At 70.9% G+C, this 108459-nt stretch carries 119 protein-coding genes and 1 riboswitch (2 of these 120 only partly in view); of the genes, 88 read left to right on the forward strand and 31 right to left on the reverse strand.

Annotated features, from left to right (window positions below; all coding sequences use genetic code 11):
* The 8 genes from RBR11_RS04480 to RBR11_RS04515 all read left to right on the forward strand — a co-directional run.
* A protein-coding gene (locus RBR11_RS04480; RefSeq protein WP_308488102.1) for an amino acid permease crosses the window boundary here: on the forward strand, positions 1 to 367 show its end. It extends 1370 nt beyond the left edge of the window; the window shows 367 of its 1737 coding nt (coding positions 1371-1737); its start codon lies off the left edge, out of view; it ends in the stop codon at positions 365 to 367.
* Position 368: 1 nt separating this feature from the next.
* A complete protein-coding gene (locus RBR11_RS04485; RefSeq protein ID WP_308488103.1) occupies positions 369 to 1190 on the forward strand; it encodes a glutamate ABC transporter substrate-binding protein in 822 nt (273 codons plus the stop codon).
* 199 nt (positions 1191 to 1389) lie between these two features.
* Entirely contained in the window at positions 1390 to 2823 is a 1434-nt protein-coding gene (gene leuC / locus RBR11_RS04490; RefSeq protein ID WP_308488104.1) for a 3-isopropylmalate dehydratase large subunit, read from the forward strand.
* A gap of 5 nt (positions 2824 to 2828) precedes the next feature.
* Positions 2829 to 3425, forward strand: a complete 597-nt coding sequence (leuD, locus tag RBR11_RS04495) for a 3-isopropylmalate dehydratase small subunit (RefSeq protein WP_308488105.1) — start codon at positions 2829 to 2831, stop codon at positions 3423 to 3425.
* A 75-nt stretch (positions 3426 to 3500) separates the two neighbouring features.
* Complete coding sequence (gene murA / locus RBR11_RS04500) at positions 3501 to 4859, forward strand: UDP-N-acetylglucosamine 1-carboxyvinyltransferase (RefSeq protein ID WP_308488106.1); 1359 nt, start codon at positions 3501 to 3503, stop codon at positions 4857 to 4859.
* Between the two features lies 1 nt (position 4860).
* Complete coding sequence (locus tag RBR11_RS04505; RefSeq protein WP_308488107.1) at positions 4861 to 5613, forward strand: lysophospholipid acyltransferase family protein; 753 nt, start codon at positions 4861 to 4863, stop codon at positions 5611 to 5613.
* A 52-nt stretch (positions 5614 to 5665) separates the two neighbouring features.
* The gene (locus tag RBR11_RS04510; RefSeq protein ID WP_373889771.1) at positions 5666 to 6757 is read left to right on the forward strand and encodes an NAD(P)H-dependent glycerol-3-phosphate dehydrogenase; all 1092 of its coding nucleotides are present in this window, start codon (positions 5666 to 5668) and stop codon (positions 6755 to 6757) included.
* Positions 6663 to 7745: a D-alanine--D-alanine ligase family protein gene (locus RBR11_RS04515; protein WP_308488109.1), complete on the forward strand. Its 1083-nt coding sequence runs from the start codon at positions 6663 to 6665 to the stop codon at positions 7743 to 7745. Before RBR11_RS04510 ends, RBR11_RS04515 begins: the two co-directional genes overlap by 95 nt.
* Positions 7746 to 7788: 43 nt before the next feature.
* On the opposite strand, the gene RBR11_RS04520 is transcribed toward RBR11_RS04515, so the two are convergent.
* Positions 7789 to 8322 carry a DUF3515 family protein gene (locus tag RBR11_RS04520; protein ID WP_308488110.1) on the reverse strand — a complete coding sequence of 178 codons (534 nt, stop codon included), beginning with the start codon at positions 8320 to 8322 and terminating at the stop codon, positions 7789 to 7791.
* A 23-nt stretch (positions 8323 to 8345) separates the two neighbouring features.
* On the opposite strand from RBR11_RS04520, the gene thiL reads away from it, so the two are divergent.
* Positions 8346 to 9380, forward strand: a complete 1035-nt coding sequence (gene thiL / locus RBR11_RS04525) for a thiamine-phosphate kinase (protein ID WP_308488111.1) — start codon at positions 8346 to 8348, stop codon at positions 9378 to 9380.
* Between the two features lie 7 nt (positions 9381 to 9387).
* Here thiL and rsmD read toward each other — a convergent pair whose 3' ends face one another.
* Positions 9388 to 9957 carry a 16S rRNA (guanine(966)-N(2))-methyltransferase RsmD gene (rsmD, locus tag RBR11_RS04530; protein ID WP_308488112.1) on the reverse strand — a complete coding sequence of 190 codons (570 nt, stop codon included), beginning with the start codon at positions 9955 to 9957 and terminating at the stop codon, positions 9388 to 9390.
* A 111-nt stretch (positions 9958 to 10068) separates the two neighbouring features.
* Between rsmD and RBR11_RS04535 the strand changes: the two genes are divergently transcribed.
* The 9 genes from RBR11_RS04535 to RBR11_RS04575 all read left to right on the forward strand — a co-directional run bounded on the left by RBR11_RS04535 (position 10069) and on the right by RBR11_RS04575 (position 18415).
* Positions 10069 to 10836, forward strand: a complete 768-nt coding sequence (locus RBR11_RS04535) for an alpha/beta fold hydrolase (protein ID WP_308488300.1) — start codon at positions 10069 to 10071, stop codon at positions 10834 to 10836.
* Between the two features lie 71 nt (positions 10837 to 10907).
* Positions 10908 to 13088, forward strand: a complete 2181-nt coding sequence (locus RBR11_RS04540; RefSeq protein ID WP_308488113.1) for an ATP-dependent DNA helicase RecG — start codon at positions 10908 to 10910, stop codon at positions 13086 to 13088.
* A 71-nt stretch (positions 13089 to 13159) separates the two neighbouring features.
* The gene (coaD, locus tag RBR11_RS04545; RefSeq protein ID WP_308488114.1) at positions 13160 to 13657 is read left to right on the forward strand and encodes a pantetheine-phosphate adenylyltransferase; all 498 of its coding nucleotides are present in this window, start codon (positions 13160 to 13162) and stop codon (positions 13655 to 13657) included.
* 136 nt (positions 13658 to 13793) lie between these two features.
* A complete protein-coding gene (locus tag RBR11_RS04550) occupies positions 13794 to 14261 on the forward strand; it encodes a YceD family protein (RefSeq protein WP_308488301.1) in 468 nt (155 codons plus the stop codon).
* A 32-nt stretch (positions 14262 to 14293) separates the two neighbouring features.
* Entirely contained in the window at positions 14294 to 14503 is a 210-nt protein-coding gene (rpmF, locus tag RBR11_RS04555; protein ID WP_308488115.1) for a 50S ribosomal protein L32, read from the forward strand.
* A gap of 14 nt (positions 14504 to 14517) precedes the next feature.
* Positions 14518 to 15234, forward strand: a complete 717-nt coding sequence (gene rnc, locus RBR11_RS04560) for a ribonuclease III (RefSeq protein ID WP_308488116.1) — start codon at positions 14518 to 14520, stop codon at positions 15232 to 15234.
* 24 nt (positions 15235 to 15258) lie between these two features.
* On the forward strand, positions 15259 to 16164 hold the full coding sequence (gene mutM / locus RBR11_RS04565; protein ID WP_308488117.1) for a bifunctional DNA-formamidopyrimidine glycosylase/DNA-(apurinic or apyrimidinic site) lyase: 906 nt from the start codon (positions 15259 to 15261) through the stop codon (positions 16162 to 16164).
* 450 nt (positions 16165 to 16614) lie between these two features.
* A complete protein-coding gene (locus RBR11_RS04570) occupies positions 16615 to 17298 on the forward strand; it encodes an amidohydrolase family protein (protein WP_308488118.1) in 684 nt (227 codons plus the stop codon).
* A complete protein-coding gene (locus RBR11_RS04575; RefSeq protein WP_308488119.1) occupies positions 17291 to 18415 on the forward strand; it encodes an ImmA/IrrE family metallo-endopeptidase in 1125 nt (374 codons plus the stop codon). Before RBR11_RS04570 ends, RBR11_RS04575 begins: the two co-directional genes overlap by 8 nt.
* A 105-nt stretch (positions 18416 to 18520) precedes the next feature.
* Here the strand turns inward: RBR11_RS04575 and RBR11_RS04580 are convergent, their stop codons facing one another.
* Positions 18521 to 18667, reverse strand: coding sequence for a hypothetical protein (locus RBR11_RS04580; RefSeq protein WP_308488120.1), 147 nt, complete (start codon positions 18665 to 18667; stop codon positions 18521 to 18523).
* 94 nt (positions 18668 to 18761) lie between these two features.
* The gene (locus tag RBR11_RS04585) at positions 18762 to 20906 is read right to left on the reverse strand and encodes a hypothetical protein (RefSeq protein WP_308488121.1); all 2145 of its coding nucleotides are present in this window, start codon (positions 20904 to 20906) and stop codon (positions 18762 to 18764) included.
* Between the two features lie 489 nt (positions 20907 to 21395).
* Between RBR11_RS04585 and RBR11_RS04590 the strand changes: the two genes are divergently transcribed.
* On the forward strand, positions 21396 to 22190 hold the full coding sequence (locus RBR11_RS04590; protein ID WP_308488122.1) for a hypothetical protein: 795 nt from the start codon (positions 21396 to 21398) through the stop codon (positions 22188 to 22190).
* A 99-nt stretch (positions 22191 to 22289) separates the two neighbouring features.
* Here RBR11_RS04590 and RBR11_RS18325 read toward each other — a convergent pair whose 3' ends face one another.
* Positions 22290 to 22508 (reverse strand): hypothetical protein, encoded by a 219-nt coding sequence (locus RBR11_RS18325; RefSeq protein WP_373889763.1) that lies wholly within the window; start codon positions 22506 to 22508, stop codon positions 22290 to 22292.
* A gap of 335 nt (positions 22509 to 22843) precedes the next feature.
* On the opposite strand from RBR11_RS18325, the gene RBR11_RS04600 reads away from it, so the two are divergent.
* The 34 genes from RBR11_RS04600 to RBR11_RS04765 all read left to right on the forward strand — a co-directional run bounded on the left by RBR11_RS04600 (position 22844) and on the right by RBR11_RS04765 (position 50028).
* A complete protein-coding gene (locus RBR11_RS04600) occupies positions 22844 to 23722 on the forward strand; it encodes a sigma-70 family RNA polymerase sigma factor (protein WP_308488123.1) in 879 nt (292 codons plus the stop codon).
* 121 nt (positions 23723 to 23843) lie between these two features.
* Positions 23844 to 24668, forward strand: coding sequence for a flagellin N-terminal helical domain-containing protein (locus RBR11_RS04605; RefSeq protein WP_308488124.1), 825 nt, complete (start codon positions 23844 to 23846; stop codon positions 24666 to 24668).
* Positions 24669 to 24792: 124 nt separating this feature from the next.
* A complete protein-coding gene (fliD, locus tag RBR11_RS04610; RefSeq protein ID WP_308488125.1) occupies positions 24793 to 26166 on the forward strand; it encodes a flagellar filament capping protein FliD in 1374 nt (457 codons plus the stop codon).
* 39 nt (positions 26167 to 26205) lie between these two features.
* Positions 26206 to 26613 carry a flagellar export chaperone FliS gene (gene fliS, locus RBR11_RS04615; RefSeq protein WP_308488126.1) on the forward strand — a complete coding sequence of 136 codons (408 nt, stop codon included), beginning with the start codon at positions 26206 to 26208 and terminating at the stop codon, positions 26611 to 26613.
* A 7-nt stretch (positions 26614 to 26620) separates the two neighbouring features.
* Positions 26621 to 26908 carry a hypothetical protein gene (locus RBR11_RS04620; RefSeq protein ID WP_308488127.1) on the forward strand — a complete coding sequence of 96 codons (288 nt, stop codon included), beginning with the start codon at positions 26621 to 26623 and terminating at the stop codon, positions 26906 to 26908.
* Positions 26909 to 27016: 108 nt separating this feature from the next.
* Positions 27017 to 27364 (forward strand): flagellar basal body rod protein FlgB, encoded by a 348-nt coding sequence (locus RBR11_RS04625; protein WP_308488128.1) that lies wholly within the window; start codon positions 27017 to 27019, stop codon positions 27362 to 27364.
* Positions 27361 to 27753, forward strand: coding sequence for a flagellar basal body rod protein FlgC (locus RBR11_RS04630; protein ID WP_308488129.1), 393 nt, complete (start codon positions 27361 to 27363; stop codon positions 27751 to 27753). Before RBR11_RS04625 ends, RBR11_RS04630 begins: the two co-directional genes overlap by 4 nt.
* Entirely contained in the window at positions 27753 to 28085 is a 333-nt protein-coding gene (gene fliE / locus RBR11_RS04635) for a flagellar hook-basal body complex protein FliE (protein ID WP_308488130.1), read from the forward strand. Before RBR11_RS04630 ends, fliE begins: the two co-directional genes overlap by 1 nt.
* Before the next feature lie 2 nt (positions 28086 to 28087).
* Positions 28088 to 29740, forward strand: a complete 1653-nt coding sequence (fliF, locus tag RBR11_RS04640; protein WP_308488131.1) for a flagellar basal-body MS-ring/collar protein FliF — start codon at positions 28088 to 28090, stop codon at positions 29738 to 29740.
* Entirely contained in the window at positions 29737 to 30930 is a 1194-nt protein-coding gene (fliG, locus tag RBR11_RS04645) for a flagellar motor switch protein FliG (RefSeq protein WP_308488132.1), read from the forward strand. Before fliF ends, fliG begins: the two co-directional genes overlap by 4 nt.
* Before the next feature lie 11 nt (positions 30931 to 30941).
* Positions 30942 to 31577, forward strand: a complete 636-nt coding sequence (locus tag RBR11_RS04650; protein ID WP_308488133.1) for a FliH/SctL family protein — start codon at positions 30942 to 30944, stop codon at positions 31575 to 31577.
* Complete coding sequence (locus tag RBR11_RS04655; RefSeq protein ID WP_308488134.1) at positions 31574 to 32902, forward strand: FliI/YscN family ATPase; 1329 nt, start codon at positions 31574 to 31576, stop codon at positions 32900 to 32902. Before RBR11_RS04650 ends, RBR11_RS04655 begins: the two co-directional genes overlap by 4 nt.
* On the forward strand, positions 32899 to 33324 hold the full coding sequence (locus RBR11_RS04660; RefSeq protein WP_308488135.1) for a flagellar FliJ family protein: 426 nt from the start codon (positions 32899 to 32901) through the stop codon (positions 33322 to 33324). Before RBR11_RS04655 ends, RBR11_RS04660 begins: the two co-directional genes overlap by 4 nt.
* Positions 33321 to 33647, forward strand: coding sequence for a hypothetical protein (locus tag RBR11_RS04665; RefSeq protein WP_308488136.1), 327 nt, complete (start codon positions 33321 to 33323; stop codon positions 33645 to 33647). The genes RBR11_RS04660 and RBR11_RS04665 overlap by 4 nt, the downstream gene beginning before the upstream one ends.
* Positions 33644 to 34903 carry a flagellar hook-length control protein FliK gene (locus RBR11_RS04670; RefSeq protein ID WP_308488137.1) on the forward strand — a complete coding sequence of 420 codons (1260 nt, stop codon included), beginning with the start codon at positions 33644 to 33646 and terminating at the stop codon, positions 34901 to 34903. Before RBR11_RS04665 ends, RBR11_RS04670 begins: the two co-directional genes overlap by 4 nt.
* 11 nt (positions 34904 to 34914) lie before the next feature.
* Positions 34915 to 35367 (forward strand): flagellar hook assembly protein FlgD, encoded by a 453-nt coding sequence (locus RBR11_RS04675; RefSeq protein WP_308488138.1) that lies wholly within the window; start codon positions 34915 to 34917, stop codon positions 35365 to 35367.
* Positions 35368 to 35394: 27 nt separating this feature from the next.
* Positions 35395 to 36561, forward strand: coding sequence for a flagellar hook protein FlgE (locus tag RBR11_RS04680; protein WP_308488139.1), 1167 nt, complete (start codon positions 35395 to 35397; stop codon positions 36559 to 36561).
* Positions 36562 to 36688: 127 nt separating this feature from the next.
* Positions 36689 to 36904, forward strand: coding sequence for a flagellar FlbD family protein (locus RBR11_RS04685; protein ID WP_308488140.1), 216 nt, complete (start codon positions 36689 to 36691; stop codon positions 36902 to 36904).
* Between the two features lie 2 nt (positions 36905 to 36906).
* Complete coding sequence (locus RBR11_RS04690; protein WP_308488141.1) at positions 36907 to 37692, forward strand: motility protein A; 786 nt, start codon at positions 36907 to 36909, stop codon at positions 37690 to 37692.
* Positions 37689 to 38501 carry an OmpA/MotB family protein gene (locus RBR11_RS04695; protein WP_308488142.1) on the forward strand — a complete coding sequence of 271 codons (813 nt, stop codon included), beginning with the start codon at positions 37689 to 37691 and terminating at the stop codon, positions 38499 to 38501. Before RBR11_RS04690 ends, RBR11_RS04695 begins: the two co-directional genes overlap by 4 nt.
* Before the next feature lie 63 nt (positions 38502 to 38564).
* The gene (locus RBR11_RS04700) at positions 38565 to 39488 is read left to right on the forward strand and encodes a flagellar motor switch protein FliM (RefSeq protein ID WP_308488143.1); all 924 of its coding nucleotides are present in this window, start codon (positions 38565 to 38567) and stop codon (positions 39486 to 39488) included.
* Positions 39488 to 40144 carry a FliM/FliN family flagellar motor switch protein gene (locus tag RBR11_RS04705; protein ID WP_308488144.1) on the forward strand — a complete coding sequence of 219 codons (657 nt, stop codon included), beginning with the start codon at positions 39488 to 39490 and terminating at the stop codon, positions 40142 to 40144. The genes RBR11_RS04700 and RBR11_RS04705 overlap by 1 nt, the downstream gene beginning before the upstream one ends.
* Positions 40145 to 40147: 3 nt before the next feature.
* Complete coding sequence (locus tag RBR11_RS04710) at positions 40148 to 40570, forward strand: flagellar biosynthetic protein FliO (protein WP_308488145.1); 423 nt, start codon at positions 40148 to 40150, stop codon at positions 40568 to 40570.
* A 150-nt stretch (positions 40571 to 40720) separates the two neighbouring features.
* The gene (gene fliP, locus RBR11_RS04715) at positions 40721 to 41566 is read left to right on the forward strand and encodes a flagellar type III secretion system pore protein FliP (RefSeq protein ID WP_373889764.1); all 846 of its coding nucleotides are present in this window, start codon (positions 40721 to 40723) and stop codon (positions 41564 to 41566) included.
* Complete coding sequence (gene fliQ, locus RBR11_RS04720; protein WP_308488146.1) at positions 41563 to 41838, forward strand: flagellar biosynthesis protein FliQ; 276 nt, start codon at positions 41563 to 41565, stop codon at positions 41836 to 41838. Before fliP ends, fliQ begins: the two co-directional genes overlap by 4 nt.
* On the forward strand, positions 41838 to 42599 hold the full coding sequence (locus tag RBR11_RS04725; protein ID WP_308488147.1) for a flagellar biosynthetic protein FliR: 762 nt from the start codon (positions 41838 to 41840) through the stop codon (positions 42597 to 42599). Before fliQ ends, RBR11_RS04725 begins: the two co-directional genes overlap by 1 nt.
* The gene (locus tag RBR11_RS04730) at positions 42596 to 43693 is read left to right on the forward strand and encodes an EscU/YscU/HrcU family type III secretion system export apparatus switch protein (protein WP_308488148.1); all 1098 of its coding nucleotides are present in this window, start codon (positions 42596 to 42598) and stop codon (positions 43691 to 43693) included. Before RBR11_RS04725 ends, RBR11_RS04730 begins: the two co-directional genes overlap by 4 nt.
* 85 nt (positions 43694 to 43778) lie before the next feature.
* Positions 43779 to 45842: a flagellar biosynthesis protein FlhA gene (locus RBR11_RS04735; RefSeq protein ID WP_308488149.1), complete on the forward strand. Its 2064-nt coding sequence runs from the start codon at positions 43779 to 43781 to the stop codon at positions 45840 to 45842.
* A 95-nt stretch (positions 45843 to 45937) separates the two neighbouring features.
* Positions 45938 to 46183, forward strand: a complete 246-nt coding sequence (locus RBR11_RS04740; RefSeq protein ID WP_308488150.1) for a carbon storage regulator — start codon at positions 45938 to 45940, stop codon at positions 46181 to 46183.
* Positions 46184 to 46304: 121 nt separating this feature from the next.
* A complete protein-coding gene (gene flgN / locus RBR11_RS04745; protein WP_308488151.1) occupies positions 46305 to 46787 on the forward strand; it encodes a flagellar export chaperone FlgN in 483 nt (160 codons plus the stop codon).
* A 7-nt stretch (positions 46788 to 46794) separates the two neighbouring features.
* On the forward strand, positions 46795 to 48201 hold the full coding sequence (gene flgK / locus RBR11_RS04750) for a flagellar hook-associated protein FlgK (RefSeq protein WP_308488152.1): 1407 nt from the start codon (positions 46795 to 46797) through the stop codon (positions 48199 to 48201).
* Positions 48202 to 48217: 16 nt separating this feature from the next.
* Positions 48218 to 49105: a flagellar hook-associated protein FlgL gene (flgL, locus tag RBR11_RS04755; RefSeq protein ID WP_308488153.1), complete on the forward strand. Its 888-nt coding sequence runs from the start codon at positions 48218 to 48220 to the stop codon at positions 49103 to 49105.
* On the forward strand, positions 49102 to 49518 hold the full coding sequence (gene fliW / locus RBR11_RS04760; RefSeq protein WP_308488154.1) for a flagellar assembly protein FliW: 417 nt from the start codon (positions 49102 to 49104) through the stop codon (positions 49516 to 49518). Before flgL ends, fliW begins: the two co-directional genes overlap by 4 nt.
* Before the next feature lie 198 nt (positions 49519 to 49716).
* Positions 49717 to 50028, forward strand: a complete 312-nt coding sequence (locus RBR11_RS04765) for an HU family DNA-binding protein (RefSeq protein ID WP_308488155.1) — start codon at positions 49717 to 49719, stop codon at positions 50026 to 50028.
* 12 nt (positions 50029 to 50040) lie between these two features.
* Here the strand turns inward: RBR11_RS04765 and RBR11_RS04770 are convergent, their stop codons facing one another.
* Positions 50041 to 51129: a GNAT family N-acetyltransferase gene (locus RBR11_RS04770; RefSeq protein WP_308488156.1), complete on the reverse strand. Its 1089-nt coding sequence runs from the start codon at positions 51127 to 51129 to the stop codon at positions 50041 to 50043.
* A 110-nt stretch (positions 51130 to 51239) separates the two neighbouring features.
* Here RBR11_RS04770 and RBR11_RS04775 point away from each other — a divergent pair, with 110 nt between their 5' ends.
* Positions 51240 to 51929 carry a hypothetical protein gene (locus tag RBR11_RS04775; RefSeq protein ID WP_308488157.1) on the forward strand — a complete coding sequence of 230 codons (690 nt, stop codon included), beginning with the start codon at positions 51240 to 51242 and terminating at the stop codon, positions 51927 to 51929.
* Positions 51930 to 52028: 99 nt separating this feature from the next.
* Here RBR11_RS04775 and RBR11_RS04780 read toward each other — a convergent pair whose 3' ends face one another.
* Positions 52029 to 52283 carry a hypothetical protein gene (locus RBR11_RS04780; protein ID WP_308488158.1) on the reverse strand — a complete coding sequence of 85 codons (255 nt, stop codon included), beginning with the start codon at positions 52281 to 52283 and terminating at the stop codon, positions 52029 to 52031.
* A gap of 483 nt (positions 52284 to 52766) precedes the next feature.
* On the opposite strand from RBR11_RS04780, the gene smc reads away from it, so the two are divergent.
* The 3 genes from smc to RBR11_RS04795 all read left to right on the forward strand — a co-directional run bounded on the left by smc (position 52767) and on the right by RBR11_RS04795 (position 57835).
* Complete coding sequence (gene smc, locus RBR11_RS04785; protein ID WP_308488303.1) at positions 52767 to 56300, forward strand: chromosome segregation protein SMC; 3534 nt, start codon at positions 52767 to 52769, stop codon at positions 56298 to 56300.
* A gap of 67 nt (positions 56301 to 56367) precedes the next feature.
* The gene (gene ftsY, locus RBR11_RS04790) at positions 56368 to 57243 is read left to right on the forward strand and encodes a signal recognition particle-docking protein FtsY (RefSeq protein ID WP_308488159.1); all 876 of its coding nucleotides are present in this window, start codon (positions 56368 to 56370) and stop codon (positions 57241 to 57243) included.
* A gap of 91 nt (positions 57244 to 57334) precedes the next feature.
* Positions 57335 to 57835, forward strand: a complete 501-nt coding sequence (locus RBR11_RS04795) for a DUF2004 domain-containing protein (protein WP_308488160.1) — start codon at positions 57335 to 57337, stop codon at positions 57833 to 57835.
* Positions 57836 to 58029: 194 nt separating this feature from the next.
* On the opposite strand, the gene RBR11_RS04800 is transcribed toward RBR11_RS04795, so the two are convergent.
* The 3 genes from RBR11_RS04800 to lipB form a co-directional block, all read right to left on the reverse strand.
* Positions 58030 to 58155 (reverse strand): hypothetical protein, encoded by a 126-nt coding sequence (locus tag RBR11_RS04800; RefSeq protein WP_308488161.1) that lies wholly within the window; start codon positions 58153 to 58155, stop codon positions 58030 to 58032.
* 122 nt (positions 58156 to 58277) lie between these two features.
* Positions 58278 to 59267, reverse strand: coding sequence for a lipoyl synthase (lipA, locus tag RBR11_RS04805; protein ID WP_308488162.1), 990 nt, complete (start codon positions 59265 to 59267; stop codon positions 58278 to 58280).
* Positions 59264 to 59905 (reverse strand): lipoyl(octanoyl) transferase LipB, encoded by a 642-nt coding sequence (gene lipB, locus RBR11_RS04810; protein WP_308488163.1) that lies wholly within the window; start codon positions 59903 to 59905, stop codon positions 59264 to 59266. The genes lipA and lipB overlap by 4 nt, the downstream gene beginning before the upstream one ends.
* 87 nt (positions 59906 to 59992) lie before the next feature.
* Between lipB and RBR11_RS04815 the strand changes: the two genes are divergently transcribed.
* Entirely contained in the window at positions 59993 to 60580 is a 588-nt protein-coding gene (locus RBR11_RS04815) for a TetR/AcrR family transcriptional regulator (RefSeq protein WP_308488164.1), read from the forward strand.
* Between the two features lie 64 nt (positions 60581 to 60644).
* On the opposite strand, the gene thiC is transcribed toward RBR11_RS04815, so the two are convergent.
* Positions 60645 to 62390 carry a phosphomethylpyrimidine synthase ThiC gene (gene thiC / locus RBR11_RS04820; RefSeq protein ID WP_308488165.1) on the reverse strand — a complete coding sequence of 582 codons (1746 nt, stop codon included), beginning with the start codon at positions 62388 to 62390 and terminating at the stop codon, positions 60645 to 60647.
* Positions 62385 to 62492, reverse strand: a riboswitch (TPP riboswitch). Its footprint overlaps the gene before it by 6 nt.
* A 79-nt stretch (positions 62493 to 62571) precedes the next feature.
* Here thiC and ffh point away from each other — a divergent pair.
* The 7 genes from ffh (at position 62572) to RBR11_RS04855 (ending at position 72365) form a co-directional block, all read left to right on the forward strand.
* A complete protein-coding gene (gene ffh, locus RBR11_RS04825) occupies positions 62572 to 64122 on the forward strand; it encodes a signal recognition particle protein (RefSeq protein WP_308488166.1) in 1551 nt (516 codons plus the stop codon).
* Positions 64123 to 64465: 343 nt separating this feature from the next.
* A complete protein-coding gene (locus RBR11_RS04830; protein WP_308488167.1) occupies positions 64466 to 65548 on the forward strand; it encodes an ABC transporter ATP-binding protein in 1083 nt (360 codons plus the stop codon).
* Entirely contained in the window at positions 65545 to 67227 is a 1683-nt protein-coding gene (locus tag RBR11_RS04835; protein WP_308488168.1) for an ABC transporter permease, read from the forward strand. Before RBR11_RS04830 ends, RBR11_RS04835 begins: the two co-directional genes overlap by 4 nt.
* Positions 67228 to 67268: 41 nt before the next feature.
* Positions 67269 to 68303 carry an ABC transporter substrate-binding protein gene (locus tag RBR11_RS04840; protein ID WP_308488169.1) on the forward strand — a complete coding sequence of 345 codons (1035 nt, stop codon included), beginning with the start codon at positions 67269 to 67271 and terminating at the stop codon, positions 68301 to 68303.
* Between the two features lie 13 nt (positions 68304 to 68316).
* Positions 68317 to 69105 carry an inositol monophosphatase family protein gene (locus RBR11_RS04845; protein WP_308488170.1) on the forward strand — a complete coding sequence of 263 codons (789 nt, stop codon included), beginning with the start codon at positions 68317 to 68319 and terminating at the stop codon, positions 69103 to 69105.
* A 61-nt stretch (positions 69106 to 69166) separates the two neighbouring features.
* Positions 69167 to 69979 (forward strand): GntR family transcriptional regulator, encoded by an 813-nt coding sequence (locus RBR11_RS04850; RefSeq protein ID WP_308488171.1) that lies wholly within the window; start codon positions 69167 to 69169, stop codon positions 69977 to 69979.
* 262 nt (positions 69980 to 70241) lie between these two features.
* Entirely contained in the window at positions 70242 to 72365 is a 2124-nt protein-coding gene (locus tag RBR11_RS04855) for an endo-beta-N-acetylglucosaminidase (RefSeq protein WP_308488172.1), read from the forward strand.
* A 64-nt stretch (positions 72366 to 72429) separates the two neighbouring features.
* Here the strand turns inward: RBR11_RS04855 and glpK are convergent, their stop codons facing one another.
* The 3 genes from glpK to RBR11_RS04870 form a co-directional block, all read right to left on the reverse strand.
* Positions 72430 to 73944 carry a glycerol kinase GlpK gene (gene glpK / locus RBR11_RS04860; protein ID WP_308488173.1) on the reverse strand — a complete coding sequence of 505 codons (1515 nt, stop codon included), beginning with the start codon at positions 73942 to 73944 and terminating at the stop codon, positions 72430 to 72432.
* Positions 73945 to 74001: 57 nt separating this feature from the next.
* Positions 74002 to 75711, reverse strand: coding sequence for a glycerol-3-phosphate dehydrogenase/oxidase (locus tag RBR11_RS04865; protein ID WP_308488174.1), 1710 nt, complete (start codon positions 75709 to 75711; stop codon positions 74002 to 74004).
* Between the two features lie 94 nt (positions 75712 to 75805).
* A complete protein-coding gene (locus RBR11_RS04870) occupies positions 75806 to 76945 on the reverse strand; it encodes a glutamate--cysteine ligase (RefSeq protein WP_308488175.1) in 1140 nt (379 codons plus the stop codon).
* 106 nt (positions 76946 to 77051) lie between these two features.
* Between RBR11_RS04870 and RBR11_RS04875 the strand changes: the two genes are divergently transcribed.
* The 7 genes from RBR11_RS04875 to RBR11_RS04905 all read left to right on the forward strand — a co-directional run bounded on the left by RBR11_RS04875 (position 77052) and on the right by RBR11_RS04905 (position 84147).
* Positions 77052 to 77717 (forward strand): GntR family transcriptional regulator, encoded by a 666-nt coding sequence (locus RBR11_RS04875; protein WP_308488176.1) that lies wholly within the window; start codon positions 77052 to 77054, stop codon positions 77715 to 77717.
* A 109-nt stretch (positions 77718 to 77826) separates the two neighbouring features.
* Positions 77827 to 78987 (forward strand): NAD(P)/FAD-dependent oxidoreductase, encoded by a 1161-nt coding sequence (locus tag RBR11_RS04880; protein WP_308488177.1) that lies wholly within the window; start codon positions 77827 to 77829, stop codon positions 78985 to 78987.
* The gene (locus tag RBR11_RS04885; RefSeq protein WP_308488178.1) at positions 78984 to 79229 is read left to right on the forward strand and encodes a (2Fe-2S)-binding protein; all 246 of its coding nucleotides are present in this window, start codon (positions 78984 to 78986) and stop codon (positions 79227 to 79229) included. Before RBR11_RS04880 ends, RBR11_RS04885 begins: the two co-directional genes overlap by 4 nt.
* Entirely contained in the window at positions 79226 to 80650 is a 1425-nt protein-coding gene (locus tag RBR11_RS04890; RefSeq protein WP_308488179.1) for an FAD-dependent oxidoreductase, read from the forward strand. Before RBR11_RS04885 ends, RBR11_RS04890 begins: the two co-directional genes overlap by 4 nt.
* Positions 80650 to 81582, forward strand: a complete 933-nt coding sequence (locus RBR11_RS04895) for a dihydrodipicolinate synthase family protein (RefSeq protein ID WP_308488180.1) — start codon at positions 80650 to 80652, stop codon at positions 81580 to 81582. The genes RBR11_RS04890 and RBR11_RS04895 overlap by 1 nt, the downstream gene beginning before the upstream one ends.
* A gap of 64 nt (positions 81583 to 81646) precedes the next feature.
* Positions 81647 to 82648, forward strand: a complete 1002-nt coding sequence (locus tag RBR11_RS04900) for a proline racemase family protein (RefSeq protein ID WP_308488181.1) — start codon at positions 81647 to 81649, stop codon at positions 82646 to 82648.
* An 11-nt stretch (positions 82649 to 82659) separates the two neighbouring features.
* On the forward strand, positions 82660 to 84147 hold the full coding sequence (locus RBR11_RS04905) for an aldehyde dehydrogenase family protein (RefSeq protein ID WP_308488182.1): 1488 nt from the start codon (positions 82660 to 82662) through the stop codon (positions 84145 to 84147).
* Positions 84148 to 84213: 66 nt separating this feature from the next.
* On the opposite strand, the gene RBR11_RS04910 is transcribed toward RBR11_RS04905, so the two are convergent.
* The 3 genes from RBR11_RS04910 to RBR11_RS04920 are packed head-to-tail and all read right to left on the reverse strand — an operon-like array spanning position 84214 to position 87373.
* Positions 84214 to 85398, reverse strand: coding sequence for a metal-dependent hydrolase family protein (locus RBR11_RS04910; protein ID WP_308488183.1), 1185 nt, complete (start codon positions 85396 to 85398; stop codon positions 84214 to 84216).
* 33 nt (positions 85399 to 85431) lie between these two features.
* The gene (locus RBR11_RS04915; RefSeq protein WP_308488184.1) at positions 85432 to 86415 is read right to left on the reverse strand and encodes a proline racemase family protein; all 984 of its coding nucleotides are present in this window, start codon (positions 86413 to 86415) and stop codon (positions 85432 to 85434) included.
* A gap of 28 nt (positions 86416 to 86443) precedes the next feature.
* A complete protein-coding gene (locus RBR11_RS04920) occupies positions 86444 to 87373 on the reverse strand; it encodes an ornithine cyclodeaminase family protein (protein WP_308488185.1) in 930 nt (309 codons plus the stop codon).
* Between the two features lie 226 nt (positions 87374 to 87599).
* Between RBR11_RS04920 and rpsP the strand changes: the two genes are divergently transcribed.
* From rpsP to trmD, 4 genes are read left to right on the forward strand one after another with little or no spacing between them, the layout of a single operon-like run.
* Positions 87600 to 88034, forward strand: coding sequence for a 30S ribosomal protein S16 (rpsP, locus tag RBR11_RS04925; RefSeq protein ID WP_308488186.1), 435 nt, complete (start codon positions 87600 to 87602; stop codon positions 88032 to 88034).
* A 6-nt stretch (positions 88035 to 88040) separates the two neighbouring features.
* Complete coding sequence (locus RBR11_RS04930; RefSeq protein WP_308488187.1) at positions 88041 to 88271, forward strand: RNA-binding protein; 231 nt, start codon at positions 88041 to 88043, stop codon at positions 88269 to 88271.
* Between the two features lie 2 nt (positions 88272 to 88273).
* Entirely contained in the window at positions 88274 to 88894 is a 621-nt protein-coding gene (rimM, locus tag RBR11_RS04935) for a ribosome maturation factor RimM (RefSeq protein WP_308488188.1), read from the forward strand.
* Positions 88884 to 89591: a tRNA (guanosine(37)-N1)-methyltransferase TrmD gene (gene trmD, locus RBR11_RS04940; RefSeq protein WP_308488189.1), complete on the forward strand. Its 708-nt coding sequence runs from the start codon at positions 88884 to 88886 to the stop codon at positions 89589 to 89591. Before rimM ends, trmD begins: the two co-directional genes overlap by 11 nt.
* Before the next feature lie 124 nt (positions 89592 to 89715).
* On the opposite strand, the gene map is transcribed toward trmD, so the two are convergent.
* The gene (gene map, locus RBR11_RS04945; RefSeq protein ID WP_308488191.1) at positions 89716 to 90498 is read right to left on the reverse strand and encodes a type I methionyl aminopeptidase; all 783 of its coding nucleotides are present in this window, start codon (positions 90496 to 90498) and stop codon (positions 89716 to 89718) included.
* Between the two features lie 102 nt (positions 90499 to 90600).
* On the opposite strand from map, the gene RBR11_RS04950 reads away from it, so the two are divergent.
* From RBR11_RS04950 to RBR11_RS04985, 8 genes are all read left to right on the forward strand, one after another.
* On the forward strand, positions 90601 to 91116 hold the full coding sequence (locus RBR11_RS04950) for an MFS transporter permease (protein ID WP_308488192.1): 516 nt from the start codon (positions 90601 to 90603) through the stop codon (positions 91114 to 91116).
* A 171-nt stretch (positions 91117 to 91287) separates the two neighbouring features.
* On the forward strand, positions 91288 to 91638 hold the full coding sequence (gene rplS / locus RBR11_RS04955) for a 50S ribosomal protein L19 (protein WP_308488193.1): 351 nt from the start codon (positions 91288 to 91290) through the stop codon (positions 91636 to 91638).
* Positions 91639 to 91757: 119 nt separating this feature from the next.
* A complete protein-coding gene (gene lepB, locus RBR11_RS04960; protein ID WP_308488194.1) occupies positions 91758 to 92543 on the forward strand; it encodes a signal peptidase I in 786 nt (261 codons plus the stop codon).
* The gene (locus RBR11_RS04965; RefSeq protein ID WP_308488195.1) at positions 92524 to 93183 is read left to right on the forward strand and encodes a ribonuclease HII; all 660 of its coding nucleotides are present in this window, start codon (positions 92524 to 92526) and stop codon (positions 93181 to 93183) included. Before lepB ends, RBR11_RS04965 begins: the two co-directional genes overlap by 20 nt.
* A gap of 114 nt (positions 93184 to 93297) precedes the next feature.
* Positions 93298 to 93624, forward strand: coding sequence for a DUF2469 family protein (locus RBR11_RS04970; RefSeq protein WP_308488196.1), 327 nt, complete (start codon positions 93298 to 93300; stop codon positions 93622 to 93624).
* Positions 93625 to 93726: 102 nt separating this feature from the next.
* Positions 93727 to 94089 carry a YraN family protein gene (locus RBR11_RS04975; RefSeq protein ID WP_308488197.1) on the forward strand — a complete coding sequence of 121 codons (363 nt, stop codon included), beginning with the start codon at positions 93727 to 93729 and terminating at the stop codon, positions 94087 to 94089.
* Between the two features lie 44 nt (positions 94090 to 94133).
* Positions 94134 to 94523 carry a magnesium chelatase domain-containing protein gene (locus RBR11_RS18330; RefSeq protein WP_373889772.1) on the forward strand — a complete coding sequence of 130 codons (390 nt, stop codon included), beginning with the start codon at positions 94134 to 94136 and terminating at the stop codon, positions 94521 to 94523.
* A gap of 245 nt (positions 94524 to 94768) precedes the next feature.
* A complete protein-coding gene (locus RBR11_RS04985) occupies positions 94769 to 94993 on the forward strand; it encodes a hypothetical protein (RefSeq protein ID WP_308488198.1) in 225 nt (74 codons plus the stop codon).
* A gap of 69 nt (positions 94994 to 95062) precedes the next feature.
* On the opposite strand, the gene RBR11_RS04990 is transcribed toward RBR11_RS04985, so the two are convergent.
* From RBR11_RS04990 to RBR11_RS05045, 12 genes are all read right to left on the reverse strand, one after another.
* Positions 95063 to 95317 (reverse strand): WhiB family transcriptional regulator, encoded by a 255-nt coding sequence (locus tag RBR11_RS04990; RefSeq protein ID WP_308488199.1) that lies wholly within the window; start codon positions 95315 to 95317, stop codon positions 95063 to 95065.
* The gene (locus tag RBR11_RS04995) at positions 95314 to 95634 is read right to left on the reverse strand and encodes a hypothetical protein (RefSeq protein WP_308488200.1); all 321 of its coding nucleotides are present in this window, start codon (positions 95632 to 95634) and stop codon (positions 95314 to 95316) included. The genes RBR11_RS04990 and RBR11_RS04995 overlap by 4 nt, the downstream gene beginning before the upstream one ends.
* A 37-nt stretch (positions 95635 to 95671) precedes the next feature.
* Positions 95672 to 96070: a hypothetical protein gene (locus RBR11_RS05000; RefSeq protein ID WP_308488201.1), complete on the reverse strand. Its 399-nt coding sequence runs from the start codon at positions 96068 to 96070 to the stop codon at positions 95672 to 95674.
* Between the two features lie 110 nt (positions 96071 to 96180).
* The gene (locus RBR11_RS05005) at positions 96181 to 96399 is read right to left on the reverse strand and encodes a hypothetical protein (RefSeq protein WP_308488202.1); all 219 of its coding nucleotides are present in this window, start codon (positions 96397 to 96399) and stop codon (positions 96181 to 96183) included.
* A gap of 65 nt (positions 96400 to 96464) precedes the next feature.
* On the reverse strand, positions 96465 to 98606 hold the full coding sequence (locus RBR11_RS05010) for a phage tail protein (RefSeq protein ID WP_308488203.1): 2142 nt from the start codon (positions 98604 to 98606) through the stop codon (positions 96465 to 96467).
* Positions 98607 to 98763: 157 nt separating this feature from the next.
* Positions 98764 to 98949: a hypothetical protein gene (locus RBR11_RS05015; RefSeq protein ID WP_308488204.1), complete on the reverse strand. Its 186-nt coding sequence runs from the start codon at positions 98947 to 98949 to the stop codon at positions 98764 to 98766.
* Entirely contained in the window at positions 98949 to 99353 is a 405-nt protein-coding gene (locus RBR11_RS05020) for a hypothetical protein (RefSeq protein ID WP_308488205.1), read from the reverse strand. The genes RBR11_RS05015 and RBR11_RS05020 overlap by 1 nt, the downstream gene beginning before the upstream one ends.
* Positions 99354 to 99368: 15 nt before the next feature.
* Positions 99369 to 99674, reverse strand: coding sequence for a hypothetical protein (locus RBR11_RS05025; protein WP_308488206.1), 306 nt, complete (start codon positions 99672 to 99674; stop codon positions 99369 to 99371).
* 34 nt (positions 99675 to 99708) lie between these two features.
* Positions 99709 to 99930, reverse strand: coding sequence for a hypothetical protein (locus RBR11_RS05030; RefSeq protein WP_308488207.1), 222 nt, complete (start codon positions 99928 to 99930; stop codon positions 99709 to 99711).
* Positions 99927 to 101384, reverse strand: a complete 1458-nt coding sequence (locus RBR11_RS18335) for a DUF3631 domain-containing protein (RefSeq protein WP_373889765.1) — start codon at positions 101382 to 101384, stop codon at positions 99927 to 99929. The genes RBR11_RS05030 and RBR11_RS18335 overlap by 4 nt, the downstream gene beginning before the upstream one ends.
* A 106-nt stretch (positions 101385 to 101490) precedes the next feature.
* Complete coding sequence (locus RBR11_RS18340; protein ID WP_373889766.1) at positions 101491 to 101676, reverse strand: helix-turn-helix domain-containing protein; 186 nt, start codon at positions 101674 to 101676, stop codon at positions 101491 to 101493.
* Between the two features lie 120 nt (positions 101677 to 101796).
* Positions 101797 to 103197, reverse strand: a complete 1401-nt coding sequence (locus tag RBR11_RS05045; RefSeq protein ID WP_308488208.1) for a recombinase family protein — start codon at positions 103195 to 103197, stop codon at positions 101797 to 101799.
* A 3-nt stretch (positions 103198 to 103200) separates the two neighbouring features.
* Between RBR11_RS05045 and RBR11_RS05050 the strand changes: the two genes are divergently transcribed.
* The 3 genes from RBR11_RS05050 to RBR11_RS05060 all read left to right on the forward strand — a co-directional run bounded on the left by RBR11_RS05050 (position 103201) and on the right by RBR11_RS05060 (position 106797).
* Positions 103201 to 104529 carry a YifB family Mg chelatase-like AAA ATPase gene (locus RBR11_RS05050; protein ID WP_308488209.1) on the forward strand — a complete coding sequence of 443 codons (1329 nt, stop codon included), beginning with the start codon at positions 103201 to 103203 and terminating at the stop codon, positions 104527 to 104529.
* Entirely contained in the window at positions 104526 to 105764 is a 1239-nt protein-coding gene (dprA, locus tag RBR11_RS05055) for a DNA-processing protein DprA (RefSeq protein ID WP_308488210.1), read from the forward strand. The genes RBR11_RS05050 and dprA overlap by 4 nt, the downstream gene beginning before the upstream one ends.
* A 130-nt stretch (positions 105765 to 105894) precedes the next feature.
* The gene (locus RBR11_RS05060) at positions 105895 to 106797 is read left to right on the forward strand and encodes a tyrosine-type recombinase/integrase (protein ID WP_308488211.1); all 903 of its coding nucleotides are present in this window, start codon (positions 105895 to 105897) and stop codon (positions 106795 to 106797) included.
* Between the two features lie 37 nt (positions 106798 to 106834).
* On the opposite strand, the gene RBR11_RS05065 is transcribed toward RBR11_RS05060, so the two are convergent.
* Positions 106835 to 107428: a peptidoglycan DD-metalloendopeptidase family protein gene (locus RBR11_RS05065; protein WP_308488212.1), complete on the reverse strand. Its 594-nt coding sequence runs from the start codon at positions 107426 to 107428 to the stop codon at positions 106835 to 106837.
* A gap of 324 nt (positions 107429 to 107752) precedes the next feature.
* Here RBR11_RS05065 and rpsB point away from each other — a divergent pair, with 324 nt between their 5' ends.
* Positions 107753 to 108459: the 5' portion of a 30S ribosomal protein S2 gene (gene rpsB, locus RBR11_RS05070; RefSeq protein ID WP_308488213.1), read on the forward strand. Its footprint extends 106 nt past the window's final position; the window shows 707 of its 813 coding nt (coding positions 1-707); the start codon lies at positions 107753 to 107755; its stop codon lies beyond the right edge, outside the window.

Raw genomic sequence — 108459 nt, forward strand, 5'->3', positions numbered from 1 at the left:
GACCGGGTTCGTCGTGGTCGTGATCGGGATCCCGGCGCTCATCGTCATCTTCGAGATCGGGTGGCTGATCGTGAAGCGGCGGGTCGTGGCGCACACCGGCGGGCGGCTGCTCAGCAGGTGGACCGACACCGGGCTGCGCTATCCGCCGCCGGCGGAGGGGCCGCGGACCGAGTCGATCGCGGCGCTCGGCACGGTCCAGTTCGAGGCGCACGAGTGGGACAACCTCGACGCCGCCACCGACGACGGGGAGGACCTGGCCGGACTCGGCACGGTGCAGATCGAGATGCACGAGTGGGACAACCTCGACGAGCCGGACAAGAACCCGCCCGAGGGCAGAGACGGGAACCCGGAAGAAAGGGGGAAGTGACATGCGTCGTCTCACCGCCGTCCTCGGGCTTCTGACGGTCTCCCTGATGGTCGCGGGATGCTCGTCGGCGCTCCCGACGAACACCGGCGACAACAACGCGACCGGATCCGCGACCCTCACGATCGGCATCGCCGACGACCTGCCCGGAGTGAGCCTGAAGACCGCCGCGGGCTACGCCGGCTTCGACATCGACACCGCCAACTACGTGGCGGGCAGACTCGGCGTCCCCACGAAGAACATCACCTGGCAGCGCATCGACCAGGACGAGCGGGTGAGCGCGCTGACCGGCGGCAAGGTCGACCTGGTGGTCTCGACGTTCTCGATCACGCCGGAGCGGCAGAAGGAGATCGACTTCGCGGGCCCCTACTTCGTCGCGCACCAGGATCTGCTCATCCGCCGCAACGACGACACGATCACGGGCCCCGAGACCCTGGACGGCAAGAAGGTGTGCGCGGCCGCCGGCACCACCTCGATCGACTACCTCACGGCGCACTACCGGGGGAAGATCACGGTGGTGAAGGTGCCGTCCTGGTCGGAGTGCGTGCGGGACCTCGCCGCGGGCACGGTCGACGCGGTGTCGACCGATGACCTCATCCTGGCGGGCTTCGCCGCCGTCCCCGAGTACAAAGGCGTGCTGCGGGTGATCGGCAAGGGCTTCACCGACGAGCAGTACGGGATCGGCCTGAAGAAGGGTGACAACCGCGTCGACGCGGTGCGCTCGGCGCTGAAGGAGTACATCTCGTCGGGCGCGTGGAAGAAGTCCCTCGACGCCAACATCGCCCCTTCGGGGTACGCGATCCCGGCGCCGCCCACCGTGAAGTAGCGCTTCCCGCGCACGGCACCCGCCTGAGGGCCCAGGGTGGGTGGGAGACTCCCACCCAGGGCAGAGGTAAGCTCGTGCGCATGCAGGCGGTGCTTCTCCTTAGCGGCCGCGGCGAGACCTCGATCTAGGCCCTCCTCGCCGCGGAGTCTCGCCCTGTCGTCATGGGACACGGCCGCACCTCGATCCAGGAGAAGCAAGCATGACAACCGACGCATCCGCCCGACCTCGCACGCTCGCCGAGAAGCTGTGGGACGACCACCTCGTCGTGAAGGGCGAGAACGGCGAGCCCGACCTCATCTACATCGACCTGCACCTCGTGCACGAGGTCACCAGCCCGCAGGCCTTCGACGGCCTGCGCACCGAAGGGCGCCCGCTGCGCCGTGTCGACCTCACCATCGCGACGGAGGACCACAACACCCCGACGCTGGCGATCGACAAGCCCATCGCCGACCTCACCAGCCGCACCCAGATCGAGACGCTGCGCCGCAACGCCGAGGAGTTCGGCGTCCGCCTGCACTCCCTCGGCGACGCCGAGCAGGGCATCGTGCACGTCGTCGGCCCGCAGCTGGGCCTGACGATGCCCGGCATCACCGTGGTCTGCGGCGACTCGCACACCTCCACGCACGGCGCGTTCGGGGCGATGGCGTTCGGCATCGGCACCAGCGAGGTCGAGCACGTCATGGCCACGCAGACCCTGCCGCTGAAGCCGTTCAAGACGATGGCGATCAACGTCGAGGGGACGCTGCGCCCGGGCGTGACCGCGAAGGACATCATCCTCGCCGTGATCGCGAAGATCGGCACCGGCGGCGGCCAGGGCTACGTGCTCGAGTACCGCGGCAGCGCGATCCGCGCCCTCTCCATGGAGGGCCGCATGACGATCTGCAACATGTCCATCGAGGCCGGCGCCCGCGCCGGCATGGTCGCCCCCGACGAGACCACCTTCGCGTACGTGCAGGGCAAGCCGCACGCGCCGCAGGGGCAGGACTGGGACGACGCGGTCGCCTATTGGCGCACGCTCCCGACCGACGAGGGCGCGGTCTTCGACGCCGAGGTGTTCATCGACGCCGACGAGCTGGAGCCGTTCGTGACCTGGGGCACCAACCCCGGCCAGGGCGTGTCCCTGTCGTCCTCGGTGCCGGACCCGGCCGACATCGCCGACCCGAACCAGCGCAGCGCCGCCGAGCGGGCCCTCGAGTACATGGACCTGACCCCGGGCACCCCGCTCAAGGACGTGAAGGTCGACGCGGTCTTCATGGGATCCTGCACGAACAGCCGGATCGAGGACCTGCGGGCTTTCGCGTCCATCATCAAGGGCAAGCAGAAGGCCGAGGGCGTGCGCGTCATGGTCGTGCCGGGATCCGCGCGCGTGCGCCTGGAGGCCGAGGCCGAGGGCCTGGACAAGGTCATCACCGACTTCGGCGCCGAGTGGCGCTTCGCCGGCTGCTCGATGTGCCTGGGCATGAACCCCGACCAGCTCGCCCCGGGCGAGCGCTGCGCCTCGACCTCGAACCGCAACTTCGAGGGCCGGCAGGGCAAGGGCGGTCGCACGCACCTCGTCTCGCCGCTGGTGGCCGCGGCCACCGCGATCCGCGGCACCCTGTCCAGCCCGAGCGATCTGACCGAGGAGGCCTGATCACCATGGAGAAGTTCACCACGCACACCGGCATCGCCGCTCCGCTGAAGCGCTCGAACGTCGACACCGACCAGATCATCCCGGCGGTGTTCCTGAAGCGGGTCACCAAGACCGGCTTCGACGACGCGCTGTTCCACGCCTGGCGGCAGGACCCCGAGTTCGTCCTCAACCAGCCGTCCTTCCAGGGCGCGTCCGTGCTCGTCGCCGGACCCGACTTCGGCACCGGATCCAGCCGCGAGCACGCCGTGTGGGCGCTGCGCGACTACGGCTTCAAGGTCGTGCTGAGCCCCCGTTTCGCCGACATCTTCCGCGGCAACTCGGGCAAGCAGGGCCTGCTCGCGGCGACCGTCGACGAGGCCGACATCGAGAGGATCTGGGCCCTGATCGACGAGGATCCCGGCCGGGAGATCACGGTCGACCTCGAGGCGCGCACCGCCACGATCGGGGGCTTCCAGACGGCCATCGGCATCGACGATTACACTAGGTGGCGGCTCCTCGAAGGGCTCGACGACATCGGGCTCACCCTGCGCAACGAAGACAAGATCGCGCAGTTCGAGGCCCGCCGCGAGTCGTGGCGGCCACGCACGCTTCCTGTTCCCTGAACCGGACGCGGCCGTGAGCCCAGGGCATCCGCCCGGCGGCTCCGGCCGCGCCCGTTTCACAAGAAGAGGTCCTGAATGACGACACCGCTGCACGAGACCACGCTCGCTTCGAAGCCTTCGGGCGATGTCCTGGCAATCCGCGGCGGACGGCCACTGCACGGCCGAGTGGACGTGAAGGGCGCGAAGAACCTCGCGACCAAGGCCATGGTGGCGACTCTCCTCGGTGAGACGGTCAGCACCCTGCGCGACGTCCCGGACCTCAGCGACGTCGCGGTCGTGCGCTCGCTGCTCGAGGTGCACGGCGTGCGCGTGACCGAGGGCGACGAGCCCGGCGCGCTGGTGTTCGACCCGAGCGACGTCGAGTCCGCGCACTTCGAAGAGATCGACGCGCACGCGGGCGCCTCGCGGATCCCGATCCTGTTCTGCGGCCCCCTGCTGCACCGGCTCGGCCAGGCGTTCATCCCCGACCTCGGCGGCTGCCGCATCGGCGACCGCCCCATCGACTTCCACCTCGACGCGCTGCGCAAGTTCGGCGCGGTCGTCGAGAAGCTGCCCAGCGGCATCCGCCTCTCCGCCCCGAACGGGCTCAAGGGCGCGAACATCCACCTGCCGTACCCGAGCGTCGGGGCGACCGAGCAGGTGCTGCTCACGGCCGTCCGCGCGCAGGGGCAGACGGAGCTGCGCAACGCGGCCATCGAGCCGGAGATCATGGATCTCATCGCGGTGCTGCAGAAGATGGGCGCGATCATCTCCTACGAGCCGAACAGGGTGATCCTGATCGAGGGCGTGGACAAGCTGCGCGGCTACGACCACCGTTCGATCTTCGACCGCAACGAGGCCGCCTCCTGGGCGTGCGCGGCGCTCGCGACCGACGGCGAGATCTTCGTCGGCGGCGCCCGCCAGCAGGAGATGCTGACGTTCCTGAACGTGTTCCGCAAGGCCGGCGGCTGGTTCGACGTGCGCGAGGACGGGATCCTGTTCCGCCGTGACGGCGCGCTCAAGCCCGTCATCGTCGAGACCGACGTGCACCCCGGTTTCATGACCGACTGGCAGCAGCCGCTCGTCGTCGCGCTCACCCAGGCGCACGGCCGCTCCGTCGTGCACGAGACCGTGTACGAGAACCGGATGGGCTTCACCGACGCGCTCGTGAAGATGGGCGCCGACATCGTCGTGCACCCGCACGGGCTGCAGGACGGCCCGCGCCGCGTCGCCCGCCGCGAGCTCGAGCAGGCCGCCGTCATCACCGGACCGACCCCGCTGCACGGTGCCGACATCGTCGTGCCCGACCTGCGCGGCGGCTACAGCCACGTCATCGCGGCGCTGACCGCGACCGGTGAGTCGCGGGTGTCCGGGATCGACATCCTCAGCCGCGGCTACGAGAAGTTCCTCGACAAGCTCACCGCGCTGGGCGCCGACTTCGACGTGATCGGCTGACATGCGCGCGACCGCGGAGAAGACCCGCCCCAGCCTGTTCTGGTTGCTGGCGGTCTTCGTGGTGCCGTTCGTGTCGTACACGGCGAAGATCCGGATCCGCGGGGAGCAGAAGCTGCCCCGGGACGGCGCGTTCGTGCTCGCCCCGAACCATTACTCCGAGTACGACCCGCTGATCGTCGCCCTCGCCGTCTGGCGCCTCGGCCGCGCCCCGCGGTTCATGGCGAAGGAGAGTCTGTTCAACGTCCCCGTGCTGGGCTGGGCGCTGCGCCGCACGGGCATGGTCCCGGTAGCCCGTGCGACCACGCTCGCGGCGGCCAAGCAGACGATCTCCCAGTCCAAGGAGCTCGCCCGGCACGGCCGCGGCGTGATCGTGTACCCGGAGGGGACGCTCACCCGCGACCCCGCGCTGTGGCCGATGCGCGGCAAGTCGGGCGCCGTTCGCCTGGCCCTCGCCGGCGACATCCCGCTCATCCCGATGGCGCAGTGGGGCACCCAGGAGATCATGGGCCGCTACCAGAAGGGCCTGAGCCTGTGGCCGCCGCGGAGGAAGGTCGAGGTCCTCATCGGGGATCCGATCGACCTCTCCGACCTCAAGCACCGCAAGGGCTCGCACTCCGCGATGGTGGAGGCGACCGACCGGCTCATGGCCGCCGTCACGGCGCTGCTCGAGGAGCTGCGCGGCGAGAAGGCTCCGGCCGAGCGCTGGAACCCGGCCGACCATGGCCAGAAGGAGACGGGTCGCCTTGACTCCTAGGACCGGTGCGGTGCGCTCCACCTCCGCCGCGCGCTCCGGGCCGCGCGTGACCGTGATCGGCGCGGGCAGCTGGGGGACCACCTTCGGCAAGATCCTCGCCGACGGCGGAGCCCAGGTGACCATGTGGGCGCGGCGCCCCGAGCTCGCGCACGAGATCGCCGAGGCGAAGCGCAACTCGAAGTACCTGCCCGGCATCAACCTGCCGCGCGCGATGACCGCGACGCACCACCTCTCCGAGGCGCTGAACGGCGCCGAGCAGGTGTACCTGTCCGTGCCCAGCCAGACGCTGCGGGAGAACCTCAAGGCGCTGCGGCCGCTCCTGCAGAACTCGGACGTGCCCCTCATCAGCCTGATGAAGGGCGTGGAGATGCGCACCGGGCTGCGGATGAGCCAGGTGATCGAGCAGGAGCTGCGCTGCGATCCGGATCGCATCGCGGTGGCCAGCGGCCCGAACCTCGCCCTCGAGATCGCGAAGGAGCAGCCGACGGCCGCGGTCATCGCCTCGAACAGCGAGGAGACGGCGGACATCGTCGCCCGCACGGCCCGCAACCGCTACTTCCGCAGCTTCGTGAACACCGACGTGATCGGCACGGAGTTCGGCGGCGTGCTGAAGAACCTCATCGCCGTCGCGATCGGCATCGTCGACGGCGTCGGCTACGGCGAGAACACGAAGGCGTCGATCATCACCCGCGGGCTCGTCGAGATGACCGACTTCGCGGTCGCGAACGGCGCGCAGCCGGGCACGCTGCAGGGCCTCGCGGGCCTCGGCGACCTGATCGCGACGTGCCAGTCGCCGCTCAGCCGCAACAACACCGCCGGGCGCCTGCTCGGCCAGGGATACAGCTACCAGGACGTGGTCAAGCAGATGCAGCAGACGGCCGAGGGGCTCGCCTCCGTCGCGCCGGTGCTGCAGCTGGCCCGAGCCGCCGGCGTGGAGATGCCGATCGTCGAGCAGGTGAAGATGGTACTGGACGGCACCATGGATCCGCGCGACATCGCCCCCCATCTGACCACCGACGACGACACCCCGCAGGGGGAAGGGACGGGCAATGGACAAGCAGACGGTGGTGGTGCTCTTCGGAGGGCGCTCCAGCGAGCACTCGATCAGCTCCGCCACGGCGGGAGGGGTGCTCCGCGCGCTTGACCGCGACCGCTACGACGTCATCCCCGTCGGGATCACCCGCGCGGGCGCGTTCGTGCTCGAGGACGACGACCCGGAGAAGTTCCCGCTGGACGCGGAGCGGCTGCCCGAGGTCGTCGACAACGGCACGCGCGTGCAGTGGCCGGAGCCGGGCGGGATCCGCACGCTGCGGGTCACCCGCGCGGACGGCACCGTGGACGACCTCGGCGCGATCGACGTCGTGCTGCCGCTGCTGCACGGCCCGCACGGCGAGGACGGCACGCTGCAGGGCTACTTCGACACCCTCGAGGTGCCCTACGCCGGCGGCGGAGTGCTCGACTCCGCGCTGTGCATGGACAAGCACTTCATGAAGGTCGCCCTGCAGGCCGCCGGCATCGCGGTCGCTCCGTGGGTCACCGTCCGCGCTCGGCGGTGGGCCGCCGACCCCGAGGCGGTCCGCGCCGAGGTCGCCGCACTCGGCCTGCCGCTGTTCGTGAAGCCGGCCCGCGCCGGATCCAGCGTCGGCGTGTCCAAGGTGACCGACCCCGCCGAGTTCGACGAGGCGATGCGGATCGCGTTCGCCGAGGACGACAAGGTGCTCGTGGAGACCGGCGTCGTGGGCCGCGAGATCGAGGTCGCGATCCTCGAGGGCGAGGCCGCGCCGCGCGCGTCCGTGCCCGGCGAGATCGTGCTCACCACGCGCGGCTTCTACGACTTCGAGGGCAAGTACCTCGGCGGCGACGGCGTGGACGTGGTCTGCCCGGCCGCGCTGGAGGACGCGGAGATCGCGGCCATCCAGGAGGCCGGGATCCGTGCGTTCGAGGCGGTCGACGGCCGCGGGCTCGCGCGCGTGGACATGTTCCTCACCGCCGACGGCACGCTCGTCGTGAACGAGCTGAACACGATGCCCGGCTTCACGCCGATCTCGATGTTCCCGAAGTGCTGGATCGCCTCCGGGCTGAGCTACCGCGACCTCATCACCGAGCTGATCGAGGCGGGGCTGCGCCGCTGATCCGGGGCCGTCTGCGGGCCGGCCCCGGTTCGCCGGGCCGGCCCTATTTCGTCGGGCTCGGCGCAGGCGCGGGCGTCGCGTCCGCCCCGGGACGGGCCGTGCAGGCGTGGTCGGCGGGGATGGTCGCGATCGCCGCCGCGAGGCTCTTGTTGCCGATCACGTCGTTCGCGCTCACGCCCCGGCCGGGCTTGCTGTCGATGTACAGCTGCACGGCGGGCTTGCGGCCGTAGGTGGTGAGCCGCAGATAGGGGCTCTGCGAGTCGTCGACGAGCCAATCGATGCCCTGCAGGGTGATGCACTGCAGCCTGCTCGTCGGCTCGGCCTCGGGCAGTCCGCAGGTGAGCAGCACGACGGACGGGTCGCCCCACGCGGCCGTGGCCTGGGCGTCGGTCCAGCGGCGGTCGTGCCCGTCGATCGACGGTACGTTCTGCAGCCGCACGGAGACCTCGGCGCAGCGTGGGCTGTTCGCGTCGTCCGCCGGATCCAGGTGCACGGTCGAGCTGCACCCCGCCAGAGAACCGGCCAGCACGCCCGCCAGGAGGACGACGGCGGAGGCGACGGGGAGACGGCGGGGCATCCCTCCAGGCTACCGTTGAGAGCATGGTCGACTTCTCAGCTGCCGGATCCGCGCACCCGCGCCCCCAGACGGTGCCGGAGGACGACCCGCACATCGGTGAGGTCTCCGAGGGACGCGTGCTGCGCACGATCCTGACCCGCACCCCGGACGGCGTCTTCTCGCTGCTCGGCCCCGGGGACGACGCCGCCGTGGTCGCCGCTCCGTCGGCATCCGTCGTCGCCACGACCGACACGCTCGTGGAGGGCCCCGATTTCCGCGCCGCCTGGTCCGGCGGGTACGACCTCGGTTGGAAGGCCGCGGCGGTGAACCTCGCCGACATCGCCGCGATGGGCGCCCGCCCGACCGCCCTGCTCGTCGCGCTGGCCGTGCCCAAGGACCGACGGCTGTCCTTCGTCGCGGCCCTCGCCGACGGCTTCCGCGACGCCTGCGACGCGCTCGCCCCCGGCTGCGCGGTCGTGGGCGGCGACCTGACCGTGTCGGCGACCCTGATGATCGCGGTGACCGCCCTCGGGGACCTCGAGGGGCGCGCGGCGATCACCCGCTCCGGCGCGCGCGAGGGCGACGACGTGGCGCTCGCGGGCGAGATGGGGCGTGCCGCGCACGGGCTGTCGGTCCTGTTCCGGCGCTTCCACCCCGAAGGCGTCGCGATCCCGGTCGACCCGGCCGTGCTCGACGAGGGCGAGGCCGACGCGATCTCGGCGCAGCTGCGCCCGGTGCCGCCGATCGGCCTCGGCCCTGTTGCGGCGATCTTCGGCGCCACCGCGATGATGGACGTCTCGGACGGGCTCGCCCTCGACGCCGGCCGGATGGCGGACGCGTCCGGCGTGACGATCGCGCTGGACCGCGCCGCGCTCGGAGCGCACCCGCACCGCGCGCTGGCCGGCGGCGAGGACCACGCGCTGCTCGCGACCTTCCCGCCCGGCGACCTGCCCCCGGGGTTCCGGCGGATCGGATCCGTCGTGCCGCGGATCCCCGACGCGCCCGTCACCTGCGACGGCGAGCCGGTCGGCCCGCTCGGCTGGGACCCCTACCGCGACGCGGGCGCCGACGCCCGCTGAGCGCCGGTCAGACCCGTGCGGGCTCCGCCCACCACAGCGCGGTGTCGCCGTACGCCTTCTCCCGGATGAGCTCCAGGCCCGCGGCCGCGAGATCCGGGGGCGTCGAGCGCCGGGCCCGCTCGATCACGACGACCGCGTCGGGGGAGAGCAGCGGCGTGAGCGCGACGAGGTCCGCGGTCATGTCGGCATCGGACAGGTCGTACGGCGGATCGGTGAACACGAGATCGAACGGTCCGGACGCGCGCGAGAGCATCGCGTGCACCGCGCTCTCGTGCACGCGGGCGGCGATCGCGCCGCCGAGCGCCTTCGCGACGGCCTGCGCGTTGCGCCGCACGATCGCCGCGGCCGGCCGGGCGCGTTCGACGAGGTCGGCGCTGCGCGCGCCGCGGCTGACCGCCTCCAGGCCCAGCGCCCCAGATCCGGCGTACAGGTCGAGCACGCGGGCGCCGGCGATCGCGTCCATGGACTCCAGGGTCGCGAACAGCGACTCGCGGACGCGGTCGCTCGTGGGGCGCGTGCCCTGCCCCGGCACGTCCAGGCGCGTCCCGCCGGCGCCACCCGCGATGATTCTCGTCACCCGATCACCTTATGGCCGTGTCGGGCGTCATCGTGCGACGTGAGCGCCCCGGTCCCGCCAGGACAGGAGCATGATGGACCTGTGCCGTTCTCGCTCACCGAACTGACCAGCATGCCGACCCCGCAGACCGTGGAGGTGGGCGCCGGATACGGGCTCGCCACGTACTCGTGGGGCGATCCGGACGCGCCGACCGTCCTCATCGTGCACGGTTTCGCGTCCAGCACGCGCGACACCTGGGTGCTCACCGGGTGGGCGCGGATGCTCGAGCGCGAGGGCTTCCACGTGCTCGGCGTCGACCAGCGCGGGCACGGGGCGAGCGAGAAGCCGCACGACCCCGCCGAGTACGCGGTGCGGCTGCTCACCGAGGACATCGAGCAGGTCCTGGACACCTACCTCGTCGAGGACGCGTTCTACGTCGGCTACTCCCTCGGCGCCCGGATCGGCTGGGAGGTGCTCCGCGACCTCGAGGACCGGATCCCGCGCGCCGTGCTCGGCGGCGTCCCGGACGGCACCCCGCTCGCACGGCTCGACGTCGACCAGGTGCGCCGGTACATCGACGACGGCACGCCCGTGACCGACCCCGCGACCCGGAACTACATCGCGCTCACCGAGCGGGTGCCGGGCAACGACCTGGAGGCGCTGCTCGCGCTCGCGCTCGGCATGCGCTCCTCGCGCACGATCGACCCGGATCCCTCGAACGCGCCGGGGCAGCCGATCCTGTTCGCGACCGGATCCGACGACGCGGTGATCGAGGGATCCCGCACGCTGGCCGCGGCGGCACCGCAGGGCACGTTCGTGGAGATCCCCGGGCGGCACCACTTCAACTGTCCGGGATCCTCCGCGTTCCGGGCCGCCGCGCTGGAGTTCCTCCGCGGCTGACCCCGGCCAGGCACCGTCCGGCCCGTCCACAGCCCGCCGGGGACGTCGGCGGCCCGGCCTAGACTCGGAGCATGCCGCTCCGCCTCGAAACGCCGCTGGCCGTCGCGGTCGGCGACGCCAACGCGAAGACACTGGCGAAGGCGTTCGGCATGGAGTCGGTGACCGACCTGCTGTCGCACTATCCCCGCCGCTACGCGAACCGCGGTGAGCTGACGCCCATCCTCGACCTGCCGCAGGGGGAGACCGTCACGATCGTGGCGGAGGTCATGTCGGTCAGCGTCCGGGACATGAAGAACCGCCGGGGCGCCATGATGACGGTCGACATCGGCGACGGGATCGGGCGCATGGTGCTGACGTTCTTCGCGAAGTTCCGCGGCCAGCTGGAGTGGCGCGAGAAGGAGCTGCGGGTCGGCCGGCGCGGCGTGTTCACCGGCAAGGTCGGCCTGTACCGCGGCGTCACGCAGTTCGCGCACCCGCAGTACGAGATGTTCGACGACGAGCTGCAGGCACGCACCCAGGCCGACACGCTCGTCACCACGCCGCTGCCGATCTACCCGGCCACCGCCGCTCTGACCACCTGGCAGATCGAGAAGATGGTCGGCACCGTGCTCGACGACCTCGGCCCGGTCCCCGAGCCGCTCCCGGACGCCGTGCGCGCGGAGGAGCACCTGCTCGAGGCGCGGGCCGCGATCGAGCAGGTGCACCGGCCGCGGACGAAGGACGAGATCGGCCCGGCGATCCGCACGCTGCGGATGCACGAGGCGCTCACCCTGCAGACCGCGCTCGTGCAGCAGCGCCGGCTCGTGCGGATGCTCGACGCGACGGCCCGTCCGGCGAAGCCCGGCGGGCTGCTCGAACGCTTCGACGCCGCGCTGCCGTTCACGCTCACCCCCGACCAGGAGGCGGTCGGGGAGACCATCGCCGCCGACCTCGTCTCCGGCGCGCCGATGAACCGGCTCGTGCAGGGCGAGGTCGGATCCGGCAAGACCCTGGTCGCGCTGCGGGCGATGCTGCAGGTCGCCGAGTCCGGGGGGCAGGCGGCCCTGATCGCCCCGACCGAGGTGCTCGCCGGGCAGCACCTCCGCTCGATCGCGCGGATGCTCGGGCCGCAGCTCGCCCCCGAGGTGATGCCGACGCTGCTCACCGGGCAGATGTCCGCCCCGGAGCGGCGCAAGGCCGCGCTGCGCGTCGCCGCCGGGCAGGCGCTCATCGTCGTCGGCACGCATGCGCTGCTGGGGGAGAAGACCACGTTCGCCGACCTCGGGCTCGTCGTCGTCGACGAGCAGCACCGGTTCGGCGTCGAGCAGCGCGAGGCCCTGCGCGCCAAGGGCACGAGCCCTCATGCCCTCGTGCTGACGGCGACCCCGATCCCGCGGACCGTCGCGATGACCGTGTTCGGCGACCTGGACACCTCGGTCATCCGCAGCATGCCGTCCGGTCGCGCCGGGATCCAGACCTTCGTCGCCCCGCTCGCCGACCACCCCGGCTGGTTCACCCGGGTGTGGGAGCGCGCCGCCGAGGAGATCGCGCTGGGGCGTCAGGTGTTCGCGGTGTGCGCGGCGATCGACACCGAGAAGGACACCGCCGAGGCGGATCAGGAGCGCTTCGAGGACGAGGAGGGCGAGGAGGCCAAGGGACCGCGCTGGGGCGTGGTGCAGCTTCTCGCCGCGCTGTCGACGCACCCGACGCTCGGATCCCTCCGCATCGCGGGCCTGCACGGCAGGATGGCCTCCGACGAGAAGGACGCGATCATGCAGTCCTTCGCCCGCGGCGACATCGACCTGCTCGTCGCGACAACGGTGATCGAGGTCGGCGTCGACGTGCCGAACGCGTCCACCATGATCGTGCTCGAGGCCGACCGGTTCGGCGTCTCCCAGCTGCATCAGCTGCGCGGCCGCATCGGCCGCGGCGGCGTACCGGGGCTCTGCCTGCTGGTCACCGAGGCCGAGCAGGGCACCCCGGCCCGGGATCGGGTGGACGCGGTCGCCGCGACCCAGGACGGTTTCGCACTGGCCGAGGTCGACCTGGAGCTGCGCGGCGAGGGAGACGTGCTCGGCGCCCGGCAGTCCGGGGTGCGATCGTCGCTGAAGCTCCTGCGGGTGATCAAGGACGCGGATCTCATCACCCGGGCACGCCAGCTCGCGGAGGAGATCATCGAGGCGGATCCCGCCCTCGACGCGCACGAGGGGCTGCGCGAGGCCATCGCCCGCCGGCTCAGCATCGAGGACCGCGCCGCGCTCGCCAAGAACTGACCGGCTCGCCGCGACCAGCCGTGCCGGGCCGGCACAGCGCACACATCGATCCGCGCCGATAGGCTGATCGCATGAGCAGTCGGATCGCCGTCGTCCCCGGTTCCTTCGACCCGCCGACTCTCGGCCACCTGGATGTCATCCAGCGCGCCGCGCGGCTCTACGACGAGCTGCATGTGCTCGTCGTGCACAACCCCGACAAGCAGGCGATGCTGCCGGTCGCGCAGCGCCTCACCCTGCTCGAGGAGTCGATCGCCGCCGCCGGTGTCGCGGGCAAGGTCATCGTCGGCTCGTGGAGCATGGGCCTCCTCGTCGACTACGCGCGCGACGTGAACGCCGGCGTGCTGGTCAAGGGGATCCGCTCCCAGGTGGACGTCGCGTACGAGTCGCCGATGGCGATCGTCAACCGTCACCTCGCCGATATCGAGACCGTGTTCCTGCTGCCCGACCCCGCGCACGCGCTCGTCTCGAGCTCGCTCGTGCGCCAGGTCGCCTCACTCGGCGGCGATGTCTCCGCGTTCGTTCCGCCCGCGGTGGCCCGTTTCCTCGACACCGGCGCGCGCGGACTCTGACGAGATTCGGTCGCTGAGGCTCTCGAAGCGCCTCGGCCCGCGTCCAGCTCGGTCCCCGTAGACTGGATCGGTGAAAACCCGACTCAATGGACCGTTCGTGCTGCCCGTGCGCGACATCGTCCGCCGACCCGGCGAGATGCGCGAACACGAGCTCACGATCCCGCTGAAGGAGCGCTGGGGCGAGGGACTCGTGTCCGTGGATGAGGGCGAGGAGCTCGACATCCGCGTCCGCCTCGAGTCCGTGCACGAGGGCATCCTGGTCACGGGAGAGGTCGATTCCACCTACCGCGGAGAGTGCGGCCGGTGCCTGAATCCGATCGAAGAGCCTGTCGAAGTCGAGTTTCAGGAGCTTTTCGCCTATCCTGGAGAGGAAGCGAACGACTTCGAGGTTCAAGACGACCACGTGGATCTTGAAACTCTGGTCAGGGATGCGGTTGTACTGTCGCTCCCGTTTCAGCCGGTGTGTCAGCCGGATTGCCCTGGACTCGACCCCGAGACCGGTGAGCGGCTGACCGGAAGCGCCGGGAAAGAGCAGGTCGCTCCTGTCGATCCTCGATGGGCTGCGCTCCAGCAGATCACAGACCAAGGGAACGCAGCGGAATAGCTGCGCGCCCAGAACACAGAAGGTAAGCAACCATGGCCGGTAACCCCCCGAAGCGCAAGGTCTCCCGTTCCAACACCCGCTCGCGCCGCGCGCAGTGGAAGGCGGAGGTCCCCACCCTCGTCAAGACCATCGAGAACGGCAAGGTCGTCTACAGCCGCCCGCACCAGGCGAAGGTCGTCACCGACTCGCAGGGCACCGAGCTGTTCCTCGAGTACAAGGGCCGCAAGGTCGCCGACGTCTGATCGATCCGTCGATCATGGCAGAAGTCCCCACCTCGTCCTCCGACGGGTCCAGGGAACACTCTCGCCCTCTTTCTGAGCAGCTCGGAGTCGACATCGACCCCGAGCTGCTTCAGCTTGCGCTGACGCACCGTTCCTACGCGTACGAGAACGGCGGGATCCCGCACAACGAGCGCCTCGAGTTCCTCGGCGACTCCGTGCTCGGTCAGGCCGTGACCGTCATGCTCTACACGACCCTGCCCGACCTGGACGAGGGATCCCTGGCGAAGCGGCGCGCGAGCGTGGTCTCCACGGTCGCCCTCGCCGAGGTCGCCCGGGGCATCGGGCTCGGCCAGCACATCCTGCTCGGCCGGGGCGAGGAGCGTACCGGTGGCCGCGACAAGGACTCGATCCTCGCGGACACCATGGAGGCCGTGTTCGGTGCGACCTTCCTGTCCGCCGGTCCCAGCGCGGCGACCGGGCTCGTGCTGCGGTTGATCGAGCCTCTGCTCGCCGACCCCGAGCGCTACGGCGCGGCGATGGATCCGAAGACGGCCCTGCAGGAGCTCGCCGCGCGCCTCGAGCTGAGCGCCCCGGTGTACGAGGTCGTCTCGACCGGCCCGGACCACGACCGCCGGTTCACGGCGACCGTGACGACCGGCGATCTGGCGACCACGGGCACCGGCACGAGCAAGAAGACCGCGGAGATGGCCGCGGCCCTCGCAGCCTGGCACGTCCTGAGCGACCGCGCTTGAGCGCCGTACTGTCCGAGTCCCGTCATGCCTGAGCTTCCCGAGGTCGAGGTCGTCCGGGCGGGTCTCGCGCCGGCGATGACCGGAGCGCGGATCGTCTCCGTCGCGGTGCACGACGAGCGCGCGCTCACACGGCACGCCGCGGGCGCCGCCGACTTCGTGGCACGCCTCGAGGGCGCCGACGTGGCCACCGTCGCCCGCCGCGGGAAGTTCCTCTGGATGCCGCTCGCGGACCGGCCGTCCGCGATCGTCGGGCACCTCGGCATGTCCGGTCAGCTGCTGCTGCGCCGCCCGGACGCGGAGGCGGAGCGGCACGAGCGGATCCGGATCTTCGTCGAGCACCCGCAGCACGGCGAGCTCGCGGTGGTGTTCGCCGACCAGCGCACCTTCGGATCCCTCGCCGTCGACGACCTGCTGCCGACCGCGGACGGACGGGCCGCGGGGTGGGGGAGCAGCGAGGCGCTGATCCCGTCGCAGGTCGCGCACATCGCCCGGGACCCGATGGACGAGGCGTTCCAGGACCGGGTGCTGCGCGACGCCCTGCGCACCCGCTCGAGCGCGATCAAGCGTGTTCTGCTCGATCAGACCCTGATCAGCGGGGTCGGCAACATCTATGCCGACGAGTCCCTGTGGGCCGCGCGGATCCACCCCGAGACGCCCGCCTCGGCCCTCTCCACCGTGGCCGTGAACCGCCTGCTCGCAGAGGTGCGCGCCGTGCTGAACAAGGCTCTGGCCGAGGGTGGCACGAGCTTCGACGCGCAGTACGTCAACGTGAACGGCGAGGCCGGCTACTTCGCGCACTCGCTGAACGCCTACGGCCGCACGGGTCTGCCCTGCGCCCGTTGCGGCGGCCCGATCCGCCGCGACGCGTTCATGAACCGCTCCTCGCACTTCTGCCCGAGGTGCCAGCGCCTTCGTAAATATAGCCTCTGATCTGCTGCTATTGGCGGAATTGGCTGTCGCAGACTGAGTGTCATTCCCCTCCAAATCACCCATCTTCTTGGGGTCGAGCGGTGGGACGCACCTGGACACGTTTCGCCACATCAACGTGAGTTGCTGTGTAGAAGGATGACAGATTCGTCGAGTTCGGAACGCTTACTGTCCAAGCGTCAGGGTGCTGGGCGCGCTGGATCGCGTTCAAGTCCGACTAGTGCATCGATCCATTCATAGAGGCCAGTGGCTCAGTCGTATCAAGGGGATCTTGTGCAGTTCGATGTTCTGCATGCACCGAGTCGGGTCGTGTTACCGCGCGGGGGCGAAGTCCAAGCAGGCGATCCGACACGCTGAGGGAGCAACTGAAGCATTCGTGCGCGTATCCCGTGTCAGACTAAAGTCATTCCGGTGGGTGACTCTGCTCTCCGGCTCTGACTTCAAGAGGTCGCGATGGTCCCGAGTTCTCCCTTCGAAGCGCTTGGCGCTCATGCCGCCGACGCACGGGATCTCGTCATCGAGGTCGTGCAGGCGCGCCACGCTCTGGCGGCAGACGCCCACGAGGCAGCGGCGACTCGTTACACGTTCGGCTTTGGTGGGCAGTGGCGGGATCTGCTGGAAGACACGTACGAAGCGTTCAAGGACCGCGGATTTCAGGCGCACAGGCTTGTTCCGGCTGGCTATCGGCTTCCGATCGTCAACGGCGGGCTGGTCTTCGCATGGCGGGTGCCGGCGGCAGCAGACGTGGAGAGTGGCTTCGCGACGAGCAAGACCCGGATGAGTGGGTTCTTCGCACGGCGGCCGGTCGAGATGTTCGGGCAGAGCTTCATCGAGGGCGGCGGGGAGACCCGAAACGCCAGCGAACAGGATGAGCTCGAGCGCATGATTCTGGCTGCGGGCGAGTTCATGCCTGTCGTTCTCGTGATGGTCCATTCGACACCTCGTTCGCTGAATGCGATCGACTGGGCTGTTGCGGAGTATACCGGCGGCGCCGTCCATCTGCACTGCGAGGAGACGATCTGGAAGCCCGAGTTCGTGGCAGCATCCGCAGCTGACGACGTCGAGTCGTTCGACAGCGGCACCCCGGTCGTGCCGTCGCTGGAACTGCAGGTCCAGGACCGGACGTCGGATGCGTGAAAAGCACCCTGGACTGTTCGATCTTCCAGGCCCGTCGGATGGCCAGGGGCGATTCGAGCCGGCACGGCTGACCCAGGCTCGCGTGCGCCAGAGTCTGAGCAAGACGGAGCTCGCGGCTGCGGTCGGGGTCTCCGCTGCGGCGATCGGTCAGTACGAGGCAGGGGTGAACTCTCCTCGTGCCGATGTGGTCGAACGGATGGCGACCACGTTGAAGGTGCGTCCCGGGTTCTTCAGCGTGGGCAGGCCGCTCGCGCGCATCGATACTGTGCACGCGCATTTCCGCAGCCTGCGCTCGGCGCGAGTCGGCGACCGCCAGCGAGCGCTCTCGACCGCGACGCTGGTGTGGGAGCTGACCTTCGCGCTCGAGCGGTACGTCAAGCTCCCCGAGGCGGAGCTTCCGAAGCTGCCGGCCGGGACGAGCCCGGGCGAAGCGGCGGCGACGCTGCGTCGGCACTGGGCGATTCCTGACGGGCCGGTGCGGCACTTGGTCGCCACCGCGGAGTCGCGGGGGATCGTGGTCGTCGTGCGTCCGCTGGGGGAGATCGATGCGGTGGACGCGTTCTCGTCTGTGATCGTTGACCGACCGATCGTGGTCACGACGCCGCGCCGCAGCGAGAACGTGTTCCGGCACAGGTTCTCGATCGCCCACGAGATCGGCCACCTGCTGCTGCACGCCGAGTCAGCGGAGCAGAGCACCGCCGTCGAGCGCGAGGCCGATGAGTTCGCGGCGGCGTTCCTTACCCCGGCGGCGTCGATGGACGCGGCTCTGCCGCAGCGGCTCGACCTCGCGGCCCTCGATCGTCTCGGGCGGACCTGGGGCGTGTCGCTACACTCGCTCATCCGGCGGATGGTGGAGCGCGGCCGGACCACCGACTCCTCGGCGCGGCGCGCCTATCAGCGCCTCGCCATGGTCGACGATCCGTCAGCGGACCCGACGAGTGCCTACCCGGGGGAGATGCCGACGTTGCTGCGCAAGGCGGCGGGGCTCGCCGCTGAGCAGGGGGCGACGGTGCCCGCGCTCGCTGAGATCCTGCGGCTGGCTCCGGCACAGGTCCGCGACCTGCTAGGCGAGCCTGATCAGCGCCCGGTGCTGCGCCTCGTGGGCGACGAGGGTTGAGGCGTGGCGACCGACGAGGAGCAGGCTTGAGCTCGGAAAAATAGCTCCCCGGCGCAGCTGATCTCGCCGGAGTGGCTCGAGTATCTGCGGGTGGCGAGTGGTGCGTCAACCAACCGGTTCCGCAGGGGAACCGGTGATGGAATCCACGCCACGGAATTGCTCGACAGACCCCAGTAGGTGCTTCTTGTGCGCATCTACCGTGGCGCGGTTCACCGGATGGTCCTCCAAGAAGTCGCGCAGGCTCATCGTCATCTAGTACTCCCCAATGATCTTCTCGGAGCAGAAGCCGCGCCGCGGAGATCTGGCTCGATCCATTCGACTTTGGGCGGCCCCGGCCGCGTCGAACCTAGCGGTCATAGGCGGTGTCGATTAGAACTGTTCCGCGCTCCCAGCGAATTTCGTCGACCTTTTGGCGCACACGCCGTTGGATTACTCGCTCGTCAAGACCAACCAGAGCGGCTCTTTCCTTATCAGCGACCTCGACGACGCTGATCGGGATCACAGCGAATCGCATGTAGTCCGCCATGGTGGGGAGCGGGACTTGCAGATCCCGCTCGACGGAAGAGCGCACCTGCCGCAGCCGGAGAAGCTCGACAAGGAAGTCAGGGTTTAGGGCGGGTGACTTGGGGGCAGCGTCCTCACCAAGCTGATCACGTAGCCAAGAGGACATCCGAAATGCTGCCCGATCCAGAGTGAGCCACCAATGCTCGAAGCCCATAGGGCCAACCGAGGCTTTTCCTCTCAGCTGACTCACACCGATTGAACTAGTCACGTCGTGACCAGCGAGTCGCAACACGAGACCCTGATCGATCTCTTGCCCGCGTTGCTTCCGACGCTCCTCGTGCGTCTTGACCCAAAACTCTTGCATCGCCGCTCGAAGTTCTGGTGGGGCCTCGTTTGCGATGGCCTCAAGATCCTGAACGACGATGCCGTGCTCTTCCTGAAGGTACTGCGCGAGATCGTCCTCTTGATACGTGTCCCCACGGAACGTCTCGAGCCACTCGACCATCTGGCTTCTGCCTCGCCCACTGGCGGCGTACATTCCGAAGAGGTACGGAACCGTGCCTTCCCACGAGGAAGGGATCGTGCGTGCACAGTTCAACGACCTGGAGATGTGCGTGAGCAGCTCCTCGATGACTCCATCCGTTACGTACAGCAAGGTCCCGGCGTCACGTGCTGCCCGGATCAACGACGTGAAATAGCGCTGGCTGGCGTTTTCTTCCAAGCGTTCCGCGAGTAGCGGCAGGATCACGTTCGTGTCCAGCCAGATCTTTCCTCCTTGGAACACGGCGAGCATCGCCTTCTGAACATCGGGGGTTTGGCGGAGAAATGAGAACAGTGTGTACGCTGAGGCGAGATTGCTCAGGTACGCGCGAGCAGCTGCACTAGGAGCCTCAAGAATCTCGCCGACGATCGCGATCAGTGCGTCGGCAGAGGGGCCGCCCTCGATCGGCGAGAGTAGCGACTCGAGTGTCCGCGGATCGAAGTCGTTCACATCGCCGGTGAGTACCGCCGAAGCGAACGCCTCTCCTCGGCGAAGCAACCAAGTGTCCATGGCAATGCGGAGGTCAAACGCTGCCGCGGCAATGCTCGATTCATCGATTCCTTCCAGCGCACTGATTCTTGCCTTCAACTCGTCCAGAAGATCTTGTTCTGAGGACAGCACTGCCGCGGACTGTTCACGGACGCGTTCTTGCTCCGGAAAGGACAACTGGTACACGTCTCTGGAGCGTATGTGCTTAATAGGGCCCTTCTTGGAAAGTCGCGTCAGTGCACCCCGCACCTGCGCCTCCACTTGGACAGGATCACCCGCAGGAACTAGGGCCATAGTCTGTGTGACAATCTCGTCGAAGGTCATCGTTACTTGGGCGTTCGTGTCGTGCATGACGGAACGGACGAGTGCCTCAAACGCGCTGCGTGTGATGCCTTGATTATCGCGACGGTCCACGCTCTCGAGGGCGAGGTGGACAAGTGCTACGCGCGCCTCGGCCGGACCAAGCGGGCGTGCCACACGGGGGGCGAGTCCGGCACTGGCGAGAAGAGGGTCAACGAACCGACGTGCTAGGTCGTCGCTCGCGATCGTTCGCTGCGCATGCGTGTGGGCGCGTTCCACGAACCACGATCGGTCTCGGATGTCTACTTCAAAGCCCGCCTTGCGCTGTTCGGCGACGAGCTTGTCAGAGTCTGGGCCGATCTTCTGATTTGTTGCGTAGATTAAACGAAACGAGCCGCCGAAGTTCTTCGTCAAAGTGGCGATCGTCCCTGTGATCTTGGAAGACCAGCCCTCCGTGACCGAATACTGGATGAACGTATTCTGCTCTTCGTTCGGCTGATAGAGCTGTCCGTCCCTGCCCTTGTCGCCCGCCATCGAAGCCATGGTCCGGAGCGAAGGGTAGTCTACGACGAGAAACTCAGCAGCGAACTTCTCAAATGCTGACCAGTCCTCCGGTCCAAGCTGTCGAAGAGCCAACTCAAGCCGAACGTCCGTCATGAACTCACGATATCGCGGACGAGGCACGACGGGCCGCGGCATCGACGAGTACTTACGAAGCTCCGGCGGGAAGAGATCAGCCCTTGGTTGCTGGGAGTGTTCGATCCCGGGACTCCGACGCGCGAGATCGACGCAGCAGAGAGCCATTTCAAGCTCGCGCTGGATTCCCGCCGGTTCGGGTTGAACGGCAATTGACTTGCGATGTCAGTCATGCGGCTCCGGAACATGGGAAGCGTTGAGCCCGAGGTTGTCGATGCGCCATGCTAGCCGCCGAGTACCACATCTCCAACGCTTCTCCAGGATGCGCGTTTGGGGGAATTCACCGCCCAGGGTGGGGACGTCTATGTCAAGCCTCCCCGTGGGCGCGTGGTGATATTTCGGTATTTTGAATTGCCTGAATCCTGCTAGCGTGAGGCCCGATCCATACAAGAGCCGTCAGGGTCTCGTCTCCACACGGTCACCTCCAACGCAGCACGGAATTGAGATTTCATGGACAACGACGCGCGGTTTCAACTCGAACAACATCTCGGCGGCCTTTACCATCTGCTGACGAGGTTCGAGAGCCTTAGTGAGCAGAAGGAAGCGGTCTATCAGCGGCACGCGTACCTCTACCAGCCATACAAGAAGAAGTGGCGCGCCGGCATGTACTGGCTCTGGGTGCTCATCGGCACGGTCGCCCTCACCGCGCTGACTCCGGTCGTGGGAAGTATCGTGTACTCGGCCACGACCCCGAGTGACACGGTTGCTTCCGTACTCGTGGGCATTGTGCTCTTCCTGCTGCCGTTCCCGCTGGCCTTGATCGCCGCGGGCGTGATTGTCCCCGTACGGAACCGTCGGGTGCCGGCGATGAACGCTCGAATCGAGCAGAGCAACCAGCAGGCCGCCGTGAGAATCGGTGAACTTACCGCTCCTGAGATCCACCCCATCGATCGGCAACTTGTCCAGGCGCGCAGGGAGTACAGCGACGGTTACGCTGGTTGGTTCCCCGAGAAGTACCTCAGTTCTGCCGACGTCGCGGCATGCTGGCAGATCGTGCATGATCACCGGGCATCGACGGTGCAAGAGGCCGTGAACCGGCTGCTCACCGACCAGCACGAGCAGTATCTCCGCGATGCCGCATCGGCCCAGCTGGTCGAGCAGCAGCGCGCCACTCGGGTAGCTCAGATGAACGGGATCATCAATGCCACCATGCAGGGTGCGATGATCGGCGCGATCCGCGCGGACGGTGTTGCCACGCGTGCCGCCATCGCTGCACCCCGTACCGTTCGCATTGAACGGCGGTAGGCCGCATCGACCGGCGGGTGGGGGGACGACGGTCAGGGCCTCCTCGGCGGAGCACCGCCGGCGCTCATGACGGAGGTCTCAGCCGTGCGGGGATCGTCGTCAGTGCGTTCCCTTGATGACGAAGTATGAGCCGCGGATCTCCCCGGCGAGCTTCGAGCGCTGCCGTGCGAACGTGAACGCGGCTAGCTCCTCCGGGATCTCCACGCCGAGCGACAGCTTGAATCCGGCCGCGCGCTTGCCGGCGTCGGCGATCGTGTACATCACGTTGATCGCCAACCCGGAGGCGTAGAAGACGTTTGCCGCGGGGCTCGCGATCACGATGCCGCGCTCCTCGCGCAGGATCCCGGCGACCCACTGCAGGGTCGCCGGATCTCTCCGCAGGAGTGCTCACGGCGAAAGGGGTGCCGTACTTGTTGATGATGTACCGGGCATCGTTCGCACGCTGACCGGCCAGCGCCGTGGCGCCCGGCGAGCGCTCGAGATCGGCGCTGCACACGCTTCACGAGGCCGACGAGGGTGCTCATACGGGCTCTTCGAGGGCGCTGGCAGAGCCGTCTAGCGGATGCACTCGATTTTCACAGGTTTATCTCAGGTTCACCGATTCTGTGCTACTTTTTTGCTCGTATACGCGCCTTTCTTGTCAGGGAGTCACATTGTCGAGTCTTCCCCCTGTTTCTTCTGGTCCTGAGGCACTTTCAGGGGATCACAAGACACCTGCCGAGCTGGCGCGCGAGAATCTGCCCCTGGCGAAGTTCCTGGCGATCGAGAAGGCCAGGACCGCCGAGCACGTCGATCTGGACGAGCTGATGTCGGCGGCCCGGCTCGGGCTCGCGCGCGCCGCGATGGCGTACGACCCGTCGCGCGGGATCCCGTTCGGGGCCTACGCGCGCACGCAGATCACCTGGGCGATGCTCGACGAGATGCGCGCGGCGGATCCGGCGGGGGAGCGCGGTCGCGCGAAGATCGAGCGGATCCGCGTCGCTGCGGATGCCGTCCTCGCCCGGACCGGACGCGCCGCGACCGTGGCGGAGCTGGCCAAGGAGTCGGGACTGGGGGCCGACGCCGTCGCGCAGATGCTGCAGCTCGACGAGATGGTGCGCACCGCGACCAGCTTCGAGGCGCATTTCGAGGCCGACGACGGCCGGCAGGCGCCGGACTTCACCGACAGCGTGATTCTTCCCGAGCACGCCGTGGAGCGCTCCGAGAGCCGGGCGATGCTGATCCGCGTGATCGAAGCCCTCCCCGCCACGATGCGGCAGATCGTGCGCGGAATCTACCTCGAGGACCGGATGGTCAAGGACATCGCCGCCGAGCTCGACGTGAGCCACGCCTACGTGTCGAAGATGCGTCGGATCGCGCTCACCCTCATGCGCGAGGCGATGGAGGCCTGGGAGACGGGCGCCTCCGTGGATCGTTCGACGAAGGCGAAGACCGAGTTCTTCGACGCGCTCTTCGGACCGGCCGCCCAGCGCTCCGCCGAACGCCCCTCTCGCCCCGCCGCGCGCGCAGGCGATCTCGCGATCGTCGTCTGACGCGGGACCCGCGCAGAAATCCTCCCGGCGCACGGTTACGCGGGCGCCGCACGGTCGCGAATGTCGGTAGTGCAGGTCCACGGAAGGGCCTGCGTCCGACCCCGAACCACGGAGGATATTCATGGGTCTTCAGATCGCAACCAACATCGGTGCACTCAACGCGTACCGGAACCTCGCGCACAACCAGCTCGAGGGCTCGAAGTCCCTCGAGAAGCTCTCGAGCGGACTGCGGATCAACCGGGCGGCGGACGACGCCGCCGGCCTCGCCATCTCCGAGGGCCTGCGCTCGCAGGTCAACGGCCTGAACGTGGCCGCGCGCAACGCCCAGGACGGCATCTCGGTCATCCAGACCGCGGAAGGCTCCCTGACCGAGGTGCACTCGATCCTGCAGCGCGTCCGCGACCTCGCGGTGCAGGCGGGCAACGACTCCAACAACGCCAGCTCGCGTTCGGCCATCAAGACGGAGATCGACTCCCTCGGCGACGAGCTCACCCGCGTGGCCGCCGGCACGTACTTCAACGGGATCAAGCTGCTCAACAGCAACAACACCCTGACGTTCCAGGTCGGCGCGGGCTCCACCGCCGCCGAGGACCAGATCGGCGTCACCCTGACCGACTTCTCCGGACTGGGTGCGACGGTGAAGGGCCTGACCGTCGACACCGCCGCGAACTCGCTCACCACGATCGCGGCGATCGACACGCAGATCACGAACGTCTCGACGGCTCGCGCCGGCCTCGGCGCGGCGCAGAACCGCTTCGAGTCGACGATCAACTCGCTGCAGGTCTCCGCGGAGAACCTGTCGGCCGCGAAGAGCCGCATCTCGGACACGGACATGGCCTCCGAGATGGTCAAGTACACGGCGAAGAACATCCTGCAGCAGGCGGGTACGGCGATGCTGGCTCAGGCCAACCAGTCCGGCCAGGGCGTGCTCCAGCTGCTCCGCTGATCGACCGCGCCGGGGACGCATCCGGTGCTCGAGCGGGGTCCCGCACCCCGCTCGAGCACCTTCCTCGCAGACCACACGACCCTGTCGGACGACACGACCCCTTCACCACGGAAGGCATCGGAAGATGAAGATCGACGGCCTCGTCTCTGGCCTGAAGACAGCGGACCTGATCGACTCCCTGATGAAGGTGCAGGCGATCCCGCAGTCGCAGCTGACGGCGAAGATCACCGACCGCAACACCGTCATCGGCAATCTGCAGTCCCTGAACACCTCGTTGCAGTCCCTGTTCGACAAGGCCACGACGGCCAGCGCCGCGACCTCGCTCGCCGCGTTCACGCCGAGTTCCTCCGCGGCGAGCGTCACCGTCACGGCGAGCGAGAAGGCCAGCGCGTTCTCCACGAGCATCGTCGTCGACGCCGTCGCCCGCGCGCACTCCGTCGTCACCGCCGCCGGCGGCGCGACCTCCTGGGGAGGCACATTCACCCTGGTGGCCGCGGACGGCACCCAGAAGGAGATCACCCCGCTCGGATCCAGCGCGGAGGATCTGGCGAAGGCGGTCAACGCCTCGAAGTCCGGCGTCACGGCCACCGTCGTGCCCGCGGGCACCGCCGCCGACGGCACGCCGCTCTCCCGCATCCAGCTGACCGCGGACAAGACGGGCGCCGCGAACCGGTTCACGCTCGACCGCGGCTCGGCCGCGGACGTCGCCGCGGGCACCGCGGTCGACCTCTCCACCGAGGCCGGGGCCGCGGTGATCGCCCAGGGCGCCGACGCGAGCATCCGCCTGTTCGCAGGCACCGCCGCGCAGCAGACGCTGACCAGTGCGAGCAACACCATCACCGTGGCGAACGGCATCGATGTCACCGTCTCCCAGGTGAGCGCGGACCCCGTCACCATCACGGTGGCCACGGACGCCAAGACCCGGACCGCATCGGCCCAGGCCTTCGTCACGGGGATCGCCGGCCTGCTCACCCGGATCGACAACGGCTCCACGGCCACGATCGGCAAGCCGGGGGAGGCGACAACGCTCGGCGTGTTCACCGGCGACAGCACCGTCCGGGCGCTGCGCGGCGACCTCGCCGACGCGGTCCAGGCGCCCGTGGACGGCATCTCGCCGTCGACGATCGGGATCTCGATCACCGAGAAGGGCGTGCTGCAGTTCGACGGCGACAAGTTCGCCAAGGCGCTGGCCGACGATCCCGAGGCCGTGCAGTCGATGTTCTCCCGGATCGCGGGTCGCGTCCAGGACACCACCTCCCGCTACTCCGACAAATACGACGGCATGCTCACCCAGCGCATCACCGGCCAGCAGGCCGAGGTGCAGGGCCTGCAGGATCAGGTCAAGAGCTGGGACATCCGTCTCGACCAGCGCCGCGCCAACCTCGAGCGCACGTACTCGCAGCTGGAGGTCAAGCTGTCCGCGCTGCAGTCGCAGTCCTCCTGGCTCGGCTCGCAGCTCGCCGCCTTCGCGCCGCCCACGCCGTCGTCCTCGTCCTGATCCGCCCGTCCTCCCGCACCCGAACAGGAGCTCAGCCCGATGACCACCTCTCTCGAACGCGCCAGGCAGCAGTACCTCGAGCAGCAGGTCGCGTCGGCCTCCCCGGCGCGCCTCGTGACGATGCTCTACGACCGGCTGCTCGTGGACATCGATCGCGCCGTCGCCGCCCAGGACGGCGGTGACCCGGTCGGCGCGGGATCGCATCTCACGCACGCGCAGAGCATCGTCGCCGAGCTGAGCGGATCCCTCACGGACGTCTGGGACGGGGCGGAGGATTTGCGCGCCCTGTACACGTACCTGACTGGCCGACTGATCGTCGCGAACGTGACGCGGGATCGCGCCGCCGCCGCCGAATGCCGCGAGATCGTCGAGCCCCTGCGCGAGGCGTGGCACGAGGCCGCGGCCGCGCTGACACCGAGCCCCGCGGCCGCGCCCGCGTTCGCCTGAGCCGGCCGTGCCCGACGACCTCGCCGCCTGGCTGGCCGTGCTCGACCGGTTCGAACGGGCGCTCGACGCCGCCGACGCGGAGGCCGGAGCAGACGTCGAGCCGGCCTTCGAACCGCCGCCCGGACCCCCGCCCGCGGAGCTGGTGGAGCGCGCGCGGGCCGTCCTCGCGCGGCAGCGGCTGACGATCGACGCACTCGTCGTGTCCCGGGCCGCCACGGCCCGGGAGCTGGCCGCGCTCCGGCGCGTGCCTTCGGCGCCCGCGGACACCCCGGCCTATCTCGACGTCGAAGGCTGAGCGGGTCGGTTACGCCGGCCTGAGGCTGTCGCGATAGTCGGCTGCGAGCACGGATCGCTCGACGACTGGCCACGGATCGGCCACGCCCCTCACGTCCGGAGTGTCGCCGTGCTCGAATCCGTCACCGCCACAGCGCTGTCCAGCGCGCTCGACGGCCTGTCCCTGCGACAGCGCTCGATCGCCGAGAACGTCGCGAACATCAACACCCCCGGCTACCACGCCAAGCGCGTCGCGTTCGAGGACGAGCTCCGCGCTGCCGTCGCCGACGGGTCCGGCGCTGCGCCGGCGACCGTGGAGCGCTCGCTCGAGCCCACCCGTCTGAACGGGAACAACGTGAACCTGGACACCGAGACGCTGTCCAACATCGACACGGTCCTGCGGTACCAGTTCGCCACGCAGGCGATGAACGCGCAGTCGGCCTCGGTCTCCCGGGCCATCGGGCAGGCGTCGGCATGACCTTCGATGCGATCGGGATCGCCGGGACCGGGCTGAATGTGCATCGGAAATGGCTGGACGCCCTCAGCGACAACATCGCCAACGTGAACACCGCGACCCCGCCGGGGCAGGGGGCGTTCCGGGAGAAGCTCCTCGTCGTGTCGGAGGGCGCGGACAGCCCCGGCGTCTACGTGAACGGCGTCGTCGAATCCCGGGCCGAAGGGCGACTCGTCTACGACCCGAGCCACCCGTACGCGGACGAGAAGGGGTACGTGCAGTATCCGAACGTCGACCTCGGCGACCAGATGAGCATGCTGATCCTGGCTCAGCGCGGATACCAGGCCAACGCCGCCGTCGTCGACCGCGCGAAGACCGCGTACGAGTCCGCGCTGCAGATCGGACGCAACTGATGTCGACCCCCGTCGCCGCCATCACGCCGGGTGTCAGCCCGCTCTCCGCGCTGAGCTTCGAGAACACGCCGCCGCCCGCCGTCCCCGGCGCCGCGGCGGGCTCCGGCACCGCCGGCTCGTTCGCGACGACCCTCACGAGCGCCGTCGACGGCCTGCAGCAGCTGCAGTCCACCTCCAACGAGCTCGCCGTGCGCGCCGTCACCGGGAACCTCGACGACATCCACCAGGCCACGATCGCGGCCGCCCGCGCCTCCGTGACCCTCGACCTCGTCGTCGCCGTGCGCGACCGCAGCGTCGCCGCGTTCAACGACATCATGCGGATGCAGGCCTAACCATGCCGACCTTGCTCGTCCGCTCCCTGGACCGCGCCCGGCGGGTCATCTCCGGGTTCACCCTCGCCCAGCGCACCATCGCGGTGATCGGCCTGGCGCTGCTCGTCATGGGGGCCGTCGCGCTCGGCAGCTGGCTGGCACGACCGCAGATGAGTCCGCTGTTCACCGGGCTGAGCGCGAGCGACGCGTCGGCCGTCGTCGAGCAGCTCAAGTCGGCCGGAGTCGGCTACGAGCTGACGGACGGCGGCGCCACGATCCTCGTCCCGGACGACAAGGTCTACCCGCAGCGCCTCGCCGCGGCGGCCGCCGGGCTCCCGAGCGACACGAGCAAGGGATACACCCTGCTCGACAAGATGGGTGTGACGGCCAGCGAGTTCCAGCAGTCCGTGACGTACAAGCGCGCGATCGAGGGCGAGCTCGCCAACACGATCGGCGCGATGAACGGGATCACCACCGCGACCGTGCAGCTCGCGATCCCGAAGGACAGCGTCTTCGTCTCGGAGAAGCAGAACCCGACGGCGTCCGTGTTCGTGAAGACGAAGAACGGGGCGACCCTCGGCGACAACCAGGTCCAGGCGATCGTGCACCTGACCAGCGCCGCGATCCCCGGGATGCGGCCGCAGGACGTCGCCGTCACCGACCAGAACGGGACCGTGCTGTGGGCCGTCGGTGCGGGGCTCGTCGGCGGATCCTCGAAGCAGGCCACCGAGTACGAGACCAAGGTCGCGTCCGCCGTGGGCCGGATGCTGGAGACCATCGTCGGCGCCGGCAATGCGACCGTCACCGTCGCCGCGGACGTCGCCAACTCCACCTCGGAGCGGATGGACGAGACGTACACCGCGCCGACGCCGGCCCCGACGGGCGGGCCACTGAGCTCGTCCGAGAAGACGAAGACCGAGAGCTACACCGGCGCGAAGGGCACAGGGACCGGCGTGCTCGGCCCCGATAACATCGCCGTGCCGAGCGGAGCGGACGGCAACGGCGCGTACAAGTCGGAGGAGTCCACGAAGGACAACGCGATCAACAAGTCGACGCAGAAGACGGTGACCCCGGCCGGCGAGGTGACGCGGCAGACGGTCAGCATCGCCCTGAACCAGGGAGTCGTCAAGGGCGTGACGGCCCAGCAGGTGCAGGCCCTCGTCGCCACGGCCGCGGGCATCGACACCCGGCGCGGCGACACCGTCACCGTCGAGTTCGTGCCGTTCAGCACCGCGGCCGCGGCCGGCGCGACCGCGGCGCTGACGCAGGCGGAGAACGAGAAGGCGGCGCAGCGCCAGGCCGACCTGCTGCGCACCGCGATCATCGGCGGTGCGATCGTGCTCGCCGCGATCATCCTCGTCGTGTTCCTCGTGATCCGCGCGCGCCGCCGGCGCCTCGCACTCGACGACTCGGGCCCGATCGGCCTCCTCGACGCGATGACGGAGTCGGAGGAGCAGAAGCTCCGCGCGCTGCGGTCGCTGGGCAGCCCGATGGCGCTGCCCGCCCCGGTGCACCCGCTGGAGCTGCCGACCGCGGTCCTGGAGCTCGACGAGGAGCCGGAGGCCAGCCAGATCGTCGTCGAGCGCCGGCGCCGGGAGATCGACGACATCGTGAAGACGGATCCCGAAGCCGCGGCGACCGCGCTCGCCAGCCTGATGGACGAGGCGCACGCATGAGCCTGATCCTGACCCCGCAGCCCGAGGCCGCCGAGACGCCCACCGCGCCGATCCCGGCGACCGCCTCGACCACGACGGCTCCGGCGACCGCCTCGACCACGACGGCTCCGGCGACCGCGTCGGCCACGACGGCTCCGGCCACGACGGCTCCGGCCACGTCATCGGCCGCGGCGGTCGTCCCGGCCCTGTCGGGCCCGCCGATGAGCGGCCTGCGCAAGGCGGCCATCGTGCTGCTGAACATGGACCGTGCCGCCAGCGCCGAGGTGCTCCGGCACCTCGGCGAGGCCAGGGCGGAACTGCTGGCCGCGGAGCTGACCCAGCTCGGCGGGGTGGACGCGGCGGCGACGGCCCGTGCGCTCGGCGACTTCCGCCGGATCGCGTCCGGCGCGACCGTGCCATCCCGCGGCGGGCAGGAGCTCGCGGCGGGACTGCTCGAGAACGCCTTCGGGCGGGAGAAGGCCGTCGGCATGGTCGGCCGGGTCATGTCGCAGGGATCGGTCTCGTTCGACTTCCTCAACGCCGCGGATCCGGCGCAGCTGGCAACGATCCTCGAGGGCGAGCTGCCCACGACCATCGCGGTCGTCCTGGCGAACCTGCGCGCCGACCGGGCCGCGGCCGTGCTGGCCGCGCTGCAGGATCCTCTTCGCACCGACGTCGCGCAGGCGATCGCCACCATGGGCACCGCGACGCAGGAGGCGATCTCGATCGTCGCGGACTCGCTGCGCTCGCGCACCGGGGTGTTCGCGATGCGCGACGCGCACGAGGCGATCGGCGGCGTGCAGCCCCTCGTCGAGATCATCAACCGTTCCGACACGGCCCTGGAGAAGTCGCTGCTCGCGAGCCTGGAGGGGCGTGACCAGGCGCTGGCCGAGGACATCCGCAGCCGCATGGTGACGTTCGCCGACATCGCCCGGCTCGAGGACCGCGATGCTCAGCGGGTGCTGCGCGGCCTGGATCTGCGCGTGCTCGCCCTCGCGCTGAAGGGTGCCGACGAGCAGATCGCCGAGGTGATCGGCCGCAACATGACCGAGCGCAACCGGGAGAACCTCGCCGAGGAGGCGCGCGTGCTCGGACCGGTGCGGGTGCGCCAGGTCGATGAGGCCCGTTCCGAGGTCGTCCGGGTCATCCGCGAGCTGGAGGCGGCCGAGGAGATCACGATCTCTCGCGAGGACGACGAGATCATCGAGTGAGGATGCCCACCGTGTCCGAGACCTCCTTCACCCCGCTCGTGGTGCCCCGCGTGGGCGAGGGCCCCGTCGACCTCCGCGCCGAGGCCGACCGTGCCCGTACCCGTGGCTTCGCCGAGGGGTACGCGGAGGGTCGCGGCGCCGCGCGCGAAGAGGCCGAGCGGGAGCGCGCCGCCGAGCGGGAGCGGGAGCGGCTGCGCGAGGAGGAGCACCGTCGGATCCTGTCGTCCGCGCTCGAGGCCCTGCACGCCGCCGAAGATGCGCTCGCGGCGCGCACCGCCGGGGTGGCGGCGCTGTCCGCCGACCGGATCGAGCGGCTCGCCCTGCATCTCGCCGGCACGATCCTCGCGGCCGAGCTCTCGGATCCCGCACGGTCCGCGGCGCACGCGCTGCGCCGCGCCCTTGAACAGGCGCCCGACCGCGCATGGCATCGGATCGTGTTCAGCGAGGGCGACGCGCAGACGCTGCAGGCCGACCCGCGCACCGCCGAGCTGCTCCGGGGCATCGAGATCGGGACCTCGTCGACGATCGATGCCGGCGGGGCCGTCGTCGAGGTCGAGAACGGGGCGGTCGACCTGCGGATCGACGCCGCGCTGGCCCGCGCGGCCGCGGCACTGCAGGGCGCCGACGGCGAGGAGGCGACCCGATGAGCGGGGGCTCGGCATCCTGGGGGCGGGCCATCGACGCGGCGCGCCCGGAGCGCTCCGGCACGGTGAAGGCCGTGCTCGGGCTCGGTGTGGATGTGCTCGGGCTCGAGGCCGCCGTCGGGGATCGCGTGCGGATCGACGCGGCGGGGGGACGGTCGGTCGACGCGGAGGTCGTCGCCGTCGACGGTGCGTCCGCCCGGTGCATGCCGCTCGGGCCGACCGACGGGATCGTCGCCCGTGCGCGGGTGCGCCACGCCGGGGCGCCGCTGCTCGTCCCCACGGGCGCGGCGCTGCTCGGGCGCGTGCTGGACGGCCTCGGGCGGCCGATCGACGGCAAGGGGCCGATCGGGGCGGACGCCGTGCACGTCCCGCTGCGCAACGACGCCCCCGGGGTCCTGGACCGCCGCCGCATCGAGCGTCAGCTCGGACTCGGCGTCCGGGTGCTCGACACGATGACCCCGGTCGGTGTGGGACAGCGCCTGGGCCTGTTCGCCGGATCCGGGGTCGGCAAGTCCTCGCTCCTGTCGATGATCGCGCGCGGATCGACCGCCGACGTCAGCGTGATCGCGCTGGTCGGCGAGCGCGGCCGCGAGGTGCGCGAGTTCCTCGAGGACGACCTGGGGGAGGCGGGCCTCGCCCGCTCCGTCGTGGTCGTCGCCACCTCCGATCAGCCCGCGATGGCGCGTCTGCGTTCGGCGTTCGTCGCGACCCGCATCGCCGAGCAGTTCCGCGCGAGCGGACAGGACGTCGTGCTGATGATGGACTCGCTGACCCGGGTCGCGATGGCCCAGCGCGAGATCGGACTGTCGGCGGGGGAGCCGCCGGCGACGCGGGGCTACCCGCCGTCCACGTTCTCGGTGCTCGCGCGCCTGCTGGAGAGGGCCGGCACCGGCCCCGCCGGATCGATCACGGGCCTCTACACCGTGCTCGTGGACGGCGACGACCACAACGAGCCGATCGCGGACGCCGCACGGGGGATCCTCGACGGGCACGTCGTGCTGGACCGCGCGCTGGCCGTGCGCGGCCGCTTCCCGGCCGTCGACGTGCTCGGATCCGTCTCCCGCGTCGCGCCGAAGATCACCACCCCCGCCCAGCGGCAGGACGCGGTGACCCTGCGCAGCGTGCTCGCCGCGCGGCGATCCGCGAACGACCTGATCGACATCGGCGCCTACCGGGCGGGGGCGAACCCCCTCGTCGACACGGCGCTCGCCCACGAGCAGGCGATCGAGGACTTCCTGACCCAGCGCCTCGAGGACCCCGCCCCGACGGCGGAGTCCTGGCAGCGCCTCGCTGCTCTTACCACCGACTTCGGAGGACGGACATCATGACCTTCTCACTGGCAGGGCTCCTGCGCGTGCGCAGCGCTCAGGAACGCGCCGCCGCGGAACAGCTCTCCCAGGCGTCGGCGGACGTCGCCCGGGCGGAGGCGGCGGAGCGGAGCGTCGCGGACGGGCTGACCGGGATCGGCGCCGAGGCCGGCGACGGAGCCGCGCTGATGGCGATCGCCGCGGCCAGGGCGGCAGGGCGGAGCATGCTCGGCGACCTGCAGACCCTGACCGAGCTGCTGCGGGGCGAAGAGGAGACGGCGCGCGCCGCGCACGTCGAGGCGCGGCGCGATCTGAAGGGCCTGGAGCGGATGGAGGCCGCGTACACGACGTCGGCCGCCAAGGCCGAGCTCGACGCGGAGCAGCGCGCGCTCGACGAGGTCGCGGGCCTGCGCGCCGCCCGCGCCGAGGGGAGCGCCGCATGAGCGACCTGACCGCGGTGATCGCCCGCGTGGGCGACATCCAGAGCCGGATCTCGTCTCTCGCCCCGGCCGCGCACGCCGCGCCGACCCCGGCGAAGACCGCAGGCACGGGCACCGCGACGGCCGCGCAGTTCGCGAACGTCCTCGACGCCGCGAAGGCGGCGACGACCGCGGGCGGCATGCAGGGCACGGCCGCCGGCTCGACGACGAGCACCTCCGCCACCGCCGAGGCCGATGTGGCGAAGGCGCTGCAGACCCTGTTCTCGGCGAAGACCGCGAGCAGCGGATCCACCGCGCTGCCGGGCCTCGGAGGACTGCTCGGATGACGGCCGTCACGCTGCTCCCGGCGATCGCCGGCGCACCCCCCACGACGAGCGGGAACCGCAGGTCCGACGGCGCCGGATCGCCGTTCACCACGGCGTTCTCGCACGCGGGAACGGCGCTGGACGCCGCGATCGCGCCGGCGGATCCCGGGCCGGCGGCCGGGAGGACCGGGGGGAAGGGCGCGGGCGTGCCGTCTTCGGGGCAGAGCACCTCCGCCGCCGATGCCGCGACGCCGATCCCGGTGCCGCCGACGATGCTCGTCGATCCGGTGCCATCGCCTGCGTCCGGCGCGGCGACGGACCCGACCTCGGCGGACGAGCACGCGGCCCGGACGCGGAGCGACGCGGATCCGGTGCCGGCGGTCGTGCCGTCCGCCCCGATGACGATCGCCCCGGCGACGGTCATCGCGACGCCGATCGCGGTTCCGGATGCCGGTCCCGCCATCGCGGAGGAGACCGGCGTCACCGGGCCGGCCGCCGCGGTCCTCGGCGGGCCTTCACCCGTCACGACCCCTGCGCCCGGCGCGCCGCCGGTCCGCACCCCGCCCGTCGCACTTGCGCAGGCCGGCGCCGTCTCGGCGCCCGCCGAGACCGCGGGCGTCCCGATCGGGACGCCCGCCGCAGCCCCGACGGCGTCCGGGCCCGCCGTCGCGGGGCCGCCGACATCCGCATCGGCCGCGGCCACGGAGCGGCCCGACGCGGCCGGGTCCGGCGCGACGACAGACGTCCGCCTCACGGTCGCGGTCGTCGCGGCGCCGAGCACGACCGCCGTCGCGGCGGAGGCCCCGATCGCCCCCGACGGCCCGCACCCGGTCGCCGCCCAGATCTCCCCGGTGGTCCTGAACATCGTGCAGCGCCCGTGGGGCAGCCACCAGCTCACGCTCACCGTGCACCCCGACACGCTCGGCCCCGTGACCGTCCGGGCGCACATCGGCCGGGACGGCGACGTGCGCGTCGAGCTGTACGGCACCTCGGATGCGGGCCGCGACGCGCTCCGCACGATCGTCTCCGAGCTGCGCCGCGACCTCGCATCCGTGATGCCGCACGCGAGCCTCAGCCTCGGCGCGGGCGGGTCCGGACAGGACACCGGCCGGCAGACGCCGCTCGCCTTCGCCGACGGGAACGGCCGACGGCCTGCCCCGGAACCGGCCGGCCGCGACGACGCGAGCGCGCAGCCCACCGCGGCCGACGCCGTCCGACCGTTCCCCTCCACCGCCGTCCCCGCCGTGTCCGGCGCGGGACTCGACGTCTTCGCCTGAGGAGCACGACCATGCCCATCGAACCCGTGAGCGTGACGAGCCCGGTGCGCGCCGCCGGGACGACGTCCACCCCGGCACCGCGCACGCAGGCCCTGGACGGGCAGGTGTTCCTCAAGCTGCTCGTCACCCAGCTGACCAACCAGGATCCGTCGAGCCCGATGGACACCAACGCGATGATCTCGCAGACGACCCAGCTCGCGATGATGGAGCAGCTCACGTCCCTGGCTTCCAACGGCAAGGAGGCCTTCGCGCTGAACATGCGCCAGGCCGCGACCGCCCTCGTGGGGCAGCAGGCGGACTACGTCGACGCATCGGGGAAGACGGTCAGCGCCCTCGTCACGAAGGTCTCGTTCGACGGACCCGTCCCGCAAGTGACGATCGGCGGCAGGACCGTGCCGCTCGACGCGATCACCGGCATCACCACGCGCACGACCACCGACCCGACCGGCACCGTCGCCGGCTGACCGCTCCCCACAGGAAGAGAGAACCCCATGCTCCGCTCGCTCTACTCCGGCATCTCCGGTCTCCGCTCGCACCAGACGATGCTCGACGCGACCGGCAACAACATCGCCAACGTGAACACGGTCGGCTTCAAGGCGTCCTCCGTGCTCTTCGAGGACTCCCTCTCGCAGCTCATCGGCAACCCGGGCATCCCGTCCGACCAGGTCGGCGGACGCAACCCCGCGCAGGTCGGTCTCGGTGTGCAGGTCGCCGCGATCCGCACCGCGTTCGCGCAGGGATCCGCCCAGTTCACCGGGCGCGGCGGCGACCTGATGATCTCGGGCGAGGGGTTCTTCACGGTGCGCTCGGGCGGCGAGGCGCTGTACACCCGGGCCGGGGGCTTCTCCTTCGACGCGACCGGGAAGATGGTCACCGCCGACGGGGCGTTCGTGCAGGGCTGGTCCGCTCAGAACGGCGTCGTGAACACCGGGCAGACCCCGGGCACCATCATCGTGCCGCAGGACGCGGTCTCGCCGGCGCGCGCCACCACGAAGGCGGCCGTCACCGGGAACCTGCCGTCCACCGCGGCCGTGGGCGACCAGCTGATCCGCGACGTCACCGTCTACGACGCGCAGGGCGCGCCCTCGACGCTGAGCCTGACCTTCACCCGGACGGCGACCGGATGGGACGTCGTCGAGCCCGCCAGCGGCGCGACCGGCGCGCTGGCCTTCGTGAACGGCGCGCAGACCGCGCCCGGCCTCGTGCTGACCGCCGGCGCGGTGAGCGTCGACCTCGGCGCCGTGACCGGCTACGCGAACATGACCTCCGTGGCCGTCACCGGCCAGGACGGCTCGGCCGCCGGGTCGCTGAAGACCTACACGATCACCAGCGACGGATCGGTCGTCGGCACCTTCAGCAACGGCAGGACCCAGACGCTGGCGAAGATCTCGATGGCGACGTTCGCCAACCCCGGGGGGCTGGAGAAGGCGGGCGGCAGCACCTTCCGCACCACCGTCAACTCGGGCGTCGCCCAGATCGGCGAGGCCGGGCAGGCCGGATTCGGCGGACTCGTGTCCGGCGCGCTGGAGATGAGCAACGTGGACCTCTCCCAGGAGTTCACGAACCTCATCGTCGCGCAGCGCGGCTTCCAGGCCAACGCGCGCGTGATCACCACGAGCGACGAGGTCCTGCAGGAGCTCACGCAGCTCAAGCGCTGAGGATCCCGCGCTCCCGCGCCGTGATCGTTCCGCGGTCCGTCCCGGTTACCCGGGGCGGGCCGCGTCGCGATAGTCGGTGCAGAGCCCTCCCCACCCGACCCTTCCCGTACAGCCCGGAGACCGCCCGATGATCACCGTCACCCGACTCGACCGCACGCGTTTCGCGGTCAACCCGGACCTGATCGAGCGCATCCACGCGTCCCCGGACACCACGCTGCACATGATCGACGGGCGGGTCTACGTGATCGAGGAGCGGCTCGACGACGTCATCGCCCTCATCGTGGCCTACCGGGCGCGGGTGCTGGCCGCCGCAGCCGTCCTCGGCGTACGCGCGGAGGGGTGAGCGTGGATCCCGCATTCCTCATCGGCGTGATCCTCGCCTTCGGCGGGCTGTTCGCGACGATCTCGATCGAGGGCGCGAGCATCACCGCGCTGATCCTTCCCGGACCCATGGTCCTGGTGCTCGGCGCGACCATCGGCGTCGGGATCGCCAGTCACACGATGCGCGACACGATCCTGGCGGTGACCTCGCTGGGACGGATGATCCGCGGGCCGAAGACGACGCCGGGGGCGGTCATCCCGGTGCTCGTCGGGTACGCCGAGAAGGCGCGCTCGGACGGACTGCTCTCCCTCGAGCAGGAGCTGGACGGCGCGCCCGACCCGTACACGCGCCAGGCGCTGCAGGCGCTGGCCGACGGCACCGACGCCGAGGACCTGCGCACCGTGATGGACGACGAGATGTCGGCGGTCGCGACCCGCGGCCGCGTCGCCGCGAAGTTCTTCTCCACGCTCGGCGGCTACGCCCCGACGATCGGCATCGTCGGCACCGTCGTCTCGCTCACCCACGTGCTGGAGAAGCTCGACAAGCCGGACACCCTGGGCCCGCTGATCGCGTCCGCGTTCGTGGCGACGCTGTGGGGCCTGCTCTCGGCTAACTTCCTCTGGAACCCGATCGCCGGCCGGCTGAACCGGATCGCCGCGGTCGAGGGGGAGCGGATGATGCTCGTCGCCGAGGGCATCTCCGCGATCCAGGCCGGGGGGGCGCCGCGGCTCGTCCAGGAGCGGCTCGAGGCCCTCGTCAGCGTCAAGCCGCGGCGGAAGGCCGGCAGGACCGCGGAGGCGGACCGGTGAGCACCGCCCGCCGGGCGCGCAGCCGCGGTCACGAGGAGGCCGCGCACGACGAGCCGGACGAACGCTGGGCGGTGTCCTACGCCGACATGGTCACGGTGCTGATGTGCCTGTTCATCGTGCTCTTCGCGGTGTCGAACATCGACAAGGGGAAGTTCGAGGTGCTCGCGAACAGCCTGAGCGCCGGATTCGGCCAGGAGGTGAAGCCCGGCGGGCGCGACACCACGCAGGGCCTGGTTATCCCGTCGTCCCTGCTCGACAAGAACGGCGTGCAGGACCTCACCGCCCGCGCCGCCGCCGAGTACCAGTCGCTCGAGGCGCTCAAGGAGCAGATGCGCGCCGCGCTCGCGGCGCGGGGGCTGGAGAACACGGTCGACTTCGTCATCGACGACCGCGGGCTCAAGGTGGGACTGGTCGGCGCCGAGACGTTCTTCGCCGACAACAGCACGGCGCTGTCCGCCAAGGCCGAGGGAGTGCTCGACGCGATCGGCGGCGTGCTCGGCGGCGTCGTCAACGAGCTGAGCATCGAGGGCCACGCCGACCACCGCCTCTCCGCGGCGCCGTTCGCCACGAACTGGGAGCTCTCCGGCGGACGGGCGACGCAGGTCGCGCGGTTCCTCGTCGAGCGGAAGGGCGTGGCCGGCGCGCGGGTGCGGGCGACGAGCTTCTCCGACACGAGACCCCTGGCCGAGGGCGACTCGGTCGAGGCCCTCGCCCGGAACCGCCGGGTCGACATCGTGGTCGAGTCCGGCGAACAGGACGAGGTGCGCGCACTCATCCCCGCCCTCGCCGCCGCGGCCCCGAAGAGCTGAGCCCGGATGACAGAGCCGCTCGCGCCGCCGCGCACCGACCCCGCCCCTTCCGAGGAGACCGCCATGACCGCAGGCACCGCGCTCGACGGATCCGCGCTCGACGGGGCCGTGCGTGCGGATCCGGCGGACGAGTACGCCGCCTACGACTTCCGCCGCCCCGCCCAGCTCGGCCGTGAGCACCTCCGCCGGCTCGAGGTCGCGTTCGAATCCTTCGCGCGACTGTGGTCCTCGCAGCTGACCGCGAAGGTCCGGGTGCGCGCGCATTTCGCGCTCGAGCGCGTCGAACTCGTCTCCTACGACGAGTACGTGCAGACGCTCCCGACCACGACGGCGATGGCGGCCGCACCCCTCGGAGGCCGCGAGGAGACGTGCGTCCTGCAGTTCGGCCTCGACAGCGCGCTGCTGTGGGTGGTGCAGATGATGGGCGGCAGGCCCGTGTCCGCACCGGAGCCGCGCACGTTCACGCCCATCGAGCTCGCGCTGATCCGGCACCTCGTGGAGGGCGCCCTGGAGCACCTCTCCGCGAGCCTCGGCTCGCTGCTCCCCGGCGAGCCGGTCTTCAGCGCCGTGCACTACAACCCGCAGTATCTGCAGGTCGTGCCGGCCGGCGCGGGCGTGATCGTGGCCCGGTACACCCTGCGCCTGGGCGACGCCGACACGACGGCCACGGTCATGCTCCCCGCCTCCGGCGTGGTCGCGCGACTCGCCGAGACCGGCGACGACCTCGCCGCAGTGCACACCGCGGAGCAGACCCTGGCGCAGGTCCGCGGGACCCCGTTGGATGTCGCGCTCCGGCTCGCGCCGCTCAGGATCGCGGCCGGAGAAGTGCTCGAGCTGGCCCCGGGGGATCTGCTCCGCTTCGCGCACCCCGAGACCAGGCCGTTCGAACTGGTCGCCGGCGGGACGCCCATCGCGCGCGCCACCGCGGGCAGCCGGGGATCGCGGCTCGCCTGCACGATCACCACCGTCGACGAGGAGACCCTCTGATGAGCACGTTCCACGAGACCGCCATCGCCGCCGCGATCGCCGCCAAGCTGCCGCTCGGGCACCCGGTCGTCCCGACGCCGTCCACGGATCCGGGAGCCGCCGGTGACGCGGTCGTCATCGCGTTCACGGGCGCACCCGGCGCGCGGATCGCGATCCAGGTCGCCGACCCGTCCCGCCTCGAGGACGGCTCGGCGGATCAGCCCCTGCCGGACCGTCTGCACCCGGTGTTCGAGGCGGCGGTCGCCGTGCTCGGCGCCGGCGCGCTCGGCCGCGGAGAGGAGGTGAGCGCCGCGGAGGTGTTCACCGCACCCGGCACGCAGGTGTTCGACGTGCTCGGCGCCGACGGCACGGTCGACGCGCGCATCGCCGTCCGCATCGACGGCGAGCGGCTCGGAGGATCCGCAGCGCCGGTGCGGATGAACCGCATCGCCGGCGTCGAGATGGAGCTCGTGGTCGAGATCGGCCGCACCCGGATGCCGGTGCGCGAGGTGCTCGGGCTCGAACCGGGGCGCGTCGTCGAACTGGACCGCGCGGCGGGATCCCCGGCCGACATCCGGCTGAACGGCCGCCTGATCGGCCACGGCACGGTCGTCGTCGCGGACGGCGACTTCGCGGTGCGCGTCGAGCGCATCCTGGACACGGCAGAGAGCGCCTGAAGCGTGGATCAGATCATCGTCGCGCTGCGTGCGATCGTCGCCCTCGCCGCGGTGCTCGGACTGCTGCTCTGGCTCAGCCGCCGGCTGCAGAAGGGCCAGGCCGCGGGCGCCGCGCCGCGGACCGGACCGAAGCCGAGGCGCCTCGGCGCTCTGCTGTCCGCGGCCGTCGCGCCGCGGGAGCGGCGGCAGGCGGAACGGATCACGGTCGTCGCGAGGACGGGGCTGGGCGGCAAGGCGCAGCTGGTCGTCGCCGAGTTCGACGGGATCCGCTACGTGCTCGGGGTCACGGAGCAGGGGGTCAGCGTCGTGGACACCCACGAGGCGCCCGCCGACGAGACGGCGCCGGTGGCCGCCCTCGTCGCGGACGCCCCGACCGAACCCGGCGTGCTCGGCGAGCGGCGCGCCCGCCGGCAGGCCGCGGCCTGATCCGCCGACCCGCCCGCAGGAGCGACCTGATCCGATCCGCCGGCAGGCGCGGTTACCGGGGAGCGCCCCTGTCGCGATAGTCGGGTCGGAGCACGGATCGCTCGCCCGCGGCTACGGATCGGCCACGTCACCCACGTCCGGAGTGCCTCCTTGCCCGAGCCCGTCACGAGCGCTGCGCCGATCCCCGCGGCCGTGTCGCGGCGCCGTCGCACCGGACTGCGGATCGCGCTGACGGCCGCCCTCGCCGCCGTCCTGGTGCTGGGCGGTGCCGTCGGCGCGCACGCCGCGACGCCGACCCCGACCCCCGGCCCGGGAGGCGGGGTGTCGATCAACGGCATCGACCTGACCCCCTCCGACAGCGTCATGACGCTGCTGGGCATCACCGTGCTCAGCGTCGCTCCGGCGCTGCTGCTGATGATGTCCAGTTTCACGAAGATCTTCGTGGTCCTCGCGCTCACCCGGAACGCCCTGTCCCTGCCCTCGATCCCGCCGAACCAGGTGCTCGCCGGGCTCAGCCTGTTCCTGACCCTGTTCATCATGTGGCCGGTGCTGACCGACATCAACGCGGTCGCGGTCGGCCCGTTCACCGCGGGGCACATCGACTTCGGCCACGCGTTCGACCTCGCCCAGGGCCCGCTGAAGCACTGGATGCTCGCCTACACGCGCGAGGAGGACATCGCGCTCATGCACCGCGCGGGTCACCTGCCCAACCCCGCGGATCCCACGAAGATCCCGCTGTACACGCTCGTGCCGGCGTTCATGCTCAGCGAGCTGCGTGCGGCCTTCCTCATCGGGCTCGTCGTGTTCGTCCCGTTCCTCGTCATCGACCTCGTCGTCGCCAGCTCGCTCATGTCGATGGGCATGATGATGCTGCCGCCGGTGATGATCTCGCTGCCGTTCAAGATCCTGCTGTTCCTGCTCGTCGACGGCTGGGGGCTCGTCATCACCGCGCTCGTGCAGTCCTACAGCGGCACGCCCTACGGCGGTGGCGGATGAACCCGGATGCGGTCGTCGAGATCGGGCAGGCGGCGCTCGTCGTCGGGGCGAAGCTGTGCGCGCCGCTGCTGCTCACCGCGCTCGTCGTCGGCTTCGCGATCTCGCTGCTGCAGTCGATCACGCAGGTGCAGGAGATGACGATCTCGTTCGTGCCCAAGCTCGTCGCGGTCGGCATCGCGCTCGTGGTCTGCGGTCACTGGATGATCGCGGAGCTGATGTCGTTCACGACCGACCTGTTCGCCCGGATCCCGGCCCTGCTGAGCGGCGGCTGATGAACATCCCGGTCGACTTCCGGTGGCTCGAGGCGACGGCCCTGGCGTGCGTGCGGATCACCGCGTTCCTGGTGATCGCGCCGCCGTTCAGCCATGCCGCGATCCCGATGCGCATCCGGGCGATGCTCGGCGCGGGGCTCGCCCTCGCCGTGTCGCCCGTCGTGACGGCCGGGTACGCGCGGCTGGACACCGGCGGGTTCCTGCTCGCGCTGGCCGGCCAGGCGCTCACCGGCGCGCTGCTCGGCTTCCTCGTCTTCGCGCTGTTCAGCGCGATCCAGGGGGCCGGTCACCTCGTCGACACGTTCGGCGGCTTCCAGATGGCGCAGGCCTTCGACCCGGGGATGGCCGTGAACGGCGCGCAGTTCACCCGCCTGTTCCAGATGACCGCGCTGCTGCTGCTGTTCGCCTCGGACGGCTACCAGCTCGTGCTCGGCGGCCTGTTCCGCTCCTTCGACGCGGTCCCCGTCACCGGGCGGATCGACCTCAGCCGGCCGGCCGACGCGCTCGTCGGCGCCGTCGGCCAGATGATGCTCAGCGCGGTGCAGATCGCCGGACCGCTGCTGATCGTGCTGTTCCTCGCCGATGTCGGCCTCGGTCTGATCACCCGGGTGGCCCCGGCGCTCAACGCCTTCGCGATGGGCTTCCCGATCAAGATCGGCCTCACCCTGCTGCTCGTCGGGTTCGTGTACGCCGCGCTCCCCGGCGTGGTCGCCGCGCTCGCGGGGAACGCCGCCGAGATGCTCCTCGGGGTGACGCGATGAGCGACAGCGGGGAACGGACCGAGAAGGCCACCGAGCGCCGTCTCCGCGAGGCCCGGCGCAAGGGCCGGATCGGGCGGAGCCAGGACTTCACGGCCTGGGTGGCGATCGCCGCCGCCGCCCTGATGATGCCCGTCCTGCTCGCCACCGCCGTCCCTGACCTCACCGAGCAGATGCTCCGCGTGGCCCGGGTCGCCCAGCATCCGACGATCTCCGCCGCGTGGGACGCCCTGGGATCCGCGCTGGCCTCCCTCGGCGGGATGCTGCTCCCGCTTCTGCTGGTGGTCCTGGCTGCGACGGTCGCGACCGCGGTCGCGCAGGGCGGGGTGCATCTGCGGGGCCTGACGATGCGCACGCAGCAGTTCGACATCGTCTCGGGACTGCTGCGGGTGTTCGGTCGTCAGGCGCTCTGGGAGGGCGCGAAGGCGCTGCTGAAGACCGCGGCGATCGGCGCGGCGCTGTGGATCGTGGTGTCCGGCCTCGTCCCCGTGCTCATGGCGAGCGGCAGCCACACGATCGGGTGGCTGCTCGGCCGGGCCGCGGACGGCGTCGTCTCGCTGCTCCAGGTCGCCGTGGCCGTCGGAGTCCTGCTGGCGGGCATCGACATCGCGGTCGTGCTCCGCCGCAACCGGCAGCACACGCACATGACCAGGAAGGAGGCCAAGGACGAGCACCGGACGAGCGAGGGAGATCCGCTCGTGCGCTCCCAGCGGCGCTCCCGGCAGCTCGCGCTGAGCCGCAACCGCATGATCGCGGCGGTCGGCGACAGCGACGTCGTCCTGGTCAACCCGACCCACGTCGCGGTGGCGCTGCGCTACGAGCCGGGCCGGTCCGCCCCGCGGGTCGTGGCCAAGGGCGCCGGCGTCGTGGCGCGGAAGATCCGTGAGAAGGCGGAGGAGAACGGCGTGCCGATGGTCCGCGACGTCCCTCTGGCCCGCGCGCTGCACGCCGCGTGCGACCTCGGGCAGGAGATCCCCGAGGAGCTCTACACCGCCGTCGCGCAGGTGCTCGCCTTCATCGACCGGCTGAAGCGACGCGGATCCCCGCGCGGACTGCACACGATGCCCGCCGCGAGCACGCGCGACCGCGGCCGGTGACCCCGGCGGACGCCGACGCGATCCGCCCGACCCGCACGACCACCACCCAGACCCCAGACCCCAGAGATCGACGAGAGCGAGACACATGTTCGGGCAGCTGTTGTCGAAGGCCGCCGTGCCGGTCGGCGTGGTCGGGATCATCCTCCTGCTCATCGTCCCGATCCCCACCGCGCTGCTGGACGTGCTGATCGTCCTGAACATCACCTTCGCGCTGCTGATCCTGCTGACCGCGATGTTCGTGAAGAAGCCGCTGGACTTCTCCGTGTTCCCGAGCCTGCTGCTCGTCGCCACGCTCTTCCGGCTGGGCCTCAACGTCGCGTCCACCCGGCTCATCCTCAGCGAGGCGCACGCCGGCCAGGTGATCCAGGCGTTCGGGCAGATCACCATCAGCGGGTCGCTGGTGATCGGCGCGGTGATCTTCCTCATCCTCACCGTCATCCAGTTCGTCGTGGTCACCAAAGGCGCCGAGCGCGTCGCCGAGGTCGGCGCCCGGTTCACGCTCGACGCGATGCCGGGCAAGCAGATGGCGATCGACGCGGATCTCAACGCCGGCCTCATCACCGACGTCGAGGCGCGCCGCCGCCGGGCCGACGTGGCGGCCGAGGCCGACTTCTACGGCGCGATGGACGGCGCCTCCAAGTTCGTCAAGGGCGACGCGATCGCGGGGATCGTGATCGTCGTGATCAACTTCGCCGGCGGCATCGTGATCGGCATGGCGCAGCACGGGATGGACATCGCCGCCGCGCTGCAGACGTACAGCCTGCTGACGATCGGCGACGGGCTCGTCACGCAGATCCCCGCGCTGCTCATGGCCGTCTCGACCGGCATGATCGTCACCCGCGAGAACGCGGAGGCGGAGATCGGACAGGCCGCCGGCCGGCAGCTCCTGCAGTCGCGCAACGCCCTGCTCATCACCGGGTTCGCGGCGATGGGGATGGGGCTGATCCCCGGGATGCCGCTGCCGGCCTTCCTCGCGATCGGATCCGTGCTGCTGTTCGCCGCGTCCCGTGTCCGCGCCGGCCGGCTGCGCGACGCGGCCGACCAGGCGCGGGCCGAGGCCGAGGCGGCCGGGGACATCGCCGCCGAGGGTCCGGACGAGCTCATGGACCGGATGCGGGTGCACGCGCTGGAGATCTCCCTCTCGCCGGACATCGTCGACCTGGCCTCCGGCGGACAGGGGGATCTGCTCGCACGGGTGAAGTCGCTGCGCCGCAAGATCGCGGTCGACATCGGGCTGATGATGCCGCCGGTGCGCACCCGGGACAACGTCGAGCTGCCCGCCGAGACGTACGCGATCCTCATCGCCGGCGTGGAGGCCGGCCGCGGCACCGTGCCGCGCGGCTGCGTGCTCGCGATCGGCGCCGAGCTCGACCGTCTTCCCGGGACGGCGGTCACCGACCCGGTGTTCGGGCTGGAGGGCAAGTGGGTGCCGGCCGAGATGTCGCACGCGGCGGACATGGCCGGCGCCACGGTGATCGACCGCGCCAGCGTGATCGTCACTCACCTCTCCGACCTCGTGCAGGCCCAGGCGCACCGCCTGCTCTCGCTCGAGGACGTGCGCCGGCTCACCGAGCATCTCCGGCAGACCGATCCCGGGGTCGTCGAGGAGCTGACCCCCGCGGTGCTCCCGCTCGCCGCGATCCAGCAGGTCCTGGCGGGGCTGCTGGCCGAGCGCGTGCCGATCAACGACCTCGGCCGCATCTACGAGGCGCTCGCCCTGCGTGCGCGGGCCTCGGCCGAGACCTCGGGACTCATCGAGGCCGCACGGGCCGCCCTGGGGCCGGCCATCGCAGCGCCGTTCGCGCGGGCGGGACGGCTCCGCGTGGTGATGTTCGACCCGCTCCTGGAGCAGCAGATGCTCGAGGGTCTGCGCGTCGTCGACGGCCAGTCCCAGATCGTGCTCGCTCCCGAGGCGACCATGCAGCTGCTCGACGCCGTGCGCCGCACCGTGGCCGAACTCGATCCGGTCGGACCCGAGCCGGTGCTCGTCTGCGCTCCTTCGCTGCGCCCCTCCGTGCGGCGGCTGGTCTCCTCGCAGGTGCGAGGGCTCCCCGTGCTGTCGTACGACGAGGCCGCGGCGGGCGGCTTCGCCACCGACGTGGTCGGCGTCGTCCGGCTGGCTCCGACGGCTCTGCCCGCGGCCCACTGACCCGCGAATCCGCTCATATACCAATCGATCGGCGGTAGAGTGGCCGGAGGATCTGCGCTCCGGGCGCAGCGGCCACGGAAGGCGACCCCACGAGAATGCTGGTACTCACTCGGCGCGCGAACGAGAGCATCCGGATCGGCGACGACATCACCGTCACGATCCTCGCGGTGACGCCCGGCGGCGTCCGGGTCGGGATCGATGCCCCGCGGGACAGGCGCATCAACCGCATGGAGACCGTGGTCGCCGTCGGCGACGAGAACCAGGATGCCGTGCAGGCGTCCGCCGGCGAGGGCGCGGAGGCCGCACTCCTGAACGCGCTGGGACGGGCCCGCGGAGCCTGACCGCGCGCGAGTTGCCCGTTTCCCGGCGTGTGCGGGGTTACGAACGGCGTCCGGGTCGCGATAGTCGTAGTGGGATGGGGGGATCCCGTTTGACATCTGCCACCTGACGAGGGGACGTACTGTGGCCGCGGACGATCTGAGCATGCAGCTGATGCGCGAGCGCGATCTGCTCGAGCTGCTGCTCTTCAAGCTGGACGAGCAGCAGATGCTCCTCGCGACGGGGCGGACGCGGTGGGTCTCCCGCGCGGCCGATGAGGTGGAGCGCGTCCTGGCGGCCATGCCGGCCGCGGCGCTCGCCCGGGACGCCCTCGTCGTCGCGGTCGCGGAGGCGTGGGGGACGCCCGAGGCCATGACGCTGCGCGAGCTCATCGAGGCGGCACCCACCGAGGCGTGGCGGGAGATCTTCTCGGGTCACCTGCGCGCGATGACGGATCTGGCCGACGAGATCGCCGAGATGAAGAAGGTGAACGAGCAGCGCCTGCGCGCCGCGCTCCGCGTCACCCAGGAGACGATCGCCGGCCTGGGCGTGCCGACGGGGCAGTACGATCCCTCGGGCGGCGTCGTCCGCGGGGGCGGATCCCGGCTCCTCGACACCAGGGCGTGAGGCGGCCGTGTCGACTTTCGAAGGACTCCGCATCGCACAGTCCGGTCTTGCCGCGGCACGCGCCGGCATGACCGTCACCGGTCAGAACATCGCCAACCAGACCACTCCCGGCTACACCCGGCAGCGGACCGAGCAGGAGTCCGTCACCGCGCCGGGTCAGGCAGGGCTGTGGCCCTCCGGGCTCGGCGTCGGGGGCGGTGCGACCGTGACGAGCATCGCCCGCCTCGGCGACGACGTCCTCGACGCCCGTGTGCGGGACGCGCTCGGAACCTCGGGGTTCTGGTCGACGCGGGCCAAGGCCGCGATCCAGGCCGAGTCGGTCATGGCGGAGCCCGGCACGGACGGCCTCGCGGCCAACCTCGACCGGTTCTGGTCGGGCTGGTCGGATCTGGCGAACTCCCCGGACTCGGCGACCGCGCAGATCGTGCTGACGAACGCCGATGTGCTCGTCGGCCAGATCGCGACCGGATACCGGACGATCGCCGGGCAGTGGGCGGACCTGCGCGGCCAGGTCGACCGGCAGGTCGCCGACGTCAACGGCGTGGCCGGCCAGGTCGCCGCTCTCAACGGGCAGATCCGCGACGCGGTGGCGTCCGGCAGGAACGCGAACGAGCTGATCGACCGGCGCAGCGTCCTCGCGCAGCAGCTCTCGACGGCCGTCGGAGCGACGGCGCGGGTCGAGACGGACGGCACGCTCACGGTGCGCGTCGACGGGAACGCGCTCGTCTCCGGCGACTCGAGTCGCGCGCTCGTCGCGTCCGGTCCGCACGACATCGCCGAGGGCGCACGGATGGGGATCGCCTGGGCCGACCGTCCGGACGTCCCGGTGACGATCGCCGGCGGTGTGCTCGGCGGGCTGATCGGCGCACTCGCCCCCGCCGCCGACGGCGGGTCGCTCGCCGGCGTCGCGCGGGCGTACGACGACACCGCGACCGCCCTCGCCGACGCGGTCAACCGGATCCACCGATCGGGCACGACGCCGGGCGGAGCGCCCGGCGGGGACTTCTTCTCCGTCGACGCGACGGGGCCCGCGGCCCTCGGCCTGCGGGTGGTGCCGACCGGCCTGTCCGAGCTGGCGCTGGCCTCTCCCGGGGCCGGACCGAAGGACACCGCGGTCGCCGATCGGATCGGTGCCCTGGGCGCATCCCCGACCGGACCGAGCGCGACCTGGTCGCGCTTCGTGACCGGGTTCGCCGTCTCCGTCGCCGGCGACCGGCAGCGGGCGGACATCGCCGACACGGGCGCCATCGCCGCCGTGTCGGGGCAGCAGTCCCACGCCTCGGTGGACGGCGACGAGGAGACCATCAGCCTGCTCACCTACCAGACCGCCTACCAGGCCGCCGCCCGCGCGCTCACCGCCGTGGACGAGGCGCTGGACGTCCTGATCAACCGCACCGGCCTCGTCGGCCGCTGACCGCCCGGAGCCCGCCATGATCGGACGCATCACGAGCAGCACCCTCACGCAGCAGACGCTGCGCACCCTGCAGGCGAACCTGGCCGAGCGGGACCGTCTGCAGAACCAGGCGACCTCGCAGCGCGCCTTCCGCTCGCCGAGCGAGGATCCCGCCGCCGCGGCCACCGCGCTCGGCCTGCACGGGGAGCAGACCCGCGCCGCCCAATACGCCCGCAACATCGGCGACGGCACGGCCTGGGCGACCACGGTCGACACGGCGCTCGGTGCGAGCGTCGACCTGCTCAACCGGGCGCGCGATCTCACCGTGCAAGGCGCCAACTCCGGGGCGCTCAGCGCCACCGCGCGCGGATCCATCGCCGCGGAGCTGGAGAGCATCCGCGACGAGATGCTCGCCCAGGCCAACACGACGGTCCTCGGGCGCAGCGTGTTCGCCGGGACGAGTGACGCCGGCCGCGCCTTCGACCCGGGCACGTTCGCCTTCACCGGCACCGGCGCAGACGGCGTGCAGCGCCGTATCAGCGACGACGAGACCGTGCGCGTGGACGCCGACGGCTCCCAGGTGTTCGGGCAGGGCAAGGACAGCGTCTTCGCCCTCCTCGGCGACGTCGCCGCCGAGCTGCGCAGCGGGACGGAGGTCGGCGCCCGGCTCGGCGACATCGACGCCCGGCTGTCGGCCATGGTCGCCGCGCGCGGGTCGATCGGCGCCCGCCAGGCGCAGCTGGAACGCGCCTCCTCGCACAACGTCGCCGTGTCGACCGACCTGGAGGCCCGCCGGGCCGAGGTCGAGAACGTCGACAGCGTCGAGGTCCTGGTGCGGCTCCAGTCCGCTCAGCTCGTCTACCAGTCCGCCCTGCAGGTCACCGCGAAGAGCCTGCAGACCAACCTCCTGGAGTTCCTGCGATGACCGCGACCGCGCCCGAGGCGACCGTCGTCGACGTCGAGTTCGCCTCGTCGCCGCCGGGGCTGGCCCCGCACACGACCTTCCTGCTCGAACGGATCCCGCAGGCGGAGGGGCTGTACGCGCTGCGGGCGGCCGGCGCCCCGGTGCGCTTGTTCCTGCTGGATCCGCTCCTGATCGAGGGCGTCGTGTACGCGCCGAGGCTCTCGGCGGCGGCCCTGGCCGAGATCGGCGCCGCGGACGACGGGGAGGCGCTGCTGTTCGTCGTGGCGAACCCCTCCGAGGAGGGCGTGCACGTCAACCTCCGGGCACCCGTGGTCATCCACCGGGAGACCGGTCGGGCCGTGCAGATGATCCTCGAGGATCAGGACCAGCCGATCCGGATGCTGCTCGGTGCGACGCCTTCCTCGGCGGGGTGAGGGGACGCAGGTAAAGGAGCCGAAACGCGCGTTCGCCACCTTTATCAAGGAAGAGGGGCTATCCTCTGACGAACACCGGCGGGGCGCAGCCGTGCTCTCGTCGGATGAGACCGACGCGCTTCGGTTGCTCGGTCGATGAATGGGGTATCGACAGACGTGCCGCCCAAGGGCGGGTGGGCACCTTGGGACGGTGGGATGATGAGCGCAGAGCTCGAACGGGGACGTGTCAGCAAGAGGGAGTTCGTGCAGCGCTTCGCGCGGCGGGGGAACCTGCCGCTGGCCGTGGCTCAGCAGGCGTACGACTCGATGATCGAAGAACTCCTCGATCTGGTCGGGAAGGGCAACCGGGTCACCCTCACGGGGTTCGGCAAGTTCTACCCGCAGGAGCACAAGGGCCACCGCGTGCGGTTCGGCGAGGGCGACGGCGACGGCGAGATCGGGGACTACACGGTCCTCAAGTTCTCGGCGACGCGCGCCGTGAACCGGAGCGTGCAGGCCTCCGACGGCTGATCCGGCCTGCGCTCAGCGCAGGTCCTTCTTCCAGGCGCCCTCGTACGCGATCGCCTCGAAGCCGATCGTCTCGTTGATGCTCAGCATGGGCCGGTTCTCTTCGGCGTTGTAGGTGATGATCCGGTCCGAGAGCGGGAACCGGTCGCGCCAGTTCAGCATCCCCGCCGTCTTCACGAGCAGGCCGAGGCGGTGCCCGCGGTGTGCGGAGAGCACGAGCGTGTCGTTCTGCAGGGTGACGCTGTCGGCCGGCCCCCTCCTGCCCAGCTCGTTGAACGCGCAGAGCTCGCCGGTGGCGAGGTGCTCCGCGGCGGTGACCTGGAGGTCGAAGCCCATGTCCGCCCAGCGCCGGTCGTGCCGGGCGACGCGGCCGGCGTCCCAGACCTCCTCGGGGGTGTCCAGACCGGCGCTCGGCGCGTCCGTCGACATGCGCGACTTCATCCAGGCGTATCCGGGAACGTACCGTGGCGGCGTCGGCAGCATCCAGCCCACCACGCGGTAGTCCGCGGAGTGCGCCTCGGCATCCGCGCGGAGCGCCGTCAGGCGGTCGACGGATCCGGGGGTCCAGGTGTACTCGCTGATGCGGTACACCTGCTCGAGCGAGTGGCCGCTCGCCAGCAGGAACCGCGCGACACGGTCGTGCGGGACCCCGCCGAACCCCGTCGGCGCGGGCAGCATCTCGGCGTCGCCCGCCGGCTGCTCGGCCCAGGTCTGCAGCTCCCGCACGCCGTCGGCGCGGGCGAGCTCGTCGATGTGCGCGGCCGCGGCGGATCCGATGCCGCGGCCCTGCACCTCGCGGTACAGGCTGACGTGCCACTCGGCGGTGGTGCCGTCGCCGTCGAGCGCGACGTTCAGATGGGCGACGCCGACCATGCGCCCGTCGAGCTCCACGCTCCACGCGCGACGGCGCATGTCCGCATCCGAGGCGAGCAGGGTCCTCACGCCGTCCGCGTCGAGGTGGTCGTCGTCACGTCCCGTGGTCTCAGTGAGGCAGCGGTTGCGCGCGTCGGCGTAGGCCCGCATCCGGGCCGCGTCGGCGGGCAGGACCAGCGGGTGCAGGGTCGCGCCGGCGGGCAGCGGTATGCGGGTTTCTGACGTCATCATCTGTCTCTCCGTCTTATCGCAGCGAGGCGCTGCGGACTGCTACTTTTGGCTATCCTCCGGCTGCTCGCCGGGGGCCCGGGTCGATGACCCACTGATCGGAGGAGATCCCGTTGACCACAGACACCGCCCCGGTGCCCGACGACGACGTCGCGCCGGAACAGGGCACCCCGCATTCGTCGTTCTCGCCTGCGACGGGCATGGTCGTGCCCGACATCGCCGCGGGGACCGGCTCGGGCCCTTCTCCCGCGCCCGTCGGCAGCTCGTCGGCCGGTGTGCACGATGCGATCGTCCCCGAGATCCGGCAGACGATCCCGCCGGCCGCGTCCGCCGCTCCGGCATCGCTCCGCCCGGCGGAGAACGTCGCACGCGGGCTGCTCTTCTCGCTTCCGGTCATCCCGGTCGGCGTGATCCTCTGGGTCGTGATCTGGCAGCTCGGCTTCATCTCCTCGTTCGTCGCGTTCCTGGTGGTCTGGGGAGCCGCCTTCCTGTACCGCAAGGGGTCGGGCGGCCGAGTGAGCATGGCGGGCCTCGCGGTGATCGTCGGCGTCACGCTGCTCGCTCTGCTGCTCGCGTTCTTCGGAGGTCTGGCGGCGGATCTCGCGGCTTTCCTCAAACTGCCGCTGCTCTCGGCGCTCGGGAATGCGGAATTCTGGGACACGTTCTTCCTGAACGTCTTCGACAATCCCGACATGTGGTCCGGCTACGGGTCGAGCATCGCGTTCTCGCTGCTCTTCGTCGCGCTCGGGACGTTCAGCGTGTTCCGCTCCGTCTCGAAAGAGGCGCGCGCGAGCCAGGCGTGAGGCCGACGGCCCCGCGTCCGCCCGTGCGGGGAGCACGGGCGGACGCTGGGTCGCGCCGGCAGACAGCGGGATCGTCGTGTCGTCCATGTCGGGCGCCGATCAGAGCAGGGGCCGGAGGGCCGAGTGCTGGATCCGCTGCGCCTCGTGCTCGGCGAGCACGTGGGCGGCGGTCTCGGCGCGCTGTGCGCGCTCGACGGTGCGCTCGGCGGAGCCTGCCCGCACGATCAGATGCAGGGCGACACGGAGGGCCAGGCGCTCGGTGAGCGACAGGCGACGGAGCTCCTCCTCGCGGGGGAGTTGGAGGGACAGGTGCTTCGACTCGGTGGAGTGCGAAGCGTGCAATGCGGTGTTCACGGTGATTCGCTTTCGTTGGTCGTGCCGGAAAGGCGGTTTCGGTCCACGACGCGGTCGCCCGGATGGGACGCCGCGGCGCGTCACGGGTGTGGGGATTCGGATCCGGATCTCAGGGGATCGGATCGTGCAGGCGATCGGCCGATCGACGCCGAAGGGCGGATCGGATCGCGGACGCTCGAAGCGTCGGGCCGGCCTCAGGCCGGGGCGAGGGGGAGTGCGTGCGGTCTACGCGGCGAGAACCACGAAGACGCCGGCGGAAGTCGCCGAGTACGCAGCGGACCCACGGAACGGGGTGACATCAGCGCGAGTCATCATTTTCGGCAACCTCCTCTCTCGGCTCGGAGTTGTCACGCTAGCCCAGGCTCATAGGAGACGTCAAGGTGTCACTCAGAAATCCCTGGACTCCGGGCGTTTCCCCCAGGGAGGGCCGGACGGGCGCGATAGCGTAGACGCCGTGAATTCAGTCGGACGTCGGGCGTGCCCATGCACCTGAAGAGCCTGACCCTCAAGGGGTTCAAGTCCTTCGCGCAGCCGACGACGTTCGCCTTCGAACCCGGCGTGACGTGCATCGTCGGCCCGAACGGATCCGGCAAGTCGAACGTCGTCGACGCGCTCGCCTGGGTCATGGGGGAGCAGGGCGCGAAGACCCTCCGCGGCGGCAAGATGGAGGACGTCATCTTCGCCGGCACCTCGACCCGCGGGCCCCTCGGCCGCGCCGAGGTGCAGCTCACGATCGACAACAGCGACGGCGCCCTGCCGATCGAGTACGCCGAGGTGACCATCAGCCGCACGCTGTTCCGCAACGGCTCGAGCGAGTACGCGATCAACGGCGAGGGCTGCCGCCTGCTCGACGTGCAGGAGCTGCTCAGCGACTCGGGCCTCGGCCGCGAGATGCACGTCATCGTCGGCCAGGGGCGCCTCGACACGGTGCTGCAGGCCTCGCCCGAGGACCGCCGCGGCTTCATCGAGGAGGCGGCGGGGATCCTCAAGCACCGGCGGCGCAAGGAGAAGACGCTCCGCAAGCTCGACGCCATGGAGACCAATCTGACGCGCCTCAGCGACCTGGCGGGGGAGATCCGACGGCAGCTGAAGCCGCTCGGGCGTCAGGCCGAGATCGCGCGCGAGGCGCAGACGATCGCCGCAGTGGTGCGCGACGCCAAGGCGCGGATCTTCGCCGACGACGTCGTCGCGCTCCGCTCCGCCCTCGCCGACCACACCCGCAACGAGCACGAGCGGCACGCCGAGCGGGTCGTGCTGAGCGAGCAGGCGGATCGGATCCGCGCCGACATCACCCGGCTGGAGAGCACGCAGAACTCCGCCGCCGTAGATGAGGCGCGTCGCGTCGCGTTCGGGCTCGAGCAGGTGCAGGAGCGCATGCGCGGCCTGTTCACGCTCGCCAACCAGCGGCTCGCCCTGCTCGGCACCGACGAGGACGACGCCGCCGTGACCGCGGTGACCGTCACCCAGGCGACGATCGACGAGGCGAAGGACGAGGTCGAGGAGATCTCCTCCGGGATCGGCCGCGCCCAGGACGCCGCGCAGGAGGCGACGCGCGAGGTCGGGCACGCGCGGGCGGAGCTGGACGCGCTCGACGTCGACATCGCCGAGCAGAGCGCGCTCGTCTCCGAGCACGACATGCGCCTGACGACTCTGCGCGGACAGGCCGAGGCGGCCGCATCGGCTCTCGCCGCGGTGCGCGGCGCGGTGCTGCGCCAGGAGAACGCCCTCGAGGCGGCGAACGAGCGCCGCCGCCACGCCGCGGAGGCCCGCGAGCGGATCGAGGAGGGCGAGGCCCCCGAGGGCACCGCCGCTGAGCACGCCGAGGCGTACGAACGCGCGCAGGCGCGGGTCGTCGCCGCGGAGGCCGAGCTCGAGGGACTGCGCGAACGGCTGCACGCCGCCGAGCGCGAGGCCGAGGCGCTCACCGCGAAGGCCGCCGCGCTGGGCAGTGCGATCGCCGTCACCGGCGGCGCCGCCGAGATCGTCAAGGAAGGCCGTCCCGGCGTGCGCGGTCTCGTCGGGGACGCGGTGCAGGTCAAGCCCGGCTTCGAGGCGGCGATCGCCGCCGTGCTCGGCCCGCTCGCGGAGGGCGTCCTCGTCGACGACGCCGAGGCCGCCTTCGCGCTCGCGTCCACGACGGACGACGTCGGGGCGTTCGACATCGTCATCGCCGCGGGATCCGCCGCGGCCGTCGCCGACGCGGGGATCCCCGGGGCCACCCCGGCCTCGAGCGTCGTGACGGCACCTGCCGGCGTGCTCGGCGTGCTCGCCCACGTGCTCGTCGTCGACGACCTGGCCGCGGCGCGGTCCGCGCACGCGGCGGCGGCCGCCGTGTCCGGGCTGCCGCTGACGATCGTCACCCGGGACGGCGACGTGCTCACGGCGCACACTCTGCACACCGGATCCGGCGGGGAGCGCTCCCGGCTCGAACTCGTCGCCGAGCGCGACGCCGCCGTCGACCGGCTGAGCGAAGTCCGGGTCGTCGTCGACTCGCTGCGCGAGGCCCGCGAGGACGGCACGGAGACACTCGAGATCGCGCGACGCACGTCGCGCGACGCCCTGCGCACCCTCCGCGAGCACGACGCCGCGTTGGCCGCGCACACCGAGCAGGTCAACCGCGTCACCGTGCAGCACGAATCCGCGGTCGCCGAGTGCGAGCGGCTCGAGTCCGGGCTCGCGCAGGCGCAGTCCACGGTCGCGGACGCCGAGGCCAAGGCCGAATCCGCGAAGAGCACCCTGGCGCAGGCCGAGGCCAAACCGCGCCCGATCCTCGACGCCTCCGCGCGGGACGGGCTGCTCGAGGCGTTGGAGGCCGCCCGCGAGGCCGAGCTCGAGGCCCGGCTCGGGATCGAGACGCTCCGCGAGCGGGTGCGCGCGGCGCAGACCCGCGTGGCCTCGCTCGAACGGCAGCGCGAGCGCGAACGCGAGGCCGCCGCGGAGGCCGCCCGGCGCGCCGTGATCCGCCGCGCCCAGCGCGAGACCGCGTCCGGCGTCGCCGCGGAGCTCCCGCGGATCCTCGACTCGATCGACCGCTCGGTCTCCGAGGCCCGGCTCGCCCTCGGGGCGGCGGAGGCCGCGCGCTCCGCGCAGAACGAGGAGCTCACCCGGCTGCGCGGCCAGGACTCGTCCATCCGCGAGCGGCTCGCCGGGCTCACCGAGAGCGTGCACGGGCTCGAGCTGCAGATCCACGAGAAGAAGCTGCACCTGACCAGCCTGCTCGAGCGGGTGCAGTCCGAGCTCGCGCTCGACGAAGACATCCTCATCGCGGAATACGGTCCGGACCAGCTCGTTCCCCGCGATCCCGGCGACGAGCACGGGGAGGAGACCGAGGAGACCGGGATCGCCTTCGACCGGCGGATCCAGCAGCGCCGGCTGCAGGAGGCGGAGCGCAAGCTCACGCAGCTCGGCCGGGTCAACCCGCTCGCGCTCGAGGAGTTCGCCGCGCTCGAGCAGCGGCACGCGTTCCTCACCGAGCAGCTCGCCGATCTCACCAAGACGCGGCAGGACCTGCTGACGATCATCGCCGAGCTCGACGAGCGGATGCAGACGATCTTCGCCGCCGCGTTCGAGGACACCCGGCAGGCCTTCGGCGAGGTCTTCCCACTGCTGTTCCCCGGCGGTGCGGGCAGCATCTCGCTGACCAACCCCGACGACCTGCTGAACACGGGCATCGAGGTCGCGGTGCGCCCCGTCGGCAAGAAGATCGAACGGCTGTCGCTGCTCTCCGGCGGCGAGCGGTCGCTCGCTGCGGTCGCCCTGCTCGTCGCGATCTTCAAGGCCCGCCCCAGCCCCTTCTACATCCTGGACGAGGTGGAGGCGGCGCTCGACGACGCCAACCTCGGGCGCCTGCTGACGGTGTTCGAGCAGCTCCGCGCGAGCTCGCAGCTGCTCGTGATCACGCACCAGAAGCGGACGATGGAGATCGCGGACGCCCTGTACGGGGTGTCCATGCGCCAGGACGGCGTCTCGGCCGTGGTCGGCCAGCGCGTCGGCGACCGTGCCACGGCGAACGCCTGAGCCGCGCGTCCTCGCGCCGTCGGCGAACACGCCGGGTTCGACCGGTCCGTCCCCGTAGGCTGGACGCATGGCGGAGAAGTCCTGGTCCCTCGGTCGTGCGCTGCGCGGCATGTTCGTCAAGCCCACGATCGACGACGACACCTGGGACGACCTCGAGACGGCGCTGCTCACCGCCGACTTCGGGCCCGACATCACCGAGCGCCTCGTGGACGAGCTGCGCGAGAAGGTCGACCGCTACCGCACGACGGATCCGAAGGATCTGCAGCGGATGCTCCGGGAGACCCTCGAGGAGCACTTCGCGAAGTTCGACACCACGCTCAAGCTCACCGAGCGCCCCGCGGTCGTCCTCGTCGTCGGCGTGAACGGCGTCGGCAAGACCACCACGATCGGCAAGTTCACCAAGTTCCTCCGCGGCTACGAGCGCTCGGTCGTCGTCGGCGCCGCGGACACCTTCCGCGCCGCCGCCGTCGAGCAGCTGGCCACCTGGGCCCAGCGCGCCGGGGCGGCGATCGTCCGCCCGCAGCAGCACGGACAGGATCCGGCGTCCGTCGCGTTCCAGACCATCGAGTACGCGAAGAACCAGGGCACCGAGATCGTCATCATCGACACCGCCGGCCGCCTGCACACCAAGGGCGGGCTCATGGACGAGCTGTCGAAGATCCGCCGGGTCGTCGAGAAGCAGGCGCCGATCAGCGAGGTGCTGCTCGTCCTCGACGCCACGACGGGCCAGAACGGCGTGATCCAGGCCGAGGCGTTCCTCGAGCACGCCGGCGTCACCGGGCTCGTCCTGACCAAGCTGGACGGCTCCGCGAAGGGCGGATTCGTGCTCGCCGTGCAGGAGCGCACCGGCATCCCGGTGAAACTCCTCGGACAGGGCGAGGGCATCGACGACCTCACCGGCTTCACCCCGCACGTGTTCGTGCAGGCCCTCGTCGGCAGCTGATCCGGGACCGATCCGGCACCGTTTCGTAACCGAAGCGCGCCTCGCGCGCAACGGACTACCGCCACGCGCACAAGGCTGGTTTTATAGCGTTATGGCGATCGAACACGACTTCTTCGGATTGCTCTCCTCGGGACCCGACGGATCGATCTTCTGGTCCGAGACCGTGGAGTTCGGCGACCAGGCCCTCACCGTGGACCTGACCGCGCCCGATCAGGAGGACGTGTCCGCGGACTCGCTCGACATCGCCGCCGCCTTCGTGTCCGGCCTCGAGGCGATCGACGCCAAGGCCCGCCGCGGAATGCTCTCCGAGGTCGACGACCGCACCAGCGAGGTGACCGAGTACATCCTGCAGCAGCAGGAGGAGTACGGCGACGAGCTCGTCGACTACCTCGTCGACGTGAGCGGCGACGCCGCCGTCGACATCATCCGGTCGCTGCGACTGATGAGCATGACCCTGCTCGTCGACGAGCACGGCGGCAGCGAGCCCTTCGCGGTGCTGGAGTACGCCCTGGACGCCGAGGGCAACGAGGACGTCCTTCTGGTGAACTTCGGTTCCGACGGCAACGTGCTGTCGGTCATGAGCGCCGACTGAGACACGGACCGGGATCCGTTCCGTTCCCTCCAGGGTCGTTGAGCGAGGACGCCGCAGATGACCGCCGGCCCACGGGGTCGTTGAGCGAGGACGCCGAAGGCGACCGAGACGAAACGCGGCCTCCCGAGGGAACCGCGTTTCGTCTCGCTCCTCGCTGCGCTCGGGGCTCGCTCAACGACCCCGAAAGTGCGGGCCTAGACGGCCTGGGCGAAGCCCAGATTCGCGCTCTCGGCGATGTGCGCGAGGTGCGGCGGGATCTCCCGGCCCTTCGAGATCACGGGGTCGTTGAGCGAGGACGCCGCAGGTGACCGCCTGTCCACGGGGTCGTTGCGCGAGGACGCCGAAGGCGACCGAGACGAAACGCGGCCTCCCGAGGGGAACCGCGTTTCGTCTCGCTCCCCGCTGCACTCGGGGCTCGCTCGACGACCCCGAAAGGGCGGGGCTAGACGGCCTGGGCGAAGCCCAGATTCGCGCTCTCGGCGATGTGCGCGAGGTGCGGCGGGATCTCCCGGCCCTTCGAGATCATCGACTGGGCCCACAGGCGGCCGGCGCGGTACGAGGAGCGTACGAGCGGGCCCGCGAGCACGCCGAGGAAGCCGATCCGCTCCGCCTCCTCCTTGAAGGCGACGAACTCGTCGGGCTTGACCCAGCGCGACACCGGCAGGTGCCGGGGCGTGGGGCGCAGGTACTGCGTGATCGTGATGATGTCGCAGCCGGCGTCGTGCAGGTCCTGCAGCGCCTGGATGACCTCCTCCGGCTCCTCGCCCATGCCGAGGATGAGGTTCGACTTGGTGATCAGGCCGGCCTCGTGGCCCTGCGTGATCACGTTCAGCGAGCGCTCGTACTTGAAGGCGGGGCGGATCCGCTTGAAGATGCGCGGCACGGTCTCGACGTTGTGCGCGAACACCTCGGGGCGGGCGTCGAAGATCTGGCCGAGGAAGTCCGGGTCGGCGTTGTGCTCGTTCGCGAGCAGCTCCACGCCGGTGTTCGGGTTCAGCTCGTGGATCTTGCGCACGGTCTCGGCGTTCAGCCAGGCGCCGGTGTCGGGCAGGTCGTCGCGGGCGACGCTCGTGACCGTCGCGTAGCGCAGGCCCATCTGCTGCACGCTCTCGGCGACGCGACGGGGCTCGTCGGTGTCGTAGGCGTCGGGCTTGCCGGTGTCGATCTGGCAGAAGTCGCAGCGACGGGTGCACTGCGAGCCGCCGATGAGGAACGTGGCCTCCTTGTCCTCCCAGCACTCGAAGATGTTCGGGCAGCCGGCCTCCTGGCACACCGTGTGCAGACCCTCGTCCTTGACCAGCGAGTGCAGGGCCTTGTACTCCGGGCCCATCTTCGCCTTGGTCTTGATCCACTCCGGCTTGCGCTCGATCGGGGTCTCCGCGTTGCGGATCTCCAGACGCAGCAGCTTGCGTCCCTCGGGTGCGGCGCTCACGCGGCCACCTCCGTCGCGTACTCGGCCGTGAACGCGTCGGCGACCTGGTCGACGAGGTCGGCGGGGGAGACGTCGCGGCCGAGGATCTCGCTCACGGTCGTGACCCCGGCGTCGGTGATGCCGCATGGGATGATCCCGCGGAAGCCCGCGAGCGTGTTGTCGCAGTTGAGCGCGAAGCCGTGCATGGTGACGCCTTGCTGCACCCGTACGCCGATCGCGGCGACCTTGTCCTCGCTGAGCGGACGGCGCACCCACACGCCGCTGCGGCCGTCGACGCGGTAGCCGTCGACGCCGAGCGGGCGGAGCAGGTCGATCAGCACGCCCTCGAGACGGCGCACGTGCGCGACGACGTCCATGGGTTCGGGCAGCCGGACGATCGGGTAGCCGACGAGCTGGCCCGGGCCGTGCCAGGTGATCTTGCCGCCGCGGTCGACGTCGACCACGGGCGTGCCGTCCTGCGGGCGCTCCTGCGGCTCGGTGCGCTTGCCGGCGGTGTAGACCGCCTCGTGCTCCAGCAGCAGCAGGGTGTCCGGGCGGTCGCCCGCCACGACCTCCGCGTGGATCCGGCGCTGCAGGTCCCAGCCGTCGAGGTACGGGACGTAATCGGGGCCCAGGCCCACCCTCAGGATGTCGAGCATGACCGATCCTTACTGATCGAGTTGTTGAATGCCGTTCAATAATAGGCCGGGATCCGACGGGCGGGTACGGCGCGATACGGTGGCGGGATGACCAGCTCCCCTCGTGGCGTCGGCCGTCCCCGCGTCTCCTCCCGCGAGACCATCGCCGAGGCGGCCTGCGAGCTGTTCCTCGAGCACGGCTACGAGCACACCTCGATCGCCGACATCTCCCGGCGCGCCGGCGTGAGCCGCTCCAGCTTCTTCAACTACTTCTCCTCGAAGAGCGACGTGCTCTGGTCGGGCCTCGACGAGCGGATCGGCACGGCCGTGCGGGTGCTGGCGGAGCCGGGTGCCGGAGCGGATCCCGCTCGTGTCGAGGCGGTGCTCGCCGCGATCCTGCACGGGATCGCCCCCGACCCGCTCGCCCTCGCGTTCAGCAACGCCAGGGCGATGGGCCTGGAGGAGGAGCTGCAGCGCGAGTCCGCGCTCCGCCAGGGGCGCCTCGCCGCCGCGCTGTCCGAGGCGGCACGGGGCGCCGGCGTGGAGCGGATCCGCGCCGACGTGCTGGGCGCCGCATACGCGGTCGCCGTGCTGAGCTCGCTGCGGGTCTGGGCGGAGAGCGGCGCCGGCCACGGCTCGCCCCTGGAGCAGCTGCAGCACGCCCTCCCGCGGATCACCGACCTGCACTGGGGCTGAGCGCGGACGCCGCCGGGACCGCGGGAACTCCGATCCACGGCCTCGGCGGCGTTTCCGCTCCTGCTCAGCGGGCGGGCATGGCCGGATCGGGCAGGTAGACCTCCCCGCCCGAGGCGAGGAACTCCTTGCTCTTCGCCCGCATCCCCTCGTGCATCCGCGCGATCGCCGCCTGGGAGTCCGCGCTCCCGAACTCGTTGCGGATGTCCTGACTGATCCGCATGGAGCAGAACTTCGGGCCGCACATGGAGCAGAAGTGCGCGGTCTTGGCCGGCTCGGCGGGCAGGGTCTCGTCGTGGAAGGCCTCGGCCGTGTGCGGATCCAGCGACAGCCCGAACTGGTCCCGCCAGCGGAACTCGAAGCGCGCCTTCGACAGCGCGTCGTCGCGCTCGTGCGCGCCGGGGTGCTCCTTGGCCAGGTCGGCGGCGTGCGCGGCGATCTTGTACGTGATCACGCCGGTCTTGACGTCGTCCTTGTTCGGCAGGCCGAGGTGCTCCTTGGGGGTCACGTAGCAGAGCATGGCGGTGCCGTAGCGGGCGATCTCGGTGGCGCCGATCGCGGAGGTGATGTGGTCGTAGCCGGGCGCGACATCGGTCACCAGCGGGCCGAGCGTGTAGAACGGGGCGCCGTCGCACAGCTCCTGCTGGCGCTCGATGTTCTCCCGGACCAGGTGGAACGGGATGTGTCCCGGGCCCTCCACCATCACCTGGACGTCGTACGTCCACGCCCGCTTGGTCAGCTCGGCGAGGGTGTCCAGCTCGGCGAACTGGGCCGCGTCGTTCGCGTCCGCCGTCGAACCGGGGCGCAGGCCGTCGCCGAGGGAGAACGCGACGTCGTACTGGGCGAAGATCTCGCACAGCTCGTCGAAGTGCGTGTACAGGAAGTTCTCCTCGTGGTGCGCGAGGCACCAGCCGGCCATGATCGATCCGCCGCGGGAGACGATCCCGGTGACCCGGTCCGCGGTGAGGGGGACGTAGCGCAGCAGCACGCCGGCGTGGATCGTCATGTAGTCGACGCCCTGCTCGCACTGCTCGATCACGGTGTCCCGGAAGATCTCCCAGGTCAGCTTGTCCGCCTCGCCGTTCACCTTCTCCAGGGCCTGGTAGATCGGGACGGTCCCGATCGGGACCGGGGCGTTGCGGATGATCCACTCGCGCGTGGTGTGGATGTCGTCGCCCGTGGACAGGTCCATGACCGTGTCCGCGCCCCAGCGGGTCGCCCACTGCAGCTTGTCGACCTCTTCGGCGATCGAGCTGGTCACGGCGGAGTTGCCGATGTTGGCGTTGATCTTCACCAGGAAAGCCCGGCCGATGATCATCGGCTCCGCCTCCGGGTGGTTGATGTTGCTGGGGATGATCGCGCGGCCGGCCGCGAGCTCGCTGCGCACGAGCTCGACGGGGCAGTTCTCGCGCAGCGCGACGAACCGCATCTCCGGGGTGATCTCGCCGCGGCGCGCGTAGTGCATCTGCGTCACGGTGCGGCCCGCCAGCGCGCGGCGGGGCACGGGCTTCGCGCCCTTCCACTCGGCGGACGCGGCGCCGCGCCGGACGGCGGAACGGCCGTCGTCGAGCAGGTCGCGCTCGCGTCCGCGGTAGCCCTCGGTGTCGCCGCGCGCGCCGATCCACTCGGCACGCAGCGGCGGGAGGCCGACCACCGGGTCGCTGCCGGGACCGGCCGTGCGGTACACCCGCAGCGGCGGGTTCGGCTCGCCGCCCGGCGAGTCGTCCAGCGCGATCTCGGTGACCGGCACGCGGATCCCGTGTTCGGGGTCCTCCGCGTAGGCCAGGGAATGGGTTGCGTACAGGTCGCCCATGGGCTGCTCACTTCCTTCGCCGGCATTACCCGGACAGGTTCGACGGTCGCAGGCCGCGTCAGCCCGATCTCAGCCCTTGCGAGGGCTCCCGTGTGGTCGGTCGGAACCGTAGCACAGTCGCCACGAGGGCGTCGTCCAGGAACAGGACGCAGGGTCGACGTCGCGTAGAATCGGGGGCACCATGGCTACTTTTGGCACCCTCTCCGATCGGCTCACCGAGACCTTCCGCAATCTGCGCACGAAGGGCAAGCTGTCGGCCTCCGACGTCGACGGGACCGTCCGGGAGATCCGGCGCGCCCTGCTCGACGCCGACGTCGCGCTCCCCGTCGTCAAGGACTTCACCGCGAAGGTCCGCGAGCGGGCGCTCGGCGACGAGGTCAACCGCGCGCTGAACCCGGCGCAGCAGGTCGTGCAGATCGTCAACGAGGAGCTCATCGCGATCCTCGGCGGCGAGCAGCGCCGCCTCGAATTCGCGAAGAACCCGCCGACCGTCATCATGCTCGCGGGTCTGCAGGGATCCGGAAAGACGACCTTCGCCGGCAAGCTCGCCCGGCAGCTGCAGGGCGAGGGGCACACGCCGTTGCTCGTCGCCGCCGACCTGCAGCGCCCGAACGCCGTGAACCAGCTCCAGGTCGTCGCCGAGCAGGCGGGCGCCACGATCTACGCGCCCGAGCCCGGCAACGGCGTCGGCGACCCGGTCCGCGTCGCCCGCGACGGCGTCGAGCACGCCCGCCGCCAGCAGCACGACGTCGTCATCATCGACACCGCCGGCCGCCTCGGCGTCGACGCCGAGATGATGAAGCAGGCCGCCGACATCCGCGCCGCGACGAACCCGGACGAGGTCCTCTTCGTCATCGACGCGATGATCGGCCAGGACGCCGTGAACACGGCGAAGGCGTTCCAGGACGGGGTGGACTTCACCGGCGTCGTGCTCTCCAAGCTCGACGGCGACGCCCGCGGCGGCGCGGCGCTGTCCGTCGCGTCGATCACCGGCCGGCCGATCATGTTCGCGTCGACGGGGGAGACCCTCGACGCCCTCGAGCCGTTCCACCCGGACCGCATGGCCAGCCGGATCCTCGACCTCGGCGACATCCTCACCCTCATCGAGCAGGCGCAGCAGGCCTTCGACGAGGCCGAAGCGCTCAAGGTCGCCGAGAAGCTCGCCACCGAGACCTTCACGCTCGAGGACTTCCTCGACCAGATGCAGCAGCTGAAGAAGATGGGCTCGATGAAGAAGATGCTCGGGATGCTCCCGGGCATGGGCCAGATGAAGCAGCAGCTCGAGGACTTCGACGAGCGCGAGATCGACCGCACCGAGGCGATCATCCGCTCGATGACCCCGGGCGAGCGGCGCAACCCGAAGGTGCTCAACGGCTCCCGCCGCCTGCGCATCGCACGCGGATCCGGCATGACCGTGACCGACGTCAACCAGCTCGTGCAGCGCTTCGAGCAGGCCGCGAAGATGATGAAGACCGTCGCGCGCGGCGGCACCCCGAACATCCCCGGAATGGGACCGGTGCCCGGCATGGGCCGCCCCGGCGCGTCGTCGAAGCGCGGCAAGAAGGGGAAGAGCTCGGGGTCCCGCTCGGGCAACCCGGCCAAGCGCGCCGCGGAGAACGCGGGCCTCGCGACCAGCCAGGAGGCCACCGGATCCGGCTTCGGCCTCGGCGGCCGCCCTGCGCCCACCGAGGCGGACATGGCCGAGATCCAGAAGCTCTTCGGCAAGAACTGACGCACGGAACACGGCGGGCCCGGAGGAATCCTCCGGGCCCGCCTCCGTCTGTCCGGGCGGGCAGTGCGGGGGAGGCTGCTGCCCCGCCGAGGATCGAAAAGTCATTACTACTGTGTGACATGCCCGATGGGTGATTTGGTCTCGACGGCGATCGCGCGATGCTCGTGGGGCTCTCAGTGGCTTCAGCGAGCCGTATTCCTGGGCAATTCTGGCCGAATCTGCCCGTTCGGCATGCCGGGCCGTCGCCTCGCCGGGGTCGAAAAGAAGTCTTGACAACTTGTGATCCGCCTCGCTAGGTTGAGAGGACGCTCGAACCCAGCAATGCCGCTGAGAGAAGGAATCGATGACCTCCATCCACATCGACGGACTCGCGATCACGTACGGCGACAACACCGTGATCTCCGACCTCGATCTCACGATCGAGAACGGGGAGTTCTTCACGCTGCTCGGTCCCTCGGGGTGCGGCAAGACGACTCTGCTGCGGTCGATCGCCGGGTTCATCGCGCCGGCGCGCGGACGCATCTCGTTCGGCGACAGGGACGTGACCGGGATCCCCACCCACCGCCGGAACATCGGCATGATGTTCCAGGACTACGCGCTCTTCCCCCACCTGACGGTGAAGGCGAACGTGGCGTACGGGCTGAAGGCGCGGCGCGTACCTCGCCGCGAGGTCCCCGGGCGGGTCGCGGAGGCGCTCGAGCGCGTCGGGATGGCGGGTTTCGCGGACCGTCACCCGGGGGCGCTCTCCGGCGGCCAGCGCCAGCGCGTCGCGCTCGCCCGAGCCCTCGTCATCCGCCCGAGCGTGCTTCTGATGGACGAGCCGCTCTCCGCGCTGGACACGAAGCTCCGGCTGCAGATCCGGGAGTCGATCGCCGACCTGCAGCGCGAGCTCGGGATCACCACGGTCTTCGTCACGCACGATCAGGAGGAGGCCCTTGCTCTCTCCGACCGGATCGCCCTGTTCCGCAGCGGCACGATCGAGCAGCTCGGGTCGCCGACCGAGATCTATCGCTCCCCGGTGTCGAGCTACGCGGCGGACTTCATCGGTGCCGCGAACGTGCTGCCCGTGTCGGTGTCGCAGGACGCCGTCCACGCGACCGGCGAACACGTCGCGGTGATGCTGGGCGGTACGGAGCTGCGCGGCGTGCGGCGCACCGAACTCGCCGCCGGGGAGGCGTTCGCGATCGCTCGGCCCGAGCATCTGCGACTCGCGGTCGAGGGCGGGTCTCACGACGCCACGGTCACTCCGATCGCCGGCGAGGTCATCCGCCAGCAGTACCTCGGCCACCGGCAGCAGCACCGCGTGCGCCTCGCAGACGGCAGCGTGATCGAGACGTCGGAGCCGGCGTCAGCGCCCGGTTTCGCCGGCGGCGACCGGGTCACGGTTCTCTTCCCGGTGCAGAACACCCTGGTGATGGCCTCGTGAGCGCCGTCGACACCGGCACGAAGGCCTATCTGATCCCGCAGGAACGGCGCGGCCTGCGCTTCTCGCCCTGGTCGATCCTCACCGGGCTGGCCCTGCTGCTCGTGCTCGGATTCGTGGTCTGGCCCATCGCGACGGTGCTGATCGGCTCGTTCGCCGGTGGCGGCCTCGGCGGCTGGGCGCAGTTCTTCCGCAGCCGCGATGATCTGCAAGCGGTCGGGAACACGCTGCTGCTCGCGTTCATCGTCACCGCCATCGCGACCGCGATCGGCGTCTTCCTGGCGTACTTCACCGCCCGCTACAGCTTCTGGGTGAAGTCGATCGTCGCGGTGCTGCCGATCACGGCACTCCTCGTCCCCGAGGTGATCGTCGCGCAGGCCTGGCTCATGCTGCTCGGCAACAACGGATTCCTCACCCGACTCGTGCGGCAGGCGTTCGGCGTCACCTTGCCGACGCTCTACGGCTGGACGGGACTCATCCTCATCCTCCCGCTGCTGTACTACACGTACGTCTACCTCGGCACGCTCGCCGCGCTGAAGAGTTTCGACTCGCAGCTGGAGGAGGCGGCGATGAGCCTCGGGTCCTCGCCGCTGTCGGCGCGGCTGAAGGTCATGATCCCCACGATCCTGCCGGCCGTGGCATCGACGTCGATCCTCGTGTTCACCCTGTCGGTCTGCAACTTCGCCACCTCGTCGATCATCGGAGGAGACGTGAAGCTGCTCGCCCCGCTGACCTACCGGGCGTTCCTCGCGGAGACCGGCGGCGACCCGATGATGCAGTCCACGCTCGCGACCGTGTCGATCGGGATCGTCGCGCTCGTGCTCTTCGTGCAGCGGATCACGGTCGGACGGCGCGGCTACGAGATGGTGCAGGGCCGCTCCTGGGTCCCGGTGCGGCTGCGCGGATTCGGCGGCGCGATCCTCGCGATCATCGCGACGATCCTGCTGACGGCCTCGACGCTGCCCATGGTGATGGTCGTCGTGATCGCGTTCACGAAGAGCTTCGGCCCGGTGCTGAGATGGGGCGAGTTCTCCACCGACAACGTCGTCGACGTTCTGAGCAGCGAGCCGCAGCCGATCCTGAACACCGTCGTGTTCGGAGCGGTCGCCTGCCTCATCGGCGTGATCGTGAGCGTCGTCGTGAGCGTCGTGATCGTGAAGAAGAAGAACCTGCTCACCCCGGCTCTGGACTTCCTGATCATGCTGCCGATGGCGCTCTCCGGCACCGTGCTGGGCATCGGCATGATCAACGCGTTCGGCAGCGGACCGCTCGTCCTCTCCGGATCGAGCGCCATCATCGTGCTCGTGCTCGTGATCCGGCGACTGCCGCACGGCGTGCGCAACGCCTCTGCCACGCTTCATTCGATTCCGGACTCGCTCGAGGACGCGTCGGTCAGCCTCGGCGTCCCGCCGTTCCGCTCGTTCCTCAACGTCGTGCTCCCGCTGATGGTGCCCGGGATCGCGGCCGCGGTGGTGCTCACCTGGACGACCATGATCGCCGAGCTCTCCGGCTCCCTGGTGGTGTACTCGGCCGGCAAGGAGACCATCACGATCAAGGTGTTCCAGCTGATCGGCAGCGGCCTCAACGGGGAGGCGGCGGCCTACGGCCTCGTCCTCACCCTTCTCGCGATCGTCCCGATCCTCATCGCCACCAAGGTCTTCAAGATCCCGCTCTTCAACTGATCACCCTCCCGAATACAACGAAGTACTGAGAAAGGTCCGTCATGAAACGACGCGGAATCGCCGTGTCCAGTGCCGTGGTCGCCGTCGCGGCCGCGCTGATCCTCGCCGGCTGCAGCGGAGGTGAGAAGACCGCGTCGCCGTCCGCGAGTGCGACCGCCCCGGCGAACACGGCCACCTCGGCGGTCATGTACAGCTCCAACAACGCGACGACGGTCGGCGTGGTGGTCAAGGCCGCCGCGGCGGTGAGCCCTTCGCTCAAGGTCGAGGCCGTCACCGGCAGCTCCGGACCCCTGCTCCAGCGGATCAAGTCCGAGGCGGGCAAGAACAGCGCCGACGTCTTCTACTCCGCTCCCGCCGACGTGCTCGGTGCGTACGCGGACATGATCGAGCCCTACAAGTCGTCCGAGGAATCGGCGATTCCGAAGGACATCCTCGACCCGAAGGACCGCTGGATCCCGACGAACACGCACATCGTCGCCCTCATGGTCAACATCGACCAGATCCCGGGCGGCGCGGCCCCGGCGAAGTGGTCGGACCTGACGGACGCGAAGTGGAAGGGCAAGATCATCGTCGCCGACCCGCAGCAGTCCACCACCGCGCTCACCGCGCTCTACGGGGCGTACAAGGTGCTCGGCAAGGACGGCTTCCAGAAGCTCTCCGCCAACCTCAAGGTCGCGGCGAACTCGGGCGACGTCTACCCGGGTGTGGCCAACGGCGAGTACGCGGTGGGCATCGGCTACGAGTCGAACATCGCGCCGTACATCGCGGGCGGCCAGGCCGGCGTCAAGATCGTCTACCCCAAGGACGGCACCTTCCAGGAGCAGGACCGCGCGATCCTGATCAAGGGCTCTGCGCACCTCGACGGCGGCAAGCGGGTGATCGACACGATCCTCGCGAAGAAGACCCAGGAGCAGCTGCTGGTGCAGGCGTTCCGCCGGCCGGTGCGCAGCGACATCGACGTGAGCAAGCTCGTCGAGTTCCTCCCGAAGCTCTCGTCGCTCAAGCTCGTGGACATCCACTCGGCTTCGGACGACAAGGGACGCGAGGACTTCCTCACTCTCTGGAAGACCCGCTGAGGAGCCGCCCGACATGTCTTTCGCGGATCACCCCGAGCGCCACGAGTTCGTCGAATTCATCGAGCAACTCGCGGACGCCGCCCGGTCCTTCCTCTCGGGACGGCACGAAAGCGGTCGTTTCGAGACGAAGGAGGACGCCAGCCCGGTCACAGAGTTCGACCGTGGCGTGGAGGGTGCTCTGCGAGCCATGATCCGCACCCGCTATCCGCATCACGGGATCATCGGGGAGGAGTTCCACGCCGAGAATCCCGACGCCGAGTTCACCTGGATCATGGATCCGATCGACGGCACCAAGTCATTCGTGGTCGGGATCCCGGTGTTCACCACGCTGATCGCGCTCTGCCACCGGGGCCGTCCCGTGATCGGGCTGATCGACGCCTCGTCGACCGATGATCGCTGGATCGGCGTGGACGGGCTTCCGACGCGGCACAACGGGAGGACGGTGCGGACGAGCGGACGGACCAGGCTGGACGGCTCGACCGTGTCGTGGAGCAACCCCGAGGTGGTGCTGGAGGAGCACCGCGCCGGGCGCGAGGCGCTCAACCGGCGGACCGCCTGGCGGGTGTTCGGGGCGGCCGCGTACGGGGTGGGCAGGCTCGCCTCGGGCGCTGTCGACCTGGCCGTCGAGAGCGGCACCGTCGGGCCGTACGACATCTGTCCGTTCGTCCCGATCATCGAAGGAGCGGGTGGCGTCGTCACGGACGGCTTCGGCGGACCGATCACGACGACGACGCGGCTGACCTGCGTGGCGGCTGCGACTCGCGAGCTGCACGCCGAGGCGCTGCGGGTGCTGAACGGATGATCCCGTTCGCGCCCGCGGCGCCGCGTGCGGAGGCCGCAGACCCCCCGGCTAGGGTGGTGCTGTGACCAGCACCCCGCCGCTGTACAGCCAGCTCTACGACGCGCTGGTGGATCGGATCCGGTCCGGCGTCTGGAAGGAGGGGGAGCGGCTGCCGACCGAGCAGGCGCTCGTGGCCGAGTTCGGCATCTCCCGCGGCCCCGTGCGGCAGGCGCTCGCCCAGCTGCGGTCCGAGGGGCTCGTGTTCGGCACCCGCGGCGCCCCGCCGCGGGTGCAGCGCGCGGCCCGCTCCCAGTCGTTCGAGACCTTCATCTCGTTCACCGAGTGGGCGGAGGAGATCGGCAGGGTGCCCGGCCAGAAGGTCATCGAGGTGACGCGCCGGCTTGCGGACGGGGATCTGGCCCGTCAGCTGCACGTCGAGGAGGACAGTCCGGTCGTCGCGGTCGTGCGGCTCCGGCTGCTGGACGGGGAGCCGGTGATGATCGAGCGGGGCGCGTACGTGCCCGCCGCCGGCCGGTATCTGCTGGCCGCCGACCTCGAGGTGGACGGCGTCTACCAGACGCTGCGCGGCCACGGGATCCACCCCACCCGCGCCCGCAACGTGATCGATGCGGTCGCCGCCGGTCCGCTCGAGGCGCGATGGCTCGAGGTCGAGGTGGGCAGCCCGCTGCTGCGCGTCTGCCGGACGACGTTCGATCAGAACGGCGAGATCATGGACATCGCGGAGAACAAATACCTGCCGAACAAGGCGACCTTCGCCGTGGAGAACAGCGTGCGCAGCCCCACCCCGCTCACCCGGATGAGCGTGGACGGCGGCGCGACGACGGAGGGCGGAGGCGGAACCGCGATCCCCGCCGAATGGGGATCCGGGTCCTGACGGCGCCCCGTCCGCGCGAGGGAGAACGCCCCGAAGATGCCGAGAAATCACTTCCGGCGTGAGACACCCGTTCAGGAACGATGTTTCATTCCGGATCTGGTTTCTCGCGCGACGACGCGGTGACGGCGTCGCGCGGCACGCGACATCGACATGTTTCGGAAATGTTCGTATTCGTGCACTAAAGCGTTATAGCCTGGGCGCGTGTCCGTGCCTCTCGGGGTGCGGGCCGGTATCGCAATGACGCGCAATCTGGAGGGTGCACATGACCGAGATCGATCGCAGAACATTCCTGACCGTCGGAGGCGTGGGGCTCACGGCGCTCCTCGCGGGCAGCCCGGGCGCGGCCTACGGCGCGACGACGACGCGTGCGGTGGTCGGGGGGACCGCCGCGGCAGCCGGCGGAGCCGCGCCCGTGCCGGCTTCCGGGGGCACGCCTCCCGGCCCGTACACGTTCGGCTGGGCGGCCGACGACCTGCTCGCCTTCGACCCGGCGCAGACACCGTGGGCGCGGCACCTGCGCTGCCTGATCCCACGGGCGACGCGTATCGCGCCGTTCGCCGCAACCCAGGCCCACCCGGACCTCGATCCGGCCGTCCAGCTGTCCACGCTGACGATCGACGACGCCGGCAGCATCTACGAGGGCCACAACCAGCCGATCGGCCTGGAGCCGCAGGTGTACACGCAGCGGTTCTGGCCGTACATCGACATCTGGGGGACCTGGCACGGTCAGGTCAAGGGGTCCGCGCCGATCGAGATGATCGACGGCAAGCGCGCGCCCGGGCGTCCGTACGGCGTCATCGACATCCCGAACCCCGGCTGGACCGAGGCGGCGCACAAGAACGGCGCGCTGTCGATCGGCGGGTGGTTCTGGCCCCGTCCCGTCGCGTTCGACGCGTTCCTCGTGCAGAACGGTGACGGATCCTTCCCGGTGGCGGACAAGATGATCGAGATCCGCAAGTACTTCGGGTTCGACGGGCTGTTCATCAACCAGGAGGGCAGTGTCAGCGCGGCGCAGATCGCGACCTTCAAGGACTTCCTGCGCTACCTCAAGCGCACGGATCCGGACTTCTATCTGCAGGGCTACGACTCCGCGGACTTCGACAAGGGCTTCGTCACATACGAGAACCGGCTCAGTGCGAACAACCTGCGCTGGCTCGGCACGGCGGACGCACCGATGTACGACTCGATCTTCATGAACTACTGGTGGCAGGCGACCACCGGCGGCGCGGACCGCGACCTCTCGAAGAGCGCCGCCTCGGCCGTGGCGGCAGGTCACGACCCGCGCAAGGTCGGGTTCGCGGGCGTTGAGCACCAGAAGGGCGGGTTCCGCCCCGAGGAGGACTTCGGCAGCGTCGCCGGCCCGGGAAAGCCCGCGCCGACCTCCGTCGCCCTGTTCGTGGACTCGCAGATCTGGCTGAACGGATCGTGGAACGGCACGACCTCGACGGTCGAGGGGCGCAGCACCTACCGCGACCTCGAGCAGCGCTTCTGGTCCGGCCCGACAGGCAACCCGGTGTCCTCGGGGCGGCTCGAGCCGCGCACGCCCCCGTATCGCACCGACACGCTGAACTACCGGCAGTGGGACGGCATCGCGCACTGGATCGCCGAGCGCTCCCCGTACGGCGAGCTGCCGATCGCGACGGACTTCAACGTGGGCGTCGGATCGTCGTTCTTCCTCGACGGTGCGAAGGTGCGGGAGACCGGCTGGGACAACATGGGCTGCGCCGACCGGGCGCTCACCTGGCAGTTCTGGACCGAGGAGGGCCTCGCCGTCACCCTGGACGAGTCGGTCAGCTTCGGCAGCGGGCACAGCCTCGCCCTGCACGGCGGAGGGGTGATCCACCTGTTCAAGACGGACCTGACGACTCAGAAGGCGATGGCCGTCGACATCCGCGCGCAGGGGCTGCAGGCGATCGAGGTCGGGATCACCTGGCAGGACGCGCCGTCCGGGATCGACTGGCATGCGCTGTCGAAGTCGGACGCGTCCACCTGGGACACGTGGACGGGCGAGGTCGACGTCCTGGGGCGGCGCATCGCGCGGATCTCCCTGCGCACCGCCGGCGACGGACACCTGGGGAGGGTGTCGCTCCGCGCCGCAGGCAAGCCGCTCAAGCCGGCGCTGCCCACGGCCTTCCAGGTCGCGGACGCAGGCGATGCCGGCAACGGGAGGCGCCATCTCAGCTTCGGGTGGGACCTTCAGTCCGACGCGCTCGGGTACGACGTGCTGCAGATCGGCGATTCCGGTACGACCTGGCTGGGCCGGGTGCATCGGGACGTGTTCTTCGCGGAGGCAGTGGATCCGGCCGCCGGCCGGCAGTTCCAGCTCGTGGCGTTCGGCGCCGACCTGCACCGCAGCGCTCCCGTGAAGGCGACGCTGAGCGTTTAGTCCTCGAACGTCGAAGGCGGGCCCGCAGGGATCCTCCGGGCCCGCCTTTCCGTGTCTCGGGCGGTCAGCGCACGTCGTCGTCGACCCAGTCCATGGACTTGGTGACCGCCTTGCGCCACAGCCGCAGCTGGCGGTCGCGCTCGGCGGCGTCCATCGTCGGCTCCCAGCGGCGGTCCTCCTGCCAGTTGGCCGAGAGGTCGTCCAGGCCCGACCAGAACCCGACGGCGAGCCCGGCCGCGTACGCCGCGCCGAGCGCGGTCGTCTCGGCGACCCGCGGGCGGACGACCGGCACGCCCAGCACGTCGGCCTGGAACTGCATGAGCGCGTCGTTCGCGACCATGCCGCCGTCGACCTTGAGCTCGCCGAGCTCGACGCCGGTGTCGGCGTTGACCGCGTCGAGCACGTCCCGGGTCTGGAACGCCACGGCCTCGAGGGCTGCCCGGGCGAGGTGGCCCTTGTTCGCGAACCGGGTGAGGCCGACGATCGCACCGCGCGCGTCCGGCCGCCAGTACGGCGCGAACAGGCCGGAGAACGCGGGGACGATGTACACGCCGCCGTTGTCGTCGACCTGTCGGGCGAGCTCCTCCACCTGGCCGGCCGACTCGATGATGCCGAGCTGGTCGCGCAGCCACTGGATGAGGGATCCGGTCACCGCGATCGAGCCCTCGAGCGCGTAGTGCGTCGGACCGTCGCCGAGCTTGTAGCCGACCGTGGTGAGCAGGCCGTTCGCGGAGTGGATGATCTGCTCGCCCGTGTTGACGATGAGGAAGCAGCCCGTGCCGTAGGTGTTCTTGCTGTCGCCGGCGTCGAACGCGGCCTGGCCGAAGGTCGCCGCCTGCTGATCGCCGAGGATCCCCGCGATCGGGGTCTGCCGCAGCAGCGAGGAGTCCTCCGCGGTGCCGTAGATCTCGGAGGAGGATCGGATCGCGGGCATCATCGCGCGCGGCACGCCGAAGTCCGCGAGGATGTCGTCGCGCCACTCGAGTGTCTCCAGATCCATGAACATGGTCCGCGAGGCGTTCGTCACGTCGGTCGCGTGCACCCCGCCCTGCGCGCCGCCGGTGAGGTTCCAGAGCACCCAGGTGTCGGTGGTGCCGAAGAGCAGGTCCCCGGCCTCGGCCCTGGCCCGCGCGCCCTCGACGTTCTCCAGGATCCAGGCGATCTTCGTGCCGGAGAAGTAGGTCGCGAGCGGCAGCCCGACGATCGGCTTGTACCGCTCGACGCCACCGCCGGCCGCGAGCCGGTCGACGATCTCCTGGGTGCGGGTGTCCTGCCAGACGATCGCGTTGTGCACGGGCTCTCCGGTGGTCCGGTCCCAGACCACCGCGGTCTCGCGCTGGTTGGTGATCCCGACCGCGGCGATGTCGTGCCGGGTGAGATGCGCGCGGGTCAGGGCGAGGCCGATGACCTCCTGCACGTTGGCCCAGATCTCCGCGGCGTCGTGCTCGACCCAGCCCGCCTTCGGCAGGATCTGCCGGTGCTCCTTCTGCCCGGTCGAGACGATGCGGCCCGCACGGTCGAACACGATGGCGCGGCTCGAGGTCGTGCCCTGGTCGATGGCGAGGATGTGGTCGGCCATGTGCTGTTCTCCTTCGAAGAGCAGTCCGCCCGTGACGCGACGGGTGCGTCGTTCAGGCTAGCGACGGGCGGACGCCGCGAGGGAGAGTCCGTGCCGGGTGTCGAGCAGATCCCTGGTGGATTCGACCTCGCGCGCGACCCGGGCCGGATCCCAGCCGAGCAGCGGCCCGAGAGCGTCCGCGATCTCCTCGAGGAACCGCTCGCTCACCGCGCCGGTGAACGCGAGGTCGGTGCGGCGCAGGATGACGTCCTCGAGGCGGACGACGAGTTCGTTCTCGACCATCCACTCCAGCTCGCGGGTGGACAGGTCGCCGCCGGCGAGCGGCGCGTCCGGCCCCTGCTCCACGTGCCGCCAGACGTCGGCCGCGCGCGTCCCGTAGCGGACCAGCAGCGTCTCGGCGCGCTCGCCCGCGCCGCCCAGGTGCTGTGCGATCCAGGTCGCCCGGGCGGCGTCTCCGACCGGGTAGTCCCGGCCGCCGCCGATCGCCCGGCCGGCCGTGGACACCACGCGGGTGCGCCCCAGGATGCCGAGGATCCGGTCGGACATCGTCTCGCCGAGCGCACGGAACGTCGTCCACTTGCCGCCGACCAGGCTGAGGTGCGGCACCGCGCGGCGGGAGTCCACCTCGATCCGGTAGTCGCGGGAGACGAAGCCGGGCGCGGTGTCCTCGTGCCGGGGGAGCGGACGGATCCCGCTGAACCGGTACACGATCTGATCGCGGTGCACGGGGATGCCCGGGAACACGTGGCGCACGAGGGCGAAGAAGTAGTCGACCTCCTTCTCGGTGCACAGCGGCACCTCGCGAGGATCCGCATCGATGTCGGTCGTGCCGACGAGTACGCGGCCCTTCAGGGGGTAGATCAGCACGATCCTGCCGTCGGAGTGCTCGAAGAAGATCTCCCGGCCCGCGGTCGCGGCCAGCAGCTCGGGGTTGTCCAGCACGATGTGCGAGCCCTTCGTGCCGCCCATGAAGCGGGTCAGCCCGCCCAGCCTCTCGTTGGTGAGGTCGGTCCACGGGCCGGACGTGTTCACCACGACGTCGGCCGCGATCGCGAACTCGGCGCCGCTCTCGCGGTCGCGCACGAGGACCGCCTCGCCGTCGCGGCCGATCGCCTCGACGTAGTTCAGCGCGTGCGCGCCGGGGTGCGCGTCCCGCCCGTCCTGCAGCACGTCCAGGGCGAGCCGCTCCGGGTCGTGCATGGAGGCGTCGTAGTACGTCGCCGTGTAGGCGATCCGCGGGTCGAGCGCGGGCAGCGCCGCCAGGGACTTCTTCCGCCCGACGAAGCGATGCCTCGGCACGGTGCCGCCGGCGCGGGAGAACAGGTCGTAGATGGTGAGGCCGACCTTGATGAGGACGGCCCCGCGCTCCTGCGGCTTGGTGGACCGGTGCCGGAGGAAGCGCAGCGGCGCGGCGAGGATCCCGGAGAACGTGGAGTAGATCGGGATCGTCGTCTCGAGCGGCTTCACGTAGTGCGGGGCGATGCGGATGAGGCCGTTGCGCTCGGTGACCGACTCCTTCACGAGACGGAACTCGCCGTTCTCGAGGTACCGGATGCCGCCGTGGATCATGTGGCTCGATGCGGACGAGGCGCCGGAGGCGAAGTCGCCGCGCTCGACGAGCACCACGTCGACGCCCTGCAGCGCCAGGTCGCGGAACGTCGAGATCCCGTTGATCCCGCCGCCGATCACCAGAACCGTCGTGCGGCCCGACTCGCGGACCTCGGTCACCTCGGGGCGTTCAGCGGCGGTGCGGGTGTCGTCGGCCATCGTCGTCTCTCTCCTTCCGGATGCTCACAGCATTCCACGGACGCGCCGGTGCAAGGGCGTGCCGGCGTCATGCTGCCGCCGAGACCGGATCCGCTCAGAGCGTCTCGGGCCCGGACCGGAACTCCCGGATGAGGTGCTCGACGACCGCGTGCAGATCGCCGTCGTGCGCGTCCGCGACGGCCAGCTGCCGCTGGTAGCTGGCGCCGTCGCGCAGGATGTCACCGACGCGGGCGAACTCCGAGGTGCAGCGCAGGTCCGCGGCCACCGGCGCCAGGCGCTCCAGCGTCTCGGCCAGGTGGTCGCGCACCGAGCACTGGGTGCCGTCGGCCGCGACGATCACCTGGGCGTCGAGCCCGTAGCGCGCCGCCCGCCATTTGTTCTCGCGGTGGAACCAGGGCGGCAGCACCCGCAGCGGACGGTGTTCGTCGAGGTCGCGGGAGAACGACTCGACCAGGACCTGGGTGAGGGCGGCGACCGCCGCGAGTTCGGACAGCGTCGACATGCCGTCGCACGCGCGGACCTCGACCGTACCCCAGCGCGGGGCGGGGCGGATGTCCCAGCGCACCTCGGTGGCGTCTGCCATCACGCCGGTGCGCACCATGTCCTCGAGGTAGGACTCGTACGCCGCCCAGTCGGGCAGCGGCCAGGGCAGTCCCGCCGTCGGCAGCTGCTGGAAGACCAGCGCGCGGTTGGACGCGTAGCCCGTGCGCTCCCCGGCCCAGAACGGGCTCGACGCGGCGAGGGCCTGCAGATGGGGGAGATAGGAGGTGAGCGCCCCGATGATCGGCAGCGCCTTGTCCCTGTCCTCCACGCCGACGTGCACGTGGATGCCCCAGATCATCATGTTCCGGCCCCACCACTGCGTCTTGTCGATGAGCGAGTGGTAGCGGGTCTTGTCGGTGACCTCCTGGTCGTACCACTGCGCGAACGGGTGACTGCCCGCGGAGAGCAGTTCGATGCCGGCCGGATCCGTGGCCCGCCGGACCGCGGCGATCGCGGCCGCGATGTCGCCCACGGCCGCGGCGACATCGGATCCGATCCCGCTCGTCACCTCGATCGTGTTGGTCAGCAGCTCGCCGGTGACGGTGTGCCGCTCGTCCGCGCTCGCCGTCTCCAGCACGTGCAGCAGCTCGGGGGCGCGGCCGACGAGATCGCCGGTGGCAGGGTCCGCCAGCATGAGTTCCCACTCCAGCCCCACGGTGGAGCGCGGCGACGATGCGAACTCGATCGGCATGGCGGCCTCGTTTCGGGTGCGGAAAACCGATGGCCAATGATGACATGACCCGGGGTGGACCGGGGTCTACTATGTGCCGTATGACGCTGTACTACCAGGGCGTGGCATGAACGCGGCCACGGGGATCCTTGTTCCGGCCGAGAGTCTGCGCGAGCAGGTCGAGCGCACGATCGCGGCGCGCATCGTGTCGGGGGAGTCCCTCCCGGGCGAGGTTCTCACCGTCCCGACGCTCGCGGGCGACTTCGGCGTGAGCGCGACACCGGTCCGCGAGGCGATGCTGAACCTGGCCCGGCGGGGGTTCCTGCAGCCGATCCGCAATCGCGGCTTCCAGGTCACAGAGGTCTCCGCCGACGAGCTGCGCCAGCTCAGCGACGTGCGGATCCTGCTCGAGGCGCCGCCGATGCGCATCGTCGCCGGGAACGTCGGCCCCGAGCTCGAGCAGGAGCTGCGCGCGCTCGCCGCGAGGATCATGCAGGCCGCGCAGGAGGGCCGGTTCGAGGAGTATCTCGAGTCCGACACCGCGTTCCACCTGCGCATCCTCGAGGCGACCGGCAACGCGAAGCTCGTCGACGTCGTGCGCGAGCTGCGTCAGCAGACCCGGCTCGTGGGTCTCGTGCATCTCGCGGAGACCGACGCGCTCATGCCGAGCGCGCGCGAGCACGGAGAACTCGTCGACCTGCTGGTCGCCGGTGACGGCCCGGGAGCGGAGGCGCTCATGCGACGCCACATCGGCCATGTGGGCGGCCTGTGGAGCGGTCTGGCCGAGGACTGACGGGCCCTTCCAGGGCCGTCGTCGCGCCGCTCCGGCGTCCGGTGGGATTCGGGCTCGTCGGATCCGTCCACTTTGGGGTAATATGTCACGTAGTACAAGGAGGTGACGGATGCGGATCATCGTGATCGGCGCAGGCGCGGTCGGCGCCGCGTGCGCTCTCGCACTCACCGAGGCGGGTGCCGAGGTGGTCGTGATCGACCGCGTCGGCGTGGCGGGGGAGACCTCCAGCCGCTGCGAGGGGAACATCCTCGTCTCCGACAAGGAGCCCGGTGCCGAGGCCCTCCTCGCGATCGAGGCGAACCGCGCCTGGCGAGCACTCGCGTCCCGTCTCGACGATGACCGCGTCCCCGGGCAGCCGGCGACCGAGTTCGAGGCCAAGGGCGGCATCGTCGTCGCCTTCGGGGCCGGCGCCGGTGCGCTGGGATCCTTCGCGCAGTCCCAGGGCGGGATCGGGATCCGCACGGAGCGGCTCGACGAGGACGCCCTGCGCGCCGCCGAACCGCACCTCACCCCGGAGGTCTCCTTCGGGGTGCACTACCCGGACGATGCCCAGGTGCAGCCGAGTCTCGCCGCGCAGGCGATGCTCGCCCGCGCCCGTCACCTCGGCGCCGCGCTGCGGATCGACGAGGTCGTCGCCGGCGTCGTCACGGGCGACCGGGTGACCGGCGTACGCACTCGCTCGGGCCTGATCGAGGCGGACGCGGTCGTCAACTGCGCGGGCCCCTGGGCAGGCGAGGCGGCCGCGCTGTTCGGCGCCGAACTCGACATCCGACCGCGCCGCGGCACGATCCTCGTCACGGCGGCGATGCCGCAGCGCGTCTTCCACAAGGTGTACGACGCCGACTACGTGAGCGCGGTCGGATCCGGCGACGCGGCGCTGCAGACGTCGACCGTCGTGGAGTCCACCCCGTCCGGGACGGTGCTGATCGGATCCAGCCGCGAACGCGTCGGCTTCTCCGACGAGGGCCTGCTGGCGCCGCTCTCCGAGATCGCCGCCAAGGCCACCCGGCTCTTCCCGTTCCTCGAGGACACGATGCTTCTGCGCACCTACTTCGGCTTCCGCCCCTTCGCCCCGGACCACCTGCCCGCGATCGGCGCCGACGCGCGGATCGCCGGCCTGTTCCACGCCGCCGGGCACGAGGGTGCCGGGATCGGGCTCGCTCCGACGACCGGTGAGCTCATCGCGCACGCCGTGCTCGGCACGCCGGCGCCGCTCGACCCGACCCCGTTCCTGCCCTCCCGTGCGACGTTGCAGGGAGTCCCCGCATGAGCGTCCGCATCACCGTGGACGGCGAGACCGTGCAGGGCGTCGACGGGCAGACCATCGCCGGAGTGCTGCTCGGCGCGGGCCGGCGCACCTGGCGGACCGCCGCGGGCGCCGAGCGCGGCATCTTCTGCGGCATCGGCATCTGCCAGGACTGCGTGCTCACCGTCAACGGGGTGGAGGGCGTGCGCGCCTGCCAGCGCCCCGCGGTCGACGGCGACGTCATCGTCTGCGAGGTGCGCGCATGACCGCCGCGAAGACCTCTTCCCGCCGGATCGTCGTGATCGGCGCAGGCCCCGCCGGGCTCGCCGCCGCCGCGGCCGCCGTCCAGGCCGGGGCCGACGTCACGATCGTGGACGAGGGCGAGCATGTCGGCGGCCAGTTCTGGCGCCATCATCCCGCGCTCACCGATCCCCGGCTGCAGCACCAGCTCGGCCGGTTCGGCGCGCTGCAGGAGGCTCTCGCCGACGTGCGCGTGCTCAGCTCGACGAGCGTCTGGCGCGTCGAGCCGTCCGAGCCGGCGCGCGTGCACGTGCTGACCGGACCGGTCGACGCCGCGGACCGCCGCGGCGAGACGCTCGAGGCGGACGCCGTCGTCGTCGCCACCGGCGCGCACGACCGGGTCCTGCCCATCCCGGGCTGGACGCTGCCGGGCGTGACCTCGGCGGGCGCCGCGCAGGCCCTGGCGAAGCGCGACGGCGCCTCCCTCGGGACGCGCACGGTCGTCGCCGGAGCGGGCCCGTTCCTGCTGCCGGTCGCGCAGAGCGTCGCCCGCGTCGGCGGCGAGGTCGCCGAGGTCGTCGAGGCCGCGAGCACCAGCGCGATCCTGCGCGGCTGGGGCCGTCGCCCGTGGGAGCTCACCGGAGCCGCGGGCAAGGCCGGCGAGCTCGGATCGTACGTCGCGACCCTCGTCGGCACCCGCACCCCGTACCGCTTCGGGAGCGCGGTGACCCGCATCCACGGCACCGCTTCGGTCGAGGCGGTCACCGTGCAGCGGATCGACGCGGACTGGCGCCCGATCCCGGACACCGAGCGGATCATCGAGTGCGACGCGGTCGCGCTCGGCCACGGCTTCACGCCGCGCCTGGAGACGGCGATCCAGTTCGGCTGCGCCATCACCGCCGAGCGCTTCGTGCGCGTCGACGACCAGCAGCAGACCAGCGTCCCCGGCGTCTTCGCCGCGGGCGAGATCACCGGGATCGGCGGCGCCGACGCAGCCCTCGCGGAGGGCGCGGTTGCCGGCCTCGCCGCCGCCGGCGTTCGGGGCGCCGACCTGCGCTACCGCGCGCCGCTCGCCGCCCGGCGCCGGATGCGCGCGTTCGCGACCCGCCTCGGCACGCACCGGATCGGATCCGGCTGGACCGCCTGGCTCGAGCCGGACACGCTCGTCTGCCGCTGCGAGTCCGTGCCGGTCGCCCGGCTCCGCGAGTACGCCGAGGCGTCGTCGCGGGGCATGCGGCTCGCCACCCGTGCCGGCCTCGGCGCCTGCCAGGGCCGCACCTGCGGGCGCAGCGTCGAGGACATCCTCGGCACCCACGAGGGCGCGGGCTTCGACCGGCGCCCCGTGCTCTCCTCGGTGCGGATCGGCGAACTCGCCGCCGTCCGCGACCGCCCAGAAACCCCCGAAACCTCCACACTCCACGACCCCTCTTTCAACAAGGAGCAGTAATGACCGAGCAGAACATGGACCTGGGCGGCGTCGTCGTCGCCACCACCCTGGCGTTCAAGGAAGACGCCTCGGCCCCGGCCGGCCTCGCCGTCGACTACGACAAGTTCGGCGAGCACGTCGACTTCCTGATGTCGAACGGCTGCCGCGGCGTCGGCCCGAACGGATCCCTGGGCGAGTACTCCTCGCTCACCGACGAGGAGCGCCGCAAGGTGATCCAGGTCGCCGTCGAGGCCGTCGACGGTCGCGGCATCGTGATCGCCGGCGTGCACGGCGTGGGCAGCCACCAGGCGCGGAAGTGGGCGGAGCTCGCCCGCGAGGACGGCGCGGACGGCGTGCTGCTGCTGCCGCCGACCCTCTACCGCGCCAACGAGGGCGAGGTCATCGCGCACTTCGAGGAGGTCGCGAAGGCGGGCCTGCCGATCATGGCGTACAACAACCCCTACGACACCAAGGTCGACCTTGTCCCGTCGCTCGTCGCCAAGCTCGCGCAGATCCCCGAGGTCGTCGCGATCAAGGAGTTCTCCGGCGACGTGCGCCGCGTGTACGAGATCAAGGAGCTCTGCGACATCGACATCATCGCCGGTGCCGACGACGTGCTCTTCGAGCTCATGGTCAACGGCGCGGTGGGCTGGTTCGCCGGCTACCCGAACGCGTTCCCGCGCGAGGCGGTCGAGCTGTACAACCTCTGCAAGGACGGCAACTGGCACGAGGCCAAGGCGCTCTACGAGCAGCTCGTCGCCGTGTTCCGCTGGGACTCGCGCACCGAGTTCGTGCAGGCGATCAAGCTCTCGATGGACATCTGCGGCAACTCGTACGGCGGCCCGACCCGCCCGCCGCGTGGCCCGCTCTCGGACGAGCAGCGCGCCCAGGTGACCGCGGACACCGAGCGCGCCCTCGCGGCCCTCGCCACCCGTCGCGCGGCGGTCGTCTGATGCGCGGGCTGCCCTGGGCCGAGTATCGAGGCCGTCGACTCCCGCTCGTGACGGGAGCACGCTGATGCGCGGGCGCCGGGTGATCCAGGCGGTCGACTCCCACACCGAGGGGATGCCGACGCGCGTCGTCACCGGTGGCGTCGGCCGGATCCCCGGCGCCACCATGAACGACCGTCGCCTGTACGCGATGGAGCACCTCGACCACCTGCGCGGCTTCCTCATGAACGAGCCGCGCGGGCACGCCGCGATGTCCGGCGCGTTGCTGCAGCCGCCGGCGCGGGACGACGCCGACTGGGGCGTGGTGTTCATCGAGGCGTCCGGGTTCCTGCCGATGTGCGGGCACGGCACGATCGGCGTCGCCACGGTGCTGGTCGAGACCGGGATGGTCGAGGTCACCGAGCCGGTGACCGAGATCCGCCTCGACGTGCCCGCCGGGCTCGTCATCGCCCGGGTGTCCGTCGAGGACGGCCGTGCGGTCGACGTGACGATCGAGAACGTGCCGAGCTTCGTGGACCGCCTCGATGAGCGGATCGACGTGCCGGGGATCGGCGAGATCACGTACTCGGTCGCGTTCGGCGGCAATTTCTACGCGCTCGTCGACCTCGACGAGGTCGGCCTGCCGTTCGACCGTGCACGTCAGGACGACATCCTCCGCGCCGGCCTCACCATCATGGACGCGATCAACGAGCAGGCGCCGCCCGTGCACCCCGTGCTCGAGGGCGCGAACCATGTGCATCACGTGGAGTTCATCGCTCCGGGATCCGACGCGGTCCGCTCGCGGCACGCGATGGCGATCCACCCGGGCTGGTTCGACCGGTCGCCCTGCGGCACCGGCACGAGCGCGCGGATGGCCGAGCTGCACGCCCGCGGCGAGCTCGCCCTGGACACGCCGTTCGTGAACGAGTCGTTCATCGGCACCGAGTTCACCGGGCGGGTGATCGCCGAGACCACGGTGGGCGACCGCCCGGCCGTGATCCCCACCATCACCGGACGGGCCTGGGTCACCGGGCTTGGCCAGTACATCCTCGACGAGAACGACCCGTTCCCCGAGGGATTCGTCTTCTGACAGAGGGAAGCATGACAGACACCACGATCTCCGAGAAGACCGTCGCCGAGGTCGCCGCCGCGGCCGCCGGGGCCGCGCGCGCGTTCGCCGCGACCGCCCCGCGCGAGCGCGGGGCGGCGCTCGTCGCCGTCGCCGACGCCCTGGACGCGCACGCCGCCGAGCTCATCGCGATCGCGATGCGCGAGACCGGGCTCACCGAGGCGCGGCTCACGGGGGAGCTGAAGCGCACCTCGTGGCAGCTGCGCCTGTTCGCCGACACCATCGTCGACGGCGCCTACCTGGACGCGCGGATCGACGCCGCAGACCCCGAGTACGTGATCGGCCCCCGGCCCGACGTGCGGCGCGTGCTCGAGCCCGTCGGCCCGGTGCTGAACTTCGCCGCGTCGAACTTCCCGTTCGCGTTCTCCGTGGCCGGAGGAGACTCCGCCGCCGCCCTCGCCGCCGGCTGCCCGCTCGTCGTCAAGGCGCACTCCGGGCACCTCGAGCTGTCCCGTCGCACGGCCGAGGTCGTCACCGCGGCGCTGGCCGGCGCGGGCATGCCCGAGGGCGTGTTCCAGCTCATCGAGGGCCAGGCGAACGGTGTCGAGCTGCTGAAGGACGAGCGGATCCGTGCGGGCGCGTTCACCGGATCCACCCACGTGGGCCGGCTGCTCGCCGACATCGCCGCGTCCCGACCGCGTCCGATCCCGTTCTACGGCGAGCTCGGCAGCGTCAACCCGGCGTATGCGACCTACGCGGACCAGGCTCTGCTCGACGGCTTCGTCGCCTCGGTCGCCGGATCCGCGGGGCAGCTGTGCACCAAGCCCGGCTTCCTGTTCGTCCCCGAGGACGCGGACCTGACCTCCGTCCCGGCGGCGGCCGGCGCCGTCGCCGAGCACCGGCTGCTCAACCCCGGCATCGGGCGGGCGTTCGCCGGACGCCGGGACGCCGTGCTGGGCGCCCCCGGTGCCACCGTGCTGTCGGCCGGCGAGATCCGCGAGGACGAGGCGGGCCAGCGCTACGCCACCCCGACCGTCGTCGCGGTCGACGTGGACACCCTGCGCGCGCACCAGGAAGAGCTGCTCGAGGAATCGTTCGGACCGCTGTCGATCATCGTCCGCTACACCGACGCGGCCGTGCTGCCCGAACTGCACCGCGACCTGTTCCCGGGCAACCTCACGGCGACCGTGCACGCCCGCCCCGAAGAGCTGGCCGACGGATCGCTCGCCGACCTCGTCGACGCCCTCGCCGACACGAGCGGCCGCGTGCTGTTCGGCGGCTGGCCCACCGGCGTCTCCGTGACGCCCGCGATGCAGCACGGCGGCCCGTACCCGGCGACGACCAGCGACGCCACGAGCGTCGGCACCGCCGCGATCACCCGGTTCCTCCGCGGCGTCGCCTACCAGAGCGCGCCGCAGGAACTGCTGCCCGCACCCCTGCGCGACGACAACCCCTGGGGTGTGCCGCAGCACCGCAGCGCCGCCGGCGGATCCACCGAATGGGGATCCTTCGCCCGCTGAATCCACGACGGACACACGAACAAGCCCCGCGTTCCTGCGAACGCGGGGCTTGTTCGATCTCGCCGGTCAGTCGACGGCGACGCCGCCGAGGATCACCGCGGCCCGGGCGTCCTGCTCCCAGAGGGCGGAGGGCTCCGCGAGCGGGTCGGCGGTCAGCAGCACCGCGTCACCGTGCGCGCCGACACCCAGGTGCCCGATCGCCGGGTCGCCGATGAGCGCCGCGTTGACCGCGGTCATCGAACGCAGCGTCGCCGCCGCGCCGCTCGCCTCGACCTGCAGGCGCACGCCGCAGAGCTGGTCGTCCTCGAGATCGCCCATCAGGTCGGTGCCGAAGCCGACCTGCACGCCGGCGGCGTGCGCGAGGCGCACCGCCTCCTGACCCTGGGAGAGCACCTCGGAGTTCTTCGCGAGCGAGATCGCGTTCAGCCCGATCTCCGCGCCGCGGCGGTCCATCGCGTCGTAGGCGGCGAGCGTGGGCACGAGGAACGCACCGGCCTCGGCCATCAGCGCGGCGGTTTGGGCGTCGATGAGGTTGCCGTGCTCGATCGAGCGCACCCCGTTCTCGATCGAGTGCCGCACAGCCTCGGAGGAGTACGCGTGCGCGGCGACGTAGCTGCCGCGGCGGCGCGCCTCCTCGACGACCGCGCGCAGCTCCTCGGGCGAGTACTGCGGGATCCGGATCGGGTCGGTGAGCGAGAACACCCCGCCGGAGGTCATCACCTTGATCGCGTGCGCGCCGGTGCGCAGGCGCTCGCGCACCGCCACGCGGAGGGCGTCCACGCCGTCGACGACCTCGCACATGTGCCCGTGGCTGAAGCAGATGTCCACATGCGCCGAGCGGGCGTCGCCGTGACCGCCGGTCTGGCTCAGCGCGGGCCCGGTGAAGTGGTAGCGCGGGGACGGGAACAGCCCGGCGTCGATGGCACGAGCGAGGCCGATGTCGCCGCCGGCGACGTCGCGGACCGTGGTGAAGCCGCGGCGCAGCGCCTTGCCGAGCCGGAGCGTGCCGTTGATCGCCGTGTAGCTCAGCGGTCCGCGCTCGTTCTCCAGCCCGTCCATGCTCGTGGCGTACGCGTGGAAGTGCGCGTCGATGAGGCCGGGGATCAGCCAGCGGCCGGAACCGTCCACGGTCGGCGTCGCATCCGCCGGATGCTCCGCGATCCGTCCGTCCACGATGTGCACGTCCCGTGCGGCGAAGCCGGAGCCGTCCCAGACCTGGGCGCCGGTGATGGTGAGCGAATCCGTTCGCATGCTGTCTCCTCGATCGATTGGGGGTGGGCGGGATCAGCGCAGGCTGAAGCCGGAGGGGAGTGGGTCGCCGGCGTCGAGTTCGAAGGTGCAGGATCCGACCCGGTGCGCCTGGCCGCGCACTTCGGGGATGACACCGTCCGCGGTCCGCGCGGCGACACGGGCGAGGAACCGGGTGCCGATGATCGAGTCGTGGGTCAACTCCTCGCCGTCGCCCAGCGCACCGGTGGCCGCGAGCAGGGCCACCCGGGAAGCGGTGCCGGAGCCGCACGGGCTGCGGTCGACCTCGCCGTCCGCGAAGACGGTGACGTTGCGCTGCCAGGGGCCGCGATCGGTGCGGCCGAGGTCGTCGAACAGGATCGTGCCGTACACGCCCGACAGGCGGTCGTCGGCTAGCTGCGCGTCCGGGTGGTCGTTCAGCGCCCACTTGATCTCGCGGCCGATCCGGATGAGGTCGGCGGTGTGCGCGGGCTCGACGGACAGGCCGACCGCCGAGGCCGGCAGCGTCGCGTAGACCGCGCCGCCGAACACGAGGTCGACGTCGACCGTGCCGAGCGATGTCTCCAGAGCGATCCCGCGGCGGAGCACCCGCGACTCGACATTGCGGAACACGACGTCCTGGATCCGCCCGGCCTGCTGCCGCACGATCGCTTGCACGCGCCCGCTCGGCACGTCGATCGTGACGGTCGTCTCGCCGTCGGGGTCCGCGGGCACCCGCCCGCTCCGCACGGCCCAGGCGCCGAGCGCGATCGTGCCGTGCCCGCAGGCGGTGGAGAAGCCGTCCTTGTGCCAGAACAGCACGCCGAAGTCGGCGCCGTCGTCGTCGGGCGGGGTGAGGAAGCCTCCGTACATGTCGTCGTGGCCGCGCGGTTCCAGGCAGAGGAAGCGGCGCACCGCGTCGGCGTCCCCGCTCATCGCGTGCACCCGCCGCTCGGCGACCGTGGCACCCTCGGTGGGAACTCCCTCGACGATGCGGAACGGCTCCCCGGCGGTGTGCCAGTCCTCGGTGGTCCAGATCATGGGTGGTCCTGTCGGTCGGGCGAACGGGTCAGACGGCGCGGGCGGCGACCGCGAGGTCCTGCCATCCCATGCCGCAGGTCTTCACGATGCGGGGTCGGTCGGTGGCGGGGGAGACCCGCCCCGTGAACAGCTCGTGCATCGTGACCAGGGACGTCGGATTCAGGGCACCGGCCTCGACGGCGCGGATGACGTCGCCCGCCTCGGAGAGCGCGACGCGGCGGCTCTCTACGATCACCTGGGAGCGGCTGAGCAACTCGGCGGGCAGCTCCGCCTTCTGCGGCTCGTGCGAGCCGACCGCGACGATCGCCGCGTCCGCGCGCACCTCGGCCGAGGTGAACAGCGGCTCGGACGCCGTCGTGGCGCACACCACGAGGTCGGCGCGGGCGAGGTCGGCGGGGGAGCCCGCCGCGACGTCCGCGTCGGGGGCGAACACGCGAGCCTGCTCGGCCGCCGCGGCGGCGCGGCCACGATCCCGGCCCACGATCCGGACGCTGCGCAGGGCGCGGATCGCGGCGAACGCCTCGACGTGGCGCACCGCCTGCGGGCCGGATCCGAAGACGACGAGATCGCCGGCGTCGGGGGAGGCGACGGCGTCGATCGCGGCGGCGGAGACCGCGGGCGTGCGCAGCGAGGTGAGCGCGGTGCCGTCCAGGACGGCGGTCGGGGCGAGGGTCTCGCCGTCCAGCAGCACGTACACGGCCTGGATCCGCTCCAGCCCCTGCGCCGGGTTGTCCGGCGCGACCGAGGCGAGCTTCTGGCCGACGAGCCCGCCGAACGCGGCGGGCATGAGCAGCAGCTGACCACGCGGAACGTCGAGGATCGTCCGCGGCAGATCCTGCTCGGGATCGAAACCGTCGGCGAGCACGTCGCGGATCGCGCCGATCGCGGCGGGCATGCCCACCCGTGCGGCGAGGTCGGCGGCGGAGATCAGGGTGAGGTCGGCGATGACATCGGGCATCCCTCCACGCTACCGGTAATATGTCACGTGGTACAAGCGCGGGCCGGTATGAAGAACGCACCGATCGTGTCGTTTCGCGGGACGGCCGCCGATCTGGCAGAATGGACAGCTGGATCGCCGCTCGACCCTCTATCCGGCCGCGATCCACCCTTAGAGCTTCCACCGGGTGTGCACCCCACGCTTCTGGTGATCAGTTCGTCTTCCTTCCACACCATTCAGGAGAATCGTGGCTGTCAAGATCCGTCTCAAGCGCCTGGGCAAGATCCGTGCGCCGTACTACCGCATCGTCGTCGCCGACTCGCGCACCAAGCGCGACGGTCGCGTGATCGAGGAGATCGGCAAGTACCACCCCACCGAGGAGCCCTCGTTCATCGAGGTCGACTCCGAGCGGGCGCAGTACTGGCTGTCCGTCGGCGCTCAGCCGACCGAGCAGGTCACCGCCATCCTCAAGATCACGGGCGACTGGGGCACCTTCAAGGGTGAGAAGGACGCGAAGTCCACGCTCAAGGTCGCCGAGGCCAAGGCCGAGTTCACGGCCGACACCGCCAAGAAGTCGGTCATCAAGCCCAAGGCCGAGAAGAAGGCGGAGGCTCCCGTCGAGGAGACCGCCGCTGAGGCTCCCGCCGAGGACGCAGCGGACGCTGCGACCGACGCGGAGTAATCCGTCGTGCTGGCTGCCGCGCTCGAGCACATCGTCTCGGGGATCGTCGATCACCCGGAGGATGTCACCATCACCGCCACCTCGTCGCCCCGCGGCGACGTCCTCGAGGTGCACGTGCACCCCGACGACCGGGGGCGTGTGATCGGGCGCGGCGGCCGCACCGCAAAGGCTCTGCGCACGCTCATCGCCGCTCTCGCGGACGGACGTCGCGTCCGCGTCGACGTCGCGGACGACTGAGCGTGGCCGCCAACGAGCGCACCGGGGGTCGGAACCAGCTGCGCGTCGGCCGTCTCGTGAAGGCGCACGGCCTCAAGGGCGCGCTGAAGCTGGAGCTGTACACCGACGACCCGGCCGGGCGGTTCGTGCCCGGCGCCGCGTTCACGTTGCAGGTGCCCGAGGCATCTCCGTGGCACGGCAAGACCGTCACGGTCCGCGAGTACCGCGTCATGAACGGCAGCTCCGTCGTCTTCCTCGACGGCGTCGACGACCGCACCGCGGCCGAGGGCCTCGTCAAGGCGATCCTGTGGATCGACCAGGACGACGCCGAGGAGCCCGAGGACGACGCCTGGTACGACCACCAGCTCACCGGGCTCGACGTCGTGCGCGACGACATCGTCGTCGGCCGCGTCGTGCGCATCGACCACCTTCCCGCGCAGGATCTGCTGATCGTGCGCCCCGTCGGCGGATCCGCCGACGCCGAGGTCATGGTGCCGTTCGTCTCGGCCATCGTGCCGACCGTGGACATCGCCGCCGGCCGCATCGTGGTCACCCCGCCGGCCGGGCTCTTCGAGGAGCTCGCCGAGGAGGAGACCCCCGCCGAGGCGGAACACGGCGAGCAGGACGCGCCCGGTGCGGATTGACGTCGTCTCGATCTTCCCGTCGTACTTCGACGGGCTGACCCTCTCCCTGCTCGGCAAGGCGCAGGACAGCGGTCTGCTCGACCTCGCCGTGCACGACCTGCGCGACTGGACGAGCGACCGGCACCGCACGGTCGACGACACGCCGTACGGCGGCGGGGCCGGCATGGTCATGAAGCCCGAGCCCTGGGGTCTCGCGCTCGACCAGCTCGCCGGTTCGGTCGCTGAGCCGGTCGACGGGTCGTCCCGGCCCACCATCGTCTTCCCCTCGCCCGCGGGCGAGGTCTTCCGGCAGTCGACCGCGCGCGAGCTCGCCGGCCGCGAGCACCTGATCTTCGGCTGCGGCCGCTACGAGGGCATCGACGAGCGCGTCTTCGAGGAGGCCGCCGGCCTCGGCGAGGTGCGCCTGATCAGCCTCGGCGACTACGTCCTGAACGGGGGAGAGGTCGCCGTGATGGCGATGGTCGAGGCCATCGGCCGGCTCATCCCCGGTGTCGTCGGCAACCCGGAGAGCCTCGTCGAGGAGTCGCACGAGGACGGCCTGCTCGAGTACCCGTCGTACACGAAGCCGTCCGTATGGCGCGACCGCGAGGTGCCGCCGGTGCTGCTCAGCGGCAACCACGGTGCGATCGCCGCGTGGCGCCGCGAGCAGCAGCTCGAGCGCACCCGCCGGCGCCGCCCCGACCTGCTCGCGGACTGAGCGACCCGGTCCCAGAGCGGATCCGGACCCTGAGCGGATCCGGTCCCTGAGCCTGTCGAAGGGCCCGGATCCTCGGCGGACGCTTCGACGGTCTCAGCGACCGTGCGGCAGATCCGCCGAGGGCCTACGCGACGCCGAGGAAGCTGCGGTCGGTCAGCACGATCGGGCCGTCCTCGGTGATCGCGACCGTGTGCTCGGAGTGCGATCCGCGGGAGCCGTCGACGCTGCGCAGCGTCCAGCCGTCCGGATCCGTGACGAGTTCGTCCGTGGTGGCGAGGAACCACGGCTCCAGCGCCATCACGAGCCCGGCACGGAGCGGGAAGCCGCGGCCGGCCCGGCCGTCGTTCGGCACGTGCGGGTCGCCGTGCATGATCCGGCCGACGCCGTGGCCGCCGAAGTCGGTGTTGATCGAATAGCCCTGACCGTGCGCGACCTCGGCGATCGAGGCGGAGATGTCCCCGATCCGGTTGCCGACCACGGCCGCGGCGATCGCCGCGTCCAGCGCGCGCTCGGTCGTGTCGATGAGCCGCAGATCCTCCTCGCGGGGCGTGCCGACCACGAAAGAGACCGCGGAGTCGGCCACCCAGCCGTTCACGGACACGGCGAAGTCGAGGGAGACGAGGTCACCGTCGCGCAGCGTGTAGTCGTGCGGCAGGCCGTGCAGCACCGCGTCGTTCACGGAGGTGCAGATGACCTTGCCGAACGGGCTCGCGCCGAAGGAGGGGTGGTAGTCGATGTAGCAGGACTCCGCGCCGGCCTTGCGGATCATGTCGTGCGCGCGGCGGTCGATCGCGAGGAGGTTGGTCCCGACCTTGGTCTCGTCGCGCAGGGTAGCCAGGGTCTCGGCCACGAAGCGGCCGGCGGCGCGCATCTCGTCAATCTCGGCAGGGGTGCGCAGTTCGATCATCGGAAGTCCTCTCGTCGGATCCATTCTCCCGCACGGCGGCGCCCCGGACGCTCACAGCGAACGCCCGGCCGGCGCCCGAGCGGCCGGACGTACGATCGCGATATGTGGATCCGGCGCGCCTTCTTCTCCTGGCTGTTCCCGGCGGCGGTCGTGCTCCCGCTGTGGCTGCTCGTCGGCTGGGGAGTCTTCCAGAGCGGCGGCTGGGCGTTCCTCTGGGTGCTGTTCATCGCGATGCCCTCCGTGCTGCTCGGCGAGCTCGCGATCGCGTTCCTCGTGCGGGCGAGGGCGACCGTGCGGGCGGCCAGGGCCGTGTCCTGGCAGGACGTCGGCGGCATCGCGATCTGGCACGCGCTGACGATCGCGGTCGGGTTCTTCCCGGGCGCATTCGGATGGATCCTCACCGGCGCGATCGTCGCCTTCCTCGGCGTGTTCTGGTCCACGCTCTGGCAGCTCGGCCGGGAGTCGGCGGCGGCGATCCGGCGGGCGATGGACCCCGATCCCGCAGGCAGGACGACCTCGGCGCCGGCGGAGCCGGTCGATCCGTCCCGCGCGCCGATGCGGGGTCGCGTGATCGTGATCAACGAGAGCCCTGCGCCGGGCGGCGGCGCGCGCACCTGACCCGCGACGCGTTTTGGCGCAACCCCGGATCCATGGCAAAATGGTTCCTTGTGCCGTGACCAGGCTCTGCCCCAGGGGAGCCCACGGACGCCTCGCGCGCCGTTCGGCACACATATTCTCATCCCTTCCTGACATGCATGCGACCTGAGGCGAGTGCAGAGAGAGACGATCATGCAGATCCTCGACGCCGTCGACGCGGCTTCGCTCCGCTCCGACATCCCCGAGTTCTTCCCCGGCGACACCGTCAAGGTGCACGTCAACATCATCGAGGGCAACCGCTCCCGCATCCAGGTCTTCCAGGGCGCCGTCATCGGCCGCTCGGGCGACGGCGTGCGCGAGACCTTCACGGTCCGCAAGATCAGCTTCCAGGTGGGCGTCGAGCGCACCTTCCCGGTGCACTCCCCGGTGATCGACCACATCGAGGTCGTCACCCGTGGTGACGTGCGCCGCGCCAAGCTGTACTACCTGCGCAACCTCCGCGGCAAGAAGGCGAAAATCAAGGAGAAGCGCGACGCGCGCTGACCCGCAGCCTTGTGAAAGCGCCCCGAGACACGTGGTCTCGGGGCGCTTTTCTCATCTCCGGCATGAGAAGCTGGAGGACGTCGTCGCACGGACGGCCGACGGCCTGTGAAGGATGGCGCATGACGGAAGAGATCGCGGCCGAACCGATCGGCGCGCGCCGCCGGGTCCAGGAGGCGCCGCGGCGTCGCGGCTGGGTGATCTTCCTCCGCGACGTCCTCGTGATCCTGCTGATCGCCGTGCTCGTCTCCTTCCTGGTGAAGAGCTTCGTGGTGCGCAGCTTCTTCATCCCCTCGGGGTCGATGGAGAACACGCTCCTGGTCAAGGACCGGATCCTCGTCGATGAGCTGACCCCGCACTGGAACGGCTACCACCGCGGCGATGTGATCGTGTTCAAGGATCCCGGCGGCTGGCTGCCCCCGGCGCCGCCGCAGCCCGCGCGCTCGCCCCTGCTGGAGGCCGGGGAGTGGTTCCTCACGCTGATCGGGATCGCCGCCCCGGACTCGGACGACCACCTGGTCAAGCGCCTCATCGGGCTCCCCGGAGATCACGTCGTGTGCTGCAACTCGCTCGGTCAGATCACCGTGAACGGCGCGCCGATCGACGAATCCGCGTACCTCAAGCTGCCGGCCGGCGACACCCGGGCGTCCAGCCTCGCGTTCGACGTCACCGTGCCGAAGAACGCTGTCTGGGTGCTCGGTGACAACCGCGCCCGCTCGGAGGATTCGCGATACCACCAGAACCAGCCCGGCGGAGGCTTCGTCCCGATGGACGACATCGTCGGACGGGCCTTCCTGATCACCTGGCCGTTCGACCGGTTCGGGATGATCGACGGGCACTACGCCGTGTTCAACGGGGTCGGGAGCCCCACGCCCCGGGGGCGCCGCCGTGCCGGTCGTCGAGCCTAGCTTCGTCCTCGAGCGACGGCTGCTGCGCGAGCACCCGATCCTGATCTGCCTCGACGAGGTCGGGCGGGGAGCCCTGGCCGGTCCCGTCGCGGTCGGGGCGACGGTCGTCGACGCCGCCGCCGCCCGCCGGCGCGTGCCGCAGGGGCTTCGCGACTCCAAGCTCGTACCGGAGAAGCGCCGCGCCGAAGTGGCGGGGCGAGCCGGCGCGTGGGCTCCGGCCAGCGCCGTCGGCTGGGCCGGCAGCGACGAGATCGACGAGGTCGGCATCATGCGAGCGCTCGGGCTCGCCGCGTCGCGCGCGATCCTCGCGGCCTGCGGCGACGTCCACGACGCCGCCTCCGCGCTCGTGCTCCTGGACGGGAACCACGACTACGTGTCCGCGGTGCACCCGGGCGCCCTGAATGTGCGGCCCATCATCAAGGCCGACCGGGACTGCGCCGCGGTCTCGGCCGCCTCGGTGCTCGCCAAGGTCGCGCGCGACGCGCTCATGGTCGAGCTCTCCGCGGAGTTCCCGGCGTATCAGTGGGAGCGCAACAAGGGCTACGCGAGCCCGGAGCACCGGGAGGCGATCCGCGAGCGGGGGCTCAGCCGCCACCACCGCTCGTCCTGGGCGATCGCGGAAGCGCCGACGCTGTTCTGACCGCCGTTCACTCTTCACGGGCTCGTGCGTCACGACCCGTGCTCGTCGTCGCGCGGCGCCACCGGCCCGGCACGGCCACCGCGGCCGACCGGCTCCTCGTAGGATGGGAGCACCATGGATGACGACGCCTTCGACGATTACGACCGCGAGCTCGAGCTCGCCCTGTACCGCGAGTACCGCGACGTGGTGCAGCAGTTCCAGTTCGTCGTGGAGACCGAGCGCCGGTTCTACCTCGCGAACGAGGTCAACGTGGTGCGCCGCGACACCGAGCACGACTTCTACTTCGAGGTCTCGATGACCGACGTCTGGGTCTGGGACATCTATCGCGCCGACCGCTTCGTGAAGGCCGTCCGCGTGCTCACCTTCAAGGACGTCAACGTCGAGGAGCTCTCGCGCCGCGAGTTCGAGCTGCCGCAGGAGCTCTCGCTCGACGGCGAGTGACGCCGGGAGCGTTCGTCCTCCCCAGCTCGCCGGTCCCACCGGTTCCGCACCGGTTGCGCGATCGTCGATCCGCACGTCCCGCGGGTTCGTCAGGCTGTCCGCATGGCAGCGAAGGACGACCTCGGACGCGCGGGTGAGGACCGCGCCGCGGAGCATCTGACCCGGCTCGGCTACCACCTCCTCGACCGCAACTGGCGGTGCGAACTCGGCGAGCTCGACATCGTGGCGGAGCGCGACAGCACGCTCGCCTTCGTCGAGGTGAAGACCCGACGTACGCTCGACTACGGACACCCGTTCGAGGCGATCGACGAACGCAAGCGACAGCGCCTGTGGCGACTCGTGCACGCCTGGGTGCGTGAGCATCCGATGTCCAGTCGCGGCCGCGCGCTGCGGCTCGAGGCGATCGGGATCGTCGGCGAGGATCCCGCGATCGGCGCGCTCGAGCATCTGCGGGATCTGCGATGACCGCGCGGACGTGGGCGGTCGCGCTCACCGGTCTCGCCGGGCACATGGTCGACGTCGAAGCCGACCTGTCCCAGCAGACCCCCGGCTTCGACCTCATCGGCCTGACGGACCGGGCGCTCGGCGAGGCTGTGCGACGGGTGCACAACGCCTGCAAGAACAGCCGTCTCGATCTGCCGCGGCGCAAACTCACCGTGAACCTCTCGCCGGCGAGCCTGCCCAAGCACGGGTCGTCGTTCGACCTGGCAAACGTCGCAAAGTGCGCGTTTAGAACTCGGGGTCGGTGTCCTCGGGTGTCACCTGCACTTGGCACGACTCGCACCACCAGATCGGGAACCGGGGGTGCAGCTGCATCGGCTCCAGGCACTCGGGACAATTCGGCGCGAGGATCATCGGCCCGAATGCATCGCTTCCCACTGGCCTCGCGGCATCTCTAGGTCGGCGTCAACCAAGGCCACGTTCGAGTAGTAGCACTTGGGATTCGAGCAACGCACGGGGATCAGATCGACGTGCGTGCGAAGGTCGTAGTCCGTCCCCTCGGCTCGCCGGTAGATCAGGTCCGACCCGCATCGCGAGCACACCATGTCAGTCATGGCCCGAGGGTATGGCCGTCGAGCGTCTAACGGAAGTGCACGACTCGCCGCGGGTTGCGGCACTTTCGTTAGACGGCACTCTGGAGCCCATGAACACATGGTCAGAGATCACAGACGGCACGGCTATCGGCCCCGTGGTGCCCGTCATCGTCGGCGGCATCGTTCTGGCGACGCTGTACGCCCTCTGGAGCGATCAGGACGGCGTGATGGTCGATCCGGTGCTACACGAGCATGCGGACGCGCTCAGCGGCGTACAGGCGCTCGCGCTGGCCGACGCGCTGCGGGAGGTCGGCGGGATCCAGCCGCCTGCCTAGCCCGCGGTGGCTGGCGGTCCGTTTCGGATCCGGGGCGACGCTGGACGAGGTCGAAGACCTCACGCTGTCCTAGGCGCGGCGGCTCGGCTTCAGCTTGCGGCGTTCGCGCTCGCTCTTGCCGCCCCAGACACCGAAGCGCTCATCGTGCTGCAGTGCATACTCCAGGCACTCCGAGATCACGTCGCACCGCGCGCATATCGCCTTCGCATGCCGACTCGTGCCGCCCTTGTCCGGGAAGAACTCGTCCGGGTCCGTCTCCGCGCACAGAGCGACGGCGCGCCAGTCGTCCGGCTCGACGGCGGCCAGCAGCCACGGCTCGCTCATGGCACCAGCTGCCCCGTGAGCGCGTCGAACAGGTCCGCACCCTCGGCCACGACCTCGCGGAGCGGTCCACCAGACGCGCCAGGGACCAGCCAGCGGCGCGAGTCGTCCCGGTCGGCGGCGTGCACGTACTTCGACGCTTCAGAATCCAGCCGGGCGAACATGAGCGCGTCGAACACCTCCGAGGTGGTCATGATCATGTCCTCCCCAGCCTCGAACGCGGCACGCTCGGTGCTCCAGTGCTCCTCGTGCAGCGGTGTCGGCCACCGGAGGGCGAGAGCATCCCGGCGCTCGACATGCGCCCGCCTGATCTCCGACACCAACGGGTCGATACGGCCAGCACGCGGCCCCGCTGCCCTAACCACGAGCCGACCACCGGGCGTTAGCAGCAGCGCGGGCCTGCTCGGAGCGGCTGCGGTACTTCGGGCCGTCCGCCTTCGCCTCCGGCACGTCGAGCTGGATCTGCCGGAGGTTCGCGGCGATCTGCGCACGGGACCGGCGAGCCTCGGCCACGTGCGGGTGCGTGATCAGCTGCCCCATGCTGCCGCGAGTGGTCAGCGAGCCGGATGCGGCGGCGGTATCCAGCTCGGCCTGCAGCAGCGCGAGCACGTCGGCCTCATGGCAAGCGTCAGCGAGTAGCCGGTGCTCGCGCGCGTCGGGGATGACGGCGTTCTCCGCCCAGTCGGTCGCGATCTGCCGCCAGAGTGCGCGGCCAGCGGTCCCGAGCCCGGCAGGTGCTCGAAGTGGCTTGGTCATTGGTCTGTTCCTTCCTGAAATGAGCTATGCGGGAGTTAGCACGCTGGCTGCGGCTGCGTATACGCGAGTCGCCTGACAGCCCGGTGGGCGGGGGGTCTACCCGGTCCCCCCTAGTCGGTGGCGGGCGGCTTGCGGATGGCGTCGGCGGCTGCGAGCCCGAGCGCGTCAGCGCATGACGCGAGCGACGCGGCGAGCGACATCAGTGCGAACATCTGCTCGGTCGCGGTCATGCCGAGCAGCATGTTCGCGAAGCCGTGGTGGTCGTCGCGTTGGAGTGAGGACACGAGCGCGATGGCGTCGGCTTGTGCGTGGTCGGTCTCGCGGTCCATCCCACCAGGGGCCGGGTGGCCAGAGGGCTGGCCTTCCCGGTCCTGGGGGATCCCGGTAGGGGCGGTCATCCCATCCCCCCGGCGAGGCTGCCGCCGTTGCGTCCGAACATGCGCTGCGCGAACGCGGTGTCCTGTGCGGTGGGGATCTTCTCGATCAGCGCCTGGACCGCGGCCAGGATCTGCTGCAGGTTGTTGTTGGTAGCAGCGCTGCTGCCGCCGAGCGCCGTGGCGTCCACAGTCGCCGCGATGGCCGCGGTGGCGGTCGCTCCGAGCCCATCCACGCGGGAGCGGATCTGCGCGCGCGCGGAGTCCATCGCGGTGCCGATGGAGCGGGAAAGACCCTCCTGGAGCCCGAGCCCCATGAAGCCGCCGATCTCAGCCATAACCCTGGACGGGGAGTGGATGCCGAGCACGTCGCGGACGGCCTTCGGGATGAGGTTGATCGCGCCGCGGACCCAGCCGATGAACGAGTCCCACATGCCGCGGACGCCGTTCCAGAGGCCGTTCACGATCTGCGCGCCCGTGTCGAGCAGCCAGTGCCCAGCGCCTGCGAGTGCTTGTCCGATGCGCCCGGGGATGGAGTCGAACCATGCGCCGACTTCCCCGACCATGCGGGAGACGCCGGAGACGAGCCCGTCCCAGATGCCGATGAACCACTTGCCGACGCCGGCGAAGAACGACATCACGTTGTTCCAGGCCTCCTGGAGCTGCGCGGCGGCCTCCTTGTTGCCGGTCGCGAGCCGAACGACCCAGTTGATGGCCTCAGTAACCCACTGGATCACGGCGACGAGCACAGTCACGAGGAACTGGAGGATCGGCACGAGCAGCTGGACGAGCACGTTCGTGAGCGCGACGGCGGGCGGCATGATCGCGGCGATCAAGGGGCTGATCGCGTCGAACAGCGGCAGGAGCGGCTGGAGCAGCTGCGCGAGGATCTGCAACACCGGCACGAGCAGCTGGAGCAGCACGTTGCCCAGCGGCATGAGGATGCCGAGCAGCGGCATCACGACGCCGAGCAGCGCACCGAACAGGGACGCGACGAGCGGGGCCTGCTTCACGACGTCCGCGAGGAAGCTCTTGAATTCCTTCGTGGTGGTCCAGTCCGCGAACGCCTTGGACAGCTTCACGAGCACGTCGAGCACGGTTCGCCCGAACGGCGCGAACGCGAGCACGAGCTGCACGGCCCCGGTGGTGAGGTTGCCGAGCAGCTGCCCGAATCCGGCGACGGCGGGGCCGACGAGCGGCGTCAGCTGGCCGATGAACTTGGAGAGCGCGCCCGAGTTCACCGCGTCCTGTAGTGGCTTCAGCAGCGCCACGAGCGCGGAGGATCCGGCCTGCAGCAGCGGGGACAGCTGCGGGAGGATCTGCGCGAGCAGCCCGAGCCCCGTCTGCAGGGGTGCCAGCAGCGCGCCCATGTTGTCGCCCACGAGCTTGTCGAACGCCGACTTGAGCCCATCCAGGGAGGGCTGGAGGGCGTCCTTGAACGCCTTGTCCGTCGTGAGCGCCGCGGTGGCGATCGCGGCGAACGCGCCGACGCCTGCGGTGGCGGCTGTGGCGAGCCCGGCGAGCCCGAGCGCTGCGCCCGTGACCACCTCCGCGACAGGGGCGAGCGCGGCGACACCTGCCGCGATCCCGCCGACCATGAGCCCGCCCATCGCCCCGCCTGCGCCCGCGCCGTCCGCTGCGGGCGTGGCGGCACCGCTGCCGGGCGTGAACGCCTGGAGGGACTTCAACTCCGCGGCCACCTTCAGGTAGTCGTCGGAGTCCACGCCGACGTGCACTTTCAGCTCGCCCATCGCGGCCTCGGCCAGCTTCAGCTCGGCCTTCAGCTTCGGCAGGTCGGGGTCCCACTTCATGGTGGCCTTCAGGCCGTCGAGCTGCGCCTTCACCGCGGCGAGCTTCGCGTCGAAGCTGACCAACTCCACCTCGGGCACGATCTCGACCTTGCGGCGGCGGGTGAGCATGTCCAGCTCGGGCGCGACGACACCCGACACGAGCTCGGGGACCAAGTGGAACCTCTTGTCGCCGGTGAGGGCCGCGACTTCGGCGGTGGCTTCGACCGCATCGACGCCGACGCCGATTTGCAGGTGCGACACCTCCGCGAGCTCCGCCTTCAGCCCCGCGATGTCGGGGATCAGCTCGACGCCGACACGGAGATCTCCGATCAGCGCCTCCGCCTTCCGGTCGAAGCCCTGCGCGGTGGGCACCAGCTCTACCTCAGCACTACCAACTACGTACGCCACGGGGTTTCCTTTCGTCTCTGCGCGAGCCCTCTGCTGTGTTCGGGGGAGTCGGGCCGGGGAGGTTCAGGAGCCATCCCCGGCCCGGTGCCCGCGCGCGTCCCGAAGCGCGCGCGGGCGGTCTCTATGCGATCTGGCCGGGCCGACCGCGGTCGGGGAACCGGACATGATCCGCGAGAGTGGCCTGCATCTGCTGGACGTTGGCGGAGGTCAGGTCAAAGCCGGGCGCGGCCCAGCCGGTGCCGCAGGAGCATACGAGCGTCACGACGCCGCCCGCGACGGTCGGCGTGCCCGCCACATGCGCGACCATCAGGCTCGCCGCCCCTGGTTGTCGGCGCGCTGCGCGAGCAGCATCCCCGCCTTGGCGCGCATGGAGTCCACGAGCCCGCGGTTCCGGTCGGCGGTGCCCTCGATAGAGCCGCGCTCCATCCGCTCCTCGGCGGCTGCCGCCTGCGCGGCGTAGCCGGTCACGGCATCGGCCTCGGCCTTCCGGCGTGCTGCGGCTGCTCGACCCTCGGGAGTCGCGAGGGCGGCAAGGCTGGCCTTCGCGCGCTCCGCGTTGGCGGCGGCGGAAAGTGCGACCTCGGTGGCGCGGAAGGCCGCTTCACGGGCCTCACGCTCGGCCACGAGCCGCGAGATGCCCTCGCGAGCGGGGTCGAACGGCTCCGAGAATCCGAGGCTCTCGGTGCTCTGAGGGGCGATGCTGCTGGACATTGATGGTTCTCTCTTTCAGTTGCCCGAGCCGCTCGGCTCGGTGGTGGCGATGAGGTGGGCCTCGGTGAGGTGGACGACCACGACGGGATGCGACGACTCGGCGGACCAGCCGCACGAGCACGACGCGCGCGTGATCGGCGCGGCGTAGTAGGCGGCGCGCGACGTGCCCGACATGCGCAATACGGCGCGCGTGATGGTGTGGCCGGGTCGGTCGGCCACGTCGGGCGGCGGCTGCTCGACGGACCGCAAGGGGCGGTCCTCGGCCCGCTGCGGGTTCACGGGCCGCCCGAACAGGTCGGTGAGCTGGTCGTGGTGGCTCATCGGAGGTTCCCCTTTCGATCGGCGTACGTCTCGCTCATGCCGCTGCTCCGATCAGGTAGCGCCGGTTCAGCTCGGCGCGTTGGCGCTCGATCTCGTGGCGGGCGCGCTCCAGCTCGACAGTGAGGGTGCTGATCTCCCGGTAGAGCGACGCTCGGTCCCGGCGCTCGACCTTCAGCCGTGCTACCTCGCGGCGCAGGTAGTTGTACGTCTCCCAGGACACGAAGCACCGCTCCGGCCCGACCGCGACGGCGCTCATGCTGCCGCCACCGTTCCGCCTGTTCCGGCTGTTCCGCTTCTGGGGGCGGTGCCCGGGGCAATGTGTTCCGGCTGTTCCGGTTGTTCCGGATCTGGCAGGGTGACATGGGGGGCGTAGCGCTCGAACGCATCCCAGAATCCGGCGAGGGTGTACCCCTGCACGGTGATGGATCCGAGCCGGATCTTGGTCGGCTTCACGTCGTACTTGTCGAGCATCCGAGCCAGGCCGCGGGTGTCCAGAGGTTCCCCCTTCAGAGAGTCCCAGGGAGCGCCCTCCAGGGTGCGGAGCCCTTCCACCAGCTCGGCAGACGAGATCCGATCTCTACCGGCCAGCACGACGCGGATATCGGCCAGCAGACGGACCCCCAGAGTGACGGGGCGTGCATGTGATTCCTCGGTGAGGAACACGGCTGCACCACGTCCCCGGCTGGGCCACTCTCCACCAGCCGCGTCAGCGATGGCGATCAGAGGTTCCCAGATATCCGCGTCCCGGTCCTCGATGCCTTCAGGCAGCTCCGGGTAGTTAGATCCCAGCACCTCCCGGATCGACTCGCACCAGTCAGCCAGCTCCTCGCGCAGTGCCTCAGCGACGGCCCGCTCTACCCTCTCCCGGTAGGGCTCCACTCGCTCCCCGGAACGGCGGCGCTTCATGCGGATGATGACAGAGCGGGTCATGAGGGTGTCGGGGAGGTTCCCCAGTCCCGCAAGGGCCACGGGGGCGAAGCTCGGCCACTCTTCAGTGACAACACCCTTCCCCACAACGGCAGCACGCCCCACGTAGGCACCACGCCGGTAGCCGGAGTTCAGGATCCCCCGAAGGTCTTCGTTCGAGTCGGCCTTGCGGCTGTTGAAGATCGCGTCAACCTCATCCATCAGGAGGGTAGGCAGCCCTTCAGGGTCACCGATCTTCCGGAACACGTAGGAGGGGGTCGCGTTCACTGTCACCACGGGACGCGGCACCAGGCACTCGCTGATCTCCAGGACACGGGTCTTCCCGGATCCCGGCTCCGGGCTCAGGACGGCGAGGCGCGGGGTGTTGTCGAAGACATCAGCGACATGCGCGTGTGCGATCCAGAGGACGTGCGCCACGCGGGCGTGGTCGGTCGGGTACGCGATGAACCGAGAGAGGAACGTCTCCACCCGGTCCAGGACGTGCCCGGATACCCCTGCCAGATCCGGAACAACCGGAACAGCCGGAACAGCCTGCCCGTGTGTCTCCGCCAGATCCGGAACAAGCGGAACAGCCGGAACAGCCTGCCCGTGTGTCTCCGCCAGATCCGGAACAAGCGGAACAGCCGGAACAGCCTGTCCATGTGTCTCTGCCAGATCCAGAACAACCGGAACAGTCGGAACAGCCTTCATGATGTCGGCGCGGACGGGTACGATAGAGGAGTCGCCAGCCAACGACTTCGAAGCGCCCTGAGCATCCGCTGCCGGGGCGTTTCTCACGCTCACGCCGTCACCGCCTTGGAGGGGCGGAGCAGTGCCGCGACCTGCGCAACCTCATCGTCGGTCAGCGGCTGCATGGTGGCGACGGTCTTCGCGACGAACTCGGCGGCGCTCATGCTGCACCGCCAACGCCGAAGAGGTTGTCCAGCTCGTTCAAGTCCACGCGCAACGTGCGTGGCGTGAAGCCGTAGGCCTTGATCCTTCCGTCTGCGATCCACCGACGCAGGGTCCGCGTCGAGACGTCATACCGGATTGCGGCCTGCCTGAGCCGTGCCGGTGCGATGGGGGGAACCATCATTCACTCCGAGTCTGCGCGGCCCGGGAGTTTCCCTATGCCCACCCTAGTGGACACTCGTGGACATTAGCAACAACTGAATGCCCGATGTATTGTAGGTTCCGTCTAATACGGTTAGACGACTTAGCGGAGGGATCGGCGGGTGATCGTGACGCCCGTGAGGTCGGCGTAAGGGTCGCCCTTCGTCCAGCCCTTCGGTCTCCCGCGCCCGCCCGCGCCTATGGACACGTCCATCAGCAGCGCGATGATGGCCTGGCGCTTGTCGAGCGGTGCGGCGTCGAACACGGCAACCGGATCCGGGGAGGACACCAGCTCGCCCAGTGCCGACCCAGACAGTCGTGACGCCTCCCGCTGCATGATCTGCTGCAACTCGGCCTCAATGCGCTGTGTGGCGTCGCGGAGCTGCCGACCCGTCACCAGGCCCTCGGCGTAATCAGCCTCCACGGCACGCAGACGCGCACGTAGCGCGTCGGAGCGGTCACGGTCGCCCTGCGAGTCTTCCGAGTGCTCCACGGGCCTCAGAGCGTCGATCAGGCGCGGATCCGAGAGCAACTCGTGCACGACGCCGACCGTCGCCGCGTCGATCAGCTCCGTTGCTCGGATGACATGCTTCGAGCGTGCGCAGGTGTACGAAGGCCGACCACGGCTCGATGTCGTGTTCACGGTCGTACCGTCGTTGCAAATGGCACAGGTAGCGATGCCGGAGAGCAAGTGTCGGCGTCCCGGCCCCGGTGTCGTGCGGCGTGCAGGATTCGTCAGGATCGCGACAACAGCGTGATGCTCATCCGGCGTGATGATCGCGGGCCACGTTGCGGCCCCGACGATCTCCCCGTGAGCCTCCATGAGCCCAGCGTTGCGGGGCCGGAGCAGGATCCGGCGCACGCGCGTCGAAGCCTGATTGGTTGCCGTGCGCCCCAGGGTGCCGGAGCCCTCCCAGTCGGCGGCGATGGCACGCATTGAGCGGCCTGCGAGCACGTCGCGCACGCCCTGCCGGATCAGCTCGGCCTCGGCCCCCCGAATGGTCACGCCGTCCGCCTCATAGCCGAACGGTCGGCGTCCACCTCGGTATCGGCCCTCGGCCACGGCCTGCGCCTTCGCGCGACGGACACGCTCAGCGACACGCTCGGCCTCGGCGGCGTCCACGTTGCCCTTGATTCGAGCGATCATGCGTCCGTCCGCTGTGGCTAGGTCATCCTGCCCGGATACCACGGTGGCGATGTTGACGCCGCGCTCTTGGTTCAGCCGGAGCAGGTCTTCCAGCTCCATCGGTCGGCGCGTGAGCCTGCTGTTCGAGTACGCGATGATCGTGGCACCGCGGGGCACCTCGGCCAGCATCCGGGAGTAGAGCGGCCTCGGCTTCGTGCTGATCGTGGATGCGGATACGTCGTTCTCCACGAACACCTGCGTCACGTTCAGGCCCATGCGTGCAGCGAGCGCGCGGCAGTCCTCTTCCTGTCGTGCAACGCCCAGCTCGCGGCCCTCGGGGTCGGCGGAAATGCGGCAGTAGATGACGGCGTGGTCCATGTTGTGCCCCCCATTCAGAAAAGGTGGCATAACTCTACTCTCGATCTGGCGATCGCGGTCGCGGCGCTGGGCACCGAGGGCGCGCTCGATGCGGCCTCGCTCGCGCGGACCGTGCATCTCGGCGAGCTCGGGCTGGACGGCCGGCTGCGCCCGATCGCCGGTGTGCTGCCCGCCCTGCACGCGGCGCGCGAGGCCGGGTTCGAGCGGGTCGTGGTGCCGGTCGCGAACGAGCAGGAGGCCCGCCTGGTTCCGGGGCTCGACGTGCACGCGGCGGCGAGTCTCGCACACGTCGCGCTGCTGCACGGGGCGGAGATCGACGATCCGGGGGATCCCGAACCGATCCGCCTGCACGACGCGCCGCAGGCCGTGGAGCCGGTGCTCGACCTGTCGGACGTGATCGGGCAGGACGACGCGGTGGCGGCGCTCGTGGTGGCGGCGGCCGGCGGACACCATCTGCTGCTGAGCGGCCCGCCCGGCGCAGGCAAGACCATGCTCGCCCGCCGACTCACCGGCATCCTGCCCGACCTCGACGAGGACCTCGCGCTCGAGGCGGCGTCGATCCGCTCGCTCGCGGGCGAGGCGCTGACCCGGCTGGACCGGCGGCCGCCGTTCGTCGCCCCGCACCACAGCGCGTCGATCGCGGCGCTCGTCGGCGGCGGATCCCGGGCCGCACGACCGGGCGCGATCGCGCGGGCGCACGGTGGTCTGCTGTTCCTGGACGAGGCCGCTGAGGCGCCGCGGGCCGTGCTCGACTCGCTGCGGCAGCCGCTCGAGTCGGGCGCGATCGAGATCCACCGCTCCGAGTTCACCGTGCGGTTCCCGGCCCGGTTCCAGCTGGTGCTCGCCACCAACCCCTGCCCGTGCGGGGCGTTCGGGGTCGTGGGGGAGGAGTGCATCTGCCCGCCCGCGGCGATCCGCCGGTACGCGGCCCGGCTCTCCGGTCCGATCCGCGACCGGCTGGACATCGACGTGAACCTCGCGCGGGTCTCCGCGGTGGACGCGATGGCGCAGGAACGCGGGCGCACGAGCACGGCCGAGGCGAGGGCCCGCGTCGTGGAGGCACGGGAGCGCGCGGCGCGGCGCTGGAGCGGCACGCCCTGGCGCCTCAACGCGCATGTCCCGGGCACCTGGCTCCGTCAGGGGGAGCACCGGCTTCCGGCCGAGGCGCGGGCGCCACTCGACCGGGCCCTGCAGCGCGGATCGCTCACGCTGCGGGGCTACGACCGTGTGCTGCGGCTGGCGTGGAGCGCCGCCGATTTGGCAGGGGCGGACAGGCCCGCGCTGGAGCACGTCGGACGGGCGCTGTATCTGAAGAAGGGGATCGCGGCATGAGCACGGCATCGGACATCGCCGGCGCGCCCGGCGCGGCTGGGCTGCGGAGGAGGCTGGATGCGCTCCGCACGGATCGATCGATCGTCGAGGAGGCGTGCCGGATCCGCGCCGACGCCGGATCGTCCGAGGTCTTCGCGGGGCTGATCTGGAATCTCGTCACGGAGCCGGGCGACGGCGTCGCCGGGGCGCTCGTCGCGGCGCTCGGGGTCGAGGGCGCCCTGGACTGCGCCTTCGGGAGCGGGAGCGCGACGACCGAAGCGGATCCGCTCGCCGACGACCCCCGGGCGTCGGCACGGGCGCTGCGCGAAGGCCGCAAGCGCTGGGGCGAGCGGCTGGACCCCGGGTTCCTGCTCATCTCGCTGCGGGCCGCGGTGCGCACCGGGAGCCGGCTGCTGCTACCGGCGGATCCGGAGTGGCCGGAGATGCTGGCCGATCTCGGCGACCACGCGCCGCTCGCGCTCTGGCTGCGCGGGGACCCGGCCGCACTGAACGCCCCCGGTGTGGCCATCGTCGGGGCCAGGGCCGCGTCGAGCTACGGCGAGCACGTCGCGGGGGAGCTCGCGGGCGACCTCGCCCAGGAGGGCCGGGTCATCGTCTCCGGTGGGGCGTACGGCATCGACGGGGCTGCGCACCGGGCAGCGCTGCGCGCCGGCGGGATCACCGTCGCCGTGCTCGCCGGCGGCATCGACCGCGCGTACCCCGCGGGCCATGCGCAGCTGTTCGAGCGGATCGTCGCGCACGGCGCGGTCGTCAGCGAGGTGCCGTGCGGGGGAGCGCCGACCCGATGGCGGTTCCTCGAACGCAACCGCGTGATCGGCGCCCTGGCGGCCGCGACCGTCGTCGTCGAGGCCGGCTGGCGCAGCGGATCCCTGAACACCGCAGGGCATGCCGCGACCCTCGGGCGACCGCTCGGCGCCGTCCCCGGGCCCGTGACCTCGGCCGCCTCGGCGGGCTGCCACCGGCTGCTGCGGGAGTACGACGCCCGCTGCATCACGTCGGCCGCCGACGTGCGGGAGCTCCTCGGCGCCACGACGGAACAGATCACGCCGCCGGGAGAGGATCCGGACATGCTCCGACTCGCGGACGCGTTGAGCACCCGTGCCCCGCGCGACAGTGCCGACCTCGCCCGGCGCAGCGGGCTGAGCCGGGATCGGGTCGAGGCTCTGCTCGGGATCCTCGAGCTCGACGGCAGCGCCGTGCGCACGGCGACCGGCTGGCGGAGCATCGCCGTATGAGGCCGGGCTGACGGGAGCATCCCGACCCGCGGTCCCGGCCCCGGTCCCGTCCCGGCCCCGGCCACGGTCGCGGCCGGAATCGCGCGCGTGTGATCCGGCCGGAGCGGCCGAACCCGAGCATGCTGGAGGCATGCGGGTATCCGAGGCGGCCGCGGCGTTCACGGCGCACCTGGCGCAGGTGCGCCGGCTGTCGCCGGCGACCGTGCGCGCCTACCGGTCCGACCTCGCCGACCTCGCGACCGCCGCGGGCGACCCGGAGCTCGCGGACGTCGATCTGGAGACGCTGCGCGATTGGCTGTGGCGGGCCACGCAGCGCGGCGACGCGCGCTCCACCCTGGCGCGCCGGACCGCCGCGGTGCGGTCCTTCTTCGGCTGGGCCACCGAGTCCGGGCACGTCGCGGCGGATCCGAGCCTGCGCCTCATCGCGCCCAGACGCGGACGAACGCTCCCGGCCGTCGCTTCGGCCGACGCGATGCGGGTGCTGCTCGACGAGGCACGGGACGCCGCCCTCGACGGGGATCCGATCCGGTTGCGGGACAGCGCGATCCTCGAGCTGCTCTACGGATCCGGAATGCGCGTGTCGGAGCTCTGCGGCCTGGCCGTCGACGACCTCGACCTCGACCGCGCCACCGCACGCGTGCTCGGCAAGGGCGGCAAGGAGCGGGTCGTCCCGTTCGGACTGCCCGCGCGCGACGCGATCGCGGCCTATCTGCGGCGTGCCCGTCCCGTGCTCGTCGCGCGCGGCGAACGTCCCGGGCCGGGACTCTTCCTCGGCGCCCGCGGGGGAGCGCTCGGGCCCCGCGCCGTCTACGGACTGGTCGCCCACGTCCTCGCCCCCGTGATCGGCGCGGAGACGGTCGGACCCCACGCCCTCCGCCACTCCGCGGCCACCCACCTGCTGGACGGCGGAGCCGACCTGCGCGCCGTGCAGGAGATCCTCGGCCACGCCAGCCTCGGCACGACGCAGATCTACACGCATGTGTCCGCCGAGCGTCTCACCGCGACGTATCGGCTCGCCCACCCGCGCGCCTGACCTGCCGAATTGCGGCCGCAGACCGGGGGCCGGTCCGTCAGCAGCCGGATCCGCAGGGCAGCAGCACCGCGCGCTCGACCCCGCCGAACAGCAGCATCGGGTTGATGTACTCGCCGTTCCAGCGCACCCCGACATGCAGCGCGCCGGCCGGGGTGTGCCCGCCGGCGGCCGTCGTCCCCACCGCTGAGCCCCGGGTCACCGCCGCGCCCGGGGTCAGCGCCGTGCTCACCGGCTCCAGCGTCGTGACGAGCCCGTTCCCATGGTCGATCGTCAGCAGCGGGCGGTCCACGACGACCCCGGCGAACGCGACCACGCCGTCCGCCGGCGCGCGCACCTGTCCGGATGCGGCGACGTCGACCCCGCGATGCCCGGGCCCATAGGCGTGCGCGGGCGACCTGAACGGGGCGAGCACCCGGTGCCGGTCCGGCGTCGGCCACGCCCAGTCGCCGTCCGGCAGCACCGGCGCCCGGGGCGCGGTCGCCGCCGCCACGAGGGGGAGCCCTGCCGGAGAACCCGCCGCCGATGCTCCCGCCGGCCCCACGGCGCCGATCGACCCGAGGATCACGGCCGCGACCAGCAGCGCCGGCCACCGTGAGGCCGAGTGCCGGATCTGACCGTGCTGCCCGCTCATCCACCGATCCTCGTCTCCCGGATGGCGCCGCCGGCCGCGGTCGCCGTACCCGGTGCAGAACCGGTCGGTGCTCGCGTCGGTGCAGGGCGAACGCGGGACCCGCTCGCGCATCGAAGACCCCGCGTGACCGGGCACGGGACCGGACCCCGGTGCTGATATGCTTATCGGGCATCCCGCGTGTTCGGGATGACTACGCGTGCCCACAGCGTTCATCGTGGCGAACACTCCACAGGTCCTTCGGAAGAGGGCGGAGCGTGCGCCGGGTACCAGGATCGCCGGTCGCCCGATCGGCAGAACAACCTCAACCCAACAAGGAGTACGACCATGGCCGTCGTCACCATCCGCCAGCTGCTCGACAGCGGCGTTCACTTCGGACACCAGACCCGCCGGTGGAACCCGAAGGTGAAGCGCTTCATCCTCACCGAGCGCAGCGGTATCCACATCATCGACCTGCAGCAGTCGCTCGGCTACATCGACAAGGCCTACGACTTCGTCAAGGAGACCGTCGCCCGCGGCGGCACGATCCTCTTCGTCGGCACCAAGAAGCAGGCGCAGGAGATCCTCGCCGAGCAGGCCACCCGCGTCGGCCAGCCCTACGTCAACCAGCGCTGGCTCGGCGGCCTCCTCACCAACTTCTCCACCATCGCGAAGCGTCTCGCCCGCATGAAGGAGCTCGAGGAGCTCGACTACGAGAACCCGGCCGCCTCCGGCTTCACCAAGAAGGAGCTGCTGCTCAAGAAGCGCGAGCTGGACAAGCTGCACAAGTCGCTCGGCGGCATCCGCAACCTCACCAAGACCCCGTCGGCCCTGTGGGTCGTCGACGCCAAGCGCGAGCACCTCGCCATCGACGAGGCCAAGAAGCTCGGCATCCCGGTGATCGGCATCCTCGACACCAACGCGGACCCGGACGACTTCCAGTACCCGATCCCCGGCAACGACGACGCGATCCGCTCCGTCTCGCTGCTGACCCGCATCATCGCCGACGCCGCCGCCGAGGGCCTGCAGCAGAAGCACAACCCGGACGCGGGCGA

The sequence above is a fragment of the Microbacterium capsulatum genome, assembly GCF_030865425.1.
Classification (GTDB): domain Bacteria; phylum Actinomycetota; class Actinomycetes; order Actinomycetales; family Microbacteriaceae; genus Microbacterium; species Microbacterium capsulatum.

What these genes read in the sequence shown, in the direction of transcription:
- RBR11_RS04485 (WP_308488103.1), top strand. Translation starts at nt 369, where the DNA reads ATGCGTCGTCTCACCGCCGTCCTCGGGCTTCTGACGGTCTCCCTGATG.
- leuC (WP_308488104.1), top strand. Translation starts at nt 1,390, where the DNA reads ATGACAACCGACGCATCCGCCCGACCTCGCACGCTCGCCGAGAAGCTG.
- leuD (WP_308488105.1), top strand. Translation starts at nt 2,829, where the DNA reads ATGGAGAAGTTCACCACGCACACCGGCATCGCCGCTCCGCTGAAGCGC.
- murA (WP_308488106.1), top strand. Translation starts at nt 3,501, where the DNA reads ATGACGACACCGCTGCACGAGACCACGCTCGCTTCGAAGCCTTCGGGC.
- RBR11_RS04505 (WP_308488107.1), top strand. Translation starts at nt 4,861, where the DNA reads ATGCGCGCGACCGCGGAGAAGACCCGCCCCAGCCTGTTCTGGTTGCTG.
- RBR11_RS04515 (WP_308488109.1), top strand. Translation starts at nt 6,663, where the DNA reads ATGGACAAGCAGACGGTGGTGGTGCTCTTCGGAGGGCGCTCCAGCGAG.
- RBR11_RS04520 (WP_308488110.1), bottom strand. Translation starts at nt 8,322, where the DNA reads ATGCCCCGCCGTCTCCCCGTCGCCTCCGCCGTCGTCCTCCTGGCGGGC.
- thiL (WP_308488111.1), top strand. Translation starts at nt 8,346, where the DNA reads ATGGTCGACTTCTCAGCTGCCGGATCCGCGCACCCGCGCCCCCAGACG.
- RBR11_RS04535 (WP_308488300.1), top strand. Translation starts at nt 10,069, where the DNA reads ATGCCGACCCCGCAGACCGTGGAGGTGGGCGCCGGATACGGGCTCGCC.
- RBR11_RS04540 (WP_308488113.1), top strand. Translation starts at nt 10,908, where the DNA reads ATGCCGCTCCGCCTCGAAACGCCGCTGGCCGTCGCGGTCGGCGACGCC.
- coaD (WP_308488114.1), top strand. Translation starts at nt 13,160, where the DNA reads ATGAGCAGTCGGATCGCCGTCGTCCCCGGTTCCTTCGACCCGCCGACT.
- RBR11_RS04550 (WP_308488301.1), top strand. Translation starts at nt 13,794, where the DNA reads ATGCGCGAACACGAGCTCACGATCCCGCTGAAGGAGCGCTGGGGCGAG.
- rpmF (WP_308488115.1), top strand. Translation starts at nt 14,294, where the DNA reads ATGGCCGGTAACCCCCCGAAGCGCAAGGTCTCCCGTTCCAACACCCGC.
- rnc (WP_308488116.1), top strand. Translation starts at nt 14,518, where the DNA reads ATGGCAGAAGTCCCCACCTCGTCCTCCGACGGGTCCAGGGAACACTCT.
- mutM (WP_308488117.1), top strand. Translation starts at nt 15,259, where the DNA reads ATGCCTGAGCTTCCCGAGGTCGAGGTCGTCCGGGCGGGTCTCGCGCCG.
- RBR11_RS04570 (WP_308488118.1), top strand. Translation starts at nt 16,615, where the DNA reads ATGGTCCCGAGTTCTCCCTTCGAAGCGCTTGGCGCTCATGCCGCCGAC.
- RBR11_RS04575 (WP_308488119.1), top strand. Translation starts at nt 17,291, where the DNA reads ATGCGTGAAAAGCACCCTGGACTGTTCGATCTTCCAGGCCCGTCGGAT.
- RBR11_RS04580 (WP_308488120.1), bottom strand. Translation starts at nt 18,667, where the DNA reads ATGACGATGAGCCTGCGCGACTTCTTGGAGGACCATCCGGTGAACCGC.
- RBR11_RS04585 (WP_308488121.1), bottom strand. Translation starts at nt 20,906, where the DNA reads ATGACGGACGTTCGGCTTGAGTTGGCTCTTCGACAGCTTGGACCGGAG.
- RBR11_RS04590 (WP_308488122.1), top strand. Translation starts at nt 21,396, where the DNA reads ATGGACAACGACGCGCGGTTTCAACTCGAACAACATCTCGGCGGCCTT.
- RBR11_RS04605 (WP_308488124.1), top strand. Translation starts at nt 23,844, where the DNA reads ATGGGTCTTCAGATCGCAACCAACATCGGTGCACTCAACGCGTACCGG.
- fliD (WP_308488125.1), top strand. Translation starts at nt 24,793, where the DNA reads ATGAAGATCGACGGCCTCGTCTCTGGCCTGAAGACAGCGGACCTGATC.
- fliS (WP_308488126.1), top strand. Translation starts at nt 26,206, where the DNA reads ATGACCACCTCTCTCGAACGCGCCAGGCAGCAGTACCTCGAGCAGCAG.
- RBR11_RS04630 (WP_308488129.1), top strand. Translation starts at nt 27,361, where the DNA reads ATGACCTTCGATGCGATCGGGATCGCCGGGACCGGGCTGAATGTGCAT.
- fliE (WP_308488130.1), top strand. Translation starts at nt 27,753, where the DNA reads ATGTCGACCCCCGTCGCCGCCATCACGCCGGGTGTCAGCCCGCTCTCC.
- fliF (WP_308488131.1), top strand. Translation starts at nt 28,088, where the DNA reads ATGCCGACCTTGCTCGTCCGCTCCCTGGACCGCGCCCGGCGGGTCATC.
- fliG (WP_308488132.1), top strand. Translation starts at nt 29,737, where the DNA reads ATGAGCCTGATCCTGACCCCGCAGCCCGAGGCCGCCGAGACGCCCACC.
- RBR11_RS04655 (WP_308488134.1), top strand. Translation starts at nt 31,574, where the DNA reads ATGAGCGGGGGCTCGGCATCCTGGGGGCGGGCCATCGACGCGGCGCGC.
- RBR11_RS04660 (WP_308488135.1), top strand. Translation starts at nt 32,899, where the DNA reads ATGACCTTCTCACTGGCAGGGCTCCTGCGCGTGCGCAGCGCTCAGGAA.
- RBR11_RS04665 (WP_308488136.1), top strand. Translation starts at nt 33,321, where the DNA reads ATGAGCGACCTGACCGCGGTGATCGCCCGCGTGGGCGACATCCAGAGC.
- RBR11_RS04670 (WP_308488137.1), top strand. Translation starts at nt 33,644, where the DNA reads ATGACGGCCGTCACGCTGCTCCCGGCGATCGCCGGCGCACCCCCCACG.
- RBR11_RS04675 (WP_308488138.1), top strand. Translation starts at nt 34,915, where the DNA reads ATGCCCATCGAACCCGTGAGCGTGACGAGCCCGGTGCGCGCCGCCGGG.
- RBR11_RS04680 (WP_308488139.1), top strand. Translation starts at nt 35,395, where the DNA reads ATGCTCCGCTCGCTCTACTCCGGCATCTCCGGTCTCCGCTCGCACCAG.
- RBR11_RS04685 (WP_308488140.1), top strand. Translation starts at nt 36,689, where the DNA reads ATGATCACCGTCACCCGACTCGACCGCACGCGTTTCGCGGTCAACCCG.
- RBR11_RS04700 (WP_308488143.1), top strand. Translation starts at nt 38,565, where the DNA reads ATGACCGCAGGCACCGCGCTCGACGGATCCGCGCTCGACGGGGCCGTG.
- RBR11_RS04705 (WP_308488144.1), top strand. Translation starts at nt 39,488, where the DNA reads ATGAGCACGTTCCACGAGACCGCCATCGCCGCCGCGATCGCCGCCAAG.
- fliQ (WP_308488146.1), top strand. Translation starts at nt 41,563, where the DNA reads ATGAACCCGGATGCGGTCGTCGAGATCGGGCAGGCGGCGCTCGTCGTC.
- RBR11_RS04725 (WP_308488147.1), top strand. Translation starts at nt 41,838, where the DNA reads ATGAACATCCCGGTCGACTTCCGGTGGCTCGAGGCGACGGCCCTGGCG.
- RBR11_RS04730 (WP_308488148.1), top strand. Translation starts at nt 42,596, where the DNA reads ATGAGCGACAGCGGGGAACGGACCGAGAAGGCCACCGAGCGCCGTCTC.
- RBR11_RS04735 (WP_308488149.1), top strand. Translation starts at nt 43,779, where the DNA reads ATGTTCGGGCAGCTGTTGTCGAAGGCCGCCGTGCCGGTCGGCGTGGTC.
- RBR11_RS04740 (WP_308488150.1), top strand. Translation starts at nt 45,938, where the DNA reads ATGCTGGTACTCACTCGGCGCGCGAACGAGAGCATCCGGATCGGCGAC.
- flgL (WP_308488153.1), top strand. Translation starts at nt 48,218, where the DNA reads ATGATCGGACGCATCACGAGCAGCACCCTCACGCAGCAGACGCTGCGC.
- fliW (WP_308488154.1), top strand. Translation starts at nt 49,102, where the DNA reads ATGACCGCGACCGCGCCCGAGGCGACCGTCGTCGACGTCGAGTTCGCC.
- RBR11_RS04765 (WP_308488155.1), top strand. Translation starts at nt 49,717, where the DNA reads ATGAGCGCAGAGCTCGAACGGGGACGTGTCAGCAAGAGGGAGTTCGTG.
- RBR11_RS04770 (WP_308488156.1), bottom strand. Translation starts at nt 51,129, where the DNA reads ATGATGACGTCAGAAACCCGCATACCGCTGCCCGCCGGCGCGACCCTG.
- smc (WP_308488303.1), top strand. Translation starts at nt 52,767, where the DNA reads ATGCACCTGAAGAGCCTGACCCTCAAGGGGTTCAAGTCCTTCGCGCAG.
- ftsY (WP_308488159.1), top strand. Translation starts at nt 56,368, where the DNA reads ATGGCGGAGAAGTCCTGGTCCCTCGGTCGTGCGCTGCGCGGCATGTTC.
- RBR11_RS04795 (WP_308488160.1), top strand. Translation starts at nt 57,335, where the DNA reads ATGGCGATCGAACACGACTTCTTCGGATTGCTCTCCTCGGGACCCGAC.
- lipB (WP_308488163.1), bottom strand. Translation starts at nt 59,905, where the DNA reads ATGCTCGACATCCTGAGGGTGGGCCTGGGCCCCGATTACGTCCCGTAC.
- RBR11_RS04815 (WP_308488164.1), top strand. Translation starts at nt 59,993, where the DNA reads ATGACCAGCTCCCCTCGTGGCGTCGGCCGTCCCCGCGTCTCCTCCCGC.
- thiC (WP_308488165.1), bottom strand. Translation starts at nt 62,390, where the DNA reads ATGGGCGACCTGTACGCAACCCATTCCCTGGCCTACGCGGAGGACCCC.
- ffh (WP_308488166.1), top strand. Translation starts at nt 62,572, where the DNA reads ATGGCTACTTTTGGCACCCTCTCCGATCGGCTCACCGAGACCTTCCGC.
- RBR11_RS04830 (WP_308488167.1), top strand. Translation starts at nt 64,466, where the DNA reads ATGACCTCCATCCACATCGACGGACTCGCGATCACGTACGGCGACAAC.
- RBR11_RS04840 (WP_308488169.1), top strand. Translation starts at nt 67,269, where the DNA reads ATGAAACGACGCGGAATCGCCGTGTCCAGTGCCGTGGTCGCCGTCGCG.
- RBR11_RS04845 (WP_308488170.1), top strand. Translation starts at nt 68,317, where the DNA reads ATGTCTTTCGCGGATCACCCCGAGCGCCACGAGTTCGTCGAATTCATC.
- RBR11_RS04855 (WP_308488172.1), top strand. Translation starts at nt 70,242, where the DNA reads ATGACCGAGATCGATCGCAGAACATTCCTGACCGTCGGAGGCGTGGGG.
- glpK (WP_308488173.1), bottom strand. Translation starts at nt 73,944, where the DNA reads ATGGCCGACCACATCCTCGCCATCGACCAGGGCACGACCTCGAGCCGC.
- RBR11_RS04865 (WP_308488174.1), bottom strand. Translation starts at nt 75,711, where the DNA reads ATGGCCGACGACACCCGCACCGCCGCTGAACGCCCCGAGGTGACCGAG.
- RBR11_RS04870 (WP_308488175.1), bottom strand. Translation starts at nt 76,945, where the DNA reads ATGCCGATCGAGTTCGCATCGTCGCCGCGCTCCACCGTGGGGCTGGAG.
- RBR11_RS04875 (WP_308488176.1), top strand. Translation starts at nt 77,052, where the DNA reads ATGAACGCGGCCACGGGGATCCTTGTTCCGGCCGAGAGTCTGCGCGAG.
- RBR11_RS04880 (WP_308488177.1), top strand. Translation starts at nt 77,827, where the DNA reads ATGCGGATCATCGTGATCGGCGCAGGCGCGGTCGGCGCCGCGTGCGCT.
- RBR11_RS04885 (WP_308488178.1), top strand. Translation starts at nt 78,984, where the DNA reads ATGAGCGTCCGCATCACCGTGGACGGCGAGACCGTGCAGGGCGTCGAC.
- RBR11_RS04890 (WP_308488179.1), top strand. Translation starts at nt 79,226, where the DNA reads ATGACCGCCGCGAAGACCTCTTCCCGCCGGATCGTCGTGATCGGCGCA.
- RBR11_RS04895 (WP_308488180.1), top strand. Translation starts at nt 80,650, where the DNA reads ATGACCGAGCAGAACATGGACCTGGGCGGCGTCGTCGTCGCCACCACC.
- RBR11_RS04900 (WP_308488181.1), top strand. Translation starts at nt 81,647, where the DNA reads ATGCGCGGGCGCCGGGTGATCCAGGCGGTCGACTCCCACACCGAGGGG.
- RBR11_RS04905 (WP_308488182.1), top strand. Translation starts at nt 82,660, where the DNA reads ATGACAGACACCACGATCTCCGAGAAGACCGTCGCCGAGGTCGCCGCC.
- RBR11_RS04910 (WP_308488183.1), bottom strand. Translation starts at nt 85,398, where the DNA reads ATGCGAACGGATTCGCTCACCATCACCGGCGCCCAGGTCTGGGACGGC.
- RBR11_RS04915 (WP_308488184.1), bottom strand. Translation starts at nt 86,415, where the DNA reads ATGATCTGGACCACCGAGGACTGGCACACCGCCGGGGAGCCGTTCCGC.
- RBR11_RS04920 (WP_308488185.1), bottom strand. Translation starts at nt 87,373, where the DNA reads ATGCCCGATGTCATCGCCGACCTCACCCTGATCTCCGCCGCCGACCTC.
- map (WP_308488191.1), bottom strand. Translation starts at nt 90,498, where the DNA reads ATGATCGAACTGCGCACCCCTGCCGAGATTGACGAGATGCGCGCCGCC.
- RBR11_RS04950 (WP_308488192.1), top strand. Translation starts at nt 90,601, where the DNA reads ATGTGGATCCGGCGCGCCTTCTTCTCCTGGCTGTTCCCGGCGGCGGTC.
- rplS (WP_308488193.1), top strand. Translation starts at nt 91,288, where the DNA reads ATGCAGATCCTCGACGCCGTCGACGCGGCTTCGCTCCGCTCCGACATC.
- lepB (WP_308488194.1), top strand. Translation starts at nt 91,758, where the DNA reads ATGACGGAAGAGATCGCGGCCGAACCGATCGGCGCGCGCCGCCGGGTC.
- RBR11_RS04970 (WP_308488196.1), top strand. Translation starts at nt 93,298, where the DNA reads ATGGATGACGACGCCTTCGACGATTACGACCGCGAGCTCGAGCTCGCC.
- RBR11_RS04975 (WP_308488197.1), top strand. Translation starts at nt 93,727, where the DNA reads ATGGCAGCGAAGGACGACCTCGGACGCGCGGGTGAGGACCGCGCCGCG.
- RBR11_RS18330 (WP_373889772.1), top strand. Translation starts at nt 94,134, where the DNA reads ATGGTCGACGTCGAAGCCGACCTGTCCCAGCAGACCCCCGGCTTCGAC.
- RBR11_RS04985 (WP_308488198.1), top strand. Translation starts at nt 94,769, where the DNA reads ATGAACACATGGTCAGAGATCACAGACGGCACGGCTATCGGCCCCGTG.
- RBR11_RS04990 (WP_308488199.1), bottom strand. Translation starts at nt 95,317, where the DNA reads ATGAGCGAGCCGTGGCTGCTGGCCGCCGTCGAGCCGGACGACTGGCGC.
- RBR11_RS05000 (WP_308488201.1), bottom strand. Translation starts at nt 96,070, where the DNA reads ATGACCAAGCCACTTCGAGCACCTGCCGGGCTCGGGACCGCTGGCCGC.
- RBR11_RS05005 (WP_308488202.1), bottom strand. Translation starts at nt 96,399, where the DNA reads ATGGACCGCGAGACCGACCACGCACAAGCCGACGCCATCGCGCTCGTG.
- RBR11_RS05015 (WP_308488204.1), bottom strand. Translation starts at nt 98,949, where the DNA reads ATGGTCGCGCATGTGGCGGGCACGCCGACCGTCGCGGGCGGCGTCGTG.
- RBR11_RS05020 (WP_308488205.1), bottom strand. Translation starts at nt 99,353, where the DNA reads ATGTCCAGCAGCATCGCCCCTCAGAGCACCGAGAGCCTCGGATTCTCG.
- RBR11_RS05025 (WP_308488206.1), bottom strand. Translation starts at nt 99,674, where the DNA reads ATGAGCCACCACGACCAGCTCACCGACCTGTTCGGGCGGCCCGTGAAC.
- RBR11_RS05030 (WP_308488207.1), bottom strand. Translation starts at nt 99,930, where the DNA reads ATGAGCGCCGTCGCGGTCGGGCCGGAGCGGTGCTTCGTGTCCTGGGAG.
- RBR11_RS18340 (WP_373889766.1), bottom strand. Translation starts at nt 101,676, where the DNA reads ATGATGGTTCCCCCCATCGCACCGGCACGGCTCAGGCAGGCCGCAATC.
- RBR11_RS05045 (WP_308488208.1), bottom strand. Translation starts at nt 103,197, where the DNA reads ATGGACCACGCCGTCATCTACTGCCGCATTTCCGCCGACCCCGAGGGC.
- dprA (WP_308488210.1), top strand. Translation starts at nt 104,526, where the DNA reads ATGAGCACGGCATCGGACATCGCCGGCGCGCCCGGCGCGGCTGGGCTG.
- RBR11_RS05060 (WP_308488211.1), top strand. Translation starts at nt 105,895, where the DNA reads ATGCGGGTATCCGAGGCGGCCGCGGCGTTCACGGCGCACCTGGCGCAG.
- RBR11_RS05065 (WP_308488212.1), bottom strand. Translation starts at nt 107,428, where the DNA reads ATGAGCGGGCAGCACGGTCAGATCCGGCACTCGGCCTCACGGTGGCCG.